This is a genomic window from Streptomyces aidingensis (assembly GCF_900112355.1).
Lineage (GTDB): Bacteria > Actinomycetota > Actinomycetes > Streptomycetales > Streptomycetaceae > Streptomyces > Streptomyces aidingensis.
In genome coordinates this window covers 1-114,507 of sequence record NZ_FOLM01000006.1, presented here as the reverse complement: position 1 = coordinate 114,507, position 114,507 = coordinate 1, and the positions used below count along the sequence as shown (strand labels likewise).

Sequence of the window (114,507 nt, the reverse complement as noted above, 5' to 3'; positions counted from 1 at the left end):
GAACTATCTGCCCGGGTTCCTCACCCTGCTGCGCTCCCTCGCGCTGGCCAATCCGGCCGTCTGCGAGGACTTCATCGTCCTCTACGACGATCTGCGGCCGGTCTCCGTGGCGAAGATCCGCAACCTGCACCCGCGGATCGTCCTGCGCCGGGTGCACGAGGAGACCTACGCCGGCTTCGTCAAGGGCGATCCGCACAACTACCTGGTGCGCAAGGCGTACTTCATCCTGGATGTGTTCCGCATCCGCGACTACGACACCATCATCACCCTGGACACCGACATGGTGGTCCTGGGTGACATCGGCGAACTGCTGCGCATGCGTTCCGGACTGGGCGCGGTGGCCCAGCTCTTCCACGGCCAGGACAAGCTCAACAGCGGCCTGCTGGTGATCCAGCGGGAGTATCTGACCGACGAGTTCTGCGAACGGATCGACCGCACCGGTCGCTCGGGCGAGTACGAGCTGGACAAGCACGACCAGGGCATCCTCAACGCCGTGCTGAACGGCGGCTTTGTGCGCATCGACCCGCGCTACAACTTCGTCAAGCGCCGGCTGTCCGGCAACCAGCCGGTGCCCGAGGACACCGTCATCCTGCACTTCACCGGCCGTCACAAGCCGTGGAACGGCGGTGAGAAGGGCTATGAGCAGGCCGAGGCGGCCTGGCACGAGCACGAGCTGACCGATGCCGCGTTCCGCGAACGGTTCTTCGCCCTGGACGGTCCCAAGCATCCCGACCTGGTGCGCCACTACGGCCGTCAGGCGCTGCGCGACGGCACCGTGCTCTCGGTGGCCCACCAGGTCGCCGCCGCCTGCCTGGAACAGGGCGCGTTCCGGGAGGCGGCCGAGATCCTGGGCGGCTTCCGCATTCCCGTCCGCCGCCACGGCAGCAACTATCTGCTGGGCACCGCCCTGATGGCCGAGTCCCGGTATGCGGAGGCCGAGGCCCGTCTGCTGCTGGCCGCCGCCGACCCGGGCGGCGCCGCCAAGGCGTTCGGCAAGCTCTCCCAGCTCCGCTGGATCGTCCGGGACGACGCCGGCGCCCAGCGCTACGCCCTGCGCGGCCTGGCCGGCGATCCCACCGACCGGCTGTGCGGCATCCACCAGCGCCGCACCGCCGTGCCGGGCGCCAGTGACGACCCCGGGCAGCCCCGGGCCTACTCCTCCGCTGCCCCGGCCGGGGACCCGTCCGAGCAGCTCGCCCATGTGGCGTTCTACATGGACGGCCAGGGCAACGCCGGCGACAAGGTGCTGCCGGACTCCGTGCGGCTCTGCTTCGGCCGGGACAACGGCCCGGCCGCCTGGCATCCGGAGCATGTGCACCGGCTCTTCGACCGGGCCGCGCTGGAGCGCGTCAACCAGCGGCGCGGCCTGGTGATCGGCGGCGGCGGGCTGTTCATTCCGGACACCTCGCCCAACGGCAACAGCGCCTGGCAGTGGAACGCGGCGGACGAGATGATCCGCCGGATCGAGGTCCCGGTCGCGGTCTTCGCGGTCGGCTACAACAACTTCGAGGGGCAGGAATACGCCCGCACCCGGTTCAACGAGAGCCTGTGCACGCTGGCCGAGCGGGCCGACTTCTTCGGGCTGCGCAACAACGGCTCGGTGCGGCGGGTGCGCGAGCTGCTGCCTCCCTCGCTGCGCGACAAGGTGGTCCACCAGCCGTGCCCGACCACGGTGCTGCGCCGGCTGGTGCCCGGCTGGCAGGACCCGGCCCGGCGTGCGGACACCGTGCTGATCAACTGCGCCTACGACCGCGCCGGGCTGCGTTTCGGCCATGACTACGGGCACTTTCTGGCCCAGATGGCGCAGGCCGTCCGCACCCTGGGGGAGGAGGCCGAGGTGCGGTACGCGGCGCATGCGGTGACGGACGAGAAGTTCGTGTTCGACCTGCGCCGGGAGCACGGCATCAGCATGCCGGTGGACCCCATGTACGACTGGTCCACGGAGCGGATCCTCGACGAGTACGCCCGGACCCGGCTGGTGATCGGCATGCGCGGGCACGCCGGGATGATCCCGTTCGGCTGTGGCACGCCGATCATCAGTCTGATCTCCCATCCCAAGCTGGGCTACTTCCTGGCCGACATCGAACGCCCGGAGTGGGGGATCTCGGTGCACGAGCGGGAGCTGGCGGCGCTGCTGGTGGAGCGGGCGCGGGGCATGCTCCGGGCGCACCAGGAGGCGGTCGCCGATGTGCACGGCCGGCAGGAACTGCTGTGGCGGATCACCCGGCGCAACATGGATCTGCTGGGCGACCTGATGAAGACGCCGGCGGGCTGAGCCCGGCAGGCGGCGGACGGCGGGGCCGGTCCGGGAGGCATCCCCTCCCGGACCGGCCCTCGCGTTGTGCCCGCCGATGGTTGTGTACGGTCGTACGCATCGTTGTGTACGCTTGTACATATGATGTATCTGACCCTGGCCGGCGCCATTGTGGCGGAGATCCTCGGCACCACCGCGATGAAGTACAGCGACGGCTTCACCCGGCTGTGGCCCACGCTGACCACCGCCGCCTGCTATCTGGTGGCCTTCACCCTGCTGGCCCAGACCCTGCGGACCATGGAAGTGGGCATCGCCTACGCCATCTGGGCGGGCGTGGGCACCGCCCTGATCGCGGTGATCGGGGTGGCCGTGTTCCAGGAGAGCGTCACCGCGCTCAAGATCGCCGGTCTGCTGCTGGTGATCGCCGGCACCACCGCGCTCAACCTCGGCGGCTCGCACTGATGGCCGCCGCCACCCGCCGCCATGACCCGGACCGCCGCCGCCGGATCACCGAGGCCGCCGTCCGGGTCATCCGCGAGCGCGGTATCTCCGCCCTCAGCCACCGGGCCGCGGCGGCCGCCGCCGATGTGCCGCTCGGCTCCACCACCTACCACTTCGCGGGCCTGGACGACCTGCTGCTGGCCGCGCTGCGGGAGGTCAACGACGGCTGGCTGGCCCGCTTCCGGGCCTGGTCGGACTCGGTGGACCCGGACCGCCCGCCGGCCGAGGAGATCACCCGCTTCGTCGCCGGGTCACTGGCCGCCGAACGCAGCCGCACCGAGCTGGAGTACGAGCTTTACTTCGCCGGGCTGCGCAACCCCGTCGTCCGCCCGGTGGCCGCGGGCTGCCTGGACGAGATGGTGGCGCTGCTGCGCCGGCACGTCCCGGACGAGCACACCGCACGGGCCGTGATCGCCCTGCTGGACGGCCTGATGCTGCAGTATCTGCTCACCGGCCGGCCGTTCCGCCCGGAGGAGGTGCGCGACGGGCTCGCCCGGCTGCTCTCCGGCAGCCCGTCCGGGGGCCTTCCGCACTCCGGGACCGGTTCGCCACCGCCCGCCGCGGCCGGTTAGCGTTGCCTGCATGACCGCCACCGAAACACCCGCGACCGGCGGCGCGGCCGCCACCGGCATCGCGCACATCGCCGAGGACGGCACCGTCCTCGACACCTGGTACCCGACCCCCGGACTCGTCGCCGACCCCGGACCGGCCGGCACCACCCGGCTGCCGCTGGAGGAGGCCGCCGGGGAACTGGGCGAGGCCGCCCGCTCCGCCGGGCCGGACGCCGGCGGCCCGCACAGCGCGGGCGGCATCGCGGGCGTCCGGGCCGTGGCGGTCCGCACCGTGATCTCCTCGCTGGCCGACAAGCCGCTGGACGCCCACGACGTCTATCTGCGCCTGCATCTGCTCAGCCACCGGCTGGTGCGCCCGCACGGACTCAGCCTGGACGGCGTGTTCGGCCTGCTGGCCAATGTCGCCTGGACCAACTACGGCCCGGTCCCGGTGGAGAAGGTGGCCGCGGCCCGGCTGGCCGCCACGGCCGGCCGGAATCTGCCGCTCGCCGTGACCAGCGTGGACAAGTTCCCGCGGATGACCGACTACGTCGTCCCCACCGGGGTGCGGATCGGCGACGCCGACCGGGTCCGGCTCGGCGCCCATCTCGCCCCCGGCACCACCGTGATGCACGAGGGCTTCGTCAACTTCAACGCCGGCACGCTCGGTTCCTCCATGGTGGAGGGCCGGATCAGCGCCGGCGTGGTGGTCGGCGACGGCACCGACATCGGCGGCAGCGCCTCGATCATGGGCACCCTCTCCGGCGGCGGCAAGGAGATCATCTCCCTGGGGGAGCGCTGCCTGCTGGGCGCCCAGTCCGGCATCGGGATCTCGCTGGGCGACGACTGCGTGGTGGAGGCCGGGCTGTATGTCACCGCGGGCACCCGGGTGTCCCTGCCGGACGGCCAGGTGGTCAAGGCCCGTGAGCTGTCCGGCGCCGGCAATCTGCTGTTCCGCCGCAACTCCGTCACCGGCGCCGTGGAGGCCCTGCCCCGCACCGGCTCCTGGGGCGGCCTCAACGCCGCCCTGCACAGCAACGACTGAACGTCCGGCACCAAGGGGGCGGGTTCCGCGCGGCAGCCGGGCCCGCCCCTTCCGCTGTGCCCGCGGCGGCCCCCGGCGGCGCGCCGGTGCCGCGGTCGCCGACCGCCCCGGCGTGGCGGGAATCCGGTGACCGGGAGATGACGGCCCGCCGCCGTGTCTAGGCTGGAGCACGGCGGAGAACCGGCGCGCCAGGCGCCGGATCCGCGCAAGAGTGCCGCCGACCCCTGCTGTCCGACTGCTGTCCGTTGCGAGGAGCGCACCGTCATGTCCGTGCAGGACCGTCCCGCCATGCCGCCCGTGCGGCTGCCCTCCGAGGCCGAACTGGCACGGGAGGCACTGGCCGCGCCTCTCTTCGCCCGCGCCGTGCGGCTGGCCCGCTGGGCCGCCGACGGCGTGCCGGTCGGGGTGGCCGGGGAGCTGATGGACGGCCATCTCAAGGACGCCACCCTCCGGCTGGGGCTGGCCGAGGAGTCCGACGGCCCCGCCCTGGCCGCCGACGCCTGGTCCTTCGCCGTCGAGTCCGGCCTGGTGGAGACCGGGAGCCAGGACGACGGCGAGGGGGAGGGCGAGGGGGCGGCGGAGGACGGCGCGGCCGTGGCCGTCGCCCGCCCCGGCCCCGGCCTGGACCGGGTGGCGGGCGGCTCCCCGGAGGAGATCCTGCGGCTGTGGGAGGACGGCCTGGAGGCCGTGCTCGCCGACGCCGCCGCGCCCGGCTTCGAGGACCTGCTGGGCAATCTGGACGGGGTCATCGGCGAGGACGGCAGCGTCGACACCGGCGCCCTCGACCTGGACTCGGTGGACTGGGACCCGGAGGAGGAGGGCGGCCTGCTGGACGCCGCCCTGGGCAATCTGTATCTGCTCTCCGCCGGTGACGAGGAGGTGGCCGCCGGCGGCATGGTCCCGCTGCCGGTGCTGGCCATGTCGCTGGCCATGCCGGAGGAGATGGACGAGCCGTCCACCGAGGTGCTGGACGCCATCTCGGCCGTCATGATGCGGCTGGACGAGTTGTTCCTGCTGCTCACCCCCACCGGTCTGATGGAGTACGACCCGGTGGACGAGACCCTCGGCACCGAGGAGGAGCCGCCGCCCGCGCCGGACGCCGATCCCGGGGAGCCCAGTGAGCCCGGGGAGCCCGGGGAGGAGGACCTCTCCCGCTACGGCCAGGTGCGGCTGACCCCGCTCGGCGTGCACGCCGTGCGCCGCCGGCTGGCCGCCGCCGGGATCGGCACCCCGGCCGTCGGCGATCTCGCCCGGGGCGATGCCGCCGCGCTGCTCGCCGCACTGCCCTCGCTCTCCGAGTCCCTGGTGCGCGAGGAGACCGACGGCTGGCTCGCCCGCCGCGCGCCCGGGGACGGGCTGCGCGAGCTGCTGGCCGCCGCGCGCGGCGACGACCCGGCCGGGCCGGTGCGCCGGCTCGGCTGCCAGCTCGCCCTCTCCCTCACCGGCACCGGAGCCGAGCCGGTGGTCCGCGAGGTGCTGGACGATCCCGAGCTCGGCGGGCTGGCCCGGGTCTGGCTGGCCGAGCGCGGCATCGACGATGTGCCGGCGCCGTCCATGGAGGCCGTGTTCTGGCTGGCCGTCGACACCCTGGCCGCCCAGCTCCGGATCGTCCCGGCCGACGAGGAGGAGCCGCCGGAGGAACTGGTCGAGCTGGTGGTGGGGCTGGTGGACCAGCACAGCGGCTTCTTCGACCGCGCCTGGCGGGTGGATCATCCGGACGGCCCGGACGTGCTGGAGGCCATGAGCCGCATCCACCCCGACCGCCAGGCCGCCAAGGCCGCCCGGCGCGCCGCCTTCAAGGCCCGCAGCCGCCGGTGACCGGCCCCGCCGGTCAGCCGGCGGCCGGCGGCCAGGGCCCGGGACCGGTGGTGAAGGGACCGCCGAGCCAGGCCCGGTCGTGGTCGGTGGCACGTGCGGCCGGGTCGGCGAGAATCCGCTCGGCGTACCGCTCGGCGTCGTCCCGCGGTTCGTACCCCAGGGCGCGGGCCGGGCCCAGGTCGAACCAGCCGCGGGTGTTGGCCGAGGCGCCGTAGACCACGGTGTGGCCGACCTCCGGGGCGGTCAGCGCGGCATGGACCAGGCGGGCACAGTCGCCCGGGCTCAGCCAGGTGGACAGCGAACGCTCGTACGGCGGCGGCTCGTCGGCGCAGGAGCCGATGCGCAGCGAGACCGTCTCGATGCCGGCCCGGTCCCAGTAGAGCTGGGCCAGATCCTCGCCGAAGCACTTGGACAGGCCGTAGTAGGTGTCGGGCCGGTGCGGGCAGCTGACCGGGGTGCGCGGCTCGTCGGGGGCGGGCACCGCGGCGAAGCCGGTGGCGTGCACGCTGGAGGCGTAGACCACCCGCAGGATGCCCTCGGCCCGGGCCGCCTCGTAGACGTGGTAGGTGCCGACGATATTGGTGCGCAGAATGGCGTCGAAGGTGTCTTCGGCGGGCAGCGCGGCCAGATGGACCACGGCGTCCGTCCCGCGCACCGCCCGGCGCAGGGCCTCGGTGTCGTGGAGATCGGCGACCAGGGCGTCCTCGCCCGGCACGGGGGAGGGCAGCGGGACGCGGTCGAGGAGACGGAGGCGGTAGCCGTAGCCGGGGAGCCGCTCGCGCAGCATGGTGCCGACGCGGCCGGCGGCGCCGGTGAGCAGCACGGTACCTGGTGAGGACATGTGGGGGTTCCCTCTCCTTCATGGCACGGGGTGTGGGGGAGCGTGCCGAGGTCTGCTTATTCTGCTGTTCCGTACGGCCGGTGCGCCGGTTGTGGTGCGAGTGGAAGTCGGTGGAGCCGATGTCCGAAGTAACTGCTGAGGTGTCCGCGACGATACGGGGCACCGTAGCCGACGGTTTCGAGCCGGTGCGCGAGGAGTTCGCCGCGCTGCTGCGCGAGACGCCGCAACACGCCGCCCAGGTTTCCGTCTTCGCCGGGGAGCGGCAGGTCGTCGATCTGTGGGGCGGGCCGGACATCGAGGGGTCCACCCTGACCGGGGTCTTCTCCAGCACCAAGGGCGCCGCCTATCTGGCGACGGCACTGCTGATCCAGGCCGGCGAGCTGGAACTGGACCGCGAGGTCATCGCCTACTGGCCGGAGTTCGGTGCCGCGGGCAAGGACACGGTGACCGTCCGGGACCTGCTGACCCACCGGGCCGGGGCCATCGGCACCGACGACGGCTTCACCGTGGAGGAACTGTCCGACGACCGGATCGTGGCGGAACGGGTCGCCGCGCACCGCCCCTACTGGCGTCCCGGCTCCGGCTTCGGCTACCACGCCCTCACCATCGGCGCGCTGGCCGGCGAGGTGCTGCGGCGGATCACCGGCCGGACCATGCGGCAGTTCTACGAGGAGGAGATCCGCGCGCCGTTCGGTATCGACCTCCATCTGGGCCTGCCGGAGGAACTGGAGCACCGGGTGGCCCCGGTGCTGCCCGCCCGGCTCACCCGGGAGGAGCGCCGCGAGGCGGAGCGGACCGCCGCCGCCCCCGACAGCCTGGGCGGCATCGCCGGCAACGAGCACCGGCCCGAGCAGCCGCCGCTCGCCGAACTGCCCAACCAGCGGTGCGTACGGGCCGGCGGCCCGGCCTCGGTCGGGGGCGTGGGCTCGGCGCGCGGCCTGGCCGGGCTGTACGCGGCGGCGGTCAGCGGCACCGGCGGGCGGGCCCCGCTGCTGCGCCCGGAGACCGCCGCACTGCTGGCCCGGCCGCACTCGGTCGGCCATGACATGGTGCTGGGCAGCCACCGCTGCTTCGGCATCGGCTTCATGACCGGGCTGCCGTTTCTGGGCGCCGGGTCGTTCGGGCACGACGGCGCGGGCGGCTCGATGGCCTGGGCCGACCCGCGCACCGGGCTGGCCTTCGGCTATGTCCGCCGCCGCTTTCCGCACCCGGGCGGCGCCGGACCGGACGCGGAACGGCTCAGCAGGGCGGCCCGGCGCTGCGTCCTGGGCTGAGCGGCTACGGTCCGGGCGGCGCCGGGCGGGCGTCCCGATGTGAGAAAACTCCTGCTCAGGGACGCCGAACCGACTCGATTCCGTAACGGACCGGCATCGTGCCACCGGGGGAAACCCGTGCGGGCGGGCGGACCGGCACAATCCCTCCGTCACCCCACCCCCCAGCCCGAGGAGCAGAGGTCACCCCGATGTCACCTTCCTCACAGACCGCCGGACAGGCCGGCAAGGCCGGCAAGGAACACCGGCACCCGGCCGTCCGGCGGATCGACGACTACTTCCAGCTCTCCGCCCGTCACACCACCTTCGCCCGCGAGCTGCGCGGCGGCCTGGCCACGTTCTTCACCATGGCCTACATCCTGGTGCTGAACCCGATCATCCTGGGCGGCGCCCGGGACGTGAACGGCGAGCAGCTCGATTTCGGCCAGTTGGTCACCGCCACCGCCCTGGTGGCCGCGGTGATGACGGTGCTGATGGGGGTGACGGCCAATCTTCCCCTGGCGCTCGCCGCGGGCCTGGGGCTGAACGCCATGGTGGCCTACGGGCTGGCGCCCCGGATGACCTGGCCGGACGCCATGGGACTGGTGGTCCTGGAGGGCATTCTCATCTGCCTGCTGGCCGCCACCGGGCTGCGCGAGGCGGTGATGCACGCCATCCCGATGCCGCTCAAGCACGCCATCGGGGTGGGCATCGGCCTGTTCATCGCCCTGATCGGCATGGTCAACGCGGGCTTCGTCAGCCAGGGCGAGGGCACCGCCGTCACCCTGGGCACCGGCGGCTCGCTCACCGGCTGGCCGGTGCTGATCTTCTGCCTGGGCCTGCTGCTGGCCTTCGCCCTGCTGGTGCGCAGGGTCAGGGGCGCGATCCTGATCTCCATCGTCACCATGACCCTGGTGGCGATGGCCGTCAACGCGGTCGCCGACGGCGTCGAGTGGGGCCTGACCACGCCCGAGTGGCCGGATGACCTGGTGGCCGCCCCGGACTTCGGCCTGATCGGGGAGTTCAGCCTGTTCGGCGCGTTCGCCGAGGTCAGCGCGGTCACCGTGGTGCTGCTGGTGTTCACCCTCTTCCTGACCGACTTCTTCGACACCATGGGTACCGCGGTCGGCGTCACCGGCGAGGCCGGGCTGCTGGACGAGCGGGGCCGGGTGCCGCGGCTGGGCCGGCTGCTCTTCGTGGACGGCCTGGCGACGGTGGGCGGCGGCGCGGCCTCGGCGTCCTCCGCCACCTCCTACATCGAGTCGGCGGCCGGGGTCGGCGAGGGTGCCCGCACCGGCTTCGCCAATCTGGTCACCGGCGGGCTGTTCGCGCTGGCGCTGTTCTTCGCCCCGCTGGCCGCGGTGGTGCCCTCGCAGGCGGCGGCGCCGGCCCTGGTGGCGGTGGGCTTTCTGATGATGACCCAGGCGGCCCGGATCGACTGGTCCGACCTCACCGTGGCGATCCCGGCCTTTCTGACCATCGCGGTGATGCCCTTCACCTACTCCATCACCAACGGCATCGGCGCGGGCTTCCTCGCCTACGCGGTGCTGATGGCGGTGGCCGGCCGGGCCCGCAGGGTGCACTGGCTGCTCTGGGCCGCGGCGGCGCTGTTCGTCGTCTACTTCGCCATCGACCCGGTCGAACAGCTCCTCGGCATCGGCTGAGCGCCGCTCCCCGCGGGGACGCCCGGGGACGCGGGCGGCTGCGCCGCGGCGTGGCGCTCAGCGCGCGGCGGGGGTGTCGTCCGGGCCGGCGGCGGGCCGGGGCTGGAGCGGGAGGCGGGCGAAGAGGCGCCAGCGGCCGTTGTCGGTGCCCCAGCGCGCCGCACCGCCGAGCAGCGCGACCCGTTCCGCCACCCCGTCGAGCCCCGGGTCGCCGCCCGGCCGGGGGAGGGCGCCGACGCCTCCCGCGCCGGCGGCGTTCTCGATCGTGATGGTCAGCTCGGTCCGGTCCGCGGCGACGGTCAGCCGCACCGGCCGGTCCCGGGCGTGCCGCAGCAGGCTGGAGAGTCCTTCCTGGACGATCCGGTAGCCCTCGCGCGATATCGCCCCCGGCAGCCGGTCCACCGCGTCCAGCCGCTCCAGCCGCACCCGCAGGCCGGCCGCGCGGCTGCCGTCCAGCAGGTCCGGCAGCTCCGCCAGGGTCGGCGCGGGCCCCGTCCCGGCCTCCTCGCCGTCCCGCAGCAGCCCGAGCAGGGTGCCGAGTTCGGCGACCGCCTGGAGGCTGGTCTGCTCGATGGCGGAGAGCGCGCTGCGCACAAAGGCGGGGTCGGATCCCAGCACCTTGCGGGCGGTGGCGGCCTGGGAGGCGACCGCGCCCAGCGAGTGGACCACCGAGTGATGCAGTTCCAGGCCCAGTCGGCAGCGGGCGGCCAGCCCGGCGGCCAGCCGCTCCGCCTCGGCCAGCCGGTCCGCCGCGGTCGGGCCGAGCAGTGGCGGGGCCAGCCGGGCCAGCAGCCCGCCGGCCGCGCCCACCGCGATCAGCAGCCCGGCGAGCAGGGAGAGACCGGCGGCCGGGGCCAGCGCGGCGGGCAGCGCGCTGTCCGCCAGCAGACTGCCGGCCAGGCCCGGCACAAAGGGGACCGCCAGCAGCACGGCGGCCAGCGGCGGCACGATCACGGTGGCCGCGCCCGCCAGGGCGCCCACCTCCAGATGGATCACGTTCCATACCGCGGTGCGGCGCCGCGCGGCGCCGTCCGGGACGGCCCGGCCCTCCGCCGGCAGCGGCAGCAGCTGCGGGCTGCCGACGCTCAGCGCCCGCGCCGCCCGGATCTGGAGCAGCCGCAGATCCAGCAGCAGTTCGCAGGCCGCGATCAGCGGAGCGGAGACGGCCAGCGCCAGCAGATGCGGCACGGGATCCCGCCAGCCGTCGTCGCCCGGGACGGCCAGCACCAGCACGGCCAGCGTGAGCAGGTAGTACGGCAGGCAGAGCGCGGCGCCCAGCAGCAGATGCGCCCAGCGCCGTCGCAGCCGGGTCATGCGGCGCGCGGTACCGGGGTGCGGCGGACGTCCCGGGGGCGGGCGAGGGCCCCGGCGCCGGCGGCTGCGGTGTGTGATCGGTTGATCATTTGGCCAGACTAGGCCAACCGCGGCGGCTCGGGGGGTGGTTCACCACTCCTTGGCGGTGGCGGCCGGTAAGGGGACGGTGGCCGAGGGAGATCGGCGGGCCGGCTCCTTCGCACGGGGAGCCGGCCCGCTGCCCGCCCCGGAGCGCACCCCGGCGGCGACCGCCCGGCGCACCCCTCAACGCGACAAGCGGTTGCGCGATCTTCGCGCTTTCCCGCTATTACATCAAGAGGGCGTGCATCTATTACTGCAACCGATTGCGAGATAGGCTGCGATACGGCCCGGCGGGCAGGCGCCGCAGCGAGGCGGGCTCCTTGCTCGCAGTGCACGGCGGCCGATAGGGTCCGGGACGGAAATTCGCAGGTACAGACGCTGTTCGACATCTCGGATGGCGTCCGAGTGGGACGCCCAGGAGGAGTACGCGGTGCCAGCACCAGTGTGGAGCGTCGACCCCCGGACGGGGCAGCAGCGCGAACAGATCGGCCAGGAGGCCACCGCGGCCGATGTGGACGCGGCCGTGCGGGCGGCCGAGGCCGCCCGCACCGGACTCGCGGACCGCGCGGCCCGCACCGCCCTGCTGCGCGGTGCCGCGGCGCAACTGGAGGCGGCGGCCGAGCAGATCGTGCGCACCGCCGATGCCGAGACCGCCCTGGGCGAGGTCCGCCTCAAGGGCGAACTCGCCCGCACCACCGGCCAGTTGCGTGCCTTCGCGGACGAGGCCGAGGACGGCGGCCACCTGGGCGTGATCATCGACCACGCCGATCCCTCGGCCACCCCGCCCCGCCCCGATCTGCGCCGCTACCGCATCCCGCTGGGCGTGGTCGCGGTCTACGCCGCCTCCAACTTCCCGCTCGCCTTCTCCGTCCCCGGCGGCGACACCGCCAGCGCGCTGGCCGCGGGCTGCCCGGTGGTGGTCAAGGCCCACCCCGACCACCCCGCCACCTCCGAACTGTGCGCCGCCGCGCTGCGCCGGGCCGCCGCCGAGGCCGGTCTGGACGAGAACGTGCTCGGCCTGGTGCACGGCTTCGACGCCGGAGTGGAGCTGATCAAGCACCCGCTGGTGGCCGCGGCCGGCTTCACCGGCTCGGTGCGCGGCGGGCGCGCCCTGTTCGACGCGGCGGCGGCCCGTCCGGTGCCGATCCCGTTCCACGGCGAACTGGGCAGCCTCAACCCCGTGGTGATCACCCGGGCCGCGGCCGGGGAACGCGCCGGGGAGATCGGCGCCGGGCTGGCCGGCTCGATGACCATGGGCACCGGCCAGTTCTGCACCAAGCCAGGACTGGTCTTCACCCCGGCGGGGGAGAGCGGTGATCAGCTCGTCACCTCCCTGGCCGGCGCGCTGTCCGGCACCCCGGAGGGCGTCATGCTGGACGCCCGGATGCGGGAGGCCTTCGCCGCCGGAGTGGCCGCCCGCGCCGGGCTGGACGGGGTCCAGGCCCCGGTCACCCCGGGAGCGGGCGGCTCCGGCGGGGTCGCGGCCGGCTTTCTCACCGTTCCGGCCGACCGCCTGGCCGCCGGCGGCGGGGAGTACGACCTGCTGCTGGAGGAGTGCTTCGGCCCGGTCACGGTGATCGCCCGGTACGGCGACCCGGCCGAGATCAGTGCGGCGCTGGAGCGGATCGGCGGCTCGCTGACCGCCACCGTGCACATCGGCGGCACCGAGGCGGAGGAGCCGGACGGCGAGGCCGCCCGGCTGCTGGCGGAGCTGCGGCCGTACGCCGGCCGGCTGCTGGTCAACGGCTGGCCGACCGGTGTGGCGGTCGCCCCGGCCCAGCACCACGGTGGCCCGTACCCGGCCACCACCTCCACCTCGACCTCGGTCGGGGCCACCGCGATCGAGCGCTGGCTGCGCCCGGTGGTCTACCAGAACACCCCCGAGGCCCTGCTGCCGCCCGAACTCCACGACGCCAATCCGCTGGGCCTGCCGCGCCGGGTGAACGGCCGGCGCGAGGAGCCCGCCGGGCGCTGACCCGCGGCCCGTATCCCGCGGCCCGCATCCCGTATTCCGTATCCCGTATCCGCTGTCCCGGAGCCCATATCCCCGTACCGGCCGGTGCCGGCGGCACCCGACCGTGCCGCCGGCACCGCCGCGTACAGCCGTGCTACCCGCGTCACATCACCCGTATGGCCGGTGGTGGTCGGCCGTTCACCGTTGCGGTGACTGGAAGCCACGGGCGGCTCCTACTCTCGCGCGCAGTTCACGTCCCCCCTACCCCGCAACGGCGGGGCCGACGAGCACAGTGAGGCCAGCGAGGATGTCAGACCAGTCAGCCAGGGCCCAGGTCTTTCCCGCCTACGACCCGGACGAGATCAGCTCCAACACCTCCGGCAACCGGCCGTTCCAGCAGGTTGCCGAATCGTTCCTCTCCCGCCGTGCCGCGCTGCGCGGCACCACCGTCGCCGCGGCCGGTTTCCTGGTCGCCGGCTCGGCGCTCGGCGGGGCGGCCCCGGCCGCGGCGCACGGCCGCGGCCATGGCCACGGTCACGGTCACCACGGCGGGCGGGGCAAGGGCCACGGCCGCAGGGACCTGCTGGGCTTCGAGCCGGTGCCGGCCAGCGACGCGGACGAGTTCACCGTCCCGCCCGGCTACCGCACCCAGGTCATCATCCCCTGGGGCACCCCGCTCCGCCCCGGCGGCCCGGCCTGGAAGAAGGACGGCAGCAACACCGCCGCCGAGCAGGCCGAGCAGATCGGCATGAACCACGACGGCATGCACTTCTTCCCCCTGGGCTGGGGCCGGAGCTGCCGCCGCGGCCTGCTGGTGCTCAACCACGAGTACACCGACGCCGCCCTGCTCTACCCGGACGGCGACGCAGAGATGACCGCCGACAAGGTCGCCAAGGCCCTGGCCGCCCACGGCGTCAGCGTGGTCGAGGTGGAGCGCAAGTGGAACGGTGAGTGGAAGCAGGTCCGTTCCCGCTTCGCCCGCCGGGTCACCGGTACCACCCCGGTCGGCTTCTCCGGGCCGGTCACTCTGGACCACCCGGCGCTGGCCTCCGGCAACGAGCCCATGGGCACCCTCAACAACTGCTCGCACGGCGTGACCCCCTGGGGCACCTACCTGGCCTGCGAGGAGAACTGGAACGGCTACTTCGGCACCGAGGACCCCTCCTGGGGGCCCACCCCGGAGCAGGCCCGCTACGGCGTCTCGGCCACCGGCTTCGGCTACCGCTGGCACCTGGCCGACCCGCGCTTCGACGTGGCCGTCAACGGCAACGAGCTGAACCGTTTCGGCTGGATCGTCGAGATCGACCCGCACAACCCGTACGCCAAGCCGGTCAAGCGCACCGCCCTGGGCCGCTTCAAGCACGAGGGCTGCACCGTCACCGAGTCCCGCGGCCGGGTCGTCGCCTACTCGGGTGACGACCAGAGCGGCGACTACATCTACAAGTTCGTCGGCGAGGGCAGCTGGCGCGCCCACCGGGCGCGCCGCCGCAGCCCGCTGGACCACGGCACCCTGTATGTGGCGAGGTTCAACGACGACGGCAGCGGCGAGTGGCTGCCGCTGGTCTTCGGCGAGGGCCCGCTGACCGCCGCCAACGGCTGGCAGGACCAGGCCGATGTGCTGCTGCGCACCCGGGAGGCGGCCGACGCGCTCGGCGCCACCCCGATGGACCGCCCCGAGTGGGTCTCCGTCAACCCGAAGAACAAGGACGTCTACTGCGCCCTGACCAACGGCTCCGGCGGCAACGCGGCCAACCCGCGCACCCCCAACCCGTACGGTCACATCATCCGCTGGGCCGAGAAGAACGGCGACAACACCGCCACCACCTTCACCTGGGACATCTTCCTGCTCTCCGGCGACCCGGCCTACGACTCCTCGGTCACCCTGGACGAGGACAGCCTGCACGGTTCGCCCGACGGCCTGCACTTCGACCGGGACGGCCGGCTGTGGATCATGACCGATGTGTCCAACTCCACCCAGAACCGGGCGGACCGCGGCCACGACAACATCGGCAACAACCAGCTCCTGGCCGCCGACCCGAAGACCGGTGAGGTCCGCCGCTTCCTCACCGGGCCGCGCGGCTGCGAGATCACCGGCGCCGTGATCACCGACGACGGCCGGACCATGTTCGTCAATGTCCAGCACCCGGGTGAGGCCACCGCCGTGTTCGGCGAGCCCACCCCGGAGAACCCCCGGGCCGTCTCCAACTGGCCCGACTTCGATCCGGACGGCCGTCCGCGGTCGGCTACCGTGGTGATCAGCCGCACCGATGGCGGAGTGATCGGCGCCTGACCGCGCCCCCACCGCTCCGCACCTGCCCCTCCCGGCGGACCCCCGGGAGGGGCAGCGGCGTTTCCGGCAGCCGCCACGGAAGGAAAAGGACCGGCCCATGAGACCGACGGTCACCATGAATGTCTCCTGGCCGGCTCAGGGGTCACCCCGAAGGGCGTGACGATCCAGGTGTACCGGGCCTCCGGGCCTCCGGGCCTCCGCGGTACGCGTCCGCCGGCGGCACCGCGGGACCGGGCACCTGAACGCGCCTCAGAGCCGGATGGCGAACACGGGGAGGCCCAGGGCGTAGAGGGCCAGGGTCAGCAGAACGGCGCCGATGAGGTTGAGCCATAGGCCGGCCCGGGCCATCTGGCCGATGGTGACCCGGCCGGAGGCGAACACCAGGGCGTTGGGGGCGGTGGCCACCGGGAGCATGAAGGCGCAGCTCGCCGCGACCGTCACCGGGAGCAGCAGCAGCATCGGGTCCATGCCCAGGCCGCCCGCCACCCCGGCCATGACGGGCAGGAAGGTGGCGGCGGTGGCGGTGTTGCTGGTGAGCTCGGTGAGGAAGAGCACCAGCACCGCCATGGCCACCACGACCAGCAGCACCGGCCGGCCGTCCAGACCGGTCACCCGCTCGCCGATCCACGGGCCGAGGCCGGTGGTGCCGCCCTCGCCGTCGTCCCGGCTGAAGGCGGCCGACAGCGCCAGCCCGCCGCCGAACAGGAGCAGTATGCCCCAGGGCAGCTCACGGGTGTCCTCCCAGGTGAGTGCCCGGATACGGCCGCCCGGGGCGACGGGCAGGGCGAACAGCAGCAGGGCCGCGGTGATCGCGATCACCGTGTCGTCGACCCGCTCCGTCCATGGCCAGATTCCGTGAAGCTGCGGAAAGAGCACCCAGCTCACCGCAGCGCCCAGAAAGACCGCCAGCACCGTCCACTCCGGCCGGCCGACCGGCCCCAGGGCGCGCCGCCGCGCCGCGATCAGCTCCTGCCCGCCGGGGATCTCCCCGGTGCCCGGCCGGAACACCACCTTGGTGAGCACCAGCCACGCCATGACCAGGAAGACCGCGGAGAGCGGCACCCCGAACCGCATCCACTGGAAGAAGCCGATCCTGATGCCGAAGTTCTCCTCGGCAAAGCCGCGCAGCAGGGTGTTGGGCGGGGTGCCGATGACCGTGGCCAGGGAGCCGATCGTCGCGGCGTAGGCGATGCCCAGCATCAGCGCGGTGGCGAAGTCCCGGTCCCGGCGGCCCTCGCCCGACCGGGCCACCAGCCCCAGCACGGCGACCCCCATCGGCAGCATCATCACGGCCGTCGCCGTGTTGGAGATCCACATGGACAGCACGGCGGTGGCCACCATGAAGCCCAGAATCATCCGGTGCGGCGCGGTGCCCACCAGGGCGAGGGTGGCCAGCGCGAACCGGATGTGCAGATTCCACCGCTGCATGGCGATGGCGATCAGGAAGCCGCCGAGGAAGAGGAAGATCACCGGGCTGGCGTACGGCCCGGCGGCCTCGGCGAGCGGCGCGACATCCAGCACCGGGAAGGCGATCAGCGGTACCAGCGCGGTGACCGGCAGCGGCAGCGCCTCGGTCGTCCACCACACCGCCATCAGCGCGGCCACGGCCGCCACGTTCTTGTCCGGGGCGGCCAGCGAATCGGGCAGCGCCCACCGGAGCAGCACCGCCAGGGCCGCCCCGGCCACCAGCCCGGCCCACCGGCGCGGCCGTATCCGGCCGGCCTCCTCCCCGGGGCCCGGAGGGAAAGCGCGGGCGGGCCCGGTGCTGCGCTCGGTCTGTGCCACGGTGCATCCTCGGTGCGTGATTCCGGCCGCCCCGGAACAGAAAACGACCGTTAATAGACGGCTGTCGGACGGCTGTCGGACGGCTGTCAGGCGGCTGTCAGACGACATAGTCCTTTTTCCACTGCTGGTATTGCTCGCTGTAGTCGCATTCGGTGAGTTCCACGGGGGCGTTCTCCCGGGTGGCGGTAAGGCATCCGCCGTTGGTCCGGCTGCGGTAGACATATGCGTTGTCTCCGACCTTGACCTCGATCCAGAACGTCACGCCCCCGTTGTCGCACTGCTGCATGGAGACCTCGACGATGCCGCTGGTGGGCACCGCGGCGACGCACAGTGGCTCGCCTCCGATGTTCTGCTGGATCTGGACCGGGTTGCGGCCCGCGGGGGTGATGTTCCAGGTCTGGTTCGCCCCGCCGTTCCGCTCGTAGACCAGCACGCTCGAATCGGTGCTGCCGCCGCGGTCGTTGTCGAGCACATAACCGTCCATGCCGATGTTCTTCAGCGCGACTCCGCTCTGCGCCACGGCCTGGCCCGAGCCCGCGAGCACGCTGGTGGTGAGAACGCCGAGGGAGACCGCGGCGGTCATCGCCGCCTTTGCCGCCTGCTTCATGAGGATTTCCCTTCTTCCGGTGAACTTCCGCTTTTCCCTTGCTTCTTGGAAGGGTAATTCGGGCGACCGGAAGAAGGAATGTCTTTCGCTCGAAGCAGTGAATTGGGAATATTGTATGCAGTGGTTCGGCAATTGCCGGTGGATCGCGGTCGGTTCACCGGGCGGGCCGTGAGCGCGGCGGGGGAGCCGTCGGAACCGGCGCCGGCGACGTCCCCGGGAACGCGGTGGCCGGCCGCCTCCGGCGGCGCCGGGACGCCCCGGGTCATCGGGCCGGAGGTGACGAAGGCGGCGTCCGGATCCGGCCGGCGGGCCCGGGTCCGCAGTGGGGAAACCCTTGTCAATGGTTGTTCCTGTGCGGTTATCTTGATTTTTGTGAGTGGCCGGAGCCGTGTACGTTCCCAGCACCGGGCCGCGAGCCGCGATGTCCGTCCTCCGCCGCAGGCCAGTGGCCCGGCGCACCCGTCAGGAGCCCGCAGATGCCCCACGACGCCGCTACCCCGCCCGCGCCCCTGTCCTCGCTCGCCTACGGCGGGGACTACAACCCCGAGCAGTGGCCGGAGGAGGTCTGGGCCGAGGATGTGGCGCTGATGCGCGAGGCCGGGGTCAATCTGGTCAGTCTGGGGATCTTCTCCTGGGCGAAGCTGGAGCCGAGGCCCGGCGGGTACGACTTCGGCTGGCTGGACCGGATCATCGGCATGCTGCACGAGGCCGGCATCCGGGTGGACCTGGCCACCCCCACCGTGGTGCCGCCCGCCTGGTTCTACCGCGCCCACCCCGAGGCGCTGCCGGTCAGCCGGGAGGGGGTGCGCTGGGAGTTCGGCTCGCGCGGCGCGATCTGCCACAGCTCACCCGCCTACCGGGAGGCCGCCGCCCGGATCACCCGGGCACTGGGCGAGCGCTACGGCCGCCACCCGGCGGTGGTCATGTGGCATGTGCACAACGAGTACGGGGTGCCGGTGCTGGAGTGCTACTGCGAGACCTCGGCCGAGCACTTCCGCTCCTGGCTGGCGGACCGCTACGGGACGCCGGAGAAGCTGAACGAGGCCTGGGGCACCGCCTTCTGGGGCCAGGCATACGGCGACTGGTCCGAGATCCAGCCGCCCCGGGCCACCCCCACCACCTGCAATCCCGCCCAGCGGCTGGACTACGCCCGGTTCGCGGGGGACGCCGCCCTGGAGAACTTCACGCGCGAGCGGGACCTGCTGCACGAACTGTCCCCCGGTATCCCGGTGACCACCAACTTCATGGTCTCGCCCACCCAGTGCGACACCATCGACTACTGGAAGTGGGCCCGCGAGGTCGACATCGTCACCAACGACCACTACCTGGTCGCCGAGGACGAGCGCAATCACATCAATCTCTCCATGGCCGCCGACCTGACCCGCTCGGTGGGCGGCGGCCGGCCCTGGCTGCTGCTGGAGCACTCCACCAGCGCGGTCAACTGGCAGCCGCGCGGCATCGCCAAGCAGCCCGGCGAGATGGCCCGCAACAGCCTGGCCCATGTGGCCCGCGGCTCGGAGGGCGCGATGTTCTTCCAGTGGCGGGCCTCGCGCCGGGGCGCGGAGAAGTTCCACTCCGCGATGGTGCCGCACGCCGGCACCGACAGCCGGATCTGGCGCGAGGTGGTGTCCCTGGGCCGGGACCTGGTCGCCCTGGACGAGATCCGCGGTACCCGGACCGTCGCCGACGCCGGCATGGTCTGGGACTGGCAGTCCTGGTGGGCGCAGAACCTGGAGTGGCGCCCCAGTGACCACCTGGACGCGCGGGAGCGCGCCGAGTCCTGGTACGCGGCGCTCTTCGACCGCCATCTGACCGTGGACTTCGCCCACCCCGAGGCCGACCTCTCGGCCCATCCGCTGGTGGTCGTGCCGGCGCTGTATCTGACCACCGAGGCGGCCGGGCACAATCTGCGCCGCTACACCGAGGCCGGCGGCACCCTGGTGGTCTCCTGCTTCTCCGGCATCGTGGACGAGCACGACGCCGTCCACCCCGGGCCGCACCCGGGCGCGCTGCGCGAGGTGCTGGGGCTGACCGTGGAGGAGTTCCAGCCGCTGCACGCCGGCCGGACGGTGACCCTGGACGGCGGGGCGGACCGGCCCCGGCTCAGCGGCTCGGTATGGGCCGAGACCGTGGTGGCCCGGGGCGCCGAGACGGTCTGGAGCTACGCGGACGGCCCGGCGGCCGGCCGCCCGGCGGTCACCCGGCACCGGCTGGGCGACGGCACCGCCTGGTATGTCTCGGCCCGGCTGGACTCCGGCGGGCTGGACGCGGTGCTGGCCGCGGCCGGCGCGGACGCCGGGCTCACGCCGCGCGACCGGCTGCCGCGCGATGTCGAGGTGGTGCTGCGCGCCGGGGAACAGGGCCGCTATCTCTTCGTGCTCAACCACACCGGCAGCGAGGCCACCGTGGAGCTCCCCGCCCCGGGCACCGAACTGCTCACCGGCCGGCGCGCCGTCGGTCCGCTGACCGTGCCCGCCGCCGCCGTCCGCGTCGTCCGGCTGGAGGACACGGACGCCTGAGCCGCCGGCCGGGCCGCCGCCACCGCGGGTCCGCGCACCGGGCCGCGATCCCGGGGGCCCGCCATGTGCTGGTGAGCACAACGGCGGTGGGGCGGGTGCCAGGCACCCGCCCCACCGCCGCGAACGGCTCCGGGCGCGTCAGGGGCGCCCGGGCCTCAGCGCACCGGGGTGAAGTCCCGGGCGCCGATGAACTCCGGGCGGCGCACCGGCGCCGCGAACGGCTCCACCGCCGTGTTCTCCACGCTGTTGAAGACGATGAAGACATTGCTGCGCGGGTAGGGCGTGATGTTGTCGCCCGAGCCGTGCATGCAGTTGCAGTCGAACCACACCGCCGATCCCGGCGCCCCGGTGAACATCCGGATGCCGTGCTCGGCGGTCATCGCGGTGAGCTGCTCGTCGGACGGCGTGCCCGCGTCCTGCATCTGCAGCGACTGCTTGTAGTTGTCCTTCGGGGTGGCACCGGCGCAGCCCAGGAACGTCTTGTGGGAGCCCGGCATGATCATCAGCGAGCCGTTCCACGGGTAGTTCTCGGTCAGCGCCACCGACACCGACACGGTCCGCATGTGCGGCAGTCCGTCCTCGGCGTGCCAGGTCTCGAAGTCCGAGTGCCAGTAGAAACCGGTGGCCCCGAAGCCGGGCTTCACATTGATCCGGCTCTGGTGGACATAGACGTCCGAGCCCAGCAACTGGCGCGCCCGGTCGGCCAGCCGCGGGTCGTGGACGAGCTGCCCGAACACCTCGCTGATCTTGTGCACCTCGAAGACCGACCGCACCTGGCCGGTGCCCGGCTCCAGGACCGAGCGCTCGTCCGCCCGGATCTGCGGATCGGTGGTGAGCCGCTCCAGCTCCCGGTTGAAGACCGCGACCTCGTCGGGGGAGACGAGCCGGTCGAGGGCGAGGAAGCCGTCGCGGTCGTAGGCGGCCACCTCATTGGCGGTGAACGGCCCCGGCGCGCCGGGCTCCGACCACACCACCGGGTCCTGACGCCGGGTCACCGCCTCCTTGGGGCCCCGGGTCGGATAGAGGTCGGCCGGCTGCTCGGGTGCGAGCGTCATAGCTGCTGTCAGTCCTCTCTCTGCTTGTCGTGTTGTACGGCCCCGCTCTTCCGGGCCCGGCGGCGCTCAGTCGCCGACGGGCTCGGTGAGCAGGGGGTAGGTACCCTCCTCGTCGTGGTCCTCGCGGCCGGTCACCGGCGGGTTGAACACGCACAGCACCCGCAGGTCCTCCTTGACCCGCAGGGTGTGGCGCTCATGGCCGTCGAGGAGATAGAGGGTTCCGGGGGTGATGCGGTAGACCTTGCCGGTCTCCCGGTCGGTCAGCTCCGCGTCACCCGCCACGCAGTAGACGGCCTCGACGTGGTGCTTGTACCACATGTCGGTCGTGGTGCCCGCGTAGAGCACGGTCTCGTGGAAGGAGAAGCCCACCCGGTCGTCGGCCAGGATCAGCCGCTTGCTGCGCCAGGTGCCGGACGCCGAGCGCACGTCCCGGTCGGAGTTCTCGATCTCGCTGAGGGTTCGGACGATCATGTCGGTGGGTTTCGCCTTCCTGGTGTACGGCTCTGTGGCCCTCCGGCCCGGTGTCCCCGGCGGGGCGTGTGGTCTTGTTCCGGCGTCGGCGTTCCGGTTGTCCGGGAACGGCCGGTCAGGCCGTCTCGCGGACGGCGCGGGCCAGGGTGCGCAGGCCCTCGTCCAGCTCCGCGGGGTCGATGGTCAGCGGCGGCAGCAGTTTGACCACCTCATCCTCGGGCCCGGAGGTCTCGACCAGCAGGCCCAGCTCGAAGGCGCGCCGGCAGACCGCACCCGCCCGGGCGGGCTCCTCGAACACCAGGCCCCATGCCAGCCCGCGCCCGCGGACCCGGGCACCGGTCTCCGGGTGCTCGGCGGCGATCGCCCGCAGCGCGGCCTCCACCTGCTCGCCGCGCGACACGGTCTGCTTCTCCGTCTGGGCGTCCGCCCAGTAGGTGCGCAGCGCCGCGGCGGCGGTGACGAAGGCCGGGTTGTTGCCGCGGAAGGTGCCGTTGTGCTCGCCAGGCTCCCAGATGTCCAGCTCGCGCCGGAACAGGCAGAGCGCCAGCGGCAGCCCGTAGCCGCTGATCGACTTGGAGACGGTGATGATGTCCGGGACGATGCCGGCGTCCTCGAAGGAGAAGAACGGGCCGGTCCGGCCGCAGCCCATCTGGATGTCGTCCACGATCAGCAGCATGTCGTGGCGGCGGCACAGATCGGCGAGGGCGCGCAGCCACTCGGCCCGGGCCACATTGATGCCGCCCTCGCCCTGCACGGTCTCCACGATCACCGCGGCGGGTTTGTTCAGCCCGGAGCCGGAGTCCTCCAGCAGTCGCTCGAACCACAGGAAGTCCGGGGTGGCGCCGTCCAGGTAGTCGTCGAAGGGCATGGGGGTGCCGTGCACCAGCGGGATGCCGGCGCCGGCCCGCTTGAAGGCGTTGCCGGTCACCGCCAGGGCGCCCAGCGACATGCCGTGGAAGGCGTTGGTGAAGGAGACGATGGCCTCCCGGCCCTTGACCTTGCGGGCCAGTTTCAGGGCCGCCTCCACGGCGTTGGTGCCGGTCGGGCCGGTGAACATCACCTTGTGGTCCAGGCCGCGCGGGCTGAGCACCAGCTCGTGGAAGGTCTCCAGGAAGGCCCGTTTGGCGCTGGTGGACATGTCCAGGCCGTGGGTGATGCCGTCGCGCTCCAGGTAGTCCAGCAGCGCGCGCTTGAGCACGGGGTTGTTGTGGCCGTAGTTCAGCGAGCCGGCGCCCGCGAAGAAGTCCAGGTAGGGACGGCCGTCCTCGTCGTAGAGGGTGCTTCCCTGCGCGCGGTCGAAGACGGTCGGCCAGCCGCGGCAGTAGCTGCGCACCTCGGACTCCAGGGTCTGGAAGATGCTGAGATCGGGCTGCGTGAGGGTCACGGTCTCTCCAGTCTTTCCCGGGGTTTCCCGATGGATCGTCACCGGTCGGCGGCGGGTCGTGCGGCGGAGGCGGGGACGGGTGCTGCGTGGTCGTGGCCGGCGGCGCTCCGGCCGCCGCGGGCGTCTCCGCCGCGGTCGCCGTGGTCGCTGCGGTCGCCGTGGTCGGTGCCGGGGATCGGTCCGATGCGGTACAGCACCTCGGGCTGATGGTCCCCCTCGGGGAACACCTCGGTGTCGAACAGCACTTCCCGGGCCACCGGTGCGCGGTGGCGCTCGGCGAAGGAGCGGAACAGCCGCTCGGAGGCGGTGTTGCCGGGGGTGATGGTGGTCTCGACGCCGGTCACGCCGAGCTCCTGCCCGGTGCGCGCGACCAGGCCGTCCAGCATGGCCGCGGCCACCCCCCGGCCGCGGTGGCCGTGGTCCACGGCCACCTGCCAGACGAGCAGGGTGTGCGGCTGCTCGGGGCGGAGGTAGCCGGTGATGAACCCGGCCGGGCTGCCGTCGGGCTCCCGGGCGACCACGGAGGTGGCGGCGTAGTCCCGGCACCACAACAGGTAGCTGTACGAAGAGTTCAGGTCCAGCACGCGGGAGTCGCGGGCCAGGCGCCACAGCGCGGCACCGTCCTCGACCTGCGGTGGGCTCAGCGTCAGTCCTCGGTCGGTCTGTCCTCGGGTAATCCGTAGATGGTCTGCTGGTGCGGCAGTCATGTGGCTCGAATTTACCCAGCAGAAATTTGGATTGCATCGCCGACAGGGGTTCACAAAAGCGGGGGCGTCATGTTATTCGGCGGGTCCGCGATCTGTCGGCCGAGGGCGGCGTTATGTGGTGTTATGCCCGTTCATTACCGGGCATAACGCCCTCGCTGTGGAGTGCGTCACATATGTGTAACGCCTGTGTGACTTTCGCGACTCGCGTGCGCCGTGAGCGCGCGGAAAAGCCCTCGCGCGGAATAGTTTATATTTTTTGTTTGAGCTGGGGAAAACGGGGAAGAAGAGAAAGTGTTTTGTCTTCCCGGGTTGTCCGCCGGGGCCGTACGGAATTCTTTCAGAATTCACCGTCGGCGGCGAAGGGGCCGTCCGGCCCCGAACCGGTCAGTGAGTAGCTGTCCGCATCCGTCCGGTGGCTGTCCGGGTGTTCGAAGCCCACGGCGAAGAGGAACACCTCGTCCGGCAGCTCCGCGTCCGGCTTGAGCTCCCACACGTAGACCAGCGCGCCGTCGTCCTGGCGCACCGACTTGACGAAGGCGTCCTCGGAGAAGTTCTGCCACTGCACCGGGTTGCGGACCTCGCTCTCCGGGGTGATGCGGAGCTGGAGGGTGAGCGAGTCCACCGGCTGCCCGGCCGTCAGCCTGATGGTGGGCTGTGACCAGTGCGGGTTGTCCAGCCCTTCCACATACGCCTCCACGCCCACGCCCACCGCGGTGCCGGCGGTGGTGCCCTGGCCGCTGTCCCCGGGCTGCGGCCCCTGGCCGGCGGTGCCGTCGCCCCGGGTGTCGCCGCCCCCGGCGGCCGGGCCGCCGCCGGTGCCCTCCGTGCCGGACCCCGGTTCCCCGGTGCCGGACTCCCCGGTCCCGGGGCTCCCGGTGCCCTCCGCGGGCCCGCCGCCGTCACCGTCACCGCCGTTCCGGCCGGACTCACCGCCGTCGCCGCTGCCGCCGCCCTGCGGGTCCGAGTCCTCGCCGGCCGGGTCCCCGCCGGCGTCCGGGCCGTCCTGTCCCGGGCGCGGATCGGGGCCGTCCTCCTCGGCGCCCTGGGTGCCGCCGCCCACCGCCGGGCCGGGCAGCGCCGGGGCGCTGCCCTGGCTCCAGGTCACCGCCACCGAGACGCCGCCCAGGGTGGCCACCAGGGCGGCGGCGGCCGTGGCCGCCCGCATCCAGGCCGGGCTCAGCCCGCGCAGGCCCGGCAGACCGGACCGGCCGCCGGGCAGACCCGGCAGACCCGGCAGCGTGGGCAGGCCACGCGCGTTGCGCGGCGCCGCGTGGCCGCTGCGGGAGCGCTCGGCGGCGGCCATGCCCTGCCGGATGTGCTCCAGCATCCGGTCCCGGTCGGGCCGGTGCGCTTGGGCGGCCGAGCGCAGCAGCTCGGTCACCTCGGGGTGCGCCGGCATCACATCCTCCGTTCCACGGGCCGGTCCACGGGAGTGGCGCGCAGCACCTTCCCCCAGGCGGAGGGCGGGCCTGAGCCGCCGCCGCCGGCGGCCGGGGCGCCGCCGGACTTCCCGGCGGGCCTGCCGGCCCCTTGCTCCAGCAGCCGTTCCAGCTCGGCGATTCCGCGCGAGGTCTGGCTCTTCACGGTACCGACGCTGATGCCCAGCGCCCTGGCCGTCTCCTTCTCGGACAGCCCGAAGGCGTGCCGCAGCACCACGCAGGCCCGCTTCCGGTACGGCAGGCGGCCCAGCGCCGCCCGCACGTCCAGCACGGCCGGGACATCCGGTCCGTCGGTGGTCTCCGGCTCCCGTGCCCAGAAGAGTGCCACCCGCCGCCGCTCGCGCACCAGAGTGCGGATCCGGGAACGGGCCATGTTGACCACCACCCCGCGCGCATACGCCAGCGGCTGCTCGGCCGCCCGCACCCGGTCCCAGTGGCTCCACAGCGCCACCAGGGCGTCCGCGGCCAGGTCGTCCGCGCCGTCCGGGCCGGCCCCGCCGCCCAGCAGCAGATGGGCCAGCCGGGCCAGTTCGGCATGGTGGCGCTCGAAGAAGGCGTGGAACTCTTCAGCAGGGGTTGCCACGCGTCCTCCTCGTCGCCGGACGGGCCGGGGGGCGTTGTCGCGCCGCCGGGCCGTCTGCCGGTCCTGCCGTCCAAGCACGTGCCGTCAGAGCATGTCGCCACCGGTCCATGGCCGGTCTCGCTGCCGTAGCCCCGGGGGCGTTGCCGAGCCGCCCGTGGCACCGGACCGTTCCGGGTGCCTTCTGTGGTCAAATCCCCCGATCAGTGCGGAGCGTAGCAGGCACCTCGTAGGCTGCGGGGCATGCGTTCCACACCAGTTCTCCACATCACCGGACGGGTACTGCTCGGCGCCGACCCGCAGGCCGAGGCGCGCGACGAGGTGTGGGTGATCGACGGACGGATCAGCTTCTCCCCGCCCCGCGCCGACCGGTCGGCCGTCACCCTCTCCGGCTGGGTGCTGCCCGGCCTGGTGGACGCGCATTGCCATGTGGGCCTGGACGCCCACGGCGCGGTCGACCGGGCCACCACGGAGAAGCAGGCGCTGGCCGAAAGGGACGCCGGCGCCCTGCTGCTGCGGGACGCCGGCTCGCCCGCCGACACCCGGTGGATCGATCACCGCGACGACCTCCCCAGGCTGATCCGGGCCGGCCGGCACATCGCCCGGACCCGCCGCTACATCCGCAACTACGGACACGAGATCGAGCCGGACCAACTGGTGGCCTATGTCCGGCAGGAGGCCCGGCGCGGGGACGGCTGGGTGAAGCTGGTCGGGGACTGGATCGAGCGGCAGGCCGGCGATCTGGCGCCGTGCTGGCCGCGCGAGGCGGTGGCCGCGGCCATCGACGCCGCCCACCAGGAGGGCGCCCGGGTGACCGCGCACTGCTTCGCCGAGGACTCGCTGCGCGATCTGGTGGAATCCGGGATCGACTGCGTGGAGCACGCCACGGGGCTGACCGAGGAGACCATCCCGCTGTTCGCCGAGCGCGGGGTGGCGATCGTGCCCACCCTGGTCAACATCGCCACCTTCCCGCGCCTCGCCGACCAGGGCGAGGCCAGGTTCCCGCGCTGGGCGGACCACATGCGGCGGCTGCACGCCCGGCGCTACGACACCGTGCGGGCCGCCTGGGACGCGGGCATCCCGGTGTACGTGGGCACGGACGCCGGCGGCGCGCTGCCGCACGGGCTGGTGGCCGACGAGGTGGCGGAGCTGGTGAAGGCCGGTATCCCGGCCCCGGACGCGCTGGACGCGGCGGCCTGGCGGGCCCGCGCCTGGCTGGGCCGGCCGGGGCTGGAGGAGGGGGCGCCCGCGGACCTGGTGGTGTGCGCCGAGGACCCGCGCCGGGAGGTACGGACCCTGGCCCACCCCTCCCGGGTGATCCTGGGCGGCCGGATCGTGGAGTGAACGGGGCGGCTGCCGGTGCTTGCCCGGCGGCCGTGTCGCACACAGGGGCGGGGTCTCCCCGGTGGGGGTGAATCGGCGCTGGAAAGACCACATGATCGGACTGGAATGCCAAGGATGGCGGAGTCCCGGTCGCCGGCCCGGGTGATGTCCCGTTCCCGGGACCGGCGACGCCATTCCGTCGTGGGGGTTGTCACCCATGCACCGCATCGCACCTGGCCGCACCGGCGTCGCACGCCGGGCGGCCGTTCTGCTCTCCGCCACCGCCACCGCCACCGCCACCGCCAGCGTCGCCGCCGGCGCGGCCCTGGCGGGCGGCGCCGCGCTCACCGCCGCGGCACCGGCCGCGGCGGCCGGGCACACCACCGGATCCGGCGGGGCGGGCACGGCGCATGCCGTCGTGCTCCGCACCGGCCTGGAGGTGTCCCTGATCGACGGCGCCGCGCGGGTCCCGCTCACCGCCGTGCTGAACGAGGTGGCGGTGGCCGCCGGGGACGGTGAGCGGACCGCCGCCGAGAAGGCCCTGGACGTCACCGTGGAAGGCGTCGGCCGGGGCGGCCCGGTGGCCCTGCTGCGCGCCGGCGCCGCCGACGCCCGGGCCACGGCGGACGCCGCCGGCACCCGCGCCGAGGTGGAACTCGCCGACGCCCGGGTCCGGCTGCCCGGCCTGCCGCTGCTGCCGGTCGTGGCGGCGTCCGCGGTCGCCGCCGAGGCCGACTGCCCGGCGGACGGCGCCCCGAGCGCCGACGTCCGGGTGGCCGGTCCGGTGACGGTGCTCGGCAAGCGGGTCACCCTGGACGCCGAGGGCCCCACCGAGGTGTCGGTGCCGGGGGTCGGTGACGTGCGGCTGGAGTTGTCCCGGCAGACCGCCGAGGAGGACTCGGCCGCGGCCGCAGCCCTGGAACTGACCGTGTCGGTCGATCCGCTGGACCTCAATGTCGCCGCGGTGACCGGCACGGTGGTGCTGGCCGAGGCGGACTGCACCGGCCCCGCCGCCGTCCCCGCGGCCGGGGCCCGGGCCGAGGCCGCGGAGCCGGGATCCGGCCCCGTCCCGCAGGGCGCCGACGAGTCCGGCGTCGCCGTCCGCGGCGGCACCGACGACGCCGGCCCGGACGCCGGCCCGGGCACCGGCCCGGATCTGGCCGCCACCGGCGGCGGATCCGGCACCACCTATCTGGGCATCGGCGCCCTCCTGCTGCTCGGCGCCGGCGCGGGCCTGGTCCTCGCCCGCCGCCGCTCCGGCACCGGTAACGGCTCCGGCACCGGCGCCGGCTGACGGCCGCGCAGCCCGGGCGGGGCGTCACGGTTCCCGGTGATGCCGGGGTGCGGGGACGGGGGGCGTGCCCGTGCCCCGGCATCTCACGGCCCGCCGCCCCGCCCCGGGCGGGCGGCGGGGCGGCGGGATCAGTGGGCGGTGTCGGTGTGCCAGAGGCGCCGGCCGTCGGCGGCGCGGATCAGCACATCGCCGTCGGCCCGGACCACCAGCTCCGCCCCCGGATTGCCCGCGGTCGGGGTCGACCAGAGCACCCGGCCCCGCCGGTCGTGGAGCACCAGCGCCCCGTCCGCGCGGAACTCGCCGGTCTCCGCGCCGTCGTGGATGCCGGACCGCCACAGCAGCCGCTCGTTCTCGTCGTGCACGGTGAACTCCCCGCTCGGCTGCAGCCGCAGCCGGGCCCGGCCGGAGCTGATCACCTCGAACCGGCGCAGCGTGAGCGGCCCCCGGAAAACCCGGTCCTGCGGGCCCGCGCCGCCCCGCGGGATGGTCCCCTGGGCCAGCCGGTCCAGCGCGCTCAGCGACGGCACGAAGGTGTACACCGCGCCCTCGGTGCGCACGAACTGCCGGAACGACAGCGGCACCGTCCGGTCGCTCTCCTTCCCGCCCGCGGGGAACGACACCTCGCTGTCCCGCCCGATCAGCATGTCCCGGCCCGCCGGCTGCGGCCGGTCGGGGAAGTCCGGGTCGTTCACCCAGTTGCGCTGCACGAACTCGAACTGGGCGACCAGGTCCGACTGGTAGCAGATGAACAGCAGCCCGCGCGGCGTGTCCGGTCCGCCGCCCACGCCTTCCGGGTCCATCGGCGGGCCGAACGGGATTCCCCGGCGCATGATCCGCCTGCCGTCCAGCACCCCCTTCTCCGGCAGCGTTCCGGGGGCTCCCGGCGCCACCTTGAGCCCGTCGCGGGGACTGGTCTTGCGCAGATGGGCGCAGAGCGGCGTGACCCGGCCCTCCAGATCGTCCGCGTAGCTCAGATCGTTGTCCGGCTTCAGGGCCGGGTTCGGCAGCGGGTCCCGGTCCGGGTGTTTCAGCACCGGTGCGCCCGACGGCCAGCGGCCCACCAGCCGCGCCGCCAGCCACCCGGGCTCGGTGTCCTCCGGCACCGCGTCGCGCCGCTTCAGCTCCGCCAGGTGCCCGGTCACCTGCTCCCGCCAGCCGCTGACGTCCTGGGCCAGCCGCCGGATCACCTGGAACGAGCCGTTGTTCATCCAGTCCGGCAGCCAGGCGGGCAGCCGGTGGTCCATGGGCAGCCCGACCACGAACTCCCCGGCCGGGATCATCCGGGTGCCCGGCTCGCCCCTCTTGTGCTCGGGATTCTCCGGGTCGGGCTCGTCGAAGCCCTGCACGGCGGGCTGGCTGATGCCGTCCTTGAAACCGAAGTGCTCGTGGCCCCGGGCGTCACCGGGCAGGGTGGCGCCCTCCTGCTCGAAGACCAGGGACACCCCGTGCAGGTTCAGCTCCTGCCGCTCCCAGGCCACGGCCGCCCGCAGATCCTCCGCCCGGTCCGCGGCCAGCGTGAGCACCGCGTCCACCGGCTCGTGGTGCGGGGCGCCGAACAGCCAGTTCTCCGGGGCGTTGCGGCCGGTGTCGCCCAGCAGCCCGGCACGCCGGGCACTGCCCTGGACGAAGGCGTCCTGGGTGGAGCCGTGCGGGATGTCGGTGATGGGCGGGGAGCCGGCCAGGGTCACCAGGCCGTTCCAGGTGAAGCCGATGGACCGCCAGATGGCGGCCATGTCGGCCGGGTCGGCGCCGGCCGCCCGCCGCCGGGCGGAGCTGAAGCGGGAGTTGAACACGGCCACGTCCTGCGTGGTGGCGATTCTGGGCCGCAGCCGGGCCAGCCAGCGGCGGGCCGCGGTCGGGTTGGCGAACCGCAGCAGCAGCAGCCGGACATGGTCCTTGCGGAAGCCCGCGAGGATGTCGCCCTGGATGTCGGCGTTGTGCCGGAGCGGCAGCGCCGCGTCCTCCACGGCGCTCTGGGCGGGGACGGCGACGGGGGCGGCGGACAGCGGGGCGGCGGACGACTCACGGGCGGGCGAGGAGGCCATCGGGTACTCCGAAACGAGGAAAGGGCGAGGTAGGGGAGAGGAAGGGGAGAGGAAGGGGAAACGACGGGACACGCAACGGATCGAAAGGGGATGGTCGAAAGAGGACGGTGGAAGTGAGCGGTATGAGACAGGACCGGACAGGACAGGGCGGGCCCCGGGATTCCCGCAGGCCGTCCCGTGCCTACCGGACCAGCGCCGCCACACCGGCGCACCCGGCTTGGGAAGTCACCCGGAAGTGCGGCCCGGCCGCCTCCGCCGGGACCAGCCGGGCGCCCGCCGCGCCACCCGGTCCCGGCGGTCACCGGCATGCCGCCGTGCGCGGACGGCCGGGGTGCGCCAGGCTGGGGCCGCGGGGGGAGGACACACCACCGGAGGAGAGAACCGGATGGACCCGCGCCGCCGCCTCGTCCGCACCGACACCGTGCTGGCCGACCCCCGGCTGGCCTCGGCGGCCCGCCGGCTGGGCCGCGGCCCGGTGAAAGGCGTGGTGACGGCCGTTCTGGAACGCGCCCGCGCCGGTGAACTGCCCGGCGACGCCGGGACGGTGGCGGACGCCGCGGTGGCCGCCCTGCCGCCCACCGCGGCCGGTCTGCGTCCGGTGCTCAACGCCAGCGGGGTGCTGCTGCACACCAACCTCGGACGGGCGCCGCTGTCCGCCGCGGCCCGCGAGGCGGTGCTGGCCGCGGCCGGCACCACCGATGTGGAGCTCGATCTGGCCACCGGGGGCCGCGGCCGGCGCGGCCGGACCGCCCTGGCGGCGCTGTGCGAGCGGGTGCCGCAGGCCGAGGCGGCCCATGTGGTGAACAACGGCGCCGCCGCCCTGGTCCTGGCCGCCGCCGCCCTGGCCGCCGGGCGGGAGATCGTGATCAGCCGGGGGGAACTGGTCGAGATCGGCGACGGCTTCCGGATTCCGGAACTGCTGGCCGCCACCGGGGCGAGACTCCGCGAGGTGGGCACCACCAACCGGACCACCCCGGCCGACTATGCGGCGGCCGTCGGACCGGACACCGGCTTTGTGCTCAAGGTGCACCCGTCCAACTTCCGGGTCACCGGCTTCACCCGGTCCGCCGGCGTCGCCGAACTGGCCGCCCTGGGCGTGCCGGTGGTCTCCGACATCGGCTCCGGCCTGCTGGCCCCCGACCCGCTGCTGCCGGAGGAGCCGGACGCCGCCGGCCAGTTGCGGGCGGGTGCCGCGCTGGTCACCGCCAGCGGCGACAAGCTGCTCGGCGGCCCGCAGTGCGGCCTGCTGCTGGGCCGCTCCGGCCCGGTCCGGCGGCTGGCCCGGCACCCGCTGGCCAGGGCGCTGCGGGTGGACAAGCTGACCCTGGCCGCACTGGAGGCCACCCTGCGCGGCCCGGCCACCCCCACCCACCGGGCCCTGCACACCGGCGCCGGGGAGCTGCGGGCCCGGGCGGAGGGGATCGCGGCGGGCCTGCGGGCGGCGGGCATCGACGCGTGCGCCGTGGAGTCCGGCGCCGTGGTGGGCGGCGGCGGCGCCCCCGGGGTGACTCTGGACGGCGCGGCGGTCTCGCTGCCCGCCGGATACGCGGGCCCGCTGCGCCGCGGGACACCGGCGGTGCTGGGCCGGCGGGAACGCGGCCGGTGCCTGCTGGACCTGCGGGCGGTCCCGGAGGAGGCGGACCGGGAACTGGCCGCCGCGGTCCGGGCGGCGGCCCGCACCGCCGCCCGGGAGGAGCCGGCCCCGGACCACCCGCACCACCCGCACCACCCGGACCACCCGGACCACACCGCGGAGGGGCCCCCGGCGGAAGCCGCGGCGGCGCGGGCGGACCTCCGGGCCGGGCCGGGCGGGGGTGAGCTGCCGTGCGGGTGATCGCCACCGCCGGGCATGTCGACCACGGCAAGTCCGCCCTGGTCCGGGCCCTGACCGGGATGGAACCCGACCGCTGGGCCGAGGAGCGCCGCCGCGGCCTCACCCTGGATCTCGGCTTCGCCTGGACCGGGCTGCCCGGCGCCGGGCAGCTCGCCTTCGTGGACGTCCCCGGCCATGAGCGCCTGGTCGGGAACATGCTCGCCGGGGTGGGCCCGGTCCCCGCCGTGCTGTTCGTGGTCGCCGCCGACCAGGGCTGGCAGCCGCAGTCCGAGGAGCATCTGGCCGTGCTGGACGCGCTCGGCGTGCGGCACGGCGTGCTCGCCGTCTCCCGGGCCGATCTGGCCGACCCCGAGCCGGCCCGGCGGGAGGCCGTGGACCGGATCGCCGCCACCTCGCTGGGCACGCTGCCCGCGGTGCCGGTCAGCTCGGTGACCGGCACCGGCCTGGACCGGCTGCGCGCCGCCCTGGCGGACCTGGCCGCCGCGCTGCCGCCGCCGGACCGGGAGGCGGACGTCCGGCTCTGGGTGGACCGCTCGTTCGCCGTCCGCGGCCGGGGCACCGTGGTGACCGGCACCCTGGGCGCGGGCACGCTGCGCACCGGCGACCGGCTGGCCCTGACCGACGGCCGCACCCTGCGGGTGCGCGGACTCCAGACGCTGCGGCAGGACCGCCCGGAAGTCGCCGCGGTGGCCCGGGTCGCGGTCAATCTGCACGGCCGGGAGGCGGCCGGACTGCGCCGCGGCGACCCGCTGCTCACCCCCGGCCGCTGGCCGGCCACCACCGTGGCCGATGTGCGGCTGCGCGCTGCCGCCGCCGCACCGGACGCCCGGGACCTGCCCCGGGCGCTGACCCTGCACGCCGGTGCCGCGGCCGTGCCGGTCACCGTGCGCCCGCTCGGCCCGGACACCGTCCGGCTGACCCTGGCCCGGCCGCTGCCGCTGCGGGCCGGCGACACCGCGCTGCTGCGCGACCCCGGGCGGCACCGGCCCCCGGCCGGCCTCACCGTGCTGGACGTCCGGCCGCCGGAGCTGCGCCGCCGCGGTGCCGCGGCGGCCCGGGCGGCGGAGCTGGCCGGGATGACCGGCACCCCGGACGGGGCGGCCGAGCTGCGCCGCCGCGGGCTGGTGCGGCGGGCCGAGCTGATCGCCATGGGTGTGCGGCCCGCCGCCGGGCCGGTGGCCGGCGACTGGCTGGCCGACCCCGGTCACTGGGCGGAGCTGAGACGGCTGCTGGCCGGCGCCGTCCGGCGGCATGCCGCGGAGCATCCGATGGAGCCCGGACTGCCCCTGGAGGCCGCCAGGAAGCTGCTGCGGCTGCCGGACCGGGCCCTGGTGGCCGCGCTGGCCGCGGCCCCCGGGCCGGCGCTGCACCACCGCGGGGGCAGGCTCTACGCGGCACACGCCCCCGGGCCGGAACTGCCGCCCCCGGTGCGCCGCGCGGTCGCGGAACTCCGCCGGCAGCTGGCCCTGGCGCCGTTCCGGGCCCCGGAGGCGGACCGGCTCGCCGGGCTGGGCCTGGACCGGGCCGCGCTGGCCGCCGCCGTCCGGCGCGGGGAACTGCTGCGGATCGCCGACGGCATCGTGCTGCTGCCCGGGGCGGACGCCGCGGCGGCCCGGGAGCTGGCCGGGCTGGAGCAGCCGTTCACGGTCAGCGAGGCGCGCCGGGCCCTGGACACCACGCGGCGGGTGGCGGTACCGCTGCTGGAGCTGCTGGACCGGCGCGGCTGGACGGTCCGGGCGGACGACGCCCGGCGGGTCTGCCGCCCGCCCCGGGAACCGGGGCCGGCGGGGCCGGCCGGGGCGGCGGCCGGCGGAGGCGGACAGGAATCGAACCTGCCTGCCCGAGAACCTCGGGCACCTCGGTTTTGAAGACCGGGAGGGCCACCAGGCACCCGTACGCCTCCGCGCCGTCGGCGGCCCTCCCATCAAACCGCCTCCCGCGTCCCGGCCGCCGGTCATCTCCACGGCGTGTCCCGGCCGGCCGGGCGGCGGCGAGGCGCGCGGAGGCGGCGAGAAAGGACGGCATGCGATGACGGTCACCGGCACAGCGGCACCCGGGACGCCCGGGCGGACGCCGGGGGAGGCGGTACGGCTCACCCGGTACGCCCGCGGCGGGGGCTGCGCCTGCAAGATCCCCCCGGGCGAACTGGAGGACCTGGTGGCCGGGCAGGTTCCCCCGCCCGGCACTGCGCCCCCGGGCCTGCTGGTCGGCCTGGAGCACGGCGACGACGCGGCGGTCGCCGCACTGCCCGGCGGCGGCGCGGCGGTGGCCACCGCCGACTTCTTCACCCCGGTCGTCGACGACCCCTACGACTGGGGCCGGATCGCCGCCGCCAACGCGCTGTCGGACGTCTACGCCATGGGCGGCACCCCGCTGCTGGCGGTGAATCTGCTGGCCTGGCCCCGGGACCGGCTGCCCGCCGAACTGGCCCGGGAGGTGCTGCGCGGCGGCCGGGACACCGCCGCCGCGGCGGGCTGCCCGGTGGCCGGCGGGCACAGCGTGGACGACGCCGAGCCGAAGTACGGGATGGCCGTCACCGGCGTCGCCGACCCGGAGCGGCTGCTGCGCCTGGACCGCGGCCGGGCCGGACTCCCGCTGTCCCTGACCAAGCCGCTGGGCCTGGGCGTGCTGAACAACCGGCACAAGGCCACCGGCGAGGTCTTTCCCGAGGCGGTGGCGGTGATGGCCGCGCTCAACCGGGACGCCGCCGCGGCGGCCCTGGAGGCCGGCTGCCGCTGCGCCACCGATGTCACCGGGTTCGGCCTGCTGGGCCATCTGTACAAGCTGGCCCGGGCCTCCGGCGTCTCCGCCGTGCTGCACGCCGCGGCCGTGCCGTTTCTGGCGGGGGCGCGGGAGGCCGTGCGGGACGGTTTCGTCAGCGGCGGCACCCGGCGCAACCTCCGCTGGGTGGCGCCGCACTGCGATTTCGGCTCCGCCGGGGAGGAGACCCGGCTGCTGCTGGCGGACGCCCAGACCTCCGGCGGTCTGCTGGTGGCGGGCGAGGTGCCGGGCGCCCCGGTGATCGGCGAGCTGGTGGCGCCGGACGGCCCCGCCCTGCGGGTGCGCTGACCCGCGCCCGCGCCCGGGGCAGCGGCCGGCTAGCCGCCGCGGCCGGTGGACCGGGTGATCCCGGCCCGCTCCCGGTAGTCGCGCACCAGTTGCCGTGCCCCGGGCCCCCGCGGCCGGCGTCCCGGGCGGATGTCGCAGGTGAGCGCCTTGGCCTCCTGGATATGGGTGTTCGGGTCCAGGGAGAGGTGCAGCAGTTCGTTGGCGGCGTCCCCGCGGCTGTGCCCGTTGGGTCCCCAGTGGTAGGGCAGCCCGATCTGGTGCAGCGTCCGGCCGTGCACCCGCAGCGGCGCGATGCGGTCGGTGACCAGCACCCGGGCCTCGATCACCCCCCGCGCGGTGACCACCGTCGCCCAGCCCCGGTGCGCCAGCCCGCGTTCGGCGGCCAGCTCGGGCGACACCTCGCAGAACAGCTCGGGCTGGAGCTCGTACAGATAGGGCTGCCAGCGGGACATGCCGCCCGCGGTGTGGTGCTCGGTCAGCCGGTAGGTGGTCAGCACATAGGGGAAGACCCCGGAGCCGGGCTCGTCGCCGCTGGGGTGGTAGCTGTTGTCCGGATGCGGCGCCGGCAACTGCCGCACCGGGTTGCGCTGCCGCCCGTAGAGCAGATTGGGGAACGGCGAGTCCTGCGGCTCGTAGTGCGCCGGCAGCGGGCCGTCCACCAGCCCCGTCGGCACATACAGCCATGCCCTGCCGTCCGCCTGCATGATGAAGGCGTCCGTGCCGGACAGCGCCTCGTCGGCGGTGGCGCCCTCCGGCGGCACATGGTCCGGGGCCTTGGCGGGGGAGAAGTCCGGGACGTCGTGGCCCGTCCAGCGCTGCCGGTCGGCGTCCCACCACACCAGCGCCTTGCGCTCGCTCCACGGCCGGCCCTGCGGATCGGCCGAGGCACGGTTGTACAGGATGCGGCGGTTGGCCGGCCAGGCCCAGCCCCACTCCGGGGCCACCCAGCTCTGCTCGGCGCCCGGCTTGCGGCGGGCGGCCTGGTTGACGCCGTCCGCGTAGACCCCGCAGTAGATCCAGCAGCCGCAGGAGGTGGAGCCGTCGTCCTTCAGCTGCTGGTAGGAGGCGAGCGGCGCGCCGTCCGCGGCATGGCCGTTGATCTCCGCCAGCACCGCCTCGGCGTCCGGCTCGGCGAGCGGGCCATGGGTGGGATAGTCCCAGGTGAGGTCGAGCACCGGCCGGTCCATCTCGTCGGCCGACCCGGCCAGCTTCTGCCGGATGCGGCGCCCCAGGTGGTACATGAACCACAGATCGCTGCGGGCGTCACCGGGCGGCTCCACCGCCCGGTGGTGCCACTGGAGCATCCGCTGGGTGTTGGTGAAGCTGCCGTCCTTCTCGGTGTGCGCCGCGGCCGGCAGGAAGAACACCTCGGTGCCGATGGACTCGGTGCGCATCTCCCCGGTCCGGATCTCCGGCCCGTCCCGCCACCAGGTGGCCGACTCGATCAGGGAGAAGTCCCGCACCACCAGCCAGTCCAGGTTCGCCATGCCCAGCCGCTGCATCCGGGCGCCGGCCGAGCCCACCGCCGGGTTCTCGCCCATCAGGAAGTAGCCCTTGCAGACGCCGTCCAGCTGCGCCATGACGGTCTCGTAGGAGCTGTGCGAGCCGGTCAGCCGGGGGAGATAGTCGAAGCAGTAGTCGTTCTCCGCGGTGGCGGCCTCTCCCCAGTACGCCTTGAGCAGGCTGATCAGACAGGCGCCCATGTTGCCCCAGTAGCCCTTGCGGGCGGCCTCCGCACCGACGTAGGTGTCCAGGCTCTGCTGCTTGTGCGCGTGCGGCATGGGCAGATAGCCGGGCAGCAGGTTGAACAGGGTGGGGATGTCCGTGGAGCCCTGGATGGAGGCGTGCCCGCGCAGCGCCAGAATGCCGCCGCCGGGGCGGCCGATGTTGCCCAGCAGGCTCTGCAGAATGGCCGCGGTGCGGATGTACTGCACGCCGACGGTGTGCTGGGTCCAGCCGACCGCATAGGCGAAGGCGGTGGTGCGGTCCCGGCCGGAGTTGTCGGTGAGCAGCTCGCACACGGTCCGGAACAGATCCCGCGGCACCCCGCAGATCTGCTCCACGGCCTCGGGGGTGTAGCGCGCGAAGTGGCGGCGCAGCACCTGGAGGACGCACCGCGGATGGGTCAGCGTGTCGTCCCGTGCCGGCTCGCCCGGGCCGAGCGCGGCCCCGCCCGAGCCGTGCGCCTCGCCGTGGCCGGAGCGGGCCACCGACTCGCCGCCGCCGGTGCGGGCCCGGTACTCCTGCTCCCGCTGCCCGGACGCGGCCTGCACCTCCATGCCCTCGTACTGCCAGGCACCGTTGTCATAGGTCCGCCGGCCGGCGTCGAACCCGGCGAAGACACCGTCCAGGTCCTCGGTGTCGCGGAACTCCTCGCCCAGGATCACCGGGGCGTTGGTGTAGGCCACGACGTACTCGCGGAAGAACTTGTCGTGCTCCAGCACATGGTTGACGATGCCGCCGAGGAACGCGATGTCGGTGCCCGCGCGCAGCGGCACATGGATGTCGGCCAGCGCGCTGGTCCGGGTGAAGCGCGGGTCCACATGGATCACCCTCGCGCCCCGGGCCTTGGCCTCCATCACCCACTGGAAGCCCACCGGATGGCACTCGGCCATGTTGGAGCCCTGGATGACGATGCAGTCGGCGTTCTGCAGATCCTGCTGGAAGGTGGTGGCGCCGCCGCGCCCGAACGAGGTCCCCAGACCGGGGACGGTGGAGGAGTGTCAAATACGCGCCTGGTTCTCGATCTGCACCGCCCCGAGCGCCGTGAACAGCTTCTTGATGAGGTAGTTCTCCTCGTTGTCCAGGGTGGCGCCGCCCAGGCTGGCGAAGCGCAGGGTGCGCCGGGTGCGCAGACCCTGCTGCTCCCACTGCCAGCCCTCCCGGCGGGCGGCGATCACCCGGTCGGCGATCATGTCCATCGCCGTGTCCAGGTCGAGGTCTTCCCAGTCGGTGCCGTACGGGCGGCGGTAGCGGACCCGGTGCTCACGCGCCGGACCGGTGGTGAGCTGGAGGCTCGCCGAACCCTTGGGGCAGAGCCGGCCGCGGGAGACCGGCGAGTCGCGGTCGCCCTCGATCTGGGTGACCTTGCCGTCCTGCACATAGACGTCCTGGCCGCAGCCCACCGCGCAGTAGGGGCAGACGGACTTGACCACCCGGTCGGCGGTCGCGGTGCGGGCCCGCAGGCGCTCGGTGTCCCGGCTCCTGGCCGCCCGGCCGCGGCCGAGCGGGTCGTCCCCGGTGAGCTGCCGGTAGACCGGCCATGACGAGATCCAGGTCCGTGCGCCCATCGTGCACCCGCCTTCGCTGTCGTCCGTCCACGGCCGCTGCTCCGCTCACGGCGGAGAACGTTCCGGTCGCCCTGGGTACCCGGCACCGGCCGGGACCAAACTCCGCTGTCCGCCGAAAGCGGGATGCGGGGCCGCCGGGAAGAGGGGTGCGCGGCGCCACGGTGTGTCCGCTCGGTACCGCTTTGTCCCGGCTCTAGGGTCGGGCGACGGCCTGCCGCGAACGGAAGGGAGAACCGTGCACCGGCGCAGCGTCTTCGACCAGGTCTTCGCCGTGGAGACGGCCATCGCCCTGGCGGTGTTCGTCATCGTGCTCGGGCTGCTGGTGTTCGCCGTGGTGCGGCGGCGGGCCCGCGCGGGCCTGTTCGTCTCCCGGCGGCGCGAATGGAAACCGGTGGAGCTGTGCTACGCGGGCGCGCTCGCCGCGGTGGCCGCGGGCCTGGTGATCTACACGGCGCTGGCCAACCGCGAGCAGGGCCGCGAGAACGACCGGCCCGTCGATCTGCGGGTGGAGGTCTCCGCCTTCCAGTGGTGCTGGGAGTTCGCCCACCCGGACCCGGCCGGCGGTCCGGAGGACGAGCCGGTCACGGCGCGCGCCACCTGCCGCGGCGACGACCTGCCCACCCTGGTGGTGCCCACCGGCCGGAACATCCGGCTGGAGCTGGACTCGCGGGATGTCATCCACTCCTTCTGGGTGCCCGAACTGCGCTACAAACTGGACGCCTTCCCCGGCCACCGCAACGAGTTCACGGTCCGCTTCGACCGCGAGGGGCGCTGGATCGGCCACTGTGCCGAGTTCTGCGGCCACCGCCACCACACCATGGACTTCTGGGTGCGGGCCGTCTCCCCCGAGGAGTACGACGCCTGGCTGCTCGACGCCCAGACCGGCCAGGACATCCCCGCGGAGACCGCCTGATGACCCGCGCCCGGCCCCGTACGCGACCCCGTATGCGACCCCGCACGGAAGGCGCGGGCGGATGACGCTCACGGCGCCCGGCCGGGACCGGGACCGGGGCCGCGCCCCCGGCGGACGGCCGCCCTCCCGGTATCCCTCCGGGCGGCGGCTGCTGCTGTCCACCGACCACAAGCGCATCGGCCTGCTGGTGCTGGGCACCTCCCTGGCGCTGCTGTTCCTGCTGGGCGTGCTGGCCCTGCTGATGCGCGCCCAGCTCGCCCGGCCGGAATCCGGCTTCCTGGACTCCGCCGTCTACAACCAGTTCTTCACCATCCACGGCTCGGGCATGATCTACCTGGTCATGACGCCGTTCGCGATCGGCCTCGGGGTCTATCTGGTCCCGCTCCAGGTCGGCGCGCCCAACATCGCCCTGCCCCGCACCACCCTGCTGGGCTACTGGCTGTATGCCACCGGCGCGGTCATCATGCTGGCCGGCTTCGCCACGCCGCACGGCGCGCACGCCGCGGGCTGGTTCTCCTATCCGCCGCTGGCCGACGGCCGCTACAGCCCGGGCCCGGGCTCCGACATGTGGGTCGCCGGGGTCTTCCTGTCCACCGCCGGGGTGATCCTGATGGGCTGGGCGGTGCTGTGGACGGCCCTGCGCAAGCGGGCCGAGGGCATGACCATGCTCCGCATGCCGCTGTTCTCCTGGTCCATGGTGGCCACCTGTCTGATGGTGATCGGCGCCTTCCCCGCGCTGCTGGCCGCCCTGGTGCTGCTCGGCATCGGCCGGGCCGACCCCTCGGTCTTCGACTCGAACCTGTGGATCATCGGCTACCAGCACCTGTTCTGGTTCTACGGGCATCCCGTGGTGTACGTGATGTTCTTCCCGTATCTGGCGGCGGTGGGGGAGGTGCTGGCCACCTTCGCCCGGCGCCCCTTCTTCGGCTTCCGGCTCACCGTGCTCTCGCTGCTGGTGTTCGCCGGGCTCTCGATGAGCGTATGGGGCCACCACATGTTCACCACCGGCCAGGCCACCAACGACTACTACTCGCTGACCTCCATCGCCCTGCTGGTGCCCGCCGGGATCGAATACTTCGCCATGCTCGGCACCATCCTGGGCGGCGCGCTGGTGTTCCGGCCCCCGATGCTGTTCGCGCTGGCCTTCATCCCGCAGTTCCTGATCGGCGGGCTGACCGGCATCATGGTCGGCACCCCCGTGATCGACTACCAGGCCCATGACAGCTACTTCGTCGTCGCCCATCTGCACTACGTGCTGTTCGCGGGCAGCGCCTTCGGGCTCTTCGCGGCCTTCTACTTCTGGTTCCCGAAGGTCACCGGGGCGATGCTGGACGACCGGCTCAGCCATGTGCACTTCTGGCTGCTGGTGGCCGGCACCAACCTCACCTTCCTGCCCATGTTCTTCCTGGGCCTGCAGGGCATGTCGCGGCGGATCGTCAGCTATGCCGAGTTCGACGGATTCGGCACCCTCAACCTGCTGGCCTCGATCGGGGCGGGACTGCTGGCCGTGGCGATGCTGGTGTTCGTCTACAACGTCTGGACCTCACTGCGGTGGCCCCGGCCCGCCGGGGACGACCCCTGGCAGGGCCAGACCCTGGAGTGGGCCACCAGCTCGCCGCCGCCGCGGCTGAACTACACCCCCGAACACCCGCTGCCGCCGATCACCAGCTACGCCCCCCTGTACGACCTGCGGCGGACGGAGGACGGCCGTGCTCACTAGGCACCCGGCACTCCTGGTGGTGGCCGGCTGGACGCTCTTCAACGGCCTGCTGTTCGCGCTGCTCGCCGGGTACGGCGAGGGGGCGGTCGCGATGTGGCTGTGGGCCGGTTCCCTGGCGCTGCTCGCCGGCGCCACGGCCGCGGTGCTGTGGTCCGTGCGGCGCGGCCCGGAACAGCACCGGCGCTACCGGCTGGTGACGGGCGGCGCCGCCGCGGTACTGCCGGCGGCGGCCGGCGCCGGTCTGCTGGGTCTGGCGACGGTCTACGGCTGGTGGATGGCGGCGCTCGCCGTTCCGGTGCTGGCGCTGGCGGCGCTGCTGGCGCTGGCGGGGACGTGAGGGGGGAGGAGCCGTGACGGGGACGCCGGCCATGGCGGGCTGGGCGCTCGCCCTCTCCGCCGGGGTGCCGGGGGCGCTGCTGGTGACCCGGAACCGGGCGGTGTGGTCCCGGCTCGCGGTGCCCGCGGCGGTGTCCTTCCCGCTGTTTGTGCTGGTGCACGCGGCGGTGGTGCTGAGCATGGCCGCCCCCGGCCACCACGGGCCGCTGCCGCGGTGGCCGGCGGAGGCCGCGCTGGCGGCCGCCGCCGTGCTGTTCTGGCTGCCGGTGGTGGGCGGTGCGGCCGGGCGGCACGCCCTCGGCGGGCCGGGCCGCTGCCTGTATCTCTTCCTGGCCATGCCGCTGCTGGACCTGCCGGCCGTGGTGCTGATCGCCGCCGGCCACGCGGCGGCGGGCCTGGCCATGATCGTGGGCATGCTGCCGGTCGGGCTGATCGCCGCCGCCACCACCTGGCGCTGGATCGGCGACGAGGAACGCGCCACGGCCTGACGCCCCCGGCGCGGCCCGCCGCTCGCCGTGCCCGCCGGGACCGCTTCGGCCGGTGGCCGGGAGCGGGGCGCCGTTCGGCGTGGGCGCGGTCGCCGCCTCGGACCGGGCACCTGCCGCGGTGGTCGCCGACCGGGGGTGCCGGGAGGCGCCACCGCACCGGGTCTGCCGGGGGCCGCTACGGGGTGTCCGGGGACGGGTGTGCGGTGCGGCGGCGGAGGCGTTCGCGCTGGGGGAGGACCGTGTACCGGGGGTCCTCGGCGGAGGCCACGCCGGCGTGGAAGACGCCGAACCGGCCGGCCGCCGAGCCCAGCAGCAGCGCCGTCCCGGCGACGGCCGCCGCCGCCCGGCTGCGCCGCCCGGCCGTCGCCCCCAGCGCCGCACCGGAGGCGGTCAGCGCCTTGGAGGCGCGCAGCAGGCGGCCCGCGCGTCCCCGTTCCAGCGGCTCGGCCACCAGGCCCATGCGGCGCTTCATGGCTTCCATCGCGCCCAGTTCCAGCGCCGCGCCGAAGGCCGCCAGCCGCCGGGCGGGCCCGGCCTGGGCCACCGGTCCGGCCAGCATGCCCAGCCCGCCCGCCGCGGCGGCCCCCGAGCCGGCGAAGGCCAGCGGCAGTTCCCGGTACGCCTGGTGCCAGGACGGCACCGCGGTGTCGGCCAGCAGCACCGCCGTGTAGGTGGTCACGGCCGGGGCGAGCACGGCGGCGCCCGCGGTGGCCGCGGCGCCGGTCCGCCGGAACCGGCCGGTCAGCCCGGTCACCGCGGCCAGTCCGGCCAGCGGCCCGTAGCCGGCCAGCAGCCAGGAGCCCATGGACATCGGCGAGGTCGGCTTGAACACCCGCAGCATGTGGGCGAACCGCTCCGGCCGGCCCAGGTCGTGCACCAGGGCCGCCGTGGACAGGGAGACCGCGCCCAGCGCGGCGGCCTTGGCGGGCCGGGCCAGGGCGGGCCGGCCGGTGGCGTGCGCTCCCGCGGCCAGCAGCGAGGAGCCGCCGGCCAGTCCGCCGAGAAAGAGATACCCGGCGATGTCGCGCGCCTCCCACACCGGCTTGTTGAGGACCGGCCGGCCGTAGTAGGAGGAGAAACGGGCCGGCTCCACCGGGGGCTGTTCACCTCCTCGCCGGCCTTTGCGCCGTCCTCCCCGCCGCGCGTGGCGGGGAGCACGGCCCGCCGCCTCGCCGGTGACCGCCTGGTGGCCCGGGCGGGTGCCGCGCAGGCCCTGCCGGGTGACATCGGATTCGCTCATGGCCTTCTCCCCAGGAAACAGGCCGCCGCGCCGGCGGCCAGCGCCAGCGCCGCGGCACCGGCGTGCCGCCACATGGCGGGCAGATCGCGGGTGGGCACCACCGGGTCGGGCGGCAGCCCGTACACCTCGGGCTCGTCCAGCAGCAGGAAGAAGGCGCCGTCCCCGCCGACGCCGTTGTCCGGGCTCTCGCCGTACAGCCGGGCGTCGGGGATGCCCGCGGCGTGCAGCCGGGCGACCCGGGCGGCGGCCCGCTCGCGCAGCTCGTCCAGCGGGCCGAACTGGATCGACTCGGTGGGGCAGGCCTTGGCGCAGGCCGGCTCCATGCCCTCGCCCAGCCGGTCGTAGCACAGTGTGCACTTCCAGGCCCGGCCGTCGTCCGGCCGCTGGTCGATCACTCCGTACGGGCAGGCGGGCACGCAGTAGCCGCAGCCGTTGCAGATGTCCTCCTGCACCACCACCGTGCCGAACTCGGTGCGGAACAGCGAGCCGGTGGGGCAGACGTCCAGACAGCCCGCCTCGGTGCAGTGCTTGCACACGTCGGAGGACATCAGCCAGCGCAGTTCGGTGCGCCCGTCCGGGGACACCGGCGGCAGGCCGTCGGCCGCCGGGCCGCCGAGCCGCCCGGCGGCGTCGAAGACGTCCACGCCCGGTTCCTGGCCGCCGAGCGGCTTGCGCTGTTCGACGAAGGCCACATGGCGCCAGGCCGAGGCGCCCAGCCCCTTGGTGTTGTCGTAGGACATGCCGGTCAGGCCGGCGTCACCGGCGGGGATGGCGTTCCACTCCTTGCAGGCCACCTCGCAGGCCTTGCAGCCGATGCAGACCGAGGTGTCGGTGAAGAAGCCCATCCGGGGCGGCGCGCCCCCGGGCGCCTGGGACGGTGCGGTGTCGGTCATCTGTCGTTCTCCTCCTTGCGGTTCCGGTTCCGGTTCCGGTTCCGGGGCCGGGCCCCGCCCGGTCCGGTGAGCCGGGCGGCGATCCGCCGCCGTTCCGCCTCGCTGGCGGGCAGCTCGATCCGGTCCCGGACGAACCAGGAACTCAGGGCGGCCCGCAGCCGGTCGCGCCGCCGTGGCCGGCCCGCCCCGGGCGGGGCGGCCGGCACCGGCTCCGGCAGGTCCCGGGTGACCACCAGATAGTGCTCGGCGTTGGACATGCGCGCCATGGCCTCCTGGTAGCCGCCGCCGGCCGTGCGGCGCACGTCCCCGGTGGGATCGCCGTACAGGATGCGCCGGCGGTCCCTGGCCTGGAGGGCCAGGCACAGCCGCCGCACCACCAGGAAGACCAGCACCGGCAGCACCACCAGCGAAATGCGCAGCACCCAGGTCAGCGCGGGCAGTTCCAGCCGCAGCACGAAGGCGATGACGTCCTGCCCGCCGCCGAGTTGCAGCACCGCCGCGAAGGTGATCACGGCCGCGCCGAAACCGGTGCGCACCGGATGGTTGCGCGGCCGGTCGCACAGATGGTGCTCCCGGTCGTCGCCGGTCAGCCGGCGCTCCAGGAACGGGTAGCCGTACATGCCGAGAAAGAGCAGCAGGGGCAGCACGGCACCGGGCAGCAGGACATCCCAGATGACGGTGTGTCCGAGGACCACGGTCTCGGCGCCGGGCATCAGCCGCAGCGCGCCCTCGACGAAGCCGAGATACCAGTCCGGCTGCACATCGGTGGACACGTGATCGGGCCGGTAGGGGCCCAGCAGCCAGACGGGGTTGATCTGCATGGTCGCCGCCATCAGCGTCAGCACCCCCGCCACCAGCATGAACAGGCCGGTGCTCTTGGCGGCGTAGGCCGGGAACATGGGTTTGCCCACCACATTGCGGTTGGTCCGGCCGGGGCGGGCCCAGTGGGTGTGCTTGAGCCTGACGATCAGCAGGATGTGCACGGTGAGCAGGGCGGTCAGCAGCCCCGGCAGCAGCAGCACATGGGCCAGGTACAGGCGCGGGATGATCTGGTGCCCGGGGAACTCGCCGCCGAAGACCAGGAAGGTCAGCCAGGTGCCGGCCACCGGGATGGACTGCAGGATGCCCTGGGTGGTGCGCAGCCCGGTGCCGGAGAGCAGGTCGTCGGGGAGCGAGTAGCCGCAGAAGCCCTCGGCGATGGCGATCAGCAGCAGCGTCACGCCCACCGTCCAGTTGCCCTCCCGGGGGCGGCGGAAGGCACCGGTGAAGAAGATCCGCAGCAGATGGCAGACGATGGCCGCGACGAACACCAGGGCCGCCCAGTGGTGGATCTGCCGCACCAGCAGTCCGCCGCGGATGTCGAAGCTGAGGTTCACCGTGGAGGCGTAGGCCCGGGAGGTGAGCCGGCCCTGCAGCGGCACATAGCTGCCGTCGTAGGGCTCCCGGGCCATGGAGGGCTCGAAGAACAGCGCCAGGAAGGTCCCGGAGAGCAGCAGGACCACAAAGCAGTACAGGGCGATCTCGCCGAGCAGGAACGACCAGTGGTCGGGGAAGACCTTGCGCAGGCCCTCCCCGGCGGCCCGGGCGATGCCCAGCCGGCGGTCCACGGCCGTCAGGACCCGGCCGCCCGGGTCCTCGCGGGCCTGTCCGCGCGCCGGGCGGGCGCTCCGTGACGGTTCTGCGGTGATGTGTTCCGGCATGTCTCCGGCCTGTGGTCCAGGTGTGGTGCGGCGCCGCCGCCGGTCAGGAGTAGCCCCGGGACGCGGTGGTCAAACCGGGCGGTGCGCCGCCCGGGTGACGCGGCCTGCCGGGGGCCCGTGGCATGTCACATGAAGCTCCGGGTGTGCAGGGCGGACAGCTCGGCGGCCTCGTCGTCGGGGAAGCCGAGGCGGGCCAGCCGGTGTCTGCGGCCCTCGTCCATCTCCTCCCGCAGCCGCCGCACCGCGCGGTGGCCGCGGGCGACGGCCTCCGGTGTCCAGGCCCCGGCGGCCAGCACCACCAGGGCGTCGAAGACGTCGTCGTTGAGGCCGGCGGTGTCCCGCAGGGCGTCGTGGCGGCGCTCCACGGCACCGCGCAGCCTGCCGTGCAGGGCCGGATCCCGGTCGGCCCGGTGGGCCAGGTGGGCGACGCCGAAGGCGACATGGCGGGCCTCGTCCCGGCGGGCCAGCCGGGCGACCCGGCGGGTCACCGGATCGGGCGCGTACCGGTCGAGAAAGCCGAGCAGGCTCAGAAAGCTGCCCTCGCCCAGCACCGACAGCAGAAAGAAGGCCAGGGAGAAGTCCGGTTCGGCGAGCAGGGAGGCCAGGGAGGCCCGCCCGCCGGCCGAGGAGGTGCCCATCCGGCCGCCGCGCAGCAGCGCCCGCCGGGTGAACACCTCCACATGGCGCGCCTCGTCGGCCGCCTGCACGGCCAGCAGTTGCAGCACCTCGCGGAAGTGCGGGTGCACCCGGGCCAGCAGCCGGGCCGGGATCACCAGCGCGGTCTGCTCGTTCTCCACCAGATAGGTCATCACCTGCACCACCGCCTGCTCGACGGCGTCGGGGAGGGTGAACGGCGCCGCCCAGTCCACGGCGGTGGCCGGGTCCCACTGGGCGGCGGCGGCATGCGCGTACAGCCGGGGCGCCAGATCGGTCCAGGCGATGTCCCGGTCGGCGACGTCGAACGGCACCGGCGGCCCGCCGGCCTCCACCAGGGCGCCGCGGGCGGCCGGGCCCCAGTGCGCGGGCGGCCGGGCGACCACCCCGTCCGGGCCGGGGGAGCCGGCGCGTTCGGCACCGTGCCGCCGGCCGGTGTCCCGGTCCCGGGGGCGGCGCCGCACGGCGGCCCGTACCCGCGGGTCGGGGAACGGGCCGGGCAGCATGCGGTGGCCCTCGCGGCGGCACCAGGCGGCCAGATGCAGCGGCAGCGCCGGGTCGTGGCCGGCCACACCGAGCACGGCGCCGGGCGCCAGTCCGGCCAGGGCGCGCCGCACCAGCAGATGGGCGCCCTCCCCGAAGCCCAGCCCGGCCAGATCCAGCACCGGGCCCGGACCGCCGGGGCCGCCGGTGTCCGGCGCGCCGGTCATGGCGCGTACTCCGGCGCGGTGATCCGGCCCCGCTCGTCGTAGTGGCCGGCCTCGGTGACGGCGGCGGCGAGCGCGGCGAAGCCGCCGGTGCGGCCGGGCAGCCAGGCGGTCAGTCCCTCCAGGTCCAGCAGGTGGCGCACCTCGGGGTCGGCGTGGTCCATGGACCGCAGCAGGCGCCCGAGGCCGTCGGCCAGGTCCGGATCGGCAGCATGGCCGACGGCCAGCACACAGTGGTCGTAGGGCCCGGTGCGGTCCAGCGGCCGGGTGGCGCCGGGCGGCAGCGTGCCGTCCTGGGCGAACAGCAGCCAGGAGGCGTCGGACAGGCAGGCGGCGGCGGCCTCGCCGGACATCAGGGCGCGGGCGGCGTCCCGCTCCCCGCCGATGTGGTCCCCGTGCAGGCCCACGCCGGTGTCGTGGCGCAGCACGCGGAAGTCCTCGCCGGGACGCAGGCCGTGTTCCCGCAGCCGGGCCAGCGGCAGCAGGGTGGACTGCGGGGAGTCCACCGCGCCGGTGGCGACGGTCTCGCCCTTCAGATCGGCGGGCCGGCGGTGGCGGGCATCGGCCCGGACCACGATCACCGAGCGCAGGTCCCGGTCGGTGTCCCGCATCACCAGGGGGCGCAGCGGGGTGCCCTGGGCGGCGGCCAGCCGCTGTGACCGCACCCAGGCGAGGGGGGAGTGCCAGGCGGCGTGCAGCCGGCCGGCCGCCAGGTCCTCGGCCTGGCGCTCGTAGTGCGCGTAGAGCACGAAGTCGAAGGGCAGGCCCCGCGCGGTCAGCCAGGACCGGAAGCCGGTCCAGATGGTGACCACCTTGGGGTCGTAGGCGACCGCGCCCAGCAGCAGCGGCTCCGTCGTGCCTGTCATACGCGTCATGCGCGTCATACCCGTCATGCCGGCTCCGGGAGGAGGGGGAGGCCCAGTGCGGCGCGGGCCGTGAAGTCGTACAGGGCTTCGGTGGTGGGTGCCATCACCCGGGAGGCCAGGGCGTCGCGGAACCGGCGCTCCACGCCGAGTCCGCGGCGGAAGGCGGAGCCGCCGCACAGCCGCATCACGCCGTCGCCGACCTCGGCCGCGGCCTCGGCGGCCACGGCCTTCACCTGGAGCACCCGCAGCGTCGCGTCCGGGCGGCCCTCGCCGAGCGTGGCCAGGGTGTCGTTGAGGAACGCCCGCGTGGTGTCGGCGCGCAGCCGCAGCCGGGCGAACGCGTCGCGGGTGAGGGACCGGCCGGCCTGGCTCCGGCCGGGATGGGCCGGGCGGGTGCCGGTGAGCCGGCCGGCGGCGGCGGTCAGCAGCGACTCCATCACGCCGAGGGCGAACGCGGCGCTCAGCACCAGGAAGCAGGGCAGCGCGGTGGCCAGCGCGATGTCCAGTCCGGCGCCGTCCGCACCGAGCCGGGCCGTGGCGGGCACGGTCACCTCGCGGGCGGTCACCGGGACCGAGCCGTTGCCGCGCAGGCCGAAACCGTCGAACGCGGCCCCGGCCCGCAGGCCGGGGCAGTCGCCGGGCACCAGCCACAGGGTCATGGCGCCGCCGGTGCCGGGGTCCAGCGGGCGGCTGGACCACACCAGGCTGTCCGCCTCGGCGGCCGAGGTGACCCAGGACTTGTCGGCGTCCAGCCGGATCCGGCCGCCGGGCAGTGCGACGGCGGTGGACAGGGGGGCCCAGAAGTGGCTGCCGGAGCCGGACTCGGAGAAGGCGAGGGTGGACAGATGGGCGCCCTTGGCGACGGCCCGCCGGATCTCACCGGGCCCATGGGCGTCGAGGACCGCGGTGGCGGCGTAGTGCATCAGCACCACCATGGCGGTGGAGCCGCAGGCGCCCGCCAGCCGTTCGACCACCCGGGCGGCGTCGGCGACGGGCGCGCCCTGCCCGCCGGCGTCGGGGCCGACCGTCATGCCGAGGACGCCCGCGCGGGCCAGGGCGTCGACGGACTCCCGAGGGAAGCGGCCGGCCCGGTCCACCTCCTCGGCGGCGGGGGCCACCACCTCGTCGATGATCCGGTCCAGCCTGTCGTCGGCGGAGTCGCCGGACGGAGTGTGATCTCCCAATGGTCCGATTTCCTTTGCGTGCCGGGGACGAGGTGGGGTGCGGCGCTGGGCACGCACTGTACCTTTTTGTCCCTCAAAACACGCTTTGTCGCTGCCCGGTGTCCTCGCACGGTGCCGGGCCCGCCCCGGTGAGCTGTGCGCCGTCCGGCACCGGCGGCGACACGTCAGACCAGACCGGCGGCGGTCAGCGCGTCGGCGAAGGCGTCGGTGGTGCGGCGGTCGCGGACCGCCAGCCGCAGCCAGTGGCCGTCCAGCCCGGGGAAGGTATCACCGCGCCGCACCGCAAAGCCCAGTTCGCGCAGCCGCAGCCGCAGCGGCCCGGCCGGCCGGGCACAGCGGACCAGGACGAACGGGCCCCGGGGCTCGGGCGTGGCATCGCGCAGTTCGCCGAAGGCGGCCAGCCTGCCGAGCAGATGACGGCGGTCCGCGGCCACCGCCCGGGCGGCGGCCGCCGCCTCGGCCAGCGCCCGGGGACCGGAGCACGCCTCGGCGGCGGCCAGCGCCGGCGTGGAGACCGGCCACAGCGGCTGGGCCCGCCGCAGCGCGCCGATCGTTTCCGGGCCGGCCAGCACATAGCCGACCCGCAGCCCGGCCAGGCCCCAGGTCTTGGTCAGGCTGCGCAGCACCACCAGCCCCGGCACCCGGCCCACCGCGGACGCCAGGGACTCGGCCTCGCCGGGCACCGCGTCGATGAACGCCTCGTCCACCACCACCGTCCGGCCCGGCCGGGCCAGGGCGGCGACCGCCTCGGCCGGGTGCAGCACCGAGGTCGGATTGGTCGGATTGCCCAGCACCACCAGGTCCGCGTCGGCGGGAACCGCGGCCGGGTCCAGCCGGAAGCCGCCGGCGGCCGGCAGCAGCAGCCGGCCGACCCGGTGCCCGGCGTCGCGCAGCGCCGCCTCCGGCTCGGTGAACTGCGGGTGCACCACCAGCGGCCGGGCGGCCGGAAGGGCCCGGGCCAGCAGCACGAACGCCTCGGCCGCGCCGGCCGTCAGCAGCACATGGTCCGGCGGCAGGCCGTGCCGCCGGGCCACCGCGGCGCGGGCCGCCCGGCCGTCCGGGTAGGCGGCCAGGCCGGTGAGCGAGCCGGCGATACGTTCCCGCAGCCACTCCGGCGGGGTGCCGGCCCGGACGTTCACCGCCAGGTCGGTCAGCCCGGGCCCGGCCTCCCGCAGCTCGGCGTCGCCGTGATGCCGCAGATCGTGTCCGCCGTCAGTGGGTGTGTGCATGGTCGTCATGGGCGTTCTGGGGTGTGCGGGGATGGGTGGGGGAGTGCGAGTGCGCGTGGGAATGCGCGTGGGAATGAGCCGGGTCGTCCGGGTGGTGATGCGGCTGCTGCGGGGCGCCCACCCGGTCCTCGAAGCCCGGCAGCGCCACCCGGTAGACGCAGGCGTCGCAGTTCATCCGGATGTCGCCGGTCAGCGCCTCCCGGTAGCGGGCCAGCACCAGAGACGCCAGCTCGTCGGTGGGGCCGATGACGCCGGCCGTGCGCACCTCGGTCCCCGGGTGGTCCGCCGCCCAGCGGGCCGCCTGGTCCCGCACCCGGTCCGGCAGCACCCCGGTGAAGAGGAAGTACGGCAGCACCACGATCCGCCGCGCGCCCAGCGTCCGGCAGCGCTCCAGCCCGGCCGGCACATCGGGCGCGGCCAGCGAGACAAAGGCCGTCTCCACGCCCGCCAGACCGCGGCCCTCCCACAGCAGCCGGGCGGCCTTGAACACCTCGGAGTTGGCGTCCGGGTCGGTGGAGCCGCGCCCGACCAGCAGCACGGTGGTCTCCGCCCGGGCGGAGCGGCGCTCGGCCCCGCCGGCATCCGCGACGCCCAGCGCCTCGTCCAGCCGGCGGTCCAGCACCCGCAGCAGATCCGGGTGCGGTCCGAGCGGACGCCCGTAGGCGCAGGAGATCCCCGGGTGCCGCTGCCGCTCCCGGGCCAGCGCCGCCGGGATGTCGCCCTTGGCATGTCCGGCGGCCACCAGCATCAGCGGCACCGCCGCGAACCGGCGCACGCCCTCGGCGGCCAGGGCGGCCACCGCCTCGGTCAGCGGCGGCGGGGAGAGCTCGATGAAACCGCCCGCGACCGGCAGGCCGGGGTTGCGGCGGGCCACCTCGCGCACAAACGCGCGGAACGCCTCGGCGCCGCCGGTGTCCCGGGTGCCATGGCCGGCGATGAGCAGGGCGGGCGGGGTTGTCACGGAATCTCCTCGGTGTACAGCAGGGCGTTGACGGCGGCGGCGGCCACCGCCGAACCCCCCTTCTCGGACATGTTGCTGACGGCCGGCAGCCCGGCGGCACGCAGCGCCGCCTTGCTCTCCGCGGCGCCGACAAAGCCCACCGGCAGACCCACCACCAGGGCCGGGCGGGCCGCGGCGGCCAGTGCGAGCAGTTCCAGCAGCGCGGTCGGCGCACAGCCGATGACCCAGACCGCGCCGGGTCCGGTCTCGGCCAGCGCCAGCCGCACCGCGTGCGCGCTGCGGGTCAGGCCGGCGGCCGGGTCGGCGGCTGCCTCGGCGAGCCGGCAGACGGCGGGGCGGCGGGTGATGCCGGCGGCCACCATGGCGACGTCGGTCACCACCGGGACGCCGTCCCGGTGCAGGGCGGTGTGCGCGGCACGCAGCGCGTCCTCGTCCGTCACCAGGTCGGTGGCATAGGCGAGATCGGCGCTGGCGTGGATCACCCGCTCGGTCACCGCCCGGGTCAGCGGGGGCAGCGCGGAGGTGTCCAGCCGGGACCGCAGAATCCGGTAGGACTCCTCCTCGATCGGGTGCACGGTCCGGAAAGCCGGACCGGGACCGGGCACGGGCGCGGGGCTCGCGGCGGGGGTCATGGGCGCTCCTCGATGGCGTCGGCCGGGCACACCTCGATGCATTCGCCGCAGCCGGTGCACAGATCGGCGCGGACCAGCAGCGCGGCGCCGGCCGGGCGGATGGCGTGCTGCGGGCAGGTCAGCAGGCAGGCTCCGCAGCCCGCGCAGGCCGCGGTGACGGCCACCGGGGCCCGCGGCTCCCCGGCGCCCGGTGCGTGGGCCGCCGCCGGCCCGGTCATGGCCGCGGCTCCCGCTGCCAGCGGTAGCCGCGGGGGGTGACCATCCGTCCGGCGATCAGCCGGGTGGCCGTGTTGCCCACCGTCACCACCGTCATCATGTCCACCACCGCGGGGTCCAGTGCGGCGAGCGTGGTGAGCCGGACCCGCTCGCCCGGCCGGGTCGCGTTGCGCACCACGCCGACGGGGGTGTCCGGCGCCCGGTGCTCCGCCAGCAGGGCCAGCGCCCTGGGCAGTTGCCAGTCCCGGCCGCGGCTGCGCGGGTTGTAGAAGGTCACCACCAGATCGGCCTCGGCGGCGGCCCGCACCCGGCGCTCGATGACCTCCCAGGGGGTGTGCAGATCGGAGAGGCTGATCGAGACATGGTCATGGCCCAGCGGTGCGCCCAGCAGGGCCGATGCCGCCAGTGCGGCGGTGATCCCCGGCACGCCGACCACCTCGATCCCGGCGGTCGCCCCGGCCAGGGCCGGCGCGGCCATCGCGTACACACCGGCGTCGCCGCTGCCGATCAGCGCCACGGCCCGGCCGGCCCGGGCCTCGGCCACGGCGGTGCGGGCGCGGGCCTCCTCGGCCCCGAGCCCCGACTCCAGCACCCGGGTGCCGGGCCGCAGCAGATCCCGGATCTGCGCCACGTACTGGTCCAGGCCCACCACCACCGAGGCCCGGCGCAGTTCGGCCCGGGCGCGCGGGGTCAGCAGGTCGCGGGCGCCCGGGCCGAGCCCGACCAGGGCCAGCCGGCCGCGCGGGCGGCGGCGGGCCACCGCGCAGGTGGCCATGGCGGTACCGCCGTCCGGCGGGGCCGACTTGCGCTTGGGCACCACCAGCTCGCCGCCGGGGCCGGCCGCGGCCAGTGCCGCCGCCTCCGCCACCGAGGGGGTGCCGACCGCCCGGCGGGGATGTTCCGAGGGGTTGGGCACCTCGATGCCGGCCAGCCGCCCGGCGGGGAAGGTGACCAGTTCCAGGCCGAGGTGGTGCGCGGCGGCCAGCAGACCGGGCTCCGCCGCCTTGGCCTGCACGGTGGCCAGGGCGGTCACGCTCCGCGGGGAGAGCCCGCCGGCGGCCAGCGCGTCCCGGATCAGCGCCAGGACCTCCGCGGCCGGTGCCCCCCGGCTCGCCCCGACCCCGACCACCAGGGACGGCGGACGCAGCACCGCGGTGCGCGGCCCGCCCCCGGTCCGGCGGTCGGTCACCGCCAGCACGAAGCCGTCCCCGCCGTCGCCGCCGTCGCCACTGCCGCCGCCGTCCGCTCCGGACGGCGGCGGCGGTTCCACCAGGCCCCGGCCCAGCGGCGGGAGCGGCCAGCGGGCGTCGGCCGCCAGCAGCACCCGCTCGCCGTCCAGCAGCGCCCGGCCGACGGCCGCCACCGCGCCCTCCACCGGCCACCCCAGGGTGTCCAGCCCCGGTATGCCCACCGCGTCGGTGGCCGTGGTGATCACCGGGGAGCAGCCCGGCAGCGCGTCGGCCACCTCGGCCGCCAGCCGGTTGGCGCCGCCCGCGTGGCCGCCCAGCAGGGCCACCGCATGCCGCCCGGCCTCGTCCACGCAGACCACGCCGGGGTCGGTGTCCTTGCCGCGCAGCAGCGGCGCCAGCAGCCGCACCACCGCGCCGGCGGCCAGGAAGCACACCAGCCCGTCGCACTCGGCGAAGGCCCGCCGCACCGCCTCGGCGGTGCCCGGCCCGTCGTAGACCCGGGTCCGGCCGGGCCAGGCGGCGGCCAGCCGGTCGCGGGCGGCGGCCCCGGCGGCGGTTGCGGAGATCAGTCCGATCACGGTCGGGCTCCTTGCTCGTCGTTCTCCCGGCTCTCCGGCCCGCCGGGCCGGTCGCCCCAGAGGAGGAAGACGGGGTTGCGGGCGGACAGCCGGGTCACCTCGCCGGGCAGCGGCATCAGCCGGGCGGCGTGCAGCAGCACACCGTCCACGGCCAGCCCGGCCGCGGCCAGCGCCTGCCGGGCGACCGGCACCCGGTCCAGCGCGGCCAGCGCCACCACCACCGTGCGGCGGGCCCGGCGGGCGGCATGCGCGGTGATGGCGCCCAGCTCCGCTCCGCCGCCGCCGATGAACACCGCGTCCGGCTCCGGCAGCCCGTCCAGCGCGGCCGGTGCCGCACCCTGCACGGTCAGCACCTCCACGCCGTGCGCGGCGGCATTGGCCCGGCACAGCGCCACCGCACCGGCCGATTTCTCCACGGCGACGGCCGCGGCACCGAACCGGGCGCACTCCACCGCCACCGAGCCGCTGCCGGCGCCGATGTCCCACACCAGATCGCCCAGGCGCGGCCCGAGCCGGGCCAGCGCCATCGCCCGCACCTCGGCCTTGGTCACCATCTCGTCCCGATGGGCGAACTCTTCCTCGGGCAGCGCCCAGCGGGCGGGCCCGGGCGGCGGCCCGGCCAGGACGCGCGGGCCGGGGGCCAGAGCCCGGGCCGGATCCAGGCACAGCAGCACGTGCACCGGACCGGGCCAGCTCCGCCCGGCCGCCTCCCGCGGCGAGCAGCGGACCAGCTCCTCGTCCGGCCCGCCGAGCGCGCTCGCCACCACCAGCGTCCGCCGGGCGCCCAGCCGGGCCAGGGCCGCGCCCAGTTCGGCCGGGCCGGCGCCCGGACCGGTGAGCACCGCGGTCTTCGGCCGGGCCAGGCAGACATGCACGGCGGTGCGCGCGTCCCGGCCGTGCGCGCTGACCACCGCCGCGTCGTCCCAGGGCAGCCCGGCGCGGGCGAAGGCCACCGCCACCGAGGGCACGGACGGCCGCACATCCAGCGCGGGCGGGCCGAACCGGGCGGCCAGGGCGCGCACGATGCCGAAGAACCCCGGGTCGCCGGAGGCCAGCACCAGCACGCGGGCGGCCGGGCCCAGCTCCGCGCGGTGCGCGGCGACGGACTCCAGGGCCGGGGCGAGCGGGCCCAGCACGATGCGCGGCACGCCGGGGGGCAGTCCGGCCGCGTCCAGATGGCGGCGGGCGCCCACGGCCAGCGTGGGGACGGGACGGCCGGTGGCGGTCATGGCCTCCACGGCCGTCCCGGTTCCGGTTCCGGTTCCGGTTCCGATCACGGTGATCACGGCAGCAGCCCCCGTCGGTCCGGGCCGTCGGCGGAGCCGGAGCCGGAGGCGGCGGAGGCGATGAGGGTGCGGCCGGTGAAGTCCACCAGGGCCGCCTCGGCGGACAGCCGGCCCCCGGTGAAGCGGGAGAGCACCCCGGCGACCCGGCGGCACAGCTCCGCCCCGGCCGCGGACAGCAGACCGGCCTCCTCCCACAGCTCATAGGCGTGCCGCGCGGTGTTGGCCGCGGCCACCCGCCCGGCCAGCTCCGGCGGGCCGCCCGCGGCACGGGTGATCTCGCCCAGCACCGAGGTGTCCACCCGGGAGCGGGTGTAATGGGTCATCAGCACCCCGGCGGCCAGCTTGGTCAGCTTGCCCGCCATGCCCACGAACACCACCCGCCGCACACCGTGTCCGGCCGCACGGCGCAGCGCCGCCCCGGTGAAGTCCCCGACCTCGACAAAGGCCACCGGCGGCAGGTCCGGCAGCAGTGCCATGGCGCCCTTCTCGGTCCGGCCGCCGGTGCACAGCACCACCGCCGGCACCCCCTGGGCGGCGGCCACCGACACGGCCTGCTCCACGCTGGCCCGCCAGGAGGCGGTGGAGAACGGCCGCACGATCCCGGTGGTGCCCAGGATGGAGATGCCGCCGAGGATGCCGAGGCGGCCGTTGGTCGTCTTCCGGGCGCGGATCTCGCCGTCCGGGACGCTGATCGTCACGTCCACGCCCCGGGCCGCCGTGTCGATCACCTCCCGCACGGCCTCGGTGATCATCCGGCGGGGCACGGGGTTGATGGCCGGCCCGCCCACCTCCAGGCCGAGGCCGGGCCTGGTCACCACGCCGACCCCGATGCCGCCGTGCAGTTCCAGACCGGGCCGGGCCCGCCAGGCCACGGTGGCGGTGAGCCACGAGCCATGGGTGACATCCGGATCGTCCCCGGCGTCCTTGACCACCACCGCCTCGGTGCGGCCGGGGCGCAGCTGCTCGCAGCGCTCCACGGCGAAGGTCACCCGGCGCCCGGACGGCAGGGCCACCTCGACCCAGCGCTGCGGGCGGCCGGTGACCAGATGCAGGGCGGCGGCGCGCGCCGCGGCCGAGGCGCAGGTGCCGGTGGTCCAGCCGGTGCGCAGCGCCCGGGGGCGCTGCTTCATGGTGCGCGGCAGATCCGGTTCCCGCAGCACCGGCCCGCCGCCGCCCGGGTCCGCCGGGCCGGGCGGCGGGGGCGTCCCGGGCGTCCCGGGCGACGCCGGCTCGGGGAGCTCACGCATGGCCGGCCCCCCCGCCGGGGCCGCCGCCGGGGCCGCCCGGTGTCCCGCGGGTGCGCAGCTCGGCCCGGGCCGCGGGGTCGGCGCGCCGGAAGCCGTGGAAGTGGCCCGGGTGGTACAGATGCGAACGGGTGCCCCCGGCGGACAGCGCCGGGCCGACCAGGAACAGGGTGTGCTTCCACAGGCGGTGCCGCTTGACCGTCTCCTCCAGGGTGCCGACCGTGCAGCGCAGCAGCAGTTCCTCCGGCCAGGTCGCCTGATGAGCGATCACCACCGGGGTGTCCGTGGGGTAGCCGCCCTCCAGCAGTTCGGCGGCGAGCCGGCCGGAGCGGGCCGCGGAGAGGAACACCGCCATGGTGGTGCCGTGCCGGGCGAACTCCCGCACCTCCTCGCCGGGCGGCATGGGGGTCCTGCCGCCGCCCAGCCGGGTCAGGATCACCGACTGCGCGATCTCCGGGATGGTCAGCTCGCGCCGGACGAGCGCGGCCACGGCCGAGAACGCGGACACGCCCGGCACCACCTCCACCTCGATGCCCAGCTCCTGGCAGCGGTCGATCTGCTCCTGGGTGCCGCCCCACAGCGCCGGATCGCCGGAGTGCACCCGGGCCACCCGCAGCCCCGCGTCGCGGGCCCGCCGGTAGACCGCGACCACCTCTTCCAGGGACCGTCCGGCCGAGTCCAGGACCTCCGCCTCCGGCCGGGCATGCGCCAGCACGTCCGGGTGCACCAGGCTGGCCGCCCAGATCACGATGTCCGCCTCGGCGATGGCCCGTGCGGCGCGGAAGGTCAGCAGATCGGCGGCGCCCGGCCCGGCGCCCACAAAGGTCACCCGGCCCGCCGCCCGGCCCCCGGTCACAGCTTGCCGCCCCGGGTGGCGCGGGCGGGCGGGGCGATCAGCGTGGCCAGATACGGCACCGGCCCGGCGGCGGCCAGTTCGGCGGCCGGGCGGATCGATTCGCCGGGCAGGCCCAGCGAGGCGCCCCAGACCGCGTCGGCCAGCCGTCCGGTGTCCCGCAGCGCCCGGGCCACCTGCCCGGCGTGCCGGCCGAACTTGTAGGCGACGACCGTGCCCGGGCCCTCCAGCGCGGTGCGCAGCACGCCGATGCCGGCGGTCACCGGAACCAGGGTCAGCGGCTCGGTGCCCTCGGTCAGCACCGCTCCGGAGCGCGCGGCCAGATCCTGCATGGCGGTGATCCCGGGCACGGTCCCGATCCGCACACCGGGGACCAGCCCGCCGACCGTCTGCGCCAGATAGCCGAAGGTGGAGTAGACGTGCGGATCGCCGATGGTGGCGAAGGCCACCGTGCCGTGCTCGCGCAGCAGCGCGGCCACCCGCTCGCCCGCCGCGTCCCAGGCGGCCTCCCGGCGCGCCCGGTCGGTCCGTTCGTTGAGCGCGAACACCACCCGCACCACCTTCTCCCGGGGAGCGTGGTGGAGCACGGTGGCCTCGGCGCGGCCCGGTTCGCCGGTGTCCAGCACCGGCACCACGATCACCGGAGCCTCGCGCAGCGCGCGCACGCCCCGGACCGTGACGAGTTCGGGGTCGCCCGGCCCCATGCCCACCCCGATCAGCCGGGGTTCCTCCGTGGCGCTGCCGGTGCTCATGGTGCTCAGGCTCCTTCGCTGACGAACGTGCGGTGCGCCCGGGCGGCGCGGCGGACCAGGCGGGCGGCCTGCTCCGGGTGGGCGGCCCAGTGCAGATGGAGATAGGAGGCGTGGACGCCGCCGGACACATGGCCCTCCGTCCGGCGTTCCGGCGCCAGCAGCCCCCAGGCGGGCAGGGCGCCGGCGTCCGGGGCGAGCCGGGTGCGGTGGAACTCGTGGCCGTGCACCCGGGTCCCGGCCGCGGCCAGGGCGCTGTCGTGCAGGGCCACGGCCCGCCGGTAGCCGAGGGTGAGCCGGTCCGTCATCCGCGCCTCGGCGTCCAGGACCCCGCACATCGGGCGGCCGTCCAGGGAACGGGCCAGATAGAGCAGCCCGGCGCACTCGGCCGCCACCGGCGCGCCGGTGGCGGCGAGCGCGGCCACCGCGGTGCGCAGCGGCTCGTTGGCGGACAGCTCGGCCGCGTAGACCTCGGGGAAGCCGCCGCCGATCACCAGCCCGGCGGTGGCCTCGGGCAGCCGCTCGTCGCGCAGCGGGTCGAACACCGCCACCTCCGCGCCCGCCGCGCGCAGCAGTTCCGGGTGCTCGGCGTAGCCGAAGGTGAAGGCCGGGCCGCCGGCCACGGCGATCACCGGGCGCCCGGTCCCGGTGCCGGTGCCGTTCCCGGTGCCGGCCGGGGGCGTCCAGCGGGCGGCGTCCAGCGGCGGGGCGCTGCGGGCCAGCGCCAGCACGGCGTCCAGGTCCACCCCGGCCCGGACCCGTTCGGCCATCGCCGCCACCGCCTCCGCGGCCTCGGCCCGCCGCTCGGCCACCGGCACCAGGCCCAGATGCCGGGAGGGGGTGCGGATCCGCTGCGCCCGGTGCAGCGCGCCCAGCACCGGGACCCCGGAGCCGTCCAGCGCCTCGCGCAGCAGCTCCTCGTGGCGCGCGGACCCCACCTTGTTGAGGATCACCCCGGCGAGCCGGACGCCCGGATCCCAGGAGGCGAAGCCGTGCACCAGGGCGGCCACCGAGCGGGACTGCGAGGAGGCGTCCACCACCAGGACCACCGGGGCCCGCAGGGCCTTGGCCACCTGGGCGGTGGAGGCGAGCTCGCCCTCGCCGGAGGCGCCGTCGTACAGGCCCATCACGCCCTCCACCACGGCGAGGCCGGCCCCGGCCGCCCCGTGCCGGAACAGCGGCGCGATCAGCTCCGGGCCGCAGAGGAAGGCGTCCAGATTGCGGCCGGGGCGGCCGGTGGCCAGGGCGTGGTAGCCGGGGTCGATGTAGTCCGGGCCCACCTTGTGCGGGGAGACGGTCAGCCCGGCGGCGGTGAAGGCCGCCATCAGCCCGGTCGCCACCGTGGTCTTGCCGCTGCCGGAGGCGGGCGCGGCGATCACCAGCCGTGGCACCCGCGACGGGCCGCCCGGTCCGTTCGGGGCGTCGCCGGTGTCGCCCCGGGCGGGCTCCCCGGTCACCATTCGATGCCCCGCTGGCCCTTCTGGCCGCTGTCCATGGGGTGTTTGACCTTGCCCATCTCGGTCACCAGATCGGCCGCCCCGATCAGCGCGGGCGGCGCGTTGCGGCCGGTGATCACCACATGCTGGGTTCCGGGACGCGACCGCAGCACGCCGACCACCTCCTCGGCGTCCACCCAGCCCCAGTGCATCGGATAGGTGAACTCGTCCAGCACATACAGCCGGTAGGTCTCGGCGGCCAGATCCCGGCACACCTGTGCCCAGCCCTCGCGGGCGGCCTCCTCGCTGTCGGTGAGGGAGCGCTGCACCCAGGACCAGCCCTCGCCCATCTTGTGCCAGGCCACCGTGCCGCCCTCGCCGGAGGCGCCCAGCACCCGCAGCGCGCGTTCCTCGCCGACCCGCCACTTGGCGGACTTGACGAACTGGAACACCCCGATCGGCCAGCCCTGGTTCCAGGCGCGCAGCGCCAGCCCGAAGGCGGCCGTGGACTTGCCCTTGCCGGAGCCGGTGTGCACGGCCAGCAGCGGCCGGTTGCGGCGCTGCCGGGTGGTGAGGCCGTCCTCCGGCACGGTCGCCGGCTGTCCCTTCGGCATTACGCGGCCCTCCTCGGTCGGTTCGCGGACGCGGGCCCGGGCCCGGGCGGGGGCCCGGCCGGGGCACGGTGCCGGCCGGTCAGCGCGCGCACGGCGGCGGTGACGGTCTCGGCGCGCAGTTCCTCCAGGGCCACCGCCGGCCCGCCCAGCCGCTGGGCCAGACCGGCGGCCAGGCCCAGCCTGACCGGCCCGGTCTCGCAGTCGATGACTACCGAGGCGGTGGCATCGGCGGCCAGCAGGCGCGCCGCGTGCCAGGCCCGGGGGAGCGGCTCGGGGCCGCCGGTGGCCCGGCCGTCGGTGACCGCGATCAGCAGCGGGCGGCGGGCGGGGTCGCGCAGCCGTTCCACCCGCAGCACCTCCCGGGCGGCGAGCAGACCGGCCGCCAGCGGGGTACGGCCGCCGGTGGGCAGCGCGGCCAGCCGGACGGCCGCCGCGTCCACCGAGGAGGTGGGCGGCAGCGCCACCTCCGCGCCGCTGCCCCGGAAGGTGACCAGGCCGACCTTGTCGCGGCGCTGGTAGGCGTCGAGCAGCAGGGACAGCACCGCGCCCTTGACCGCGCCCATCCGCTGCCGGGCCGCCATCGAGCCGGAGGCGTCCACCAGGAAGAGGACCAGATTGGACTCCCGGCCCTCGCGCACCGCCTGGCGCAGGTCCTCGCGGCGGATCAGCAGGCCGGGGCCGGTGCGTCCGCGGGCGCGCTGGTGCGGGGCGGCGGCCCGCACGGTGGCGGCCAGGTGCAGCGCGGTGAGCCGGCCGCGGGGGCGGCGGGCGCCGGTGGCGCGGCCGTGGTCGGCGCGGGCGCGGGAGCGGCGGCCCGCCGCGCCCTCGCCGATGCCGGGGACGGACAGCACGCGGGCGGCGAACGGCTCGCCGGCCGGGACGGCCGCCTGCTCCGGTGGCCGGCCGGTGGCCGCCTCGGTGCCGTCGCCGGTGCCGTCCCCGGGGCCGGCGGGCCCGGCGGCCCCGGCGCCGTCCCCGGCACCCTCTCCGGCACCGCCGTCCGGCGGGCCGCCGTCATCGGGCCCGCCCCCGCCGCCGCCCCCGCCGTCGTCGGGGCCGTCCGGTCCGTCGGGGCTGTCCGGTCCGTCGGGGCCGTGGCCTGCGGATTCGGCCAGGGCCTCGTCGAGCCGGTCCTCGTCCAGGCCGGGCGCGTCGAAGGGATTGCGGCGGCGCCGGTGCGGCAGCGCCAGCAGCGCCGCCTGCCGGACATCCTCGGCCGCCACCTCGGTCCGCCCCGCCCAGGCGGCCAGCGCGGTGGCGGTGCGCGCCATCACGATGTCCGCCCGCATGCCGTCCACCTCGAACGCCGCACAGGTCGCCGCGATCTGCCGCAGCGCCGTGTCCCCGAGCGTGACCGAGGGCAGCAGTGCGCGGGCCGCGGCGATCCGCTTGCGCAGCGCCTCCTCCTCGTCCGCCCAGCCCGCGGCGAAGCCGGCCGGGTCGGCGTCGTGGGCCAGCCGGCGCCGGACCACTTCCATCCGCTCCCCGGTGTCCCGGGAGGCGGCCACCTCCACCGTCAGGCCGAACCGGTCCAGAAGCTGCGGGCGCAGCTCCCCCTCCTCCGGGTTCATCGTCCCGACCAGCAGGAACCGGGCGGCATGCCGCACCGAGACGCCCTCCCGCTCCACATGGCAGGCGCCCATGGCCGCCGCGTCCAGCAGCAGGTCCACCAGGAAGTCGTGCAGCAGATTGACCTCGTCGACGTAGAGCACGCCGCGGTGCGCCTGGGCCAGCAGACCGGGCTCGAACGCCCTCACCCCCTCGGCCAGTGCCCGCTCGATGTCCAGTGAGCCCACCAGCCGGTCCTCCGAGGCGCCGACCGGCAGTTCCACCATGCGGGCCGGGCGGGCGGCGCCCGGGCCCGGCACATGCGGGCCGTCCGGGCAGTGCGGGTCGGGGGCGGCCGGGTCGCAGGCGAAGCGGCAGCCGGGCACCACGGCCACCTCGGGCAGCAGCGCGGCCAGCGAACGCACCGCGGTCGACTTGGCGGTGCCCTTCTCGCCGCGCACCAGCACGCCGCCGATGGCCGGGGAGACGGCGTTGAGCAGCAGGCCCAGCCGCAGATCGGCCATGCCGACGAGGGCGGTGAACGGATAGGGCGCGGTCCCCCGGGGGCCGCCGCCGCCGATGCCGCCGATGCCGCCGTTCGGTGCGCCGGTTCCGGTTCCGGTGCCGGTCATGTGGGGTCCTCCGGTCCTTCGAGGTCGCCTTCCAGTTCCAGGTAGACCGCGCGCAGGCCGTCGAGGGTCTGCTCCTCCGGGCTCTCCCACAGGCCGCGGTCGGCCGCCTCCAGCAGGCGTTCGGCGATGCCGCGCAGCGCCCATGGATTGGAGCGGCGCATGAACTCCCGGTTCTCCTCGGCGAAGACGTACTCCGCGGCCAGCCGCTCGTACATCCAGTCGTCCACCACCCCGGCGGTGGCGTCGTAGCCGAACAGGTAGTCCACCGTGGCGGCCATCTCGAAGGCGCCCTTGTAGCCGTGCCGGCGCATCGCCGCCATCCAGCGCGGATTGACCACCCGGGAGCGGAACACCCGGTGCGTCTCCTCGCCCAGGGTGCGGGTCCGCACCCGGTCCGGCGTGGCGCTGTCGCCGACATACGCCTCCGGCGAGCCGCCGGTGAGGTGCCGCACCATGGCCACCATGCCGCCGTGGTACTGGAAGTAGTCGTCCGCGTCCATCAGATCGTGTTCGCGGGTGTCGATGTTCTTCGCGGCGACCTGGATGCGGCGGAAGGCGGTCTCCATGTCGCCGCGGGCCGGGCGGCCGTCCAGGCCGCGGCCGTAGGCGTAACCGCCCCAGACCGCGTAGACCTCGGCCAGGTCGGCGTCGCTGCGCCAGTTGCGGGCGTCGATCAGCGGCAGCAGGCCGGCGCCGTACGCGCCCGGCTTGGAGCCGAAGATCCGGGCGGTGGCGCGGCGCCGGTCGCCGTGCGCCGCGGTGTCCTGGTCGGCGTGCGCCCGCACGTAGTTGTGCTCCGGCGGCTCGTCCAGCTCCGCCACCGCCCGCACCGCGTCGTCGATCAGCGCCACCACATGCGGGAAGGCGTCCCGGAAGAAGCCGGAGATGCGCACCGTGACGTCGATGCGGGGACGGCCCAGCTCCGGCTGCGGCACGATCTCGAAGCCGGTCACCCGGCGGGAGGCGTCGTCCCAGACCGGGCGGCAGCCCAGCAGGGCCAGGATCTCCGCGATGTCGTCGCCCTGGGTGCGCATGCAGGAGGTGCCCCAGACGGTCAGCCCCACCGAGCGCGGATACCCGCCGTGGTCGGCCAGATGACGGGCCAGCAGGGAATCCGCCAGCGCGCTGCCCACCTCCCAGGAGAGCCGGGAGGGAATCGCCTTGGGGTCCACCGAGTAGAAGTTGCGGCCGGTCGGCAGCACATTGACCAGTCCGCGGGTGGGGGAGCCGGACGGCCCGGCCGGGATGTAGCCGCCGTCCAGGGCGCGCAGCACATGGCCGATCTCGTCCGTGGTGCGGGCCAGCCGCGGCACCAGCTCGCCGGCGGCGAACTCCAGCACCCGCACCGCCCCGGGCAGTGCGGCCGGGGCGTGCGGGCCCAGCACCGCCGCCACCGCCCGCCGCGCCGCGCCCGGGGCCGTCCAGCCCTCCGCCTCCATCGCCTCGGCCAGCCGGCGGGCGAGGTGTTCCAGCAGATCGACCGCGTCGGAGGCGGTGCGGGCCGGGCCGTCGGCGAGCGCGGTCAGCGCCGCCGGGACGGCGATCCGGGCGCCGGGCACGGCCAGCAGCTCCTGCTCGTCCAGCCCGAAGTGCCCGGCCAGCACCGCCCGCAGCCCGGGCAGCGCGCCCCCCGTGCCGCCCCACACCTGGGCCGAGCGCAGCACCGCCAGCGCCAGATTGACCCGGGGCTCACCGGCGGGCGCGGCGCCCAGCACATGCAGGCCGTCCCGGATCTGCACATCCTTGATCTCGCACAGCCAGCCGTCGATGTGCATCACGAACTCGTCGAACTCGTCCTCCCCCGGCTGCTCCTCCACCCGGAGGTCGTGATGCAGCTCGGCGGCCCGGACCAGCGTCCAGATCTGGCTGCGCACGGCCGGTGCCTTGGCCGGGTCCAGATCGCTGACCAGGGCGTATTCGTCGAGAAGCTGCTCCAGCCTGGCCAGGTCGCCATAGGAGTCGGCGCGCGCCATGGGCGGCACCAGATGGTCCACCACGGTGGCATGCCCGCGCCGCTTGGCCTGGGTGCCCTCGCCCGGGTCGTTGACGATGAAGGGGTACACCAGCGGCAGCTCGCCGAGCACCGCGTCCGGGGCGCAGCCGGCCGACAGGCCCAGGCCCTTGCCGGGCAGCCACTCCAGGGTGCCGTGCTTGCCCAGATGGACGATCGCGTCCGCGCCCCAGCTCCGCTCCAGCCAGCGGTAGGCCGCCAGATAGTGGTGCGAGGGCGGCATGTCGGGGTCGTGGTAGATGGCGACGGGGTTCTCGCCGAAGCCGCGCGGCGGCTGGATCATCAGCAGCACGTTGCCGAACTCCAGGGACGCCAGCACGATGTCGTCGCCGTCGGTGTAGAGGGAGCCGGGCGGCTCGCCCCAGTGCCGGGTCATGGCCTCGCGCAGTTCCGGGTCCAGCGCCGCGAACCACTCCCGGTAGTCCGCGAGCGGCACCCGGGCCGGGGCGGCGGCCAACTGCTCCTCGGTCAGCCACTCCACGTCATGGCCGCCGGCCGCGATCAGCCGGTGGATCAGCTCGTCGCCGCTGTCCGGGTGGTCCGTGACGCGGTAGCCGGCGGCGCGCAGCGCGTCCAGCAGCCGGACCGCCGAGGCGGGGGTGTCCAGGCCCACCGCGTTGCCCACCCGGGAGTGCTTGGTCGGATAGGCGGTGAAGACGACCGCGATCCGCTTCTCGGCGTTCGGCCTGTGGCGCAGCGCCGCATGCCGTACGGCGATGCCGGCCACCCGGTCGGCCCGTTCCGGATCGGCGGTGTACACCGGGATGCCGTCCGGGCCCTCCTCCTTGAAGGAGAACGGCACGGTGATCAGCCGGCCGTCGAACTCCGGAATCGCCACCTGCATCGCCGCGTCCATCGGGGAGAGCGCCGCGTCCGAGGCCAGCCATGCCTCCCGGCCGCCGGTCAGGCACAGGCCCTGCACGATCGGCACATTCAGCCCGGCCAGCGCGCCGATGTCCCAGCTCTCGTCGTCGCCGCCGGCCGCGGCGCCGGCCGGCCGGGTGCCGCCGGAGGCCAGCACCGTGGTGATGAGGGCGTCGGCCCGGCCCAGCAGGTCGAACAGCCCGGCGTCCGCGTCGCGCAGCGAGGCGCAGTGCACCGGCAGGGCGTTGGCGCCGCGCCGCTCGACGGCCGCGCAGAGGGTCTCGACGAACGAGGTGTTGCCGGACAGTTCGTGCGCCCGGTAGTACAGCACCGCCACAGTGGGGCGGCCGGGCAGCGCGGCCGGCTCGCCGTGCACCCCGTAGGCCGGCATGGTGCGCGGCGGGGCGAAGCCGCTGCCGGTGAGCAGCACCGTGTCGGAGAGGAACCGGGCCAGCTCGGCCAGGTTCTCCGGGCCGCCCTCCACCAGATAGCGCAGGGCCTCGGCGACCACCCCGGCCGGCACCGTGGACTGCGCCATCAGCTCCGCGTCCGGCAGGGCCTCGCCGCCGAGCAGGACGCAGGGCACGCCGCCGGCGCGCAGCGCGGCCACCCCGTCCTCCCAGGCGCGCCGGCCGCCCAGCAGGCGCAGCACCGCCACCCCGGCGCCGTCCAGCAGCTCCGGCAGGTCCCGGGCCGCGTCCAGCCGGGACGGATTGCCGATCCGGTACGGGGCGCCGGAGGCCCGGGCCGCCAGCAGGTCGGTGTCCGCGGTGGAGAGCAGTACCACCGGCGGTACCGTCTCCCCGGCGGTCTCCCCGGGCTGCGCGGGTCCGGCGGGCGGTGTCCGCCCGCCGTCCGGTGCGCTGTCGTCCGTTTCCATCTCCGGCCGCTCCCTTGTCCGTCCGCTGTCCGTCGCCGGCTCCGGCGCTGTCATGGCGCTCCCGGTGGCAGGAAGGGCAGGCCCCCGGGGGCGCCCTCCTCGATCAGCCGCAGCAGCGCGGCGGTGTCGGTGTGCTCCTCGATCAGATCCCCCAGCAGATCGAGCTGTTCCTCGCGCAGCAGCCCGAACCGGGTGCCGGGCGCGGGCACGAAGCGTCGCCCGGCGTCGGCCGCGATCCGGCGCAGAAACGCCCGGCGGAAACCGTCGCTCTCCAGCGAGCCGTGCCAGTGCGTGCCCCAGACCGAGCCGGAGCGGCAGCCGTCCAGGAACGGTTCGCCGCCGCGCACCTCGGCCACGCCGTGGTGGATCTCGTAGCCCGTCACCGGCTCGCCCAGGGCCCGGCCCTCCGGCCGGGCCAGGGTCTTCTCCGCCCGGAACCGCACCCGCACCGGCAGCAGGCCCAGCCCGGCCACCACCCCGGCGCGCGACTCGATCCCGTCCTCGATGCGCTCGCCGAGAAGCTGGAAGCCGCCGCAGATGCCCAGCACCGGACGGTGCCCGGCGGCGCGCCGCCGCAGCTCCGCGGCCAGGCCGCGGTCGTGCAGCCAGCGCAGCGCCCGGACGGTGCCGCGGGTGCCGGGCACGATGACCAGGTCGGCGTCGGCCAGCTCCTCCGGCCGGTCGCAGAACCGGACCACCACCCCGGGTTCGGCGGCCAGCGCATCCACATCGGTGAAGTTGGACATCAGCGGCACCGGCAGCACCGCCACCCGCAGCACCTCGGGGCCGTGCGGCGCGGCCGGGGCGGACTCCCGCACGGTGCCGCGCAGCGAGATCCGCAGGCCGTCCTCCTCGTCGATGCCCAGGCCGTGCCGGAACGGCAGCACGCCGAGCACCGGACGCCCGGTGAGGCCGCGCAGCATCTCCAGGCCCGGCTCCAGCAGGCCGGCGTCGCCGCGGAACTTGTTGACCAGATAGCCCGCCACCAGCGCCTGGTCGGCCGGGGACAGCAGGGCGGTGGTGCCGTAGAAGGAGGCGAAGACGCCGCCCCGGTCGATGTCGCCGGCCACGATCACCGGCAGCCCGGCGGCGCGCGCCAGGCCCATGTTGACGATGTCGCCCCGGCGCAGATTGATCTCGGCGGGGCTGCCCGCGCCCTCGCAGATCACCGCGTCGTGGGTGCGGCGCAGAGCGGCCAGGCAGTCGGTGACGGTCGTCAGCAGCGCCTCCCGGCTCAGCGGGCCGTCGCCGCCGGGGGAGTGGTAGCCGCGGGCGCTGAGCTCGCCGGCCGGGCGGCCCAGCAGCACCACCTGGCTGCGGCGCTCCCCGCCCGGCTTGAGCAGCACCGGGTTCATCAGCGCGCTGGGTTCGGTCCGGGCGGCGGCGGCCTGCATGGCCTGGGCGCGGCCGATCTCGGCGCCGTCCCGGGTGACAAAGGAGTTCAGCGACATGTTCTGCGCCTTGAACGGCGCCACCCGCAGCCCCTTGCGCGCCAGCCACCGGCAGATCCCGGCCGTGATCACGCTCTTGCCGGCGTCCGAGGCCGTTCCGGCCACCAGCAGCCCGCCCGCGCTCATCGGCACCTCCCCGCGGTGCCGGCCGCCCGGGGCCCGTTCATCGCCGGCCCCCGGCGGCGGCCGTGGCGCGGCGGGTGAGGGCCCCGGCCGCGGCGCGGGTGCCCGCGGTGAGCGCGAGGGCCAGCAGGCCGACGCGGCGGGAGAGCCGGACGGCCCGGCCGATGTCCGCCGCCGCCACCGCGCGTCCGGGAGCGTTGAGCACCGGGCGGTGCTCGGTCCGTCCGCCGTAGGAGAGGGTGCCGCCCAGCCGCACCCCGAGCGCCCCGGCGAAGGCCGCCTCCACCACCCCGGCGTTCGGGCTCGGATGGCGCCGGGCGTCGGTGCCCCAGGCGCGCAGCGCGCCCGGGGTGTCGGGCCCGGCGAGCGCCGCCAGCAGGGCGGTCAGCCGGGCGCCGGGCAGACCCGCCGCGTCGTCCAGCCGGGCCGCGGCCCAGCCGAACCGCCGGTGCCGCGGGGAGCGGTGACCGACCATCGCGTCCAGGGTGTTCACCGCCCGGAAGCCGGCCAGCCCGGCGATGCCGCCCACGGCGCCCCACACCAGCGCGCCGACGACCGCGTCCGAGGTGTTCTCGGCCACCGACTCCACCACCGCGCGGGCGATGGCGTCGGCGTCCAGCGCCTGCGGGTCGCGTCCGCACAGGCCGGGCAGCAGCGCGCGGGCGCGTTCGGTCCGTCCGGCCTCCAGCGCGGCGGCGATCCGCCCGGCCTCCCGGGCCAGGCCGGTGCCGCCCAGCACGGTCCAGGTGACGGCGGCGGTGGCCAGGGCGCGCGGCAGCGGCGCGGTGGCGGCGCGGTGTTCCAGCAGCGCGCCGGCGGCCACGGCCGGGCCCGCGCACAGCGCGGCGTACAGCGCGCCGGCGGTGTGCCGGTCGCGCCACAGCAGGCGTTCCAGAGCGGCGGCGGCCCGGCCGAATCCGGCCACCGGATGTCCCCTGCGGGGATCACCGGCGATCAGATCGGCGCAGAAACCCAGGGCCATGCCGCACGCGACGGGAGAGGGCGTCGGCATGGTGTCAGCCCGCCGTCACACCTCGCGCGGGGGTGGGGAAGGGATGCAGGGGTCCGGGGGGCAGCAGGCAAAGGCCCGTCATGGGAGTGTCCTCACTCAGGGTCCGCGCCCTGGCTCGACGTGACCGGCGGTGAGAGTCTCCTGGCTCCCGGATCGGCGCCTCCCCCGGCCTTCCAGCCCGTGCGGGCCGTGGCGTCGGGTGGGGGAGCGCTCCCCGGTGACAGTGGCGGGACCGCGCCGGATTCGCACCGGCTTCCTCTCCTGCCGCCGTTTGGCATCCATGAGTCCACCACGGCCCCCCAGCCGCGTCAACTCCCCCCTGACCTGCGCCCCCGCACTGTGCCGAGGCCCACACCGGCACGGGCCCCTGGTGTACGCCGGGCGCGGTTCCTAGCCTAGACATGACACTTCGTTACTTTGGACATGACAGAGGTAGGTCGGGATCCGAACGGCCCGGAACGGAGTCGCAGTCTCTTCCGGCCGTTCTCCTCTCCGCTCCCTCCGGAACTCCCCGCGAGCGACGCCTGAGGCACTAAGGTGGCTGCGACCCCGGCACGCTGGGCAGTCTGAGAAGGGGGCGCGGCTGTCGGCGTGAAAGGGGGCAGCGTGACGGTTCAGGACCGCCGCGCGGTGCCATGGCGGAAGAGTAGTCACAGCGGTACCGACGAGAACAACGAGTGCTGTGAAGTCGCATTACTGGGAGAGGCGGTGCTGGTGCGCGACTCGACGAGGAGTGGCGGCCCGGTGCTGACCTTCACCCCGGAGATGTGGCGCACCGCGCTTGCGACGCTCGCCACGCGTCATGGGGGCGGACGGCCCTAGCGGTCTGGACGCCGCCGGGGCCATGCGATACCGGAGAAGGGATGAACAGCCGACAGCGTTTCCGTTCCGCATCCGGCGGCTCAGGTCTCGTCGGGTATTCCCTGCTGTCCGGTCTGGCGGCAACGGCCGTCGGTGCGGCGGCCTCCCTGCTGGTCGGCGGCGGCACGGTGCTGCGCATCGCCGTGTGGCTGGCCGTGCTGGCCCTGGTCGCCCTGGCGGGTGCCTGGTGGTGGGTGCGTGACCCCGTCACGGCCCGGCGCCGGACCCTGGGTCTGGTGGCGCGTTCTGCTGGGCGGGAAGCGCTGCCAGGAGGACCCGGACGGCGACGCCGGTGAGCGCTCCGCCCGCGGCGACGGTGAAACCGGCCCACAGCGCGGGAGGCAGTCCTGCCTCCCGCGCCGCGTAGAGCACCAGGGCCAGCAGCCCCGAGATCACGACGATGAGCACCGAAAGGCTCACCGTCAGCCGTATCAGCTCCAGGGTGTCCGCCTTCCGGATCCCTTTGTAGCGTTCCAGCGCCTTGTCGCTCTCCAGGGCCCGCCGGCGCAGATCGTTGTCGGACGCGGAGCGGTCCGGGGGTGAGCCGCCCGGGCCGGGAGAGCTCTCGCCCGGCCGGCTGCCTGCGGAAGCCGCGCGCTGCACCTCCTGGCGTCTGCGCCGGTTGGTTGTCATGAGGTCTCCTGGTGCTCTCCCTGGCCCCCGCTCGGGTGAGGATCAGGCGGTTGTGTACTGCTCGATGAGGTCGTTCAGCAGGGCACGGGTCTCGTCCTCGGTGAGGGCCTTGCTGTGCAGGTCCTCGAAGCACTCCTGGTAGCGGGCGACCAGTTCCCGGTTGTCCCGGTTGGTCAGCACACCGCCCGGGCCGGACACATAGAGAACGTCCTCGTCGTCGGGGAAACCGAGCAGGACGAAGCTGCTCTCCAGGCTGGTGTGGGCGCCTGCCCGGAAGGGCAGCAGCCGGACCGAGACCCGGGGTTCGTCCATCCGGCTCAGGATGAGGCGCAGCTGCTGCTTCATCACGCTGCTGCCGCCGATCCAGCGCCGCACGGCCGCCTCGTCGACGATGAACGCCGCCGCCGCTCCGTCCTCGGCGAAGATCCGGTCCTGCCGGTCGGTGCGCAGGTCCACGTTGCGGCCCGCCTGGGACACGGGCGCCCCCGCCGCGAAGAGGGCGTGGATGTAGTCACTGGTCTGCAGCAGACCGGGGACCAGGCTCGGGTGGTAGGCGCGGACGGTGCTGGCCGCGCTCTCATAGCCGAGGTACTGCGCGAACTGCGGGTTGATGATGTCGCTGTAGGAGACCCACCAGGACTGGCCCTTGCTGCCGCGGGCGGCTTCCTCCAGGTCGGACACCGTGTCGCTGTCCGTCACCCCGTACTCCTGGAGCATGGCCCGCAGGTCCGTCACCGAGAGGCTGACCGTACCCGCTTCGATGCGAATGATTTTCGACAGCGACCACTCAAGATTGTCTGCGGCCTGCCGCTGCGTCAGTCCCGCCGCATCCCGTGCCTTTTTGAGCGCGATGCGCAGCTTGCGGCGGTTGAGGCTTGGGTCGACTGCCTTGGGCATGGTGCTCCCTCGGGATTCGGCGCCGACGAGGTCGAGTGGAGATGAGCGTCCGGCGCCTGTAGTAACGACACTGTTCAGGTGATATGAGCAACTCGGATGATGCTTCCGGCCACAGGCTCTGTGACGCCCTCATCGAGCTCTTTGCCAATCCGACAGGTGTCGAAACGCCTTTGTCAAGCTTCCCGCGTGGAGTGGCGCATCGCACATGGCGATGTCGCACGGAAGTGAAGCGACAGCCTCCGCTTTCCGTGTCGGGGGAGAACGGTGATGCTCCTGCGGCAGGGCTGCCGGGGCGCCGGAGACGGCCTTCCGGACCGGGTGGCCGGGCACCGGGCGTGGCCGGGAGGCGGGGACGCGTCCGGGGACGGCGATGCCGGCTCGCCCGCGCGGCCCTCTCCGGTCGCCGCCGGGCAGCGTCCGGGCCATGCTGGGGGGCATGCGTCGGCGTACCACCGCGGCCGTGACCGCCGCCACTTCCCTGCTGCTCGGCACCGGAGCCGCCGCTGTGGCGGCCGGCCGCTACGCCAGCGGCGCCGCCCTGCGCCCGGGCCGGCAACCGGCGGGATTCCGCGGCCCGGAGCTGCTGGTGCACGCCGCGGTGCCCGGCGAGGTGACCCTCAGCCGCACCGTGCAGTCGGTGCGGCCCGGCCGCTACGGCCTGGCCGGCCCGGGCTGCCGGGCGATCGTCGGCGAACCGCTCGGCCCGGACGGCGGAGCCGACACGGTGGTGCGCCATCTGGAGCAGGTCACCGAGGGGGAACTGCGCCCCGGCGCCCGGGTGCGGCTCACCCCGCAGCTCCACACCGGCGAGCCGTTCCGGGCCCTGGGCATCAGCTCGGCCGAGGTGGACATCCACACCGGCCTCGGGCCGATGCCCGCCTGGTTCCTCACCGGCGAACGCGACCTGTGGGTGATCCTGCTGCACGGGCTGGGCACCACCCGCGGCCAGGCCATGAACGTGATGCCGTTTCTGCGCCGGCAGAAGCTCCCGCTGCTGGTCCCCAGCTACCGCGGCGACCCGGAGGCCCCCGCGCCCCCGGGCGGCCTCGGCCGGCTCGGAGCCGGCGAATGGCAGGACGTGGACGCGGCGATCCGCTACGCGGTGCGCTACGGCGCCCGCCGGGTGCTGCTGTACGGCTGGTCGGTGGGCGCCACCATGGCGCTGCGCGCCGCCGCCCAGTCGGGGCTGCGCGACCGGATCGCCGGGCTGGTGCTGGACTCGCCGGTGCTGGACTGGCGGGCCACCCTGCGCGCGCTGGCCGCGGAGCGCCGGGTGCCGGCCGTGCTGCGTCCGCTGCTGCCGGGCGCGGCGCAGGGCCGGCTGGGGCTGCCGGCCGCCGCCCGGGTCCCACTGCCCGCCGAGGCGGGCACGCCGGGCAGGCGGATGCCGCCGGTGCTGCTGTTCCACGGACCGGGCGACACCATCGCCCCCTGGCAGGCGTCCCGGGAACTGGCCCGCCGGCACCCGGAGAGCGTGGTGCTGGAGACCGTCCCGGACGCCCAGCACGCCGCGATGTGGAACGCCGCCCCCGACCCGTACGAGGAACGCCTCCGCCGCTTCCTCACCCCCCTGTACTGAGCCCGTGCGGGCCGCCGGCGCCCCCGGCCGCTCCGGACCCCCGCGCCGGGCGATGTGCCGGTCGGGGGCACGGGGTTTGGGCTTTCGACCTCTCATTGGTGACACTGCTGGCGTGACGATCCCACCGCGCGAGCCCCGGCTGCACGTTGTCCCCTCTGCGGCGTCCTCCGTCCCCGAACAGCCCGCCCCCGCGCGGGGCGCCCGCACCGCCCGGCGCCGGCCGCCCCGGCCCCCGCGCGGAACCCCCTCTCAGCGCGAACTCGCCCTGCTGGTACGCCGCCTGCTGGCCCCCGCGGTGGCCCTGGCCCGATGGGCGGAACGCACGGGTGCCGACCCGGCGGCCGACCCCGCCCGGGCCGGCGGGGAACTCGGCATGACCCCGGCCCAGGTGCGCGACCACTTCAGCCGGGCCCGGCTGGCCGGCCTGGTCGAGCAGGACGGCGAGGGCCGCGCGGTGCGTTCCGGGTGGCGGCTGCGCGCCTGGGAGAGCGACGACACCGCCGTGCTCCGCGGCTGGGTGGCCCTCTTCGACGGCTGGTCGCTGGTCCGCCCCGCTCCCGAGGACGCCGACCCCGCCGCCGTCACCGAGGTGGTCGCCGCCCTGCCCCAGCTGCTGTCCGTGATGCAGCTCTCGGCCGGACCGGTGACCGCCGCCGGGCTGTGCGATCTGCTGGCCCAGCGCGTCGCCGAGCTCCGCGCCGACCGCTCCGGCACCGCGCGCAGCGGCGCGGACGGAACAGACGGGACAGCCGGAACAGACAGGGCAGACGGGGCAGACGGGGCAGACGGGGCGGAGAGGGCGGACGGGGCGGCAGGAACGGAGGAGGCGGAAGCCGGGCCGCCGCAGGCCGAGCTGACCCGTCTGCTCGGCTGGGCGCTGGACGCGCTCGCCGACGTCGGCGCCCTCACCCTGCACGCCCGGGGCGACCAGCCCGCCCGCGCCCGCCTCACCCCCCTGGGGAGCTGGGTGGTGTGGACCAAACTGGAACACATCTGTGTGGCCGCGCAGAGCCCCGCCGGGAACATCGAGCAGTCCGCCGTCGCCATGCTGCGCGGCTGTGTCACCCTCACCCCCGGCCCGGCCCGCGCCGAATACCGCGCCTGGGTGGCCGCCCGGCCCACCGGCCCGGCCGTGGCCGAGCTGCTGGACGCCGCCCGCGGCGAGGACGCCCTGATCCGCGGCCTGGCCTTCCAGGCGCTGCGGGTCGTCGGAGCCCCCGCGCGCGCCGCCGTGCAGGCCGCCGCGGAGGAGCCGCTGCTGCGCCCCTACGCCCTGCTGTGGCTCGCCGACCTGGACAGCGGCGGCGCCCGGGACGCCACCGACACCCCGCTGGACGTGCTCACCCGCGAGGAGGCCACCTGGCTCTGGGTGGACACCGCCTCGGCGGCGCACGAGCACGGCGCCGCCGGGCTGCTGCTGGACCACCTGGAGTCGGCCGTGCAGCCCACCCTGCCCGCGCTGCTCCAGGAGGTCCGGGCCTGCGGCCATCCGCGCACCGTCCAGGTGCTGCTGGCGCTGGCCTCGGCGCATCCGGACCCGGCCGCCGCCAAGCGGGTCCGCCGCGCCGCCTTCCAGCTCCACACCGGCGCGGGCGAGAGCCCGGGCGCCGCCGCGGCGCGGCCGGCGGCGGCCCGCACCGACCCCGGAAAACCGTTTGCCCGGCGCGGCTAGACTGGTCCGCATGGACATTCCGTTCCTCGTGGCCTAGCGGGCGTACCGCCGGCGCCCGGCGCCGCATGCCTGTCTGCCCGCATGCCCGTCCGCGCCCCGGCATCCGCGCACGGCACCCCTGACCGTATGCACGCCATGTACGCCCCCCATGGAGACTGTCCGTGATCACCGCCAACGCCGTGGAACTGCGCGCCGGTGCCCGCGTCCTGCTCGAATCCGCCACCTTCCGGGTCGCCCGCGGCGACCGCATCGGTCTGGTCGGCCGCAACGGCGCCGGCAAGACCACCCTCACCAAGTGCCTGGCCGGCGAGGGCGCCCCGGCCGGCGGCACCATCACCCGCAGCGGCGAGGTCGGCTATCTGCCGCAGGACCCGCGCACCGGCGATCTGGAGATGCTCGCCCGCGACCGTATCCTCTCCGCCCGCGAGCTGGACGTGGTGCTGCGCCGGATGCGGGAGAACGAGCAGCGCATGGCCGGCGGCAAGGGCGCCACCCGGGAACGGGCCATGAAGAAGTACGAGAAGCTGGAGACCGAGTTCCTCACCAAGGGCGGCTACGCCGCCGAGGCCGAGGCCGCCACCATCGCCGCCAGCCTCGGCCTGGAGGACCGGGTGCTGTCCCAGCCGCTGCGCACCCTCTCCGGTGGCCAGCGGCGCCGCGTCGAGCTGGCCCGCATCCTCTTCTCCGACGCCGACATCCTGCTGCTGGACGAGCCCACCAACCACCTGGACGCGGACTCCGTCACCTGGCTGCGCGACTTCCTCAAGACCTACCGTGGCGGTCTGATCGTCATCTCGCACGACATCGGCCTGGTGGAGACGGTGGTCAACAAGGTCTTCTACCTGGACGCCAACCGCTCGGTCATCGACGTCTACAACATGGGCTGGAAGCAGTATCTGGCCCAGCGCGAGGCCGACGAGCGGCGCCGCAGGCGCGAGCGGGCCAACGCCGAGAAGAAGGCCGCCGCCCTGCACTCCCAGGCCGACAAGATGCGGGCCAAGGCCACCAAGGCCACCGCCGCGCAGAACATGGCCCGCCGGGCCGACAAGCTGCTGGCCGGCCTGGAGGCCGACCGGGCGGCCGACAAGGTGGCCCGGCTCCGCTTCCCCGAGCCCGCGCCCTGCGGCCGGACCCCGCTGACCGCCGAGGGCCTGTCCAAGTCCTACGGCTCGCTGGAGATCTTCACCGATGTCGGGCTGGCCATCGACCGCGGCTCCCGGGTGGTCATCCTGGGGCTGAACGGCGCCGGCAAGACCACCCTGCTGCGGCTGCTGGCCGGTCTGGAGCAGCCGGACACCGGTGCCGTGATCCCCGGCCACGGACTCAAACTGGGCTACTACGCGCAGGAGCACGAGACCCTGGATCCGGACCGCACCGTGCTGGAGAACATGCGCTCGGCCGCGCCCGATCTCGATCTGGTCGAGGTCCGCAAGATCCTCGGCTCGTTCCTGTTCTCCGGGGACGACGTGGACAAGCCGGCCCGGGTGCTCTCCGGCGGCGAGAAGACCCGGCTGGCGCTGGCCACCCTGGTGGTCTCCTCGGCCAATGTGCTGCTGCTGGACGAGCCCACCAACAACCTGGACCCGGCCAGCCGGGAGGAGATCCTGGGCGCGCTGCGCACCTTCACCGGCGCGGTGGTCCTGGTGACCCACGACGAGGGCGCGGTGGAGGCGCTGCAGCCGGAGCGGATCATTCTGCTGCCGGACGGTGTCGAGGACCTGTGGAGCGCCGACTACGCGGACCTGGTGGCGCTGGCCTGAGGCGGGCCGGTGTCGGCCGGCCGTACCGGCGGCAGACGTTCCGCATCGGCCGCGCTCGATCAATCGGCCGACGCCGGCTCCATCATCTGAGTGAGCACACCTGGTACCCGGGCACGGTTCACACCGGACGGATTCCGGGGTGACCGAGGGTCCGCGGGGTGCCGATCGTCCACCCGGGGCAATTTCGGCGGGCGGCGCTGACCAGCCCTTTTGGCGGCCATTCGGGGGAGCGGCGGGGCCCGGGCCGCCCGGCCGCCGGGGCCGGCGGGAAGGGATTGCGGACCGCCGGAATTGCCGCCGCTTCACCGACCTCGCCGAATGGGTGGCCAGGAACGCGGATAGGGGTGATCATGAGAGTTCCAGAGCGCACTTCCCATGAGGAGGCACGGGTGGCCGAGACTCTGAAGAAGGGAAGCCGGGTGACCGGCGCCGCGCGCGAGAAGCTCGCGGAAGACCTCAAGCGGAAATACGAATCGGGCGCGAGTATCCGTGCCCTGGCCGAGGAAACCGGCCGGTCGTACGGGTTTGTGCACCGGATGCTGAGCGAGGCCGACGTGACCCTGCGCGGGCGCGGCGGAGCGACCCGCGGCAAGAAGGCCGCGCCTTCCTCCTCCGCCGCGGCGTCCTGAGCCGGGCCGGCGGCGGCGTCGCCCGGTGCCGCGCGCCGTGGGAGGTGCCGCCCGCCCCGGAGTGGGCCCCGCCCCGGCGGCTCGTTACTCTGCTCGGTATTACTGCGGAGTAACACCCACCGGAGGTGCGCATGAGCCTGCTGGACAAGGACGGTGTGCGGGTGACCGTCGACGGAGCCGTGGCCACGGTCACGCTCACCAACGGCGCCAGGCACAACGCCCAGACGCCGGCCATGTGGCGGGCGCTGGCCGAGACGGGCTCGGCGCTGCCCGGCAGCGTCCGGGTGGTGGTGCTGTGCGCCGAGGGCCCGTCCTTCTCCGCCGGGCTGGACAAGCGGGCCTTCACCCGGGAGGGCATCCCCGGGGAGCCGAGCTTCCCGGCCCTGGCCGCCGGCACGGACGAGGACCTGGACGCGGCCATCGCGGAGTACCAGGAGGCGTTCACCTGGTGGCGCCGCAACGATGTGCTGACCGTGGCCGGAGTGCAGGGCCATGCCATCGGCGCGGGCTTCCAGCTGGCACTCGCCTGCGACCTGCGGATCTGTGCGGAGAACGCGAGTTTCGCCATGCGTGAGACCGCGCTCGGCCTGGTGCCCGATCTGGGCGGTACGCATCCGCTGGTGTCGCTGATCGGGTACGCCCGCGCGCTGGAACTGTGCGTCACCGGACGGGCGGTGCAGGCCGCCGAGGCGGAACGCATCGGGCTGGCCAACCTGGTGGTGCCGCCGGCGGAACTTCCGGGCGCGCTGGACGACCTGACCGCGGCGCTGCTGGCCGCGCCGCGCGACGCGGTGATCGAGACCAAGGCGCTGCTGCGCGGCGCGGCGGCACGGGGCTACGACGCCCAGCGCGCCGCCGAACGCGCCGCCCAGGCCCGCCGCCTGCGCGACCTGGCGGGCCTCGGCGGGTAACCCCTCACGGCCCCGCGCCCCGGCCCGTCACCGGGCGGGGCCGCGCGGGGGCCCGGCGCGGTGCGCGTACCGCGGCGGGGCGGCGGACGCGGCGGGCCGGCCGGCCGGGAACGGAGCGCGCGTCTCCCGGGAGGCGGCTCAGCCGAGACCGGTGATCAGCACGGCCACCCGCGCGCCGCCGGCGGCCCCGGCCGCGGCCTCGCGGACCGCGCGGGCGGTGCGCAGGGTCGCCGGGCCGTCGGCCTCCGGTGCCCGGAGCCGGACCTGGAGCCGCACCTCACCGTCCCGCACCAGCACCGCGCGGCCCGGCACCGCCAGCGCCGTGGACAGCCCCAGCACCCCGGGTACGGCACGGACCGCCCCGGCCACCCGGGCCTCGGCACCGTCCCCGGCCGCCGCGGGCGGCGGCTGCGGACCGCCCCGGCGCGACACGGTTTCCCGGATTTCCCGGATTTCCCGGATTTCCCGGGTTTCCCGGGTTCCCCTGGCCCACCCGTCCTCCCCGGCCTCCCCGGGGCCTTCGCCGTCCTCGGTCAGCAGGCCCGTGACATGGAGGTCCACCGCCACCACCCGCAGGCCCAGCCGCCGCTCCGCCGCCCCGGTCAGCGAGTCCCGCAGCAGCCCGGCCGAGGCCGGGATCGGCCGTACCGCGGAGGCCGCGAACGCCGCCGCCACCCGCAGCGGCCCCGGCGGCAGCGCGGTCGACGGCGGCGTGACCGCCGGCCGCTCCCCGTCCGGCCCGGCATCCGCCGGGCCGATCCGCAGCCGGGTCACCCGCACCCCCGGGAGCTCCCGCGCGGCCTCGCCCAGCACCCGTATCGCCGCCCGCTCGGCCAGCCACACGCCGTCCTGCGGCCCGCCGAGCGGCAGCAGCCGGCCCAGGCCGAGCTGTGCCCGTACGGCGGCGCGCAGCCCGTCGTCCGCCGTGCCGTCCGTCTCCGTCTCCGGTTCCGACTCGCTCATCACGATCACCTTCTCCGCCCGGCCCGCATCCCGTGCAGAACGGCCGGGTGTGGGTACAGCATTGCGTATGCGGCGGCCTCGCCGCCGTTCGCTCCACCCGATCGGCGGGGACAACGGGCCACTTCCGCCACGCATGCGTACTGTGGCACCAGGACGGGCGAACGGCGCGGCCGGTTCGCCGCGGGCGAAGCGTAAAGTCCCGGACAGGGAGGCTGGCACAGTGAACGAGAACAGCACCGAGGCGGCACCGGAGAACGCCGCCCCCGCCGCCAAAACCCTGGGCACCCGGCGCGGGACCGGTGATCCCGCCACCCGTGGGCGCACCACCATCGCCGACGGAGTGGTCGCGAAGATCGCGGGCCTGGCCGCCAGGGACGTGGTCGGCGTGCACGCCATGGGCGGCGGCCTGGCCCGCACCTTCGGGGCGGTCCGCGACCGCGTGCCCGGCGGCGGCCGGTCCTCGGCCATGCGCGGCGTCAAGGCGGAGGTGGGCGAGGTCCAGACCGCCCTGGATCTGGAGATCGTGGTCGACTACGGCGTCTCCATCGCCGAAGTCTCCCGTACCGTACGGGAGAACGTCGTCGCCGCGGTCGAGCGGATGACGGGACTTCAGGTCGTCGAGGTCAATATCGCGGTCAGCGATGTGAAACTCCCCGACGAAGAAGAAGAGGAAGACGAAGAAGAGCGGCCCCGGCTGCAATAGCCCGGGTGCCCGGTGAAGGAGCGCATCATGAGCTTGGCCGTGACCGGCATGATCGCCGGAATGGCACTCGGATTCGCCGGCTATTTCGGCGGCTTCGGTGCCTTTCTGCTGGTTGCCGCACTCGGCGCGGTCGGCTTCGTCGCCGGGCGGTTCGCCGAGGGCGATCTGGAACTCGGCGACTTCTTCCGGATCGGAGAACGCGGCCGGGACGATGAGCGACGCCACTGACGCACCGTACGGCGCCCGCGGCGGCGCCGTGGACACCGTGCCCGGTGCCGCCGCGGGCGCCGCCCCGGCCGGATCCGGCGGCACCGGCGCGCCCGGCCACCGTCCCGGCACGCTGGGCCTGGCCGAGGTCCCGCCCGCCGAGCGGGGCGCGACCCGCATCGCCGACCGGGTGATCGCCAAGCTGGCCGCCCGCGCCGCCCGGGAGGCGCTGCCCGCCGCCCCGGCCATGCCGCATGCCCGCGCCTCGGTGCGGCGCCATCCGGGTGCGGACGGCGGCGGGGGGATCGCCCATGTCCGGGTGACGGTCGAACTCCGCTACCCCTCCGACATCGGCGCCCAGTGCGGCGCGGTACGCCGCCAGGTCACCCTGCGGCTCGGCGAACTCGCGGGCATGGAGCTCACGGACGTGGCCGTGGACGTGGAACGGCTGCACAGCGAGCATCTGCTGCGCGGCGCCGCGGAGCGGAGGGTCAGATGAGCGGCCCGCAGACCGTTCCCGGCCCCGGCGCCGCCCCGGGCTCCGCTCCCGGCACGGCTCCCCGTGCCGCCCCGGACTCCGACGGCGCCGGAGGCGCGGGCGGGCCCGGGGACGCCGCGGCGCCGCCGGAGCCCGCGCCGCCCGGGCCGGGAAGCTCCCCCGCCACCGCCCCCAGCCGGTTCTGGTCGGCGCGCCGGGCGCCCGCCGCGCTGCTCGCCCTGATCCTGCTGTGCTCCGTCGGCCTGCTGCTCTACGACATCGCCTCGGTGCGGGCCGACCGGCCGGCCACCGCCTGGCGCACCCGGCTCGCGGACGAACTGGCCGGCCGGACCCTGGACGACCCCTGGGTGGTGGTGGCCGCCTGCGCGGCGGTGCTGACCGGGCTGTGGCTGGTGGTGCTGGCCGTCACCCCGGGACTGCGGAACCTGATGCCGATGCGCGGCGAGGCCGGGGTGCTGCGCGCCGCCATAGAGCGCCACGCCGCGGCGGTGGCGCTGCGGGACCGGGCGCTGGAGGTCTCCGGGGTGCAGTCGGTCCGGGTGGTGGTCGGCCGTCGCCGGGTCCGTGCCGAGGCCCAGGCGCACTTCAGGGATCTGGCCGATGTGCGCTCGGATCTGAACGCCGTGCTGGGCGACAGCATCCGGCGGATGGAGCTGGCCCATCCGCCCGCGCTGGCGGTCCAGGTCCGCCGCCCCCCGAAACGCTGACCGGATCCGGCCCGGCCCGCGCCGCGGGTCCAGGAGGAGTGGAGCATGCTGCGAGTCGTCAACCGGGTGCTGCTGGCGCTCACCGGTCTGCTGCTGATGGCCGCCGGCGCCGCCGTGCTGGCCGGGGCGCTGGACCTGCCCGGCCGGCTGGGACTGGCGGACGTCTGGCCGTGGACGGGCCCGGACGACGTGCTGCTGACCCGGGCGGACCGCGTCCAGTGGCGGGACGACGGCTGGTGGTGGCCGGTGGTGATCGGCGGTCTGGTGCTGCTGGTCCTGCTGGCCCTGTGGTGGGTGCTGGCCCAGCTGCGCCGGGACCGGGTGCACGAGCTGTGGGTGGACACCGGGGACGGTGAGGGTGCGCAGCTCAGCGGGCGGGCGCTGGAGGAGGTGGTGGCCGCCGAGGCGGAGTCACTGCCCGGAGTGGACCGGGCCGGCGTCACCCTGGTGGGCCGCCGCAGCCAGCCCCGGCTGCGGATCGGTCTGCTGCTCGGCCCGCAGGGCGAGCCGGGCGAGGCGGTGCGGCGGCTGCGTGCCGAGGCAGTGGCCCATGCCCGGGCCGCCACGGGACTGAAGACCCTCCCGGTGGAGGTCCGTGTCCGCTCCTCCCGGCACGCCCCCGAGCGCGTCACCTGAGGCCACCGCCCCGCTTGCCGTCCTCCCAAGGGCGGCGACGGTGCCCGCCCCGCGCCCGGGCCGCCCTCGGGCGGGTGCGCCGCTCGTGGGGAGGGGCGCGGTGCCTGCCCCCGCCGCGCCGGGACGGCGTTCTGCCGGCCGGCCTGCGGTGGTGTCCGCGGGGGCCGGCGCGGGGTGGTGCCCGCCGTCCCGGCCGGGGACGACGGGGGAGCGGCGGTCACGCCGGAGGCGTCGCTCCGGCCGGTGTGGCCGCGGGGCGGGCGGCGGCATCGTCCGCCTCCGGCCGCGGGCGCGCCGCCGCGGCGGCGCGCTCCGCCGCCTCGCGGCGGGCCAGCAGGACCCAGCCGACCGGCACCATGGCGGCGAAGAACCACCACTGGAGCGCGTAGGCGAAATGCGCGCCGATGCCGCTGTGATCGGGCTCGTCCAGCAGCGCGGGCTGCGCCGGGTCCGCCGGCGGTGCGGGCTCGGTGGCGGTCAGCTCCAGATGGCCGCCGAGCACCGGGATGCCCATCTCCTCCGCCCGCTGCCCGCTGGAGATCAGCATCACCATGCCCGCCGGAAGCCCGGAGCGCTCCCGCCGCCCGCTGCTGCCGGTGCTTTCGTCCGCCATCAGCCGTCCGGTCACCGTCACCTCTCCCGCGGGCGGTGCCGGGACCTCGGGCAGCCGGGTGGGATCGTCCCCGGCGGGCACCCAGCCGCGGTTGACCAGCACCGCCGTGCCGTCCGCCTGGATCAGCGGGGTGACCACGAAGTAGCCGATGGCGCCGCCGCCGGCGCCCGGACCCTTGCGGTGGCGCACCACCACCTCATCGGCCGGCAGATACCGGCCGGTGGCGGTAACCGGCCGGTAGCGGTCGGCATCGTCCGGGCCGCGGCCCGGGGCGGTCAGCTCCGCCATCTCCACCGGCCCGGCGGCCAGGCTGGCGGCGATCAGGTCGTTGCGCGCCACGCGCTGCTCGTGCCGCCCCATCTGCCAGAAGCCCGCCAGCACCATCAGGGGGATCAGCAGCAGCGCGACAAGGGTGAGCAGCACCCACTGCCGGGAGAGCAGAAAACGGTACACAGCCCCCGACGGTACCCAACGCCTCCCGGCTTCCCGCCCGGCACCCCCGCTCAGCACCCCGCCCCATCGGCCGCGGCGCCCCGCTCCGGCCCCGGCCCGGGCCCCGTCCCGCCCTGGGGCACCACCTCCCTCAGCAGCTGGGTGAAGGCCGCCTCGTCCAGCACCGGGGTGCCGTACTCCCGGGCGTTGCGCACCTTGCCGGTCGCCGACTCCGGATCGTTGGTCACCAGCAGACTGGTGCGCCGGGACACGCTCTGCGCGATGTGCAGCCCGGACTCGTACGCCTGGTCCTCCAGCAGCTCCCGGTCGACCGAGGTGTCCCCGGAGAAGGCCACCCGCATGCCCTGCACCAGGGGGCCGCCGGGCACATAGCGCCCCGGATTGGGGTACGGGCAGGGATCGCGGCGCCTGCTGCGCCGCCAGTTGGGACGCCAGCTTCCCTGCGGTCCCGGCGTGTCCGACCACTCGGTGATCGGCAGGCAGGCCAGCAGCGGCAGCCGCAGCCCGCCGCGCGCCGCGCGGGCCAGCGCCGGCCGGAACGCCTCGGCCAGCACCCGGGCGTCGTCCAGGGCGTGGTGCGCCCGGCGCTGCACCACGCCGTAGTACGCGGCCAGGGTCTCCAGCCTGTAGTTGGCCAGTGGCAGGGCCAGTTCCTTGGCCAGCGCGATGGTGCACAGCCGCTGCCGCACCGGTGCCCGGCCGCGGGCCCGGGCGTACTCCCGGGCGATCATCGTCCAGTCGAAGACCGCGTTGTGCGCCACCAGCACCCGCCCGGCCAGGCGCTCGGCGAACTCCCGGGCGATCTCGGTGAACAGCGGGGCGTCCGCGAGCATGTCGGCGGTCAGCCCGTGCAGCCAGCTCGGCCCGGGATCGCGCTGCGGGTTGACCAGGGTGTACCAGTGGTCCTCCACCCGGCCGCGGGCGTCCAGCCGGTAGACCGCGGCCGAGACGATCCGGTCGTCCCGCCGCAGGCCGGTGGTCTCCACGTCGACGACCGCGTAGCCGCTCGGATATCCGCGCGGCCAGCCTCCCGCCGCTTCCGCCCCGTGCCGCCCGGGCGCGGCGGCGGGGGCGGGCAGGGCGACGGCGGGCGGGGACGCCGCGGGCCGGGGCGTGGCGGACACCGGACCGGCCGGCTGATGGTCATCGAGCATGGTCACAGAGAATACGGGCCGCCACCGACAGTGCCCGGGCCCGAGTCCGGCCGCCCGGCCCGGCCCGCGGGCGGCACCGCCCCGTGTCCGGACGCGCTGTCGAATGTCAGGGGCCTCACGTACCCTGCGGTACATCGGGCATGTCACGGCGGAGGGGCGGAGGAGAGAGCATGCTGCTGGACAGGTTCGGCCGGACCGCCACCGATCTGCGGGTCTCGCTGACCGACCGGTGCAATCTGCGCTGCACGTACTGCATGCCGGAAGAGGGCCTGGCCTGGCTCGCCAAGCCGGATCTGCTCACCGACGACGAAATCGTCCGGCTGGTCCGCATCGCCGTGACCGAACTGGGCGTCACCGAGGTGCGCTTCACCGGCGGGGAGCCGCTGCTGCGGCCCGGTCTGGTGGACATCGTGGCCCGCTGCGCCCGGCTGGAGCCGCGCCCGCGGCTTTCCCTGACCACCAACGGCATCGGGCTGGAGCGGACGGCCGGTGCCCTGCGCGAGGCCGGCCTGGACCGGGTCAACGTCTCCCTGGACACCATCGACCCCGAAGTCTTCCACCGGCTGACGCGCCGCCGCCGGCACGGCGACGTGCTGCGCGGGCTGGCCGCCGCGCGCGCCGCCGGGCTGGCCCCGGTCAAGGTCAACGCCGTCCTGATGCCCGGCGTCAACGACGGCGAGGCACCCGCGCTGCTCGCCTGGGCCATGGAGCACGGCTACGAACTGCGCTTCATCGAGCAGATGCCGCTGGACGCCCAGCACGGCTGGCAGCGGGAGGGCATGATCACCGCCGGTGACATCCTGGCCTCGCTGCGCACCCGCCACACCCTCACCCCGGAGCGGCTTCAGGAGCGCGGCTCGGCACCGGCCGAGCGCTGGCTGGTGGACGGCGGCCCCTACCGGGTGGGCATCATCGCATCGGTGACCAGGCCCTTCTGCCGGGCCTGCGACCGCACCCGGCTGACCGCCGACGGCCAGGTCCGCACCTGCCTGTTCGCCCGGCACGAGACGGATCTGCGCGGCGCGCTGCGCTCCGGCCGGCCGGACGAGGCGATCGCCGGAATCTGGCGCACGGCCATGTGGGGCAAGAAGGCCGGGCACGGGCTGGACGACCCCTCCTTCGAGCAGCCCGACCGCCCGATGTCCGCCATCGGCGGCTGAGCCCGCCCGGCACGGCGCCGCGGCGCGTGCTGCTCGGCCCTCAGCCCTCGGGGTGCGCGGCGCGCCACTGGGCCAGCGGCACCACGTCCTTGAGGAAGCCGCGCATGCCGAGGAACTGGGCGAGATGCTCGCGGTGTTCCTCGCAGGCGACCCAGGTCTTGCGCCGTTCGGAGGTGTGCAGCTTGGGGTTGTTCCAGGCCAGGACCCAGACCGCGGCGGCCCGGCAGCCCCGGGCCGAGCAGATCACCTCGGGGTCGCCGTCCGCCTTGTTCGCCGGTGAGTTCACGGCAGCCATTCCATCACCCCGGCCCCGGACACAGCGACGCCGGGCAGCCACGGGGGGAGCCGCCCGGCGTCGGTCCGTCGCTCCGACGGGGGATACGGAGCGCTCTTGCAGTATGACACGCGACACGCCGCTTGGTGCAGCGGAACGGTCAGATCCATTGAGCTTTTCTTGAGGTTGGGCCCCGGAATCTGTCAACTCCCCTGAGTACCGGGGGAGTTGTTCTCCCCGGGGGCGCCCGGGGAGCCGGGGGTGCCGCGCCCGCCCCGGTCCTCGCCCCGGTCGCTGCCCCGGTCGCCGTCCTGCTCCGGCCCCCGGCCGGCGGCCGGGGGAAGCGCGGGCGGGTGCTCCGCCGGCTCCGCCGGCCCCGCCGCTCCGGTGCGCGGCAGGGAGGAGGCGTTCTCCCGTCCGGCGTTGGCCATCACCACCGCCACATAGGGCAGCACCGCGCCCAGCACCAGCGTTGCCACCGCCAGCGGTGTGCTGACGTTCCAGAGCACCAGGGTGAGCACCACCGCCACCGTGCGGATCAGCATGGAGATGACATAGCGGCGCTGGCGCCCGCGCACGTCGTCGCTCAGACTGACCGGGGCACCGGTGATCCGGTAGACCTCCTGGCTCTTTCCGCCACGGCGGCCCCGCCGTCCGCGCATCTCGCTCACCACCCGCTGCCAGCCTACTGCCGCCCGCCGCGGGCTACGCGCCGCGCCGCAGCCGGGCCAGCTTCCGCCCCGCCTTGAGGTAGATCCCGGACGGCGGCGCGCCGTCCGCCGCGGCCAGCCGCTCGGCCACCACCTCGGCCAGCGGCCGGAGCGCGTCCGCCTCCGGCAGCACGGCGGCCCGCTGCTGCCCCGCGCCGGACTCCAGCACCAGCCGCAGCCCGTTCTGCCTGGCCAGCCGCCGGGCGGCGGAGGCGCTGGGCGCGAAGTCGAGCAGCTTGGTCAGCACGGTGACCGCGGTCTCCGTGCCGTGCTCGGCCAGATCCACCTCGGGCAGGCTGCCGACCTCGGTGAAGGACCGGCGGGAGAACTGCGCCGTGAAGCTCTCCCGGGCCGCCATGGCCGCGTCCACCCCGTGGATGGCCGCGACCACCTCACCGGCCAGGGTCTTCTTCAGATCCATCGGGTGCAGGGTGCCGTCCGCGACCCGGCCCAGCGCACCGGCCACCTCCTGGTCGGACCACTCGGTCCAGGCCCGCAGATAGGGGTCCATCAGCCGGTCCGGAATGGACATGATCTTGCCGAAGATGTCGTCCGCGGGCGCCCCCAGGCCGACGTAGTTGCCCTTGGACTTGGACATCTTGGCACCGGAGCCGTCGGTGCCCTCGATCAGCGGCATGGCGCAGACCAGCTGGGGCCGCTGTCCGTAGATCTCCATCACCCGGCGGCCCATCTGCATGTTGAGCAGCTGGTCCACCCCGCCCAGTTCGACATCGGCCCGGATCTCGGCCGAGTCGACCGCCATGGCCACCGGGTAGATCAGCTCCGACATGGTCAGGCCGTGCCCGGCCTCCAGCCGCTTGCGGAAGTCCTCGCGCTGCAGCAGCGCCGAGGCCGGGACCTGGGCCAGCACCCCGATCAGCCGGGGCAGCGTGATGCCGGCCAGCCACTCGCTGTTGTGCCGCACCCGCACCCGCTCGAAGTTGAAGAACGGCCGCACCTGGTCCCGGTAGCCGGCCAGGTTGCGGGCGATGTCCTCGTCGGTGAGCGGCGGGCGCTCCGTGGAGCGACCCGAGGGGTCACCGATCTTGGCGGTGATGTCGCCGATGATCAGCGTGACGTCGTGCCCCATCCGCTGGAACCGGCTGAGCACGATCATCGGCACGGTGTGCCCGAGGTGGACGTCCGCGGCCGTGGGGTCGATGCCCAGCTTGATGTGCAGCCCGCGCCCGGCGGCCCGCGCCTTCCCGATCTCCTCGGCCAGCTTCTCGGCGGACGGCAGGATCTCCACCGCGCGGGACGCGATCAGGGCGGCCTGCTCCTCCGGGCCGAGATCGGTCAGGTCCAGACAGCGCCGGGACCGGGTCTCCTCCAGCAGCTGCCGGACGACGGTGTCGGAGGAGAGGTCCTGCGCCAGCAGCGCGCTCGCGCGCCGCACGGATTCGCCGAGGCGTGTCAACGTTCTGTCCTGACGGTCGGAGGGAAGGGAAGGCTTGCGGTGCGAACAACCCCCGATTCTATGGCCCGGGGCCGGTCCCGTGGTTCCCGGCCGGGGCTTCCCGGCCGGGGCCGGGAACCACGGGCGGCGCTCAGACGCCGGGGGCGACCGAGCTCATGTGGAAGTCGGGCACCCGCAGCGGGGGCATGGCCACCCGCGGGAAGTAGTCGCCCCACTCGCGCGAGTAGCAGCGCTCGGTGCGGCCGGCCTCGGTGGCCCGGGAGAGCATGCCGACCGGCGACTCGTTGAACCGGAAATTGTTCACCGCGCCGGTGATCTCGCCGTTCTCCACCAGATACACCCCGTCCCGGGTGAGGCCGGTGAGCAGCAGGTTCTTCGGGTCCACCTCCCGGATGTACCAGGTGGAGGTGAGCAGCAGCCCGCGTCCGGTGGCGGCCACCATCTCCTCCAGCGAGCGGGTGCCGCCGGAGTCCAGCACCAGGTTGTCGGTGAGCGGGGAGGGCGGCAGCCCGGTGACCTCGGCGGTGTGCCGGGAGGTGGGCAGCCGGTTCAGCACGCCCCCGCTGATCCACTCCGTGCGGCTGCGCGGCAGCCCGTTGTCGAAGACCGACACCGCCGGGGTCCACGGATCGGTGGAGGAGTGCACCACGGCGAACGGCGCGCACTCCAGCCCGGGCGCGGCGGGATCGCTGTACAGCGTGTGCGGCAGCTGCGACAGCCGCTCGCCGACCCGGGTGCCGCCGCCCGGCGCGGAGAACACCGTCCGGCCGTCCGCGGCCCTGCGGGCGTCCGAGGACCAGTACAGGTAGATCAGCAGGTCGGCCACGGAGGCCGGCGGCAGCAGGGTCTCGTACCGTCCGGCGGGCAGTATGTGGTGGCCATCTCGTGGACGGCAAAGCCGTACAGCAGGTGGTCCGCGTCCCGGGCACGGGCGAAGCACTCGCCCAGGGCGGGGGCGAGCTCCGCGAAGACCTGCGGCGAGGTGCGGGCCGGCGGCTCGGTGAACCCGGGGTCCGGGGCGGTGCCGGTGATCAGCGGACGGGCGTCCTCGGCCGGGCCCGAGCCGCGGGCCGCCGCTTCCGCCGCCCGGACCAGCGGCTCGAGCTCACCGGCGGTCACCGCGGACCGGCTCACCACGCCGGAGGCGGTGCCCTCGGCGCCGTCCACCAGGGCGATCACGGTCAGCGTGCGGCCCTCGGTGGTGCCGTTGGTGGTCAGGGCGTTGGCCGCCCAGCGCAGATTGGCGGAGGTGCGCTCCTCGGCGATCACCACCGTGCCGTCCGCCCGGGACAGCTCCAGGGCGCGCTCGGCGATCTCGTGCGGCTTGGTCAAGGCGGCCGTTCCGGTGAGGGCCGGGCCGCTTTCGGTGCGGGGAGGATTCGGTTCACTGGTCACGCGCGGGCCGCTTCCTGCTCGGTGTTGAGAATGCTGATGCCGCGGAACAGCGCCGAGGGGCAGCCGTGCGAGACCGCCGCCGTCTGGCCGGGCTGTGCCTTGCCGCACATGAAGGAGCCGCCCAGTACATAGGTCCGCTCCCCGCCCACGGCCTCCACGGCGTTCCAGAAGTCGGTGGTGGTCGCCTGGTAGGCGACATCCCGGAGCTGGCCGGCCAGCCTGCCGTGCTCGATCAGGAAGAACCGCTGCCCGGTGAACTGGAAGTAAATGGAACACGAAGGCCCTAGCTGCATCTTCGCAGGTCAGAGGTCATTCAGCCTTCTCCTGAGACCCCGGTTCATACCGGATGAAACCGGACTTCACCGGGAGTGGTGTCGGCTATGTGTCGGCAGTCGAAGGGGGCCGGTATGGCGCCTACACCGCACAAGCGACGGGAGCGGCGAGGGCACGGTCCTCTCGACCGCCCCTCGCCGTCCTCGCTATATCCCGCCCGTCTCTGAGTCACTGGAGCCGACTGGCCTGTCCGGGTTGTCGGGGTGCGATTCGCTGAGTTCTTCGCTGGGCTCCGCATCGGCGGCAGCGTCTCCTCGGACGGCGAGCCCCAGCAGGCGGGCGCGCTCGGCCGGCGGGAAGTCCTCGAACATTCCTTTCTCCCCTCTCGTGTGCGCCAAGCGGCCCCAGCCGCTCGCGGGCTCACGAGCGACCGGGGCCATCCTCGGGGAGGGGAAACACCCCACGCGATCGACCTCCCCGCGGGCGCTTCGTCCTGTCGGCAAACCGTTCCACCATCCTCCTGGCCTGCCATACAGGGCGAAGCTGGCAGCGCTGGACCGGGGCGAGGGCCGACCTCGGCAGGTCGGAATGGGCCACGTCTGACCCTCCCGAAGGCTGGTCCGATCGGGAGCGCTGCCGCTTTGGTGGCCCCGCCTGCGGGGTGATGGCAGTTGGCAGGCGGGGCCGGGACCGTCCGCGCGGAGGCGCGGCGAGCGCACGCGGACGGGGCTTGATGGGGCCGAGCTAGAGGGCTACCCCTTCTAGTGTCGTCCGGCGATGTTGTTCATGGCCTCGTCGGCGGCCTTCAGCGCCGCAGCGTTGCCCGACGCTTCGGCGCCGCTGCGGAGTTCCGCGAGTGCCCCCAGGGCCAGCGCATCGCCGAATGCTTCCCGGTCCTCATCGGTCGCGTCGTCGGGCTCGCTGTTCTTGGGCAAGGTGCCTCCTACTCAGGGGCCTGTGATGTTGCAGTGCGATGGCCCCGCCCGCCGGGTGTGTGCGGACTGAGTGGCGGGCGGGGCCGGCCCGTCGCGGCGTGGAGGATTGCCGGACGGACCTGGTCCGCTCACGGGCTGGGGCATTGCCCGTGGGCGGAGCTGGAGCCCGCCCCCAGCGCGCGCCATGGGGGAACAACAGCGCACTGGGGGCGGGGGTCTAGGGAACGGCCTGGAGCTGGTCCGCTGCGGATTCGAAGGTGATCTTCATGGGCGTGCTCTCCAGCGCCCGATACGTGTGATGCTCCGGGTTGGCTGCGAAGTGCCTGGGAGCCCATTCCTCGGCCGGGCCCGGGGACTCCGCCAGCGGGCTGCGCTTCCCGCAGACACAGCACTCCAAGGCGTACAGCATGCCTTCGCTGTCCGGTTCGGCATCAACGGCCATCCGCACGTTGGTGAACCGGAAGGTCCGGGTGGCTCCCACGGTCACTCGCCCCCGTCCGGTGCGGTCGCCAGGTTGAGGGGACACGGAAGGACTGGGCGAAACTGATTCGGGCACCCGATGAGGGAGGCATGGAAGAAGCGCTGCCCCGTCAGGTAGTAGCCCCAGGTCACATCGTGGCCGGAGGCCAGTGCGCGAACTGCACTGGTGTGAAGGTCTCCCAATCTGGTGGGTGTGTGGTCCTCCGGCCAAGGGGGGTCGAGAAGTGGAACGTGCTCCAGGAACCGGGCCCGCATCCAATCGGCTCCCTCATCCTGGCCGTGGAAGGTCGCCCGGATCTGGTTCGGCGGGCGGAGAAGCCAGTGGGCCAGTTCCAGCGGTGGAACCTCAGAACTGTCGAACACGGCCTTGTGAGTGGGCGGCAGCGGTGGTTCCGCCGGTCGGCGCGGGCCGTTTCGGCTCAGGGACGTTGCCGGGCCCGTCCATTGGTACGCGTGGTGATGGGGCATGGTGCGGGGGTGTCCTTCGGGGTGGCACCCCGGCCGAGGTAGTGGAGCACTTGGCCGGGGTGCCTGTTAGGGGGTGGAAATGGGGTGGTTACTTGCGGCCGCAGCCGTCGCCCCCACCGCAGTCGGGGTTCTCAGGCTTGGGGGTGGGTGCGTCGGTGTCCGGGCTGTCATCCCGAACGTCGCCCCGGGCCGTGACCCGGGAGTTGCCGTCTCGGACCTTGTTGGCCATGTGGAGTACGCTCCCTCTCGTGCATTCGTGATCGGGTGTACGCATCGCCACCACCTCGTGAGCGGAGGCGATCCCGCTCCGGCCGGAGTTGTGGTTGGTAGCCCCTCCGGTCGGAGCGGTGCTCAAGAGCGGCCTAGCCAGGCCAGCCAGACCGTGATCCCGCAGGCGCCCGCGATGGTCAGCGCCAGGGCGGGGCCAGCGAATTTGCCAGCCAGGGTGAGCAGCCTTTTCAGCACCTCAGCGGGTCCTCTTCGGGGGCGGCGGCATGGCGCGCCTTGGCCGCCTTCGCCTCCGCCTCGGTCAGCACCTCAAGGTCGCTACGGGGCGCTGGCCAAGCATTGGTTCCGTTCGGCGGCCGGACCATCAGGTTCTCGCCGGACCTGCCCACGAAGATGCCGACCATCTTGAATTTGGTGTCCCACACCCAAGCCCCGACGGGAGGGTCAGTCAGTCCCTCGTCAGGCGGGACTTTGCCGATGGGGGGATCGGCTTCCGTCATCGGTGCCTCCGTGCTCGCTTACCGGGTGTGCACTAAACACAACCGCAGGTGCCCAGTTGGCGGTACCGTGTGAGCAGGGGCGGGGCATAAAAGTCATAAGCGATGGTTGCGGGAGTCATGCATGGCAACGCGCACCCCGAATCACGCGCTGGCGCGCGTGATCGAGGAGGCCGGTCTCACCTACGCGCAGGTAGCGTCAGCCGTGAATCGTGCGGCGGCGCAGGCTGGCATGACACTGCACTACACGCAGCCCTCGGTGAGTCAGTGGGTGAAGGGCACCCTTCCCCGCGAGACGGTGCGCCCCTTCATCCTTGAGGTACTGACGAGAAGGCTCGGACGCCCCATCACCTCCAGTGAAGTCGGCTTCCCCTCAGGTCTTGTTGCGCCGCACACTCGGCGTCAGGACGTTGTGGAGGGATTGGTTGAGTTGGGCGTCGCCGATATCGCTCGCCGAGGCGTGATCAATGCCGGTCTGTTCTCCGTCGCTATGTCGATTCCCGACTGGCCGGATGTTGTGGGCCGCACGAAGGCCGTGCGAGCCGGCCGCGTGCAGAGGGTCGGGATGGCCGAGGTGGAAGTGGTCCGCGCGATGACGCAGAAGATCAGCGGACTCGATGATGAGTTCGGTGGGCGTCACGCGCGCCCCATGGCGGTCGGATTCCTGATCGGTTCCGTGGGTCCGTACCTGGTCGCATCCGCAACGCTGGAGGTCCGCAAGGCCATGCTTGCGGCGACGGCGGACCTGTGTTATCTGATCGGCTACATGGCCGTGGACGAAGGGTTGCATGGCCTCGCTCAGCACTACTACGTCAAGGCCCTAGAGCTCGCCGGGGCCGCCGAGGACCACCTCACCTACTGCACCACCCTGCGGGGCATGTCGGTCCAGGCGGTAGACCTGGGGCACTCGGCGCAAGCCCTCCGACTGGCCGATGCCGCCGCCGCTGCGAGCCCCGCCGCCGGTCCCAGGAAGCGCGGCTTCCTGGCCGGGCAACAGGCCCACGCCTACGCGGCGATGGGCGATAGACGGGCCGCGATGCGCTACCTGCGGGAGGCCGAGGTGGCACTGGAGAAGGCGGAGAGCCGACCGGGCTTCGGCGGCTACGACCCCTCCACGCTCGCGTACCACGAGGGGCAAGTACGTTACGAGATGGGCGATCTGCCCGGCAGCGTCGCGGCGTTCAAGCTCTGCGATCAGCTCCGCGACGATGTTTACCGCCGAACCCGCGTCCGCCAGAACGCTTTTCTCGCCGAGCGGCAGCTCGCCGTGGGGCTCCTGGAGGAGGCATGCGCCACCTGGGGGTCAGTGCTTGACGAGTACCCGCTCGTGAACTCCGGCCGGGCGGACGAGAAGGTGGCCATCATGAAGGCCAGTCTCCGCCCGTACCTGGGTCACCGAGCTGCCAGAGGCCTGTACGAACGGGCACAGGCGGCAACTGCTCCACCCTCCCCGGGAGCAACCTGAGCGGTGCACCCCAGAACAACGAAAAGTGCCTCCACCTGGCATGATGCCACGTGGAGGGCTGGGGCTAAGTGACGGCGTGTGTAATGCCGTACACCGACCTGCCGGGCCATCCACGCGGGCATCCCGACTTGGGAAGTGGCGCAGTGGCTCGGCCACCGGACCACGAGGACGACAGAACTCGTCTATGCGCACTTCGTGAGGGGTGCGTTTCAGCGAGGAGCGGAGGCGCTGGGCGGTGAGCTCGGCGAGGAGCTGGAGGAGGATCTCGCGGCCCAGCACGGGAAGATCATCCCCATCCCGCTGCCGGACCGGGACGACGAGGATGATGAGGAGGAGTGGGAGGTCGCGTAACCTCCGGGAGCCGTGTCGGCTATGTGTTGGCAGTCGCCCCCTTCGATCTGCAACTTCGCAGGTCGGAGGGGGTGTTTTGCTGCGTAACCCTTCTTCTGGAAGTTGTATCTTTGCTGATCGATTGACCAGGAACCGTCGCCGACCACGTAGATGCCGCGTTCCACTCCGGCGATCAGTTCCTCGGTGGACGGTCCGCCCGGGGCCGGCCGGAGCGAGACATTGGCCATCCGCTGCACCGGCACATGCGCGGGGGAGTCGGCGAAGGCGCAGCCGTTGGAGCGGCCGAGGCCCTTCAGGCGGGCCATTCTCCGGTCCGTCTGGTACCCGGTCAGCACTCCGTCCCTGATCAGGTCCCAGGACTGGGCGCGCACCCCCTCGTCGTCCCAGCCGACGGTGGCCAGCCCGTGCTCCACCGTGCGGTCACCGGTCACCTGCATCACCGGCGAGCCGTACCGCAGGGTGCCCAGCTTGTCGAAGGTGGCGAAGGAGGTGCCGGCGAAGGCCGCCTCGTAGCCGAGCGCCCGGTCCAGTTCGGTGGCGTGCCCGATGGACTCATGGATGGTCAGCCACAGGTTGGACGGGTCGACGACCAGGTCGTAGCGGCCGGGCCGCACCGAGGGCGCGGTCATCTTCTCCGCCAGCAGCTCCGGCATCCGGGCCAGTTCGCCGTCCCAGTCCCAGCCGGTACCGGTGAGGTATTCCCAGCCGCGTCCGGCCGGCGGCGCCAGGGTGCGCATGGTGTCGAACCGGCCGCTGTCCGGATCGACGGCCACGGCGGTCAGCTCGGGAGCCACCCGGACCCGCTGCTGGGTGGTCACCGTGCCGGCCGTGTCCGCGTAGAACTTGTTCTCCTGCACCGCCCACAGTGTGGTGTCGACATGGGCGACGCCCTCGCCCGCCAGCAGCCGGCCGCTGTAGTCGGCCAGCAGGGCGACCCGCTCGGCCTCGGCCACCTCGAAGGGACTGACCCGGTAGGACGAGATCCAGGTCTGCTCGCCGTAGGCGGGTTCCGGAGCCAGCTCCACCCGCTGGTGCCCGCCCGCGGCGGCGGCCACCTCGGCGGAGAGCCGGGCCATGGCCACCGCCCGCTCCGCGGTCCGGGCCGCGGCGTCGGGGGTCATGTCCACGCCGGAGGCAAAGCCCCAGGCGCCGTCGTGCACCACCCGCACCGCGTAGCCGGTCTCGGTGGTGTCGGCGCTGCCCTCCGGCCGGGCGTCGCGCAGCCGCCAGTGGCCGCTGCGGAGGCGTTCCAGGCGGAAATCCGCGTGCTCGGCGCCCAGTGCCCCGGCACGGGCCAGGGCGGCGTCCGCCAGCATGCGCAGCGGAAGCTCCAGGAACGTTTCGTCAAGGGTGGGCCGCGGGGCCGCGGGCGGGGAAGCGGTCGCCGCGGGCGGATCTGCTGGGGGTGTGGACGAAGCCAAGGTGTCTCCTCGATCCCGGGTGCCGCGGGCGGCGGGTCGGGCCGTCCGCGCGGTCGTTCCCCGATCATGCCGCGCCGGCCCGGCGGGTCCCGGGCATTATTGCAACGCCGCTGGTCGGACCCGTGGCGCCGGGCCAAGACCGGGGTGAGCTGCGCCCGTCATATTCACGGGACTTGGTGTCCGCGGCGGCGTTGCGGCCCGCCCGCCCGTCACCTGCTGTGCGCCACCGGCCGTACCGGGCGGACTCCGTACCGTAGTCCCGGCGGTCTGGCAATATGGCCGCAGGCCGATCACGCTCTCCTCATGAACGACCGTCCGCACCGCGTTGAACTCCCGGTTCCGGCCGGGACGTTCGCGATGATGTTCAGTTCGACCAGGCGAGGTGCGCGGCTGGCCCGGTTGCTCTCCGTGCAGCGCCTGGACGACTGGGGCATCCCGTACAGCAGCAGCGCCTCGCAGACCGTTGCCCTGCTGGTCTCGGAGCTTGCCGCCAACGCGGTGCGCCACGGGCACATCCCCGGACGGGACTTCCAGCTCGTGCTGACCCTGGAGCCGCGCCGCGCCCCGGACGATTCCGCGGTGGTGCGGGTGGAGGTGTCGGACGCCCGCTCCGAACTGCGTCCCCGGCTCTCCCCGCCGGACGGCTCGGAGGACGAGCACGGCCGCGGGCTGCTGCTGGTCGAGGCACTGTCCACAAAATGGGGCGTGACCGAGCGGGACGTCGGCAAGACGGTGTGGTGCGAGATCGAGGTCGACGGCGCCGGACTGTGACGGCACGGCTGTAGGAACCCCACCAATCACCGTCGGTGGCCCTGTCACGCCCCGCTGCCCGGCCGCCGGCCGCCGGCGGCTAGCGTGGGCTTGGCACCACGACACCGACACAGAGCTCACGCAGCTCGGAGATGGGGTGATCCCTTGAGCCGCTCGGTACTCGTCACCGGAGGCAACCGGGGCATCGGCCTGGCCATTGCCCGGTCACTCGCCGAGGCGGGCGACAATGTGGCCATCACCTGCCGGTCCGGAGAACCGCCCGAGGGTCTGCTGGGCGTGCGGTGCGACATCACCGACCCGGAGCAGGTGGAGCAGGCCTACAAGGAGATCGAGGAGAAGCAGGGCCCGGTCCAGGTGCTGGTCGCCAACGCCGGGATCACCCGCGACCAGTTGCTGCTGCGGATGTCCGAGGAGGAGTTCACCTCCGTCCTGGACACCAATCTGACCGGCACCTTCCGGGTGGTCAAGCGCGCCGCCCGGGGCATGCTGCGGGCCCGGCGGGGCCGCATCGTGCTGATCTCCTCCGTGGTGGGGCTGCTCGGCCAGGCCGGCCAGGCCAACTACGCGGCGTCCAAGGCGGGCCTGGTGGGCTTCGCCCGCTCGCTCGCCCGGGAACTGGGCTCGCGCTCCATCACCTGCAATGTGGTCGCCCCCGGCTTTGTCGACACCGACATGACCCGGGCGCTGAGCGAGGAGCAGCGGGCCGCCATCGTCGGCCAGGTGCCGCTGGGCCGCTACGGCCGCACCGAGGAGATCGCCGCCGCGGTGCGCTTCCTGGCCTCCGAGGAGGCCGCGTACATCACCGGTGCCGTCATCCCGGTTGACGGCGGATTGGGCATGGGTCACTGAGCATGAGCGGACTTCTCGCAGGCAAGCGGATCCTGGTCACCGGTGTGCTGACCGACGCCTCCATCGCCTTCCATGTGGCGAGGCTGTGCCAGGAGGAGGGCGCCGAGGTCGTGCTGACCGGCTTCGGCCGGCTCTCTCTGGTGCAGCGGATCGCCCGCCGGCTGCCCAAGGAGGCGCCGGTGATCGAGCTGGACGTGCAGAACCAGGAGCATCTGGCCGGGCTGGCCGACGCGGTGCGCGGCCATCTCGGCGCGGACGCCTCCCTGGACGGCGTGGTGCACTCCATCGGCTTCGCCCCGCAGGACGCCCTCGGCGGCAACTTCCTCAACACCCCGTGGGAGTCGGTCGCCACCGCCGTGGAGGTCTCGGCCTACTCCCTGAAGTCGCTGACCATGGCGCTGCTGCCGCTGCTGGAGCCGCGCGGCGGCTCGGTGGTCGGCCTGGACTTCGACGCCCAGGTGGCCTGGCCCAAGTACGACTGGATGGGGGTGGCCAAGGCCGCGCTGGAGTCCACCTCCCGCTATCTCGCGCGTGACCTGGGGGCGAAGAACGTCCGGGTCAACCTGGTCTCGGCCGGGCCGCTCAAGTCCATGGCCGCCAAGTCGATCCCCGGCTTCGAGGAGCTGGCGGACGTGTGGAACGGCCGGGCCCCGATCGGCTGGGACCTCACCGATCCGGAGCCGGCCGCCCGCGGGGTGTGCGCCCTGCTGTCCGACTGGTTCCCCAAGACCACCGGCGAGATCGTCCATGTGGACGGCGGCGTCCACATGATGGGCGCCTGAGCCGGGCGCGGGCCGGACCTGCCGGACGGCGCGGCCCGCCGGCCCCGTGGGCAGGGGCCGGCGGGCCGCGCCGTCCGGCCGTTCCCGCTCAGCCGGTGGAGAAGGCCCGGCAGCCCATGGCGTACGAGCCCGCCTCGGCCGCCGCGGTCTCGGCGTCCCCGGCGCGGATCGCCGCCACCAGCCGGCCGTGGTCCAGATGGTCCTCGGGCCGCAGCTCCTCGCCCACGTCATGGCGCAGGAAGGTGCGCAGCACGGTGCCCAGATCGGCGTAGAGCGCGGTCAGCACCTCGTTGTGGGAGGCCCGCATCACCGCCATGTGGAAGGTGGCGTCCGCCTCCACGAAGGTGTCCACCCGGCCGCTGTCCCAGGCGGCCTCGCGCCGGGCCAGCAGCGTGTCGAGCTGCGTCATCTCCTGTTCGGTCCGGCGCCGCGCGGCCAGCCTGGCGGCCGTCGCCTCCAGGGTGGAGCGCAGCTCGGCCACATCGCGCGGGTCGGCGTCCGCGAACCGGCGGTGCATCACGCCGGCCAGCTCGCTGGTGGCCAGCACGAACGTGCCCGAGCCCTGCCGGATGTCCAGCAGCCCGTTGTGCGCCAGCGCCCGGATGGCCTCCCGGACGGTGTTGCGGGCCACCCCGAGCTGCTCGACCAGCTCCGGTTCGGTCGGGATGCGCGAGCCCACCGGCCATTCGCCGGAGGCGATCTGCTCGCGCAGCGCGGCGATCACCTGGTCGGCGAGGGCCGAACGGCGCGGCGAGGAAAGAGGCATGGATTCCCCCCGGGGTCTGGCCGGACCGGGCACGGACGGCACCGGCGGCATCGGCGGTGCGACATGCGCGGCGTCACGGGTGCGCGGTGTCATGACTGCGCGGTGTCATGACTGCGCGGAGTCACGGGCCCAAGGGCACAGGGGCGCAGGAGCGCGGGGGCCCGGTGTGACCCAGCAGTATGACAGCGCCCCGCACCCAAGGGCGCCCTCCGTGCAATCATCCCATCATTCTATGATGTCGGCATGGCACTGACGAGCAATGGCGCTTCCCTTCCCGAGACCCCCCGGGGGCCGCGGCGGCCGGCGGAACCGGCCGCCGCGCGCCGTCCCGCGCCGCGGGGCGGGACCCGGGCGGCGCTGCTGCCGCTGGTCGCCACCGGGCTGGTGCTGGCCGCGCTCAATCTGCGGCCGGCCATCTCCGGCCTGGGCCCGCTGCTGGCGGAGATCCGGGACGGCCTGCACCTGAGCGGCGCGGTCGCCGGACTCCTCACCTCGGCCCCGGCGCTCTGCTTCGCGGTCTTCGGCAGCACCGCGCCCCGGCTGGCCCGCCGCCACGGCCCGGCTGCCGTGGTGCTGGCCGGCATGGCGGCCATCGCCGCCGGCACCGGGCTGCGCGCCCTGGCCGGCTCCACCGGCGTCTTCCTGGCCACCACCGCCCTGGCCCTGGCCGGCATCGCGGTCACCAATGTGCTGATGCCGGTACTCGTGGCCCGGTACTTCCCGGACCGGATCGGCGCCATGACCGGCCTGTACTCCATGGCCCTGGCCCTGGGCACGGCCGGCGCCGCCGCCGTCACCGTGCCGCTCACCGGCGCGCTCGGCGGCGGCTGGCGCACCGGGCTGGGCATGTGGACGGTGCCCGCGCTGGCCGCCGTGCTGCTCTGGACGGCGGTACTGCTGCGCGACCGCACCGCCGCCGGCGGCGGCCGGCGGCCGGTGCCCGCCGCCGCGGCGCCGGACCGGACCGGCCCGGCCGTGCCCCCGATGTCCCGGTCCGCCACCGCCTGGCTGCTCGCGGTCTTCTTCGGCTTCCAGTCCACCGGCGCCTACATCGCCATGGGCTGGCTGCCGCAGATCTACCGGGACGCGGGGGTGCCGGCCGCGACCGCCGGGGTGCTGCTCGCCGTGATCATGGGCATGGGCGTGCCGCTCGGCCTGGTGCTGCCCCGGATCGCCGCCCGGATGCGCCATCAGGGCCCGCTGGTGGCCGTGCTCGGCCTGTGCGGCGTCGCGGGCTATACGGGCCTGCTGCTCGCCCCCGCGGCCGGTGCCTGGCTCTGGGCGGTGCTGCTGGGCGTCGCCATGAGCGCCTTCCCGGTGGCGCTCACCATGATCGGGATGCGTGCCCGGACCGCCGCCGGGGTCACCCGGCTGTCCGCCTTCGCGCAGAGCACCGGCTATCTGCTCTCGCTGCCCGGCCCGCTGCTGATGGGCGTGCTCCAGGAGAGCACCGGCGGCTGGACCGTGCCGCTGCTGATGGTGCTCGCCCTGACCGTCGCCCAGATCGGCGCGGGCATCCTGGCCGGCCGGGACCGCGTCATCGAGGACGAGGGCTGAGACCGCCGGCCTCCCGCGGGCCCGCACGCCGGTCACCGGCCCCGCCAAGGCGCCCGGCGGACACCGGGGTTGGCCATGGTGGGGCTAGCCCCACCATCCCTTAGGGGGACAGGTTCAGGGGGGACTGGGTGGCTCACCGGATGGGAACCGGACCGCCGCCTCCGTAGCGTTTACACCATCGGAAGAAGCAGCCGGGCGCGGCGGAAGCGCTCATCCGCGCAAGCGGTCCCGAACGGAGGCGAGCCCCATGTCGGCCCACATCCCCTCTGCCGTCGCAACCGGGCGGCGCGTCCCCGGCCCGGCGGCCGGGAGCCGGCTGCCGTGGTGGGCCGTTGTGCTGCCCGCCTCCGCCTTCGCGGCGCTGCTGATGCTGCTCGCCTGCGGCGGCGAGGCCGCGGCGGCCGAGCCCGCCGGGCCGCTGCCGCAGCTCCTGCTGACCCAGATCCGGATCGTGCTGAGCGGGCTGTGAACCGGCCATGAGGGGGAGCGCGGCGCGGATTCTCCGGCCGCCGGCCGGATGCCGGGGGCAGCTTTCCGGCCCCCGGGCACCGGCCCCGTATTTCATGCGAAGCTGGGGCACATGAGCGTCGATGTTCCCCGCAGGATCGTCCTTCTCCGACACGCCAAGGCCGACTGGCCACAGGTCTCCGATCACGACCGCCCGCTGGCCGAACGGGGCCGCAGGGAGGCGGCTGCCGCGGGTGTCTGGCTGGCGGGCGCCGGGATCACCCCGGAGCTCACGCTCTGCTCCACGGCCCGGCGCACCCGCGAGACCTGGAAGCTGGTCGCCCCCGCCCTGGAGCAGCGGCCCAAGACCGTCTACGAGGAGAAGCTCTACGAGGCCTCCCTCGGCGAGCTCATCGCGATCATCAACGGCACCGACGACGCGGTCCGCGCCCTGATGCTGGTCGGCCACAACCCCGGCATGCACGCGCTGGCCGACGCCCTCGCCGCGGCGGCCGAGGGCGACACCCTGGAGCGGATGACCCGCAGCGGCTACCCCACCGCCGCCATCGCCGTTCTCTCCCTCACCGGCGGCTGGAAGACGGTGGAGCACGGCGTGGCCAGGCTGACCGCCTACTGGGCACCGCACGACTGACCGCCCGACGCACCACCGACTGCCCGACCCGCCGGACCGCCGGGCGCCCCGCACCCGCCCGCCGGGCGTGCGGCGGTCCGCTGCCGGGACTACCGGGAGCCCTCGCCGGCCGGCGGCTCCGCGTCGGCCGCCTCCACCTCTTCCCGGGTGATCCCCAGCAGATAGAGCACCGCGTCCAGGAACGGCACATTCACCGCGGTGTGCGCGGCCCGCCGCACCAGCGGCTTGGCATTGAAGGCGACGCCCAGACCGGCCGTGTTCAGCATGTCCAGATCGTTGGCGCCGTCGCCGATTGCCACCGTCTGGGCCAGCGGCACCCCGGCCTCCGCCGCGAACCGCCGCAGCAGCCGGGCCTTGCCGGCCCGGTCCACCACCTCGCCGGTCACCCGCCCGGTGAACCTGCCGTCCGCCACCTCCAGGGTGTTGGCCGCGGCGAAGTCCAGCCCCAGCGCCTCCCGCAGCGCGTCCGTCACCTGGGTGAAGCCCCCGGACACCACGCCGACCTGGTAGCCCAGCCGTTTCAGGGTCCGCACCAGGGTGCGCGCCCCCGGGGTGAGCCGCACCTCGGAGCGCACCTTGTCCACCACGGAGGCGTCCAGACCGGCCAGCAGCGCCACCCGGGCGTGCAGCGACTCCTCGAAGTCCAGCTCGCCGCGCATGGCCGCGGCGGTCACCTCGGCCACCTTGTCCTCGCAGCCGGCGTGCGCCGCGAACAGCTCGATGACCTCGTCCTGGATCAGGGTCGAGTCCACATCCATGATCACCAGCCGCTGGGCCCGGCGCTGCAGTCCGGCGGAGACCACCGCCACATCCACCTCGCGCTGCGCCGCCTCCACCGCCAGCTCGGTGCGCAGCACCTCGGTGGCCACCCCGGAGACATCGAACTCCACCGCCGTCACCGGGTACTTGGCCAGCCGGTGGATGCGGTCGATATTGCCGTCCACGCCGGTGATCCGGGCCGCGATGGCGGCGGTGGCCTCGGCGGTCAGCGGATGGCCCAGCACCGTGACATGCGAACGGCCCGCGCCCCGCGGACGGTTGTCGCCGACCCCGGAGATGATCTCGGCCTGGAGCCGCATCGACTCCGCCCAGGAGTGCACGGTCGCCCGCAGCCCGCCCTCGGAACCCGCGGACCCGGCCGGAGTGGTGATCAGCGCGCACAGGGTGATCCGGCCGCGGGTGACCACCTGCTCCAGATCCACCACCTCCACCGCATAGCCGGCCAGCGTGTCGAACAGTCCGGCGGTGATGCCCGGCCGGTCCTTGCCGAAGATCTTGACCAGCAGCGTGGGAACCTCGTCGGCCGGCACCGCCGCCGGGCGTTCCGTGCTGTACAGGCCCTGCGGTGCGAGCGGGTCCGTCCCCGCGCCGGCGGCGGAGGAGGAGGACCGGTCGGAATTTGGGATCATGGTGTCTTCCACGGTAGCTGCCACCGACAACAGGTCGCTTGCCTGTCCGGCTCCCGGACATGACGACGGCCTGAACGGTGCGCACAACCCCGCATCGGGCGGGAATGCGGCGCGGCCGACCCGGTACCGCCGTGCGACCAACGTCACAGAGCGGACGACAGTCTGCACCAGGTACGTGACATCCGGGGGGCGGGTTCCCGCGAACCGCCCTGGCCTGGAATAGTTCCGACCGACGTTCACTCATCCCCGGACCCCGCCGAAGGGGTCCCTCGGGGGACAACATTTGGGGCATGGAGTGCCGGAACTCGTTTTGGAACTGAACGGACAGACCTGGACGTTGGACGACCCCACCCGGTCGTACACGCTGGGGCGCGACCCACAGGGCGATGTGGCGTTGCAGGACTCCCGCGTCTCCTGGCGGCACGCCACGGTGCGCTGGGGCGGCCAGGGCTGGATCGTGGAGGACCACGGCAGCACCAACGGGACATACGTCCAGGGGCAGCGCATCCAGCAGTTGCAGCTCGCCCCCGGCACGGTCATCCATCTGGGCAACGCCACCGACGGGCCGGCGATCGTCTGCGGCGGACCCGCCATCCCGCACCAGCAGCAGTACCACCAGCAGCCGGCCATGGCCGGCCAGCCGCAGGCGGCCCCGCCCGCCGGCCCCCCGCCGCACGGCGGCATGCCCGCCCCCGACCACGGAGCCGGGCCCGGCGGGCGCAGCGCCACCACCTTCCACCAGCTCCAGGTCGGCCGGATCACCAAGATCGGCCGCGCCCTGGACAACGACCTGGTCGTCTCCGACCTCCAGGTCTCGCGTTACCACGCGCAGTTCTCGGCCACCCCGGACGGCCGTTTCGAGATCAACGACCTCGGCAGCCACAACGGCACCTTTGTCAACGGCCAGCCGCTGCCCAAGAACGGCCGCAAGCTGCTCGGCCCGAACGACACCGTCGGTGTCGGCCACTCCACCTTCCGGATCGTCGGCAACCAGCTCGAGGAGTTCGTCGACACCGGCGAGGTCTCCTTCGCCGCCCGCCACCTCACCGTCAAGGTCAACGACGGCAAGCTGACCATCCTCAACGACGTCTCCTTCGGGGTCCCGGAGAAGTCGCTGATCGGCGTCATCGGCCCGTCCGGCTCCGGCAAGTCCACCCTGCTGCGCGCGCTGACCGGCTACCGCCCGGCCACCCACGGCGAGGTGCTCTACGACCACCGCAACCTCTACACCCACTTCGCCGAGCTGCGGAACCGCATCGGCCTGGTGCCGCAGGACGACATCCTGCACACCGCGCTGCCGGTCCGGCAGGCGCTGCGGCTCGCCGCCGAGCTCCGCTTCCCCGGCGACGTCGCCCCCGCCGAGCGCAACGCCAGGGTGGAGGAGGTGCTGGCCGAGCTCAAGCTCGCCCCGCACGCCACCAAGCGCATCAACCAGCTCTCCGGCGGCCAGCGCAAGCGCGTCTCGGTCGCCCTGGAACTGCTCACCAAGCCGTCCCTGATCTTCCTGGACGAGCCCACCTCCGGCCTGGACCCGGGCATGGACCGGGACGTCATGCAGCTGCTGCGCGGCCTGGCCGACGACGGCCGCACGGTACTGGTGGTCACCCACTCGGTGGCCGAGCTGGGCCTGTGCGACCGGGTGCTGGTGATGGCCCCGGGCGGCGGCGTGGCCTACTTCGGCCCGCCGGACGAGGCGCTGAACTTCTTCGGCTACGACACCTGGGCGGATGTCTTCTCCGCCTTCGAGAACTACCGCGACTACGACTGGATGGGCCGCTGGCGCGGCTCCCAGCACTTCCAGATGTACGCCGCGGACATCGACGCCGTGCAGGCCCAGCCCGCATACCCGCAGATGCCGCAGGCGGGCCAGCAGAAGCAGCAGACCTGGGGGGCCCAGGTGTGGACCCTGGTCCGCCGCTACTTCGCGGTCATCGCCGCCGACAAGGGCTTCCTCGGCCTCACCCTGGCCCTGCCCGTCGTGCTCGGCCTGGTCTCCACCCTGGTGCCCGCCGACTTCGGTCTCGGCTACGGCCCGCTGGACAGAGCCCAGGTCAACGGCGACGCCGGCATCATCCTGCTGATCCTGGTGGTCGGCATGTGCTTCTCCGGAGCGGCCAACTCCGTCCGGGAGCTGATCAAGGAACGCGTGATCTACGAGCGGGAACGGGCGGTGGGACTCTCCCGCTCGGCCTATCTCATGTCGAAGGTCGTGGTCCTCGGCCTGGTCACCATGCTCCAGGGCATGCTGCTGTGCGTGATCGGCTTCGCCCGCCGCGGCGACAAGATGCCCGCCGAGGGCGTGATCCTCACCAACTCGCCCGGCGTCGAGATGACCATCGTGATCATGACGCTCGGCCTGACCTCCATGATGCTCGGCCTGACCATCTCCTCGCTGGTGCGCACCTCGGAGATGACCATGCCGCTGCTGGTGATGATCTCCGTGGTCCAGCTCGTCTTCACCGGGGTGCTCTTCGATGTGCACGGCAGCCTCGGGGTGGAGCAGATCGCCTGGCTGATGCCGTCCCGCTGGGCCCTGGCCGGCACCGGCGCCACCGCCGACCTCAACACGCTCTCCCGGAAGGCCCAGACCGGCAACCCCGACCGGCTGTGGGACCACGCGCCCGAGGTCTGGCTGCTGGACGTGGCCATGCTGCTGGTACTGGCCGTGCTCTGCGGCTTCCTGGTGATGAAGTTCCTGCGCCGCCACGAGCCCGAGGTGATGCGGGCCTGACCGCCCGCGGCCGGGAAACACACCGGCGACGGACCCAGAGGCGCCGTGGCGCCGGCACCCTCCCTCCGGGGTGCCGGCGCCACGGCCGTTCGGGGGCGCGCCCGCCGCACGGGCGGCGGCTCAGTACCAGTTGTTCGCCTGCCAGAAGTCCCACGCCTCGCACGGGCTGCCGTAGCGCTCGTTCATGTAGTCCAGACCCCACTCGATCTGGGTCTCCGGGTTGGTGCGCCAGTCCGAGCCGGCCGAGTCCATCTTGGAGGCCGGCAGCGCCTGCACCAGCCCGTAGGCGCCGCTGGAGGGGTTGGTCGCGGTGTGGTCCCAGCCGCTCTCGTGCTCCACGATCTTGTCGAAGCACGCGAACTGTGCCGCGTCGTCCACGACCTCGCGGGCGATGTCCTTGTTGGTGCTCTCCGCGGTGGCGGCCGACGCGTTGTCGGCCAGCCCCAGCACGCCCACCCCGGCCGCGGCCACCGCAACCGCGCCTGCGGCGAGCGCGCGACGGGTGCGGACGATGCGGGCACGGGTCGAGGTGTTCGAATCGGGCATCAGGCGAACCTCTGCTTCCGGCCGGCTTCTCCGGCCTTCGATCGGCGACGCGGACCATTCTTAGCGGGCCGGAAATACCAGGGCAAAGCCCCTTATTACGAGCGCCGGTAGTGGCCCCGACAAAGGACCGGGACCGTCCCGAGGGCGCTCCGCCACGGCCGATCCGCACCCGCCCCCTGCTAGCCCCGGTAGTGGCGGGACCTCGGTCCTGTGGGCGGCATCACAGGCCGCGCCGCGCCCGCGCACCGGGCGCCACCGACCCGCCGCCCACCGTCACCGCCCCGGCCTGCGTCCGCGGCCCTACGCCCCCCGGCCCGGCCCGCCGCGTCCACCGCCCGATCCGCAGCACCCCGCCGCCCCGGTAGCGTCGGTGCCATGGAGCCCAGAACCGGCCTGGCGGCGATCAGCGCGGCCCTGCTCGCCATGAACCGCACCCGCGAGGTCCGCGGCGTGCTGCAGACCATCGTCAGCTCCGCCCGCGACCTGGCCGGCGCCCGCTACGCCGCGCTCGGCGTCCCCGACGGCAACGGCGGCTTCGCCCAGTTCATCGTGGACGGCATCAGCGACCGCCAGTGGCAGGCCATCGGCCCGCTGCCCCGCCAGCACGGCATCCTGGCCGCCATGCTGCAGGGCGCCACCCCCGAACGCCTCGACGACGTCCGCGCCGACCCCCGCTTCGAGGGCTGGCCCGCCGCCCACCCCGAGATGTCCGACTTCCTGGGCGTCCCCATCGCCGACGGGGACGAGGTCCTCGGCGCCCTCTTCCTGGCCAACAAGAAGTGCCCGCCGGGCACCCCGCGCACCGGCGGGCGCTGCACCTTCACCGACGACGACGAGGACCTGGTCCGGCTGCTGGCCGAGCACGCCGCCATCGCCCTGACCAACGCCCGCCTCTACGAACGCGGCCGGGAACTCACCATCGCCCGGGAACGCGCCCGGCTCGCCCACGAACTGCACGACGCCGTCGCCCAGAAACTGTTCTCCCTCCGGCTCACCGCGCAGGCCGCCACCGCCCTGATCTCCCGCGACCCCGAGCGGGCCCGGACGGAACTCCTCCAGGTCACCCGGCTGGCCGCCGAGGCCGCCGAGGAACTCCGCGCCGCGGTCGTGGAACTGCGCCCCGCCGCCCTGGAGGAGGACGGCCTGGTGGCCACCCTGCGCGCCCAGGCCCGGGTCCTGGACCGCGCCCACCCGGCCACCGTCACCTTCGTCTGCGACGAGCCCCGGGCCCTGCCCGCCGACCAGGAGGACGCCCTGCTCCGGGTCGCCCAGGAGGCCGTGCACAACGCGCTGCGCCACGCCCGCCCGGCCCGGGTGGCCATCACCCTGGACCGGCGCGGCATGGGCGCCCTGCTGCGGGTCGCCGACGACGGATCGGGCTTCGACCCCGAAGCGGTGCGCCGGGCCGGCCGCCACCTCGGCCTGGTCTCCATGCGGGAGCGGGCCATCGGCGTCGGCGGCGCCCTGACCGTGGAATCGGCGCCCGGCAAGGGCACCGTGGTGGAAATGGAGGTCCCCGGTGGCTGACGTCATCCGCGTGCTGCTCGTCGACGACCACCAGGTCGTCCGGCGCGGCCTGCGCACCTTCCTGGAGATCCAGGACGACATCGAGGTGGTCGGCGAGGCCGCCGACGGCGCCGAGGCGGTCGGCCGCGCCGGGGAACTGCGGCCCGACGTCATCCTGATGGACGTCCGGATGCCCGGCAGCGACGGTGTGGAGGCCCTGCGCACCCTGGGCCGCCAGCAGCATCCGGCCCGGGTGCTGATCGTCACCAGCTTCACCGAACAGCGCACCGTGGTCCCCGCGCTGCGGGCCGGCGCCCGCGGCTATGTCCACAAGGACATCGATCCCGACGCCCTGGCCTGCGCCATCCGTTCGGTGCACGCCGGTCATGTGCTGCTCCAGGCCGATGTGGCCGAGGCCCTGCTGGCCCACGAGACCCCCGCCGGAACGCGCGGCCCGGCCCTCACCGACCGGGAGCGCGAAGTGCTGGCGCTGATCGCCCGCGGACGCTCCAACCGGGAGATCGCCCGCGCCCTGGTGCTCTCCGAGAAGACCGTCAAGACCCATGTGTCCAACGTCCTGATGAAGCTGGATCTCGCCGACCGCACCCAGGCGGCGCTGTGGGCGGTCCGCCATGGAATCACGGACTGACGGGCAAAGGGCGCAGCTTGCCGCGGAGTGTCCGGAAATCTCCGCGAAGAGATTCATACGGTCGTGTGGCAGCGCCCAACGAAACGCATCCCGAACCGCTTTGGCGCGTTCTTGCAGGCGTGCCGCGGTGATCCGCCGCGGCGGACGCAAGGAGGGTCAGCCAAGTGAAGAACCTGAAGAAGGCCGCAGCGGTCACCATGGCCGCCGGCAGCATCGTCGCCGTCGGTGCGGGCGCCGCGGCGGCCCACGGCGGCGCGGGGGCCCACGGGGCCGCCGTCGGTTCCCCCGGCGTGCTGTCGGGCAATGTCGTCCAGGTGCCGATCCACATCCCGGTCAACCTGTGCGGCAACACGGTCGACATCATCGGCCTTCTGAACCCGACCTTCGGCAATTTCTGCCTCAACGCCGCGGGCGACCACCACGGCGGCACCAAGGCCCACTGAGCCGTTCCGGGCGGGGCACGGCCCCGTTCGGCGCAATCCCGTGACCCATTCGCGGTACCTCTCCGTGTCGACCGTGCCGTTCGCGCCATCCGGGGAGTTGATGAAGGTGTGACTCCGGCCCCCGGAGCCGCACCGTAGTACCGCTTCTCCAGGAGGAATCCCCTTCATGAACACCGCCAAGAAGGCTGTTCTCGTTCTCGCCGCCGCCGGCGCCGCTCTGGGCACCGCCGCGGGCACCGCGGTCGCCGACGCCGGGGCCGCCGGCAAGGCCGCCGGTTCGCCCGGTCTGGTCTCCGGCAATGTGATCCAGGTGCCGATTCACCTGCCGATCAACGTGTGCGGCAACACGATCAACATCATTGCCTTCCTCAACCCGGCGTTCGGCAACACCTGCGTCAACGCCTGACGCCACCGCACGCCAGACGTCACCGGCGCCCCGCGGGCCAGCCAGGCCCGCGGGGCGCCGTGCCGGCCTCCCCGGTCGGCCGGTGTCAGCCGCGCTGCCGCTCCAGCTCCTCCGCGTAGGAGTTGTAGGCCGCCACCCGGGCCCGCCGGGCCGCCCGCTCCACCGGCCGCAGCAACTCCTCCCGCACCGCCATCTCCCCGGCACTCACCGCACTGCCCGGCTCGCCCGCCCCGGCGATCTCCACCAGGGCCGCCACCCGCTGCGCCAGCTCCAGCACCCGCACCGCACGCGGCGGATACCCCGGCGCCAGCAACTGCCGCCCCCGCTCCATGCGCGACCGGTACGCCTCCAGCCCGGCCCGCGCCACCGGACCCGCCCCGGCCAGATCCCGGGCATTCAGCGCCTCCGTGGCCGTGCGCAGCGCCTCGGCCAGCTCCCGCTCGGCCTCGCCCAGCGAGGGCACATCGGCCGGTGCCGCCGGCCGCACCGCACCGGCCCGCCACAGCACCTCGGTCAGCACATCCCCCGCCGGCCCGGCCGAGCCGACCTCCGGCACCAGCCCCACCCCGGCGGCCGGCGCCAGCACCGCCTCACCGGCCTCCAGCGCCGCCGCGTTGAACTCCGGCGGCCCGCACAGCCCCAGCGGATGCCCCGGCACCGGCAGCGCCACCCGCAGCCCGGCCACCCCCATCGCCCGCAGCCGCCCCAGCGCCAGCGTCAGCCCCACCTGCCCGTCCTCGCCGGGCAGCCCCGCCACCCGGTGCACGGCATCCGGGCCCACCGCGCGCGCCGCCGCCTCGTCCGGTGACACCAGTCCCGCCAGCAGGGCATTGCCCCATGCCGCCAGCCGGCCCGCTCGTGGTTCCTCCAGCATGCGCCCTACCTTACGGAGCCGGGCCGGCAGCGTGGCGGATCCGGACCGCTGCCGGCGGCCTGACCTCCGTACCGGCGGCCGGGTGGCGTAGCGTTGTCCCGGAGCGCCGCGTACCACGCCGCACCCCCCGACCACGGCCGCAATGGGAGAGAGACCACAGGCATGAGCGATGTACTGGAGCTGGTGGACGTATCCGTGATCCGCGGCGGGCACGCTCTGGTGGAGCAGGTGTCCTGGTCGGTCGCGGAGGGCGAGCGCTGGGTGATCCTCGGCCCCAACGGTGCCGGCAAGACCACCCTGCTGAACATCGCCTCCAGCTATCTCTTCCCCACCACCGGCACCGTCCAGATCCTCGGCGAGAAGCTCGGCGGCGTGGACGTCTTCGAACTCCGGCCGCGCATCGGCATGGCAGGCAGCGCCCTCGCCGAACGGCTGCCGCGCCGCCAGACCGTGCTCCAGACCGTGCTCACCGCCGCCTACGGCATGACCGCCGGCTGGCACGAGAGCTATGACCCGGTGGACGAGGCCCGCGCCCGCGCCTTCCTCGACCGGCTCGGCATGACCAACCTGCTCGACCAGCACTTCGGCCTGCTCTCCGAGGGCGAGCGCAAGCGCACCCAGATCGCCCGCGCCCTGATGACCGACCCCGAACTCCTGCTGCTGGACGAGCCGGCCGCCGGGCTGGACCTCGGGGGCCGGGAGGACCTGGTCCGCCGCCTCGGCCGGCTGGCCCGCGACCCGTACGCGCCCTCGATGGTGATGGTCACCCACCATGTCGAGGAGATCGCCCCCGGCTTCACCCACCTGCTGCTGATCCGCCAGGGCAAGGTGCTGGCCGCCGGGCCGCTGGAGGAGGTCCTCACCTCCGCCAACCTCTCGCGCTGCTTCGGCCTGCCGCTGGTCGTCGAGCGCAGCGAGGACCGCTGGACCGCACACGGCCTGCCGCTGACCTGACGCCCCGGCCGCGGCCCGGCCGCGCCGGCCGCCCCGACCGGCGGACATCGCGCACCGTCACAGGCACTGTTCCGGCCGTGTTCCGCGCCCTACCATGGTCATGTGGACTTCTGGGTGTGGTGGCTCATCGCCGCCGGAGGACTCGCAATCGCACTCGTCATGACCGCCATGCCGGAACTCGGCATGATCGCGATCGGTGCGGTGGCCGCCGCGGCCGCCTCCGGGGTCACCGACAGTCTGGTGATCCAGGTGGTCGTCTTCGCCGTGGTCTCGACCGCGCTGGTGGCGGCCGTCCGTCCGGTGGCCCGGCGCTCCCGTGCCGAACGCCCCGGTCTGTCCAGTGGAGTCGAAGCGCTGAAGGGCCGCTCGGCCGTGGTCGTCGAACGGGTCGACGGCACCCGGGGCCAGATCAAGCTGGCCGGCGAGATATGGTCGGCCCGCTCGCTGGACGCCGGCGAAGTCTATGAACCGGGCAGCCAGGTCAACGTCGTTGAGATCGACGGCGCAACAGCCGTCGTGATGTGATGGCGGCAGTGGCACGCACCTCGGACATCACTGGTACAACACTGTCAAGCCCGTCTAGCGCAGGGGGAGTTACACGATGGATGCCATCATCATCGTGCTGGTCATCCTGGTGGTGCTGGTTTTCATCGCACTCGTCAAAACCATTCAGGTGATCCAGCAGGCCAGCGCCGCCATCGTCGAACGATTCGGCCGTTACACCCGCACACTCAACGCCGGTCTGAACATCGTCGTCCCGTTCATCGACACCATCCGCAACCGCATCGACCTGCGCGAACAGGTCGTGCCCTTCCCCCCGCAGCCGGTGATCACCCAGGACAACCTGGTCGTCAACATCGACACGGTCATCTACTACCAGGTCACCGACGCCCGGGCCGCCACCTACGAGGTCTCCAACTTCATCCAGGCCATCGAGCAGCTCACCGTCACCACCCTGCGGAACATCATCGGCGGCATGGACCTGGAGCGCACCCTGACCTCCCGCGAGGAGATCAACGCCGCCCTGCGCGGCGTGCTGGACGAGGCGACCGGCAAGTGGGGCATCCGCGTCAACCGTGTCGAGCTCAAGGCCATCGAGCCGCCCACCTCCATCCAGGACTCGATGGAGAAGCAGATGCGCGCCGACCGGGACAAGCGTGCCGCCATCCTCCAGGCCGAAGGTGTCCGGCAGTCCCAGATCCTGGAGGCGGAGGGCGCCAAGCAGGCCGAGATCCTGCGGGCCGAAGGTGACGCCCGCGCCTCCGCGCTGCGGGCCGAGGGCGAGGCCCAGGCGATCCGCACCGTCTTCGAGGCCATTCACGCCGGCGACGCCGACCAGAAGCTGCTGGCCTACCAGTACGTCCAGATGCTGCCGAAGATCGCCGAGGGCGACTCCAACAAGCTCTGGATCGTGCCCAGCGAGATCGGCGAGGCCCTCAAGGGACTCGGCGGCGGCATCGGCAGGCTCGCCGACAACGGCGGCGCCGGCGGCCCGGCCGGCCCGGGCGGCGGCGCCGGGACCACCGGCTCGGTCGCCGGCCGGCTGGCCAAGCAGCCGCTGCGCGAACAGCCCCGCATCGACTGATCCGAGCCGCGGCGCCACCGGCGCGGCATACGGAAGGGCTCCGGCCGGACACCGTGTCCGGCCGGAGCCCTTCCGTATGCGGCCCCGCCCGCTCAGGCCGCCAGCGGCAGCGACAGCGACCGCGGCTGCGACAGCCAGGAGGTCAGCGGCGCCTCGTCCTCCCGCGGATCCAGCGCCAGCAGCAGCGCATGCGCCGGGGACGGCTCGTACGGCTCCCGCAGCAGCCGCATGCCCGCCTGCGCCGGCGTCCGGTCCGCCTTCCGGCGGTTGTCGTCCGCGCACGCGGCGACCGTGTTCAGCCAGGTGTCCGTGCCCCCGCGCGAGCGCGGCACCACATGGTCCACCGTGGTCGCCCGGCGCCCGCAGTAGACGCAACGGTGCCGGTCACGTACCAGCACACCCCGCCGCGACCAGGGAACGCGTTGTCGGAACGGCACCCGGACATACCGCCGGAGTCTGATCACCCGCGGCACCGGCAGCTCCATCGCCGCCGACCGCAGCTGCAGTCCCGGATGCTCCTGCTCCACGACCGCCTTCTCCTGCATCACCAGCACGACCGCGCGCCGCAGCGTGACCGTGGACAACGGCTCGTATCCGGCATTGAGCACGAGTGTCTGCCGCACCCTCCCACCTCCGCATCGCCTCCCGCCCCGGCGGCGGGTTGCCTCCAACTCTGCCGACGCCCGACAGGAGGAACAATGCAATTTCCGTGCCGCCCCGCCGAACAGCGGGGAACGGGTCAGCCCGCACCGCCCGGCAGGGGGAGGCGACACGGAGAGCGGGAAGGACCGGGGAGATCCCGGGCCGGGCCAGACGCCTCAGCCCTGCGCCGGCTCCTCATGGACACCGATGAGCTGTGCCCGCCCCAGGGTGTGGAAGCGGAGGTGGAAGCCCACCACGGCGGGCGTGGCGTCCGCCCCCGGACCGAGCTTCTCGGTGTCCACCGCATACACCGTGAACACATAACGGTGCGGCCCGTCCCCCGGCGGCGGGGCGGCGCCGCCGAACCCGGCGGTCCCGTAGTCGTTCCTGACCTGCACCGCGCCTGCCGGAAGCCCGGAACCGTCCGCCCGCCCCGCGTCGCGCGGCAGCTCGGTCACCGTGGCCGGGATGTCGAACACCGACCAGTGCCAGAATCCGCTGCCGGTCGGTGCGTCCGGATCGAAGCAGCTCACCGCGAAGCTGCGGGTTCCGTCCGGAAAGCCGCTCCAGCGGAGCTGAGGGGAGACATTGCCCTTGGCGAACACCTGGTCTTCCCTGAGCGGCATACCGCCGGTCACCTCGTCGCTCTCCACGGTGAAGGCCGGCACCGGGGGATGGAAGTCGTGCGGAAGCGGGGGCCTGGCCGAATCGGCCATCTCAGAACCTCCTCATCGGGGATGGGATGGATCGCGGCCGACAGCCTAGTGACGTCCGCCACCGCCGGTCCGCACCGACTGCCGGCCCCGGTACCGTGGGGCGGGCCATGAACGATCCCCGCAGCGCCTCCGGCGGCCGGCCGGAGGCGGACCGCAGACTGCCGCGCGTCTTCTTCGAGCGCCCGGTCCTGGAGGTGGCGCCCGATCTGCTGGGCCGGATCCTGGTCCGCAACACGCCGCTGGGCCCCGTCGAGCTGCGCCTCACCGAGGTCGAGGCCTACGCCGGCGAGCAGGACCCCGGCTCCCACGCGTATCGCGGCCGGACCGGGCGCAACGCCGTGATGTTCGGCCCGCCGGGACACGCCTACGTCTACTTCACCTACGGCATGTGGCACTGCCTGAACCTGGTCTGCGGCCCGCCCGGCCAGGCGAGCGGTGTGCTGCTGCGGGCCGGTGAGGTGGTGCGCGGTGCCGAGCTCTGCCGCCCGCGGCGGCCGAGCGCCCGCCGGGACACCGAGCTGGCGAGGGGGCCGGCCCGGCTGGCCACCGCCCTGGACATCGACGGCTCGCTGAACGGCACTGACGTCTGCGACGGCGACCCGGGGGCCGCGCTGAGCATCCGCCACGGCGCCCCGGTGGACGAACGGGGAGTGCGGACCGGTCCACGGACCGGAGTCGGCGGCGACGGCGCGGAGCACCCCTGGCGGTTCTGGATCGCCTCCGACCCCACGGTGAGCCCCTACCGTCCCCACCGCCCCAGAAGGAGCAAGGACCGACTTGACGTCCCGGCATCGGGGTCGTAGTGTTGATCGAGTCGCTAGTGAGCGGCGCACTCCAGTTGCATGATCCTTGAGGTCATGTAGAGGTGCCCGGCTAGAGGCACCACTCCACTCACCACGATTCCCGTACGGGGCCGTTTGCCATGTGGCGAAGCGGAACCCACGGAGCCGATTAGGCTCCAGCAGGAGAATCCGTTAAAGTGGAGGCACCGAAACGGAAGAAACACCCGGAGGGATTCCCGAGAGGGATACCGATGGCAGTGTCCGTTCCTTGAGAACTCAACAGCGTGCCAAAAGTCAACGCCAGATATTTGGCA

General features: G+C 74.3%; 96 protein-coding genes, 1 tRNA gene, 4 pseudogenes and 1 riboswitch (1 of these 102 only partly in view). Of the genes and pseudogenes, 47 read left to right on the top strand and 54 right to left on the bottom strand.

Translation table 11 applies throughout. The features are described from left to right. From BM242_RS13180 to BM242_RS13160, 5 genes are all read left to right on the top strand, one after another. Positions 1 to 2,275 carry the 3' portion of a glycosyltransferase gene (locus BM242_RS13180; RefSeq protein WP_093838996.1) on the top strand. It extends 65 nt beyond the left edge of the window, so only the last 2,275 of its 2,340 coding nucleotides appear in the window; its start codon lies beyond the left edge, outside the window; its stop codon occupies positions 2,273 to 2,275. Between the two features lie 120 nt (positions 2,276 to 2,395). Then, on the top strand, positions 2,396 to 2,716 hold the full coding sequence (locus tag BM242_RS13175; RefSeq protein ID WP_093838995.1) for a DMT family transporter: 321 nt from the start codon (positions 2,396 to 2,398) through the stop codon (positions 2,714 to 2,716). Beyond that, the gene (locus BM242_RS13170; protein WP_093838994.1) at positions 2,716 to 3,327 is read left to right on the top strand and encodes a TetR/AcrR family transcriptional regulator; all 612 of its coding nucleotides are present in this window, start codon (positions 2,716 to 2,718) and stop codon (positions 3,325 to 3,327) included. The genes BM242_RS13175 and BM242_RS13170 overlap by 1 nt, the downstream gene beginning before the upstream one ends. Before the next feature lie 10 nt (positions 3,328 to 3,337). Then, the gene (gene dapD, locus BM242_RS13165; RefSeq protein ID WP_093838993.1) at positions 3,338 to 4,351 is read left to right on the top strand and encodes a 2,3,4,5-tetrahydropyridine-2,6-dicarboxylate N-succinyltransferase; all 1,014 of its coding nucleotides are present in this window, start codon (positions 3,338 to 3,340) and stop codon (positions 4,349 to 4,351) included. A 264-nt stretch (positions 4,352 to 4,615) separates the two neighbouring features. Continuing rightward, positions 4,616 to 6,169, top strand: a complete 1,554-nt coding sequence (locus BM242_RS13160) for a hypothetical protein (protein ID WP_093838992.1) — start codon at positions 4,616 to 4,618, stop codon at positions 6,167 to 6,169. Between the two features lie 13 nt (positions 6,170 to 6,182). Here BM242_RS13160 and BM242_RS13155 read toward each other — a convergent pair whose 3' ends face one another. Beyond that, the gene (locus BM242_RS13155) at positions 6,183 to 7,010 is read right to left on the bottom strand and encodes an NAD-dependent epimerase/dehydratase family protein (protein WP_093838991.1); all 828 of its coding nucleotides are present in this window, start codon (positions 7,008 to 7,010) and stop codon (positions 6,183 to 6,185) included. Between the two features lie 140 nt (positions 7,011 to 7,150). On the opposite strand from BM242_RS13155, the gene BM242_RS13150 reads away from it, so the two are divergent. Further along, the gene (locus tag BM242_RS13150; RefSeq protein WP_217652472.1) at positions 7,151 to 8,284 is read left to right on the top strand and encodes a serine hydrolase domain-containing protein; all 1,134 of its coding nucleotides are present in this window, start codon (positions 7,151 to 7,153) and stop codon (positions 8,282 to 8,284) included. Between the two features lie 188 nt (positions 8,285 to 8,472). Beyond that, positions 8,473 to 9,924, top strand: a complete 1,452-nt coding sequence (locus BM242_RS13145; RefSeq protein ID WP_093838989.1) for an NCS2 family permease — start codon at positions 8,473 to 8,475, stop codon at positions 9,922 to 9,924. A 57-nt stretch (positions 9,925 to 9,981) separates the two neighbouring features. Here BM242_RS13145 and BM242_RS13140 read toward each other — a convergent pair whose 3' ends face one another. Further along, on the bottom strand, positions 9,982 to 11,238 hold the full coding sequence (locus BM242_RS13140; protein WP_093838988.1) for a sensor histidine kinase: 1,257 nt from the start codon (positions 11,236 to 11,238) through the stop codon (positions 9,982 to 9,984). A 511-nt stretch (positions 11,239 to 11,749) separates the two neighbouring features. On the opposite strand from BM242_RS13140, the gene BM242_RS13135 reads away from it, so the two are divergent. Continuing rightward, complete coding sequence (locus BM242_RS13135) at positions 11,750 to 13,294, top strand: aldehyde dehydrogenase (NADP(+)) (RefSeq protein WP_245834030.1); 1,545 nt, start codon at positions 11,750 to 11,752, stop codon at positions 13,292 to 13,294. Positions 13,295 to 13,580: 286 nt separating this feature from the next. Beyond that, positions 13,581 to 15,563 (top strand): PhoX family protein, encoded by a 1,983-nt coding sequence (locus BM242_RS13130; RefSeq protein WP_093838987.1) that lies wholly within the window; start codon positions 13,581 to 13,583, stop codon positions 15,561 to 15,563. A gap of 249 nt (positions 15,564 to 15,812) precedes the next feature. Here the strand turns inward: BM242_RS13130 and BM242_RS13125 are convergent, their stop codons facing one another. Further along, on the bottom strand, positions 15,813 to 17,348 hold the full coding sequence (locus tag BM242_RS13125; RefSeq protein WP_217652470.1) for an SLC13 family permease: 1,536 nt from the start codon (positions 17,346 to 17,348) through the stop codon (positions 15,813 to 15,815). 97 nt (positions 17,349 to 17,445) lie between these two features. Then, on the bottom strand, positions 17,446 to 17,955 hold the full coding sequence (locus BM242_RS13120) for an RICIN domain-containing protein (protein WP_093838985.1): 510 nt from the start codon (positions 17,953 to 17,955) through the stop codon (positions 17,446 to 17,448). Between the two features lie 476 nt (positions 17,956 to 18,431). Here BM242_RS13120 and BM242_RS13115 point away from each other — a divergent pair, with 476 nt between their 5' ends. Next, positions 18,432 to 20,474, top strand: coding sequence for a beta-galactosidase (locus BM242_RS13115; protein WP_093838984.1), 2,043 nt, complete (start codon positions 18,432 to 18,434; stop codon positions 20,472 to 20,474). Positions 20,475 to 20,629: 155 nt separating this feature from the next. Here the strand turns inward: BM242_RS13115 and thpD are convergent, their stop codons facing one another. The 6 genes and pseudogenes from thpD to BM242_RS13085 form a co-directional block, all read right to left on the bottom strand. Then, on the bottom strand, positions 20,630 to 21,529 hold the full coding sequence (gene thpD, locus BM242_RS13110; protein WP_093838983.1) for an ectoine hydroxylase: 900 nt from the start codon (positions 21,527 to 21,529) through the stop codon (positions 20,630 to 20,632). A gap of 66 nt (positions 21,530 to 21,595) precedes the next feature. Further along, entirely contained in the window at positions 21,596 to 22,000 is a 405-nt protein-coding gene (locus tag BM242_RS13105) for an ectoine synthase (RefSeq protein WP_093838982.1), read from the bottom strand. Between the two features lie 115 nt (positions 22,001 to 22,115). Further along, positions 22,116 to 23,384: a diaminobutyrate--2-oxoglutarate transaminase gene (ectB, locus tag BM242_RS13100; RefSeq protein WP_093838981.1), complete on the bottom strand. Its 1,269-nt coding sequence runs from the start codon at positions 23,382 to 23,384 to the stop codon at positions 22,116 to 22,118. Between the two features lie 173 nt (positions 23,385 to 23,557). Further along, positions 23,558 to 24,091: pseudogene (ectA, locus tag BM242_RS13095) on the bottom strand (diaminobutyrate acetyltransferase); the annotation flags it as partial. Between the two features lie 337 nt (positions 24,092 to 24,428). Continuing rightward, positions 24,429 to 25,490: a hypothetical protein gene (locus BM242_RS30805; protein ID WP_093838979.1), complete on the bottom strand. Its 1,062-nt coding sequence runs from the start codon at positions 25,488 to 25,490 to the stop codon at positions 24,429 to 24,431. After that, a complete protein-coding gene (locus BM242_RS13085) occupies positions 25,490 to 26,113 on the bottom strand; it encodes a SigE family RNA polymerase sigma factor (RefSeq protein WP_093838978.1) in 624 nt (207 codons plus the stop codon). Before BM242_RS13085 ends, BM242_RS30805 begins: the two co-directional genes overlap by 1 nt. Positions 26,114 to 26,353: 240 nt before the next feature. Here BM242_RS13085 and BM242_RS13080 point away from each other — a divergent pair, with 240 nt between their 5' ends. Both BM242_RS13080 and BM242_RS13075 read left to right on the top strand, forming a co-directional pair. Beyond that, a complete protein-coding gene (locus BM242_RS13080) occupies positions 26,354 to 27,454 on the top strand; it encodes an amidohydrolase family protein (RefSeq protein WP_093838977.1) in 1,101 nt (366 codons plus the stop codon). 196 nt (positions 27,455 to 27,650) lie between these two features. After that, entirely contained in the window at positions 27,651 to 28,727 is a 1,077-nt protein-coding gene (locus BM242_RS13075; protein WP_093838976.1) for an SCO1860 family LAETG-anchored protein, read from the top strand. Positions 28,728 to 28,855: 128 nt separating this feature from the next. On the opposite strand, the gene BM242_RS13070 is transcribed toward BM242_RS13075, so the two are convergent. Next, positions 28,856 to 30,772 (bottom strand): Dyp-type peroxidase, encoded by a 1,917-nt coding sequence (locus BM242_RS13070; protein ID WP_093838975.1) that lies wholly within the window; start codon positions 30,770 to 30,772, stop codon positions 28,856 to 28,858. 385 nt (positions 30,773 to 31,157) lie between these two features. On the opposite strand from BM242_RS13070, the gene selA reads away from it, so the two are divergent. Continuing rightward, positions 31,158 to 32,606, top strand: coding sequence for an L-seryl-tRNA(Sec) selenium transferase (gene selA, locus BM242_RS13065; RefSeq protein ID WP_093838974.1), 1,449 nt, complete (start codon positions 31,158 to 31,160; stop codon positions 32,604 to 32,606). Then, a pseudogene (locus BM242_RS13060) lies at positions 32,597 to 34,348 on the top strand (SelB domain-containing protein); the annotation flags it as partial. The gene selA and the pseudogene BM242_RS13060, both read left to right, overlap by 10 nt. Before the next feature lie 68 nt (positions 34,349 to 34,416). Here the strand turns inward: BM242_RS13060 and BM242_RS29380 are convergent. Then, a tRNA-Sec gene (locus tag BM242_RS29380) sits at positions 34,417 to 34,509 on the bottom strand. A gap of 125 nt (positions 34,510 to 34,634) precedes the next feature. Here BM242_RS29380 and selD point away from each other — a divergent pair. Then, entirely contained in the window at positions 34,635 to 35,675 is a 1,041-nt protein-coding gene (gene selD, locus BM242_RS13055; RefSeq protein WP_093838972.1) for a selenide, water dikinase SelD, read from the top strand. Positions 35,676 to 35,704: 29 nt separating this feature from the next. On the opposite strand, the gene fdh is transcribed toward selD, so the two are convergent. Further along, a complete protein-coding gene (gene fdh, locus BM242_RS13050) occupies positions 35,705 to 38,965 on the bottom strand; it encodes a formate dehydrogenase (protein WP_245834029.1) in 3,261 nt (1,086 codons plus the stop codon). Positions 38,966 to 39,200: 235 nt separating this feature from the next. On the opposite strand from fdh, the gene BM242_RS13040 reads away from it, so the two are divergent. From BM242_RS13040 to BM242_RS13025, 4 genes are all read left to right on the top strand, one after another. Further along, the gene (locus BM242_RS13040; protein ID WP_093838969.1) at positions 39,201 to 39,878 is read left to right on the top strand and encodes a cytochrome c oxidase subunit II; all 678 of its coding nucleotides are present in this window, start codon (positions 39,201 to 39,203) and stop codon (positions 39,876 to 39,878) included. Between the two features lie 61 nt (positions 39,879 to 39,939). Further along, complete coding sequence (locus tag BM242_RS13035) at positions 39,940 to 41,598, top strand: cytochrome c oxidase subunit I (RefSeq protein ID WP_093838968.1); 1,659 nt, start codon at positions 39,940 to 39,942, stop codon at positions 41,596 to 41,598. Then, positions 41,588 to 41,935, top strand: a complete 348-nt coding sequence (locus tag BM242_RS13030; protein ID WP_093838967.1) for a hypothetical protein — start codon at positions 41,588 to 41,590, stop codon at positions 41,933 to 41,935. The genes BM242_RS13035 and BM242_RS13030 overlap by 11 nt, the downstream gene beginning before the upstream one ends. A 13-nt stretch (positions 41,936 to 41,948) precedes the next feature. Then, positions 41,949 to 42,422, top strand: coding sequence for a hypothetical protein (locus BM242_RS13025; protein ID WP_245834028.1), 474 nt, complete (start codon positions 41,949 to 41,951; stop codon positions 42,420 to 42,422). A gap of 175 nt (positions 42,423 to 42,597) precedes the next feature. Here the strand turns inward: BM242_RS13025 and nrfD are convergent, their stop codons facing one another. From nrfD to BM242_RS12920, 21 genes are all read right to left on the bottom strand, one after another. Then, on the bottom strand, positions 42,598 to 43,662 hold the full coding sequence (gene nrfD / locus BM242_RS13020) for an NrfD/PsrC family molybdoenzyme membrane anchor subunit (protein WP_093838966.1): 1,065 nt from the start codon (positions 43,660 to 43,662) through the stop codon (positions 42,598 to 42,600). Then, positions 43,659 to 44,555, bottom strand: a complete 897-nt coding sequence (locus BM242_RS13015) for a 4Fe-4S dicluster domain-containing protein (protein WP_093838965.1) — start codon at positions 44,553 to 44,555, stop codon at positions 43,659 to 43,661. The genes nrfD and BM242_RS13015 overlap by 4 nt, the downstream gene beginning before the upstream one ends. Continuing rightward, entirely contained in the window at positions 44,552 to 46,255 is a 1,704-nt protein-coding gene (gene qcrB, locus BM242_RS13010) for a cytochrome bc1 complex cytochrome b subunit (protein ID WP_093838964.1), read from the bottom strand. The genes BM242_RS13015 and qcrB overlap by 4 nt, the downstream gene beginning before the upstream one ends. Positions 46,256 to 46,380: 125 nt before the next feature. Next, on the bottom strand, positions 46,381 to 47,619 hold the full coding sequence (locus tag BM242_RS13005) for a hypothetical protein (RefSeq protein WP_093838963.1): 1,239 nt from the start codon (positions 47,617 to 47,619) through the stop codon (positions 46,381 to 46,383). Next, positions 47,616 to 48,482 carry a phosphate/phosphite/phosphonate ABC transporter substrate-binding protein gene (locus tag BM242_RS13000; protein WP_093838962.1) on the bottom strand — a complete coding sequence of 289 codons (867 nt, stop codon included), beginning with the start codon at positions 48,480 to 48,482 and terminating at the stop codon, positions 47,616 to 47,618. The genes BM242_RS13005 and BM242_RS13000 overlap by 4 nt, the downstream gene beginning before the upstream one ends. Before the next feature lie 23 nt (positions 48,483 to 48,505). Further along, positions 48,506 to 49,666, bottom strand: coding sequence for an acyl-CoA dehydrogenase family protein (locus BM242_RS12995; protein ID WP_281254682.1), 1,161 nt, complete (start codon positions 49,664 to 49,666; stop codon positions 48,506 to 48,508). Between the two features lie 164 nt (positions 49,667 to 49,830). Then, entirely contained in the window at positions 49,831 to 50,904 is a 1,074-nt protein-coding gene (cobC, locus tag BM242_RS12990; RefSeq protein WP_425443847.1) for an Rv2231c family histidinol phosphate aminotransferase CobC, read from the bottom strand. After that, positions 50,879 to 51,856 (bottom strand): sirohydrochlorin chelatase, encoded by a 978-nt coding sequence (locus BM242_RS12985; protein ID WP_093838960.1) that lies wholly within the window; start codon positions 51,854 to 51,856, stop codon positions 50,879 to 50,881. The genes cobC and BM242_RS12985 overlap by 26 nt, the downstream gene beginning before the upstream one ends. Beyond that, positions 51,853 to 52,488, bottom strand: a complete 636-nt coding sequence (locus BM242_RS12980) for a precorrin-8X methylmutase (RefSeq protein WP_093838959.1) — start codon at positions 52,486 to 52,488, stop codon at positions 51,853 to 51,855. Before BM242_RS12980 ends, BM242_RS12985 begins: the two co-directional genes overlap by 4 nt. Next, the gene (locus BM242_RS12975) at positions 52,485 to 52,706 is read right to left on the bottom strand and encodes a DUF362 domain-containing protein (RefSeq protein ID WP_093838958.1); all 222 of its coding nucleotides are present in this window, start codon (positions 52,704 to 52,706) and stop codon (positions 52,485 to 52,487) included. The genes BM242_RS12980 and BM242_RS12975 overlap by 4 nt, the downstream gene beginning before the upstream one ends. Further along, the gene (gene cobJ / locus BM242_RS12970; RefSeq protein ID WP_093838957.1) at positions 52,703 to 54,472 is read right to left on the bottom strand and encodes a precorrin-3B C(17)-methyltransferase; all 1,770 of its coding nucleotides are present in this window, start codon (positions 54,470 to 54,472) and stop codon (positions 52,703 to 52,705) included. Before cobJ ends, BM242_RS12975 begins: the two co-directional genes overlap by 4 nt. After that, on the bottom strand, positions 54,469 to 55,758 hold the full coding sequence (gene cbiE, locus BM242_RS12965) for a precorrin-6y C5,15-methyltransferase (decarboxylating) subunit CbiE (protein WP_425443846.1): 1,290 nt from the start codon (positions 55,756 to 55,758) through the stop codon (positions 54,469 to 54,471). The genes cobJ and cbiE overlap by 4 nt, the downstream gene beginning before the upstream one ends. Further along, entirely contained in the window at positions 55,755 to 57,005 is a 1,251-nt protein-coding gene (locus BM242_RS12960; RefSeq protein WP_093838956.1) for a cobalt-precorrin-5B (C(1))-methyltransferase, read from the bottom strand. The genes cbiE and BM242_RS12960 overlap by 4 nt, the downstream gene beginning before the upstream one ends. Next, on the bottom strand, positions 56,998 to 57,858 hold the full coding sequence (cobM, locus tag BM242_RS12955; protein ID WP_093838955.1) for a precorrin-4 C(11)-methyltransferase: 861 nt from the start codon (positions 57,856 to 57,858) through the stop codon (positions 56,998 to 57,000). Before cobM ends, BM242_RS12960 begins: the two co-directional genes overlap by 8 nt. Continuing rightward, complete coding sequence (gene cobI, locus BM242_RS12950; RefSeq protein WP_093838954.1) at positions 57,855 to 58,607, bottom strand: precorrin-2 C(20)-methyltransferase; 753 nt, start codon at positions 58,605 to 58,607, stop codon at positions 57,855 to 57,857. The genes cobM and cobI overlap by 4 nt, the downstream gene beginning before the upstream one ends. 5 nt (positions 58,608 to 58,612) lie before the next feature. Further along, a complete protein-coding gene (locus BM242_RS12945; protein ID WP_093838953.1) occupies positions 58,613 to 60,064 on the bottom strand; it encodes a cobyrinic acid a,c-diamide synthase CobB in 1,452 nt (483 codons plus the stop codon). Continuing rightward, complete coding sequence (gene cobO / locus BM242_RS12940; RefSeq protein WP_093838952.1) at positions 60,058 to 60,654, bottom strand: cob(I)yrinic acid a,c-diamide adenosyltransferase; 597 nt, start codon at positions 60,652 to 60,654, stop codon at positions 60,058 to 60,060. Before cobO ends, BM242_RS12945 begins: the two co-directional genes overlap by 7 nt. After that, positions 60,654 to 62,726: a putative cobaltochelatase gene (locus BM242_RS12935; protein WP_245834057.1), complete on the bottom strand. Its 2,073-nt coding sequence runs from the start codon at positions 62,724 to 62,726 to the stop codon at positions 60,654 to 60,656. Before BM242_RS12935 ends, cobO begins: the two co-directional genes overlap by 1 nt. A gap of 104 nt (positions 62,727 to 62,830) precedes the next feature. Beyond that, entirely contained in the window at positions 62,831 to 66,589 is a 3,759-nt protein-coding gene (gene cobN, locus BM242_RS12930) for a cobaltochelatase subunit CobN (RefSeq protein WP_093838950.1), read from the bottom strand. Between the two features lie 50 nt (positions 66,590 to 66,639). After that, positions 66,640 to 68,166: a cobyric acid synthase gene (locus BM242_RS12925; RefSeq protein ID WP_093838949.1), complete on the bottom strand. Its 1,527-nt coding sequence runs from the start codon at positions 68,164 to 68,166 to the stop codon at positions 66,640 to 66,642. Positions 68,167 to 68,203: 37 nt separating this feature from the next. Further along, positions 68,204 to 69,175 (bottom strand): cobalamin biosynthesis protein, encoded by a 972-nt coding sequence (locus BM242_RS12920; protein WP_093838948.1) that lies wholly within the window; start codon positions 69,173 to 69,175, stop codon positions 68,204 to 68,206. A 135-nt stretch (positions 69,176 to 69,310) separates the two neighbouring features. Further along, positions 69,311 to 69,433, bottom strand: a riboswitch (cobalamin riboswitch). Between the two features lie 333 nt (positions 69,434 to 69,766). On the opposite strand from BM242_RS12920, the gene BM242_RS12915 reads away from it, so the two are divergent. After that, positions 69,767 to 69,997, top strand: a complete 231-nt coding sequence (locus BM242_RS12915; RefSeq protein ID WP_342746959.1) for a DUF397 domain-containing protein — start codon at positions 69,767 to 69,769, stop codon at positions 69,995 to 69,997. Between the two features lie 246 nt (positions 69,998 to 70,243). Here BM242_RS12915 and BM242_RS12910 read toward each other — a convergent pair whose 3' ends face one another. Both BM242_RS12910 and BM242_RS12905 read right to left on the bottom strand, forming a co-directional pair. Continuing rightward, entirely contained in the window at positions 70,244 to 70,669 is a 426-nt protein-coding gene (locus tag BM242_RS12910) for a hypothetical protein (protein WP_093838946.1), read from the bottom strand. 42 nt (positions 70,670 to 70,711) lie between these two features. After that, the gene (locus BM242_RS12905; protein WP_093838945.1) at positions 70,712 to 71,566 is read right to left on the bottom strand and encodes a helix-turn-helix domain-containing protein; all 855 of its coding nucleotides are present in this window, start codon (positions 71,564 to 71,566) and stop codon (positions 70,712 to 70,714) included. A 436-nt stretch (positions 71,567 to 72,002) separates the two neighbouring features. Here BM242_RS12905 and BM242_RS12900 point away from each other — a divergent pair, with 436 nt between their 5' ends. The 5 genes from BM242_RS12900 to BM242_RS12880 all read left to right on the top strand — a co-directional run bounded on the left by BM242_RS12900 (position 72,003) and on the right by BM242_RS12880 (position 78,117). Beyond that, a complete protein-coding gene (locus BM242_RS12900) occupies positions 72,003 to 73,145 on the top strand; it encodes an alpha/beta hydrolase (RefSeq protein ID WP_093839113.1) in 1,143 nt (380 codons plus the stop codon). Between the two features lie 112 nt (positions 73,146 to 73,257). Continuing rightward, entirely contained in the window at positions 73,258 to 74,817 is a 1,560-nt protein-coding gene (locus BM242_RS12895; RefSeq protein ID WP_425443845.1) for a hypothetical protein, read from the top strand. 161 nt (positions 74,818 to 74,978) lie between these two features. Further along, complete coding sequence (locus BM242_RS12890) at positions 74,979 to 76,577, top strand: ABC-F family ATP-binding cassette domain-containing protein (RefSeq protein WP_093838944.1); 1,599 nt, start codon at positions 74,979 to 74,981, stop codon at positions 76,575 to 76,577. 389 nt (positions 76,578 to 76,966) lie between these two features. Then, the gene (locus BM242_RS12885; RefSeq protein WP_245834027.1) at positions 76,967 to 77,206 is read left to right on the top strand and encodes a helix-turn-helix domain-containing protein; all 240 of its coding nucleotides are present in this window, start codon (positions 76,967 to 76,969) and stop codon (positions 77,204 to 77,206) included. 131 nt (positions 77,207 to 77,337) lie between these two features. After that, positions 77,338 to 78,117 (top strand): enoyl-CoA hydratase/isomerase family protein, encoded by a 780-nt coding sequence (locus tag BM242_RS12880; protein ID WP_093838943.1) that lies wholly within the window; start codon positions 77,338 to 77,340, stop codon positions 78,115 to 78,117. A gap of 138 nt (positions 78,118 to 78,255) precedes the next feature. On the opposite strand, the gene BM242_RS12875 is transcribed toward BM242_RS12880, so the two are convergent. After that, positions 78,256 to 79,080, bottom strand: coding sequence for a hypothetical protein (locus BM242_RS12875; RefSeq protein WP_093838942.1), 825 nt, complete (start codon positions 79,078 to 79,080; stop codon positions 78,256 to 78,258). Between the two features lie 220 nt (positions 79,081 to 79,300). Between BM242_RS12875 and BM242_RS12870 the strand changes: the two genes are divergently transcribed. From BM242_RS12870 to amaP, 5 genes are all read left to right on the top strand, one after another. Next, positions 79,301 to 79,783, top strand: coding sequence for an Asp23/Gls24 family envelope stress response protein (locus BM242_RS12870; protein ID WP_425443844.1), 483 nt, complete (start codon positions 79,301 to 79,303; stop codon positions 79,781 to 79,783). Between the two features lie 27 nt (positions 79,784 to 79,810). Then, entirely contained in the window at positions 79,811 to 80,011 is a 201-nt protein-coding gene (locus BM242_RS12865) for a hypothetical protein (RefSeq protein ID WP_093838940.1), read from the top strand. A gap of 118 nt (positions 80,012 to 80,129) precedes the next feature. Further along, positions 80,130 to 80,489: an Asp23/Gls24 family envelope stress response protein gene (locus BM242_RS12860; RefSeq protein WP_175541406.1), complete on the top strand. Its 360-nt coding sequence runs from the start codon at positions 80,130 to 80,132 to the stop codon at positions 80,487 to 80,489. Further along, complete coding sequence (locus BM242_RS12855) at positions 80,486 to 81,196, top strand: DUF6286 domain-containing protein (RefSeq protein ID WP_093838939.1); 711 nt, start codon at positions 80,486 to 80,488, stop codon at positions 81,194 to 81,196. The genes BM242_RS12860 and BM242_RS12855 overlap by 4 nt, the downstream gene beginning before the upstream one ends. 45 nt (positions 81,197 to 81,241) lie before the next feature. Then, on the top strand, positions 81,242 to 81,832 hold the full coding sequence (gene amaP, locus BM242_RS12850; protein ID WP_093838938.1) for an alkaline shock response membrane anchor protein AmaP: 591 nt from the start codon (positions 81,242 to 81,244) through the stop codon (positions 81,830 to 81,832). A 217-nt stretch (positions 81,833 to 82,049) separates the two neighbouring features. Here the strand turns inward: amaP and BM242_RS12845 are convergent, their stop codons facing one another. After that, positions 82,050 to 82,898: an SURF1 family cytochrome oxidase biogenesis protein gene (locus BM242_RS12845; RefSeq protein WP_093838937.1), complete on the bottom strand. Its 849-nt coding sequence runs from the start codon at positions 82,896 to 82,898 to the stop codon at positions 82,050 to 82,052. A 50-nt stretch (positions 82,899 to 82,948) separates the two neighbouring features. Beyond that, positions 82,949 to 84,052: a DEDDh family exonuclease gene (locus BM242_RS12840; protein ID WP_093839111.1), complete on the bottom strand. Its 1,104-nt coding sequence runs from the start codon at positions 84,050 to 84,052 to the stop codon at positions 82,949 to 82,951. Positions 84,053 to 84,222: 170 nt separating this feature from the next. Here BM242_RS12840 and moaA point away from each other — a divergent pair, with 170 nt between their 5' ends. Continuing rightward, positions 84,223 to 85,212, top strand: a complete 990-nt coding sequence (gene moaA / locus BM242_RS12835) for a GTP 3',8-cyclase MoaA (protein WP_093838936.1) — start codon at positions 84,223 to 84,225, stop codon at positions 85,210 to 85,212. A 40-nt stretch (positions 85,213 to 85,252) separates the two neighbouring features. On the opposite strand, the gene BM242_RS12830 is transcribed toward moaA, so the two are convergent. The 8 genes and pseudogenes from BM242_RS12830 to BM242_RS12795 form a co-directional block, all read right to left on the bottom strand. Next, positions 85,253 to 85,498 (bottom strand): hypothetical protein, encoded by a 246-nt coding sequence (locus tag BM242_RS12830; protein WP_425443843.1) that lies wholly within the window; start codon positions 85,496 to 85,498, stop codon positions 85,253 to 85,255. A gap of 191 nt (positions 85,499 to 85,689) precedes the next feature. Next, positions 85,690 to 86,160 carry a DUF3099 domain-containing protein gene (locus BM242_RS12825; protein ID WP_425443842.1) on the bottom strand — a complete coding sequence of 157 codons (471 nt, stop codon included), beginning with the start codon at positions 86,158 to 86,160 and terminating at the stop codon, positions 85,690 to 85,692. A gap of 31 nt (positions 86,161 to 86,191) precedes the next feature. Further along, positions 86,192 to 87,613 (bottom strand): tyrosine--tRNA ligase, encoded by a 1,422-nt coding sequence (tyrS, locus tag BM242_RS12820; RefSeq protein ID WP_093838933.1) that lies wholly within the window; start codon positions 87,611 to 87,613, stop codon positions 86,192 to 86,194. Between the two features lie 130 nt (positions 87,614 to 87,743). Further along, positions 87,744 to 88,945 (bottom strand): annotated as a pseudogene (locus tag BM242_RS12815) (metallopeptidase TldD-related protein). A 59-nt stretch (positions 88,946 to 89,004) separates the two neighbouring features. Next, a pseudogene (locus tag BM242_RS12810) lies at positions 89,005 to 89,271 on the bottom strand (metallopeptidase TldD-related protein); the annotation flags it as partial. Between the two features lie 771 nt (positions 89,272 to 90,042). Next, a complete protein-coding gene (locus BM242_RS29375) occupies positions 90,043 to 90,216 on the bottom strand; it encodes a hypothetical protein (protein ID WP_175541397.1) in 174 nt (57 codons plus the stop codon). A 217-nt stretch (positions 90,217 to 90,433) separates the two neighbouring features. Beyond that, positions 90,434 to 90,697, bottom strand: coding sequence for a DUF7848 domain-containing protein (locus BM242_RS12805; RefSeq protein ID WP_139238327.1), 264 nt, complete (start codon positions 90,695 to 90,697; stop codon positions 90,434 to 90,436). A 925-nt stretch (positions 90,698 to 91,622) separates the two neighbouring features. After that, a complete protein-coding gene (locus tag BM242_RS12795) occupies positions 91,623 to 91,892 on the bottom strand; it encodes a hypothetical protein (protein WP_093838930.1) in 270 nt (89 codons plus the stop codon). A 121-nt stretch (positions 91,893 to 92,013) separates the two neighbouring features. On the opposite strand from BM242_RS12795, the gene BM242_RS12790 reads away from it, so the two are divergent. Beyond that, positions 92,014 to 93,354, top strand: coding sequence for an NsdA family TPR-like regulatory protein (locus BM242_RS12790; RefSeq protein WP_093838929.1), 1,341 nt, complete (start codon positions 92,014 to 92,016; stop codon positions 93,352 to 93,354). 209 nt (positions 93,355 to 93,563) lie between these two features. Here BM242_RS12790 and BM242_RS12785 read toward each other — a convergent pair whose 3' ends face one another. Next, positions 93,564 to 95,021 (bottom strand): TldD/PmbA family protein, encoded by a 1,458-nt coding sequence (locus BM242_RS12785; protein ID WP_093838928.1) that lies wholly within the window; start codon positions 95,019 to 95,021, stop codon positions 93,564 to 93,566. A 408-nt stretch (positions 95,022 to 95,429) separates the two neighbouring features. Between BM242_RS12785 and BM242_RS12780 the strand changes: the two genes are divergently transcribed. The 3 genes from BM242_RS12780 (at position 95,430) to fabI (ending at position 97,528) form a co-directional block, all read left to right on the top strand. After that, positions 95,430 to 95,897 (top strand): ATP-binding protein, encoded by a 468-nt coding sequence (locus tag BM242_RS12780; protein ID WP_245834026.1) that lies wholly within the window; start codon positions 95,430 to 95,432, stop codon positions 95,895 to 95,897. A gap of 144 nt (positions 95,898 to 96,041) precedes the next feature. Further along, entirely contained in the window at positions 96,042 to 96,746 is a 705-nt protein-coding gene (fabG, locus tag BM242_RS12775; protein ID WP_093838926.1) for a 3-oxoacyl-[acyl-carrier-protein] reductase, read from the top strand. 2 nt (positions 96,747 to 96,748) lie between these two features. Next, the gene (fabI, locus tag BM242_RS12770; RefSeq protein ID WP_093838925.1) at positions 96,749 to 97,528 is read left to right on the top strand and encodes an enoyl-ACP reductase FabI; all 780 of its coding nucleotides are present in this window, start codon (positions 96,749 to 96,751) and stop codon (positions 97,526 to 97,528) included. An 88-nt stretch (positions 97,529 to 97,616) separates the two neighbouring features. Here fabI and BM242_RS12765 read toward each other — a convergent pair whose 3' ends face one another. Continuing rightward, positions 97,617 to 98,294, bottom strand: coding sequence for a FadR/GntR family transcriptional regulator (locus BM242_RS12765; RefSeq protein ID WP_093839110.1), 678 nt, complete (start codon positions 98,292 to 98,294; stop codon positions 97,617 to 97,619). Positions 98,295 to 98,537: 243 nt separating this feature from the next. Between BM242_RS12765 and BM242_RS12760 the strand changes: the two genes are divergently transcribed. From BM242_RS12760 to BM242_RS12750, 3 genes are all read left to right on the top strand, one after another. Beyond that, entirely contained in the window at positions 98,538 to 99,851 is a 1,314-nt protein-coding gene (locus BM242_RS12760) for a CynX/NimT family MFS transporter (RefSeq protein ID WP_093838924.1), read from the top strand. Positions 99,852 to 100,098: 247 nt separating this feature from the next. Next, positions 100,099 to 100,320, top strand: a complete 222-nt coding sequence (locus BM242_RS12755; protein ID WP_245834025.1) for a hypothetical protein — start codon at positions 100,099 to 100,101, stop codon at positions 100,318 to 100,320. 111 nt (positions 100,321 to 100,431) lie between these two features. Next, positions 100,432 to 100,950 carry a SixA phosphatase family protein gene (locus BM242_RS12750; RefSeq protein WP_093838923.1) on the top strand — a complete coding sequence of 173 codons (519 nt, stop codon included), beginning with the start codon at positions 100,432 to 100,434 and terminating at the stop codon, positions 100,948 to 100,950. A gap of 89 nt (positions 100,951 to 101,039) precedes the next feature. Here BM242_RS12750 and serB read toward each other — a convergent pair whose 3' ends face one another. After that, entirely contained in the window at positions 101,040 to 102,359 is a 1,320-nt protein-coding gene (serB, locus tag BM242_RS12745) for a phosphoserine phosphatase SerB (protein ID WP_093838922.1), read from the bottom strand. Positions 102,360 to 102,654: 295 nt separating this feature from the next. On the opposite strand from serB, the gene BM242_RS12740 reads away from it, so the two are divergent. Beyond that, a complete protein-coding gene (locus BM242_RS12740; RefSeq protein WP_093838921.1) occupies positions 102,655 to 105,090 on the top strand; it encodes an FHA domain-containing protein in 2,436 nt (811 codons plus the stop codon). A 120-nt stretch (positions 105,091 to 105,210) separates the two neighbouring features. Here BM242_RS12740 and BM242_RS12735 read toward each other — a convergent pair whose 3' ends face one another. After that, a complete protein-coding gene (locus tag BM242_RS12735; RefSeq protein WP_093838920.1) occupies positions 105,211 to 105,636 on the bottom strand; it encodes an aggregation-promoting factor C-terminal-like domain-containing protein in 426 nt (141 codons plus the stop codon). Between the two features lie 375 nt (positions 105,637 to 106,011). Here BM242_RS12735 and BM242_RS12730 point away from each other — a divergent pair, with 375 nt between their 5' ends. From BM242_RS12730 to BM242_RS12715, 4 genes are all read left to right on the top strand, one after another. Beyond that, the gene (locus tag BM242_RS12730; RefSeq protein WP_093838919.1) at positions 106,012 to 107,163 is read left to right on the top strand and encodes a GAF domain-containing sensor histidine kinase; all 1,152 of its coding nucleotides are present in this window, start codon (positions 106,012 to 106,014) and stop codon (positions 107,161 to 107,163) included. Further along, positions 107,156 to 107,791, top strand: coding sequence for a response regulator (locus BM242_RS12725; protein ID WP_093838918.1), 636 nt, complete (start codon positions 107,156 to 107,158; stop codon positions 107,789 to 107,791). Before BM242_RS12730 ends, BM242_RS12725 begins: the two co-directional genes overlap by 8 nt. Before the next feature lie 164 nt (positions 107,792 to 107,955). Continuing rightward, positions 107,956 to 108,234 carry a chaplin gene (locus BM242_RS12720; protein WP_093838917.1) on the top strand — a complete coding sequence of 93 codons (279 nt, stop codon included), beginning with the start codon at positions 107,956 to 107,958 and terminating at the stop codon, positions 108,232 to 108,234. A gap of 166 nt (positions 108,235 to 108,400) precedes the next feature. Then, on the top strand, positions 108,401 to 108,640 hold the full coding sequence (locus tag BM242_RS12715) for a chaplin (protein WP_093838916.1): 240 nt from the start codon (positions 108,401 to 108,403) through the stop codon (positions 108,638 to 108,640). An 85-nt stretch (positions 108,641 to 108,725) separates the two neighbouring features. Here the strand turns inward: BM242_RS12715 and BM242_RS12710 are convergent, their stop codons facing one another. Next, positions 108,726 to 109,514: a hypothetical protein gene (locus BM242_RS12710; RefSeq protein ID WP_093838915.1), complete on the bottom strand. Its 789-nt coding sequence runs from the start codon at positions 109,512 to 109,514 to the stop codon at positions 108,726 to 108,728. A gap of 162 nt (positions 109,515 to 109,676) precedes the next feature. On the opposite strand from BM242_RS12710, the gene BM242_RS12705 reads away from it, so the two are divergent. The 3 genes from BM242_RS12705 (at position 109,677) to BM242_RS12695 (ending at position 112,053) form a co-directional block, all read left to right on the top strand. Then, complete coding sequence (locus BM242_RS12705; protein WP_093838914.1) at positions 109,677 to 110,468, top strand: ABC transporter ATP-binding protein; 792 nt, start codon at positions 109,677 to 109,679, stop codon at positions 110,466 to 110,468. A 159-nt stretch (positions 110,469 to 110,627) separates the two neighbouring features. Then, on the top strand, positions 110,628 to 110,993 hold the full coding sequence (locus BM242_RS12700) for an NfeD family protein (RefSeq protein WP_175541405.1): 366 nt from the start codon (positions 110,628 to 110,630) through the stop codon (positions 110,991 to 110,993). A 76-nt stretch (positions 110,994 to 111,069) separates the two neighbouring features. After that, a complete protein-coding gene (locus tag BM242_RS12695) occupies positions 111,070 to 112,053 on the top strand; it encodes an SPFH domain-containing protein (RefSeq protein WP_093838912.1) in 984 nt (327 codons plus the stop codon). A gap of 92 nt (positions 112,054 to 112,145) precedes the next feature. Here BM242_RS12695 and BM242_RS12690 read toward each other — a convergent pair whose 3' ends face one another. Next, positions 112,146 to 112,676 (bottom strand): HNH endonuclease, encoded by a 531-nt coding sequence (locus tag BM242_RS12690; RefSeq protein ID WP_093838911.1) that lies wholly within the window; start codon positions 112,674 to 112,676, stop codon positions 112,146 to 112,148. A gap of 195 nt (positions 112,677 to 112,871) precedes the next feature. Further along, positions 112,872 to 113,411, bottom strand: a complete 540-nt coding sequence (locus BM242_RS12685; RefSeq protein ID WP_093838910.1) for a YbhB/YbcL family Raf kinase inhibitor-like protein — start codon at positions 113,409 to 113,411, stop codon at positions 112,872 to 112,874. 107 nt (positions 113,412 to 113,518) lie between these two features. Here BM242_RS12685 and BM242_RS12680 point away from each other — a divergent pair, with 107 nt between their 5' ends. Further along, positions 113,519 to 114,214, top strand: coding sequence for a DNA-3-methyladenine glycosylase (locus tag BM242_RS12680; protein ID WP_093838909.1), 696 nt, complete (start codon positions 113,519 to 113,521; stop codon positions 114,212 to 114,214). Positions 114,215 to 114,507: the final 293 nt, after the last annotated feature.

Coding starts and splice junctions, on each gene's coding strand:
- BM242_RS12880 (WP_093838943.1), top strand. CDS start 77,338: ATGAGCCTGCTGGACAAGGACGGTGTGCGGGTGACCGTCGACGGAGCC.
- BM242_RS12980 (WP_093838959.1), bottom strand. CDS start 52,488: ATGACCCCCGCCGCGAGCCCCGCGCCCGTGCCCGGTCCCGGTCCGGCT.
- BM242_RS12925 (WP_093838949.1), bottom strand. CDS start 68,166: ATGAGCGCGGGCGGGCTGCTGGTGGCCGGAACGGCCTCGGACGCCGGC.
- BM242_RS13170 (WP_093838994.1), top strand. CDS start 2,716: ATGGCCGCCGCCACCCGCCGCCATGACCCGGACCGCCGCCGCCGGATC.
- BM242_RS13140 (WP_093838988.1), bottom strand. CDS start 11,238: ATGACCCGGCTGCGACGGCGCTGGGCGCATCTGCTGCTGGGCGCCGCG.
- BM242_RS12730 (WP_093838919.1), top strand. CDS start 106,012: ATGGAGCCCAGAACCGGCCTGGCGGCGATCAGCGCGGCCCTGCTCGCC.
- BM242_RS12765 (WP_093839110.1), bottom strand. CDS start 98,294: ATGCCTCTTTCCTCGCCGCGCCGTTCGGCCCTCGCCGACCAGGTGATC.
- BM242_RS12960 (WP_093838956.1), bottom strand. CDS start 57,005: ATGCGTGAGCTCCCCGAGCCGGCGTCGCCCGGGACGCCCGGGACGCCC.
- BM242_RS12875 (WP_093838942.1), bottom strand. CDS start 79,080: ATGAGCGAGTCGGAACCGGAGACGGAGACGGACGGCACGGCGGACGAC.
- BM242_RS13005 (WP_093838963.1), bottom strand. CDS start 47,619: ATGACCGGCGCGCCGGACACCGGCGGCCCCGGCGGTCCGGGCCCGGTG.
- selA (WP_093838974.1), top strand. CDS start 31,158: ATGGACCCGCGCCGCCGCCTCGTCCGCACCGACACCGTGCTGGCCGAC.
- BM242_RS13155 (WP_093838991.1), bottom strand. CDS start 7,010: ATGTCCTCACCAGGTACCGTGCTGCTCACCGGCGCCGCCGGCCGCGTC.
- BM242_RS12705 (WP_093838914.1), top strand. CDS start 109,677: ATGAGCGATGTACTGGAGCTGGTGGACGTATCCGTGATCCGCGGCGGG.
- BM242_RS13015 (WP_093838965.1), bottom strand. CDS start 44,555: ATGACCGACACCGCACCGTCCCAGGCGCCCGGGGGCGCGCCGCCCCGG.
- moaA (WP_093838936.1), top strand. CDS start 84,223: ATGCTGCTGGACAGGTTCGGCCGGACCGCCACCGATCTGCGGGTCTCG.
- cobC (WP_425443847.1), bottom strand. CDS start 50,904: ATGACGACCATGCACACACCCACTGACGGCGGACACGATCTGCGGCAT.
- cobN (WP_093838950.1), bottom strand. CDS start 66,589: ATGGAAACGGACGACAGCGCACCGGACGGCGGGCGGACACCGCCCGCC.
- BM242_RS12750 (WP_093838923.1), top strand. CDS start 100,432: ATGAGCGTCGATGTTCCCCGCAGGATCGTCCTTCTCCGACACGCCAAG.
- BM242_RS12710 (WP_093838915.1), bottom strand. CDS start 109,514: ATGCTGGAGGAACCACGAGCGGGCCGGCTGGCGGCATGGGGCAATGCC.
- BM242_RS12680 (WP_093838909.1), top strand. CDS start 113,519: ATGAACGATCCCCGCAGCGCCTCCGGCGGCCGGCCGGAGGCGGACCGC.
- cobI (WP_093838954.1), bottom strand. CDS start 58,607: ATGAGCACCGGCAGCGCCACGGAGGAACCCCGGCTGATCGGGGTGGGC.
- BM242_RS13160 (WP_093838992.1), top strand. CDS start 4,616: ATGTCCGTGCAGGACCGTCCCGCCATGCCGCCCGTGCGGCTGCCCTCC.
- BM242_RS30805 (WP_093838979.1), bottom strand. CDS start 25,490: ATGCCGGCGCACCCCGAGGTGACCGAGCTGCTGCGCTCGGCCGCCCAA.
- dapD (WP_093838993.1), top strand. CDS start 3,338: ATGACCGCCACCGAAACACCCGCGACCGGCGGCGCGGCCGCCACCGGC.
- BM242_RS12700 (WP_175541405.1), top strand. CDS start 110,628: ATGACCGCCATGCCGGAACTCGGCATGATCGCGATCGGTGCGGTGGCC.
- BM242_RS12790 (WP_093838929.1), top strand. CDS start 92,014: ATGGCAACGCGCACCCCGAATCACGCGCTGGCGCGCGTGATCGAGGAG.
- BM242_RS12975 (WP_093838958.1), bottom strand. CDS start 52,706: ATGACCGGGCCGGCGGCGGCCCACGCACCGGGCGCCGGGGAGCCGCGG.
- BM242_RS13105 (WP_093838982.1), bottom strand. CDS start 22,000: ATGATCGTCCGAACCCTCAGCGAGATCGAGAACTCCGACCGGGACGTG.
- BM242_RS12910 (WP_093838946.1), bottom strand. CDS start 70,669: ATGACAACCAACCGGCGCAGACGCCAGGAGGTGCAGCGCGCGGCTTCC.
- BM242_RS13000 (WP_093838962.1), bottom strand. CDS start 48,482: ATGACAGGCACGACGGAGCCGCTGCTGCTGGGCGCGGTCGCCTACGAC.
- BM242_RS12695 (WP_093838912.1), top strand. CDS start 111,070: ATGGATGCCATCATCATCGTGCTGGTCATCCTGGTGGTGCTGGTTTTC.
- amaP (WP_093838938.1), top strand. CDS start 81,242: ATGCTGCGAGTCGTCAACCGGGTGCTGCTGGCGCTCACCGGTCTGCTG.
- BM242_RS12785 (WP_093838928.1), bottom strand. CDS start 95,021: ATGCTGGCGGACGCCGCCCTGGCCCGTGCCGGGGCACTGGGCGCCGAG.
- BM242_RS13120 (WP_093838985.1), bottom strand. CDS start 17,955: ATGAAGCAGGCGGCAAAGGCGGCGATGACCGCCGCGGTCTCCCTCGGC.
- BM242_RS13175 (WP_093838995.1), top strand. CDS start 2,396: ATGATGTATCTGACCCTGGCCGGCGCCATTGTGGCGGAGATCCTCGGC.
- BM242_RS12735 (WP_093838920.1), bottom strand. CDS start 105,636: ATGCCCGATTCGAACACCTCGACCCGTGCCCGCATCGTCCGCACCCGT.
- BM242_RS13035 (WP_093838968.1), top strand. CDS start 39,940: ATGACGCTCACGGCGCCCGGCCGGGACCGGGACCGGGGCCGCGCCCCC.
- nrfD (WP_093838966.1), bottom strand. CDS start 43,662: ATGAGCGAATCCGATGTCACCCGGCAGGGCCTGCGCGGCACCCGCCCG.
- BM242_RS13130 (WP_093838987.1), top strand. CDS start 13,581: ATGTCAGACCAGTCAGCCAGGGCCCAGGTCTTTCCCGCCTACGACCCG.
- BM242_RS13075 (WP_093838976.1), top strand. CDS start 27,651: ATGCACCGCATCGCACCTGGCCGCACCGGCGTCGCACGCCGGGCGGCC.
- BM242_RS12855 (WP_093838939.1), top strand. CDS start 80,486: ATGAGCGGCCCGCAGACCGTTCCCGGCCCCGGCGCCGCCCCGGGCTCC.
- BM242_RS12945 (WP_093838953.1), bottom strand. CDS start 60,064: ATGGTGACCGGGGAGCCCGCCCGGGGCGACACCGGCGACGCCCCGAAC.
- cobO (WP_093838952.1), bottom strand. CDS start 60,654: ATGCCGAAGGGACAGCCGGCGACCGTGCCGGAGGACGGCCTCACCACC.
- fabI (WP_093838925.1), top strand. CDS start 96,749: ATGAGCGGACTTCTCGCAGGCAAGCGGATCCTGGTCACCGGTGTGCTG.
- BM242_RS12755 (WP_245834025.1), top strand. CDS start 100,099: ATGTCGGCCCACATCCCCTCTGCCGTCGCAACCGGGCGGCGCGTCCCC.
- BM242_RS12840 (WP_093839111.1), bottom strand. CDS start 84,052: ATGCTCGATGACCATCAGCCGGCCGGTCCGGTGTCCGCCACGCCCCGG.
- BM242_RS13080 (WP_093838977.1), top strand. CDS start 26,354: ATGCGTTCCACACCAGTTCTCCACATCACCGGACGGGTACTGCTCGGC.
- thpD (WP_093838983.1), bottom strand. CDS start 21,529: ATGACGCTCGCACCCGAGCAGCCGGCCGACCTCTATCCGACCCGGGGC.
- BM242_RS12780 (WP_245834026.1), top strand. CDS start 95,430: ATGAACGACCGTCCGCACCGCGTTGAACTCCCGGTTCCGGCCGGGACG.
- selD (WP_093838972.1), top strand. CDS start 34,635: ATGACGGTCACCGGCACAGCGGCACCCGGGACGCCCGGGCGGACGCCG.
- BM242_RS13115 (WP_093838984.1), top strand. CDS start 18,432: ATGCCCCACGACGCCGCTACCCCGCCCGCGCCCCTGTCCTCGCTCGCC.
- BM242_RS12795 (WP_093838930.1), bottom strand. CDS start 91,892: ATGACGGAAGCCGATCCCCCCATCGGCAAAGTCCCGCCTGACGAGGGA.
- BM242_RS12760 (WP_093838924.1), top strand. CDS start 98,538: ATGGCACTGACGAGCAATGGCGCTTCCCTTCCCGAGACCCCCCGGGGG.
- serB (WP_093838922.1), bottom strand. CDS start 102,359: ATGATCCCAAATTCCGACCGGTCCTCCTCCTCCGCCGCCGGCGCGGGG.
- BM242_RS12900 (WP_093839113.1), top strand. CDS start 72,003: ATGCGTCGGCGTACCACCGCGGCCGTGACCGCCGCCACTTCCCTGCTG.
- BM242_RS12715 (WP_093838916.1), top strand. CDS start 108,401: ATGAACACCGCCAAGAAGGCTGTTCTCGTTCTCGCCGCCGCCGGCGCC.
- BM242_RS12905 (WP_093838945.1), bottom strand. CDS start 71,566: ATGCCCAAGGCAGTCGACCCAAGCCTCAACCGCCGCAAGCTGCGCATC.
- BM242_RS13145 (WP_093838989.1), top strand. CDS start 8,473: ATGTCACCTTCCTCACAGACCGCCGGACAGGCCGGCAAGGCCGGCAAG.
- BM242_RS12920 (WP_093838948.1), bottom strand. CDS start 69,175: ATGCCGACGCCCTCTCCCGTCGCGTGCGGCATGGCCCTGGGTTTCTGC.
- BM242_RS12935 (WP_245834057.1), bottom strand. CDS start 62,726: ATGGCCGATCTGCGGCTGGGCCTGCTGCTCAACGCCGTCTCCCCGGCC.
- BM242_RS12685 (WP_093838910.1), bottom strand. CDS start 113,411: ATGGCCGATTCGGCCAGGCCCCCGCTTCCGCACGACTTCCATCCCCCG.
- BM242_RS13070 (WP_093838975.1), bottom strand. CDS start 30,772: ATGGCCTCCTCGCCCGCCCGTGAGTCGTCCGCCGCCCCGCTGTCCGCC.
- BM242_RS12865 (WP_093838940.1), top strand. CDS start 79,811: ATGAGCTTGGCCGTGACCGGCATGATCGCCGGAATGGCACTCGGATTC.
- qcrB (WP_093838964.1), bottom strand. CDS start 46,255: ATGCCGGAACACATCACCGCAGAACCGTCACGGAGCGCCCGCCCGGCG.